Genomic DNA, 112379 nt, shown 5'->3' with positions numbered 1-112379 from the left:
GCGAGAGCATGCCACCCCGGCCAAGGGCATAAATGGCGGAAAATAAAAGAAGAACATGCGCCCCCGCCAGAACCAGGGACAGGGTGTCGCCCGCCGGGAATTCAGCGGAATCGTCGGGGTCATGGGCCACCAGTCGATCCAGCACAGCCACCAGCACCGTCATGCAGATCAACCCCAGCCAGAGCGCAGGCCCGCCCAGCCAGGTGCCCAGCAGCAAAGGCAGGGCAGGCAACAAGGTTGCGATGGCAAAAAGGCGGTGCGACCCAATCATCATGGCTGTCATCCTAACAGGAATTTTCCGAATAATCAGTGAACAAGATGGCGCAAGTTGGGCGCGCTTGTTTCCGATTGGCGACACACCAGGCCGAATGATGCCTTGTTGGGCGCGCCGGGTGTCGCATTTGGCGTGGGCGCAGATACGCCCGAGGGGTAGGCTGCGGAAGAATTGACAAGGGCAGGACGTGAGATGGCACTGGATGAACGCAAGGGAGTTTGGAAATCAGGCAAGGGGCGGGGGCGCAAAACCCCCAAGGGACGGCAGATTGACGACAGCGCCCACGCGCGGGTGCGCGATCTTTTGGGGGAACGGCCCCGGCGCCGTGATCTGTTGATCGAACATCTGCACCTGATCCAGGATGCCGAGGGGTGCCTTTCGGCGCCGCATCTGCGCGCCTTGGCCGAGGAAATGCGCCTGTCCATGGCTGAGGTCTATGAAGTTGCGAGCTTTTATGCCCATTTCGATGTGGTGAAAGAGGGAGAGGCGCCGCCGCCTGTCCTGACGATCCGCGTTTGCGATTCACTGTCTTGCGAATTGGCCGGGGCGCAGGCGTTGAAATCGGCGCTGGAAGGGGGCGTTGATCCGGGACAGGTGCGGGTGCTGCGTGCGCCCTGTATGGGGCGCTGCGATACGGCGCCGGTTTTGGAAATCGGCCACAATCATATTGACCATGCGACCCCGGAAAAGGCGCTGGCCGCGATTGCGGCGGGCGATACCCACTGTCACATTCCCGACTATCAGGCGTTGGATGCCTATGTTTTCGACGGCGGATATAGCACTTTTGCCACATTGCGCGAGAATGGCGATTGGCAGGAGGTGCAGGAGAGGATCGCGCAATCGGGGCTGCGCGGGTTGGGCGGTGCCGGGTTTCCGTCGGGCAAGAAATGGGGCTTTGTGCGGGCCAATGCCGGGCCAAGATATCTGGCGGTGAACGGCGATGAGGGCGAGCCGGGAACCTTCAAGGACCGGTTTTACCTGGAGCGTACGCCGCATCTGTTTCTGGAGGGGATGCTGATCGCCGCCTGGGCCGTCGAGGCGGAAACCTGTTTCATCTATATGCGCGATGAATATCCGGCGGTGCTCGAGATTCTGCGCCGTGAAATCGCGGCGCTGGAGGGCGCGGGGATCGTAAAACCCGGGTATATCGATCTGCGCCGGGGGGCGGGGGCCTATATCTGTGGTGAGGAGAGCGCCATGATCGAAAGCATTGAAGGCAAACGAGGAATGCCGCGTCACCGCCCGCCCTATGTGGCGCAGGTCGGGCTGTTTGACCGTCCGACGCTGGTACATAACATCGAAACCCTGCATTGGGTCGCGCGGGTCTGTCGCGAGGGGCCTGAGATTCTGTCGTCGGTGGAAAAGAACGGGCGCAAGGGGCTGCGCAGTTTTTCTGTATCTGGGCGCGTGGCACAGCCGGGGGTTTACCTGCTTGCGGCGGGGGCGACGATTCTGGATATCATCGAGGCGGCGGGGGGCATGGCCGGGGGGCATGTGTTCAAGGCCTATCAGCCGGGCGGGCCGTCTTCGGGCATCCTGCCTGCAAGTGTGGCTGATGTGCCGCTGGATTTCGACACGTTGCAACCTTTGGGGACGTTTATCGGCTCGGCCGCTGTGGTGGTTCTGTCGGATCAGGACAAGGTGCGGGATGCGGCGCTGAACATGCTGCGGTTTTTCGAGGATGAGAGCTGTGGGCAATGTACGCCTTGCCGGGTGGGCTGTGAAAAGGCCGTCAAGTTGATGCAGGCCGAGACCTGGGATGTGGGGCTGTTGGAGGAGTTGTGCGACACCATGGCCGACGCATCAATCTGCGGCCTGGGACAGGCGGCGCCGAATCCGATCCGCCTGACCATCCGGCATTTCCCCGACGAGGTGTGATCCAAAGGCGCGCCTGCGGCGCATTCGATTTTTCCGGTTGGCGCCCGGCTGATCCGTTGGTGTGCCGGGGTCAGGGGGCGGCGAAGGTGGCAAGGGTGATCGGTATCGCTTTGAATTCTTTTGCTTTTCCAGGGCCGCGCATTTGGATCGGTTTGGTTGCCCAATTCACCCAGCGCATCCGGTGGCACCAGGTGCGGGCGCGGGGCCAGATACCGCCGGGATCATTGGCGCGATAGGTTTCGATAGCCGCGGCCATTTCCGGCGTCATGCCGCGCCCCACAGTCAGGCCGTTGAACACGAACATCACCAGATCCTTGGCGTGGCCGTCGGGCGTATTGCGGTGGGGGGCGTAGCGTTCGAGATCGAGAAAGGTGATTGCCGCCTCGTTCCAGCAGATATCCTTGAGCGAGGGGCGCCCGTGGCTGAGGCCGCTTTGATGCAGGTTGGCAAGCGCGCGCCCTGCGGCGCGGAACGGGTGAAGATCGCCGTTCCCCTTTATGAGCAATGTGTTGAGCGGCTGGCCGCTATCGGCCATGGCGAAGAAATCGGGGCCTTCGGCGAGGATGCGGGGGGCAGGTGCGCCCTGTCGCGCCCATTCGTGCAGGGCGGCGCGTTCGGCCTCGAACGCCTTGGCGGAATCCCCTTTTGCAACCGGCGCAGTGGCCCCAATGTTTCGGGCCGTTTGAGCCAGATCACCTGTCCGCGATGGTCCACCCGCTGCACCCGCGCGGGGGTGGCGGCCAGTGCGGCGCGCAAAACGGGCAAGAGCGTGTCATCAACCATGGGGCAGATATACGTCGCCGCGCCGGGCGATACAAACCCCCGCCCTTCCATCCGGGCCCTAACTGGCCTAACTGGAAGGCAAGGATTTTGAAGGGGCTGACATGTCATTTTTCAACAAGCTGAAAAGCAAGTTGTTCAAGAGTTCCTCCAGGCTGGAGGAGGGGGTGGATGCCATTGTTGGTGATGAGCCTGAACCTGCGGCTGAGCCATCGGCCCCGGCGCCCGCTGCGCAGGTCAAGCCGGGCCTGATGAACCGGATCACAGGGCGGGGGAGCGACGAGGACGTGGCGCGCCGGGCGCTGGATGATGACATGTTGGAACAATTGGAGGATCTGTTGATCACTGCCGACATGGGCGTGCAGACCGCCACCCGGGTGACGGCCAACATGGCCGAGGGGCGGTTTGGCAAACGCATGTCATCGGGTGAAATCCGCGCGCTGATGGCCCAGGAAATCGCCCGGATCATGGAACCGGTGGCGCGGCCCATGCCGCTTTATCCCAACCGTCCGCAGGTTGTTCTGGTGGTGGGGGTGAACGGGTCGGGCAAGACCACGGCGATCGGCAAGCTGGCGTCGCAATTCCGCGCCGCCGGTAAATCGGTGGTGATCGCGGCGGGCGATACGTTTCGCGCCGCGGCGGTCGAGCAATTGCAGGTCTGGGGCGAACGGGCGGGCGTGCCGGTGCTGACCGCGCCCGAAGGGTCGGACCCGGCCAGTCTGGCCTTTGATGCGATGACCAAGGCCGAGGCATCGGGTGCGGATCTGTTGTTGATCGACACGGCGGGGCGGTTGCACAACCGTGCCGATCTGATGGAGGAACTGAGCAAGATCGTGCGTGTGATCCGCAAGAAAGACCCGACCGCGCCCCATAACACCCTGTTGGTGCTGGATGCGACGACGGGTCAGAACGCGCTGCAACAGGTTGAGATATTTCAGAAGCTTGCCGATGTCAGCGGGCTGGTGATGACCAAGTTGGACGGCACGGCGCGGGGTGGCGTTCTGGTGGCGCTGGCTGATCGGTTCGGCCTGCCGATCCATGCCATTGGTGTGGGCGAACAGATCGACGATCTGTCACCCTTTGACCCCGAGGAATTTGCCCTGGCCCTGACCGGCAGCGCGGTCTGAGCGATGCACGCTCAGGTTTCGAGCTGTCGCAGCGCCCAGAGAACGGTGACACAGATCACCGTGGCAATGGCCGCCAACGGCACCTGTCCGGCGCCGCAGGCCAGCCCGATTGCCCCGGCCAGCCACATGCCCGCGCCGGTGGTCAGATTATGCACCTTGGCCCCTTGGGTGAAAATCGCGCCCGCCGCCAAAAAGGCGACACCGGCGGTTACCGCCTCGATCAGGCGCAGGGGATCGACGCGCAGATCGGCGTCGGCGCCAAAGGGCAGGCTGCCGATGCTTTGGGAAATGATGACGAACAGACAGGCGGCCATGGCGATCAGGATATGGGTGCGCAAGCCGGCCGCCTTTGAGCGCAGTTCGCGTTCATATCCGATGGCCCCACCCAGAATCACCGCCACCACCAGCCGAAGCGTGGCGACATCCACCGGAACCACGGTGAATGTACCGCTGAGATCGTTCAGAATATTGTCAAACATGCGCCCCCGCTTGCCGGTCATTTTGCTTTCAACGCGCCAGACCGTCAGGGGGTTTCACCCATGAGCGATTGGTTGATGTCTCTTGAAGGGACGGCGCAGGGGCATCAACTGGCGCTGATCCTTGCCCTGACGGCGGCGATTCTGCATGCGATTTTCGGCGCGCTGCAAAAGGGGGTGCATGATCCCTGGCTGACCCGGGGGGTGATTGATTCGTTCATTTTCATCTTTGCCCTGCCGATTGCCCTGTTTGTTGTGCCATGGCCGGAAGGGGGCCAATGGCTTTTGTTGCTCGGGGCTTTGGGCATTCACTTTACCTATAAGATGGGGATGGCGCTGGCATATTCCCGGGGGGCGTTTACCGTGGTTTATCCCGTGGTGCGCGGCACCGGGCCGCTGTTCACGGTCATTGGTGCATGGTTGATTTTCGGCGAAACATTCGCCCCGATGCAATGGGCCGGGGTTGCGGTTTTGCTGACCGGGATATTCGGGTTGGCGGTGTATAACCTGATCTTTATCGACGTGCAGCGCGATACGCTGGTACCGGCGCTTTGGTTCGCCCTTGGCACCGGGGGAATGGTGGCGATCTATACCACCTATGATGCGTTCGGCATCCGCGCCACGCCTGATCCATTCACCTTTCTGGCGTGGTTTTTCGTGATCACCGCCGTTGATTTCCCGGTTATCGGGCTGGTGCGGTATCGCCGTATGGCGCTGCGCCCGGCCTTGCGCCCGTTGCTGTGGCGTGGGGCAATCGGGGCAATCATCGCCTTTGGCAGCTTTGGGTCGGTGATGATGGCCACCCGGCTGGACAAGGTGGGCGAGGCGGCGGTGCTGCGCGAAACATCAACCGTGTTCGCGGCGCTGATTGGCTGGCTTGTGCTGGGCGAAACGGTCGGGCCACGGCGCATGATACTGATGGCATTGATCGCAGCGGGCGCTGTGATAGTTGAAATGGGAGGCTGACGGGAGACAATGATGCAGGAAAAATCAATTCCACCATGGCTTAAGACCGCGCTGGAGCTGGGGCCGGTCGTGTTGTTTTTTATCGGCTATGTGATGCTGCGCGACCGGGTGTTCACCATCGGCGGCACCGAATATTCGGGCTTTATCGTGGTGACGGCCGCGTTCATCCCGTTGATGGCGTTCAGCACGTTTCTGCTTTGGCGCCTCACCGGCAAGCTGAGCAAGATGCAGCTTTTGACGCTGGTTCTGGTCGTGGTCTTTGGCGGGCTGACCGTCTGGTTCAACGATGAGCGGTTCTTCAAGATGAAACCGACGCTGATTTACCTGATCTTCGGATCGATCCTTGGCGTGGGGCTGTTGCGCGGGCAATCTTACCTGCGGGTGGTGATGGAGGATATGATTCCGCTGAAAGACGAAGGCTGGATGATCCTGACCCGCCGTTTCACCCTGTTTTTCTTTGGCCTTGCCATTGCGAACGAAGTGATCTGGCGCACCATGTCCACCGACGCCTGGGTGAATTTCAAAACCTTTGGCCTGACCGCAGCAATGTTTGCCTTTTTCATGTTTCAGGGCAAATTGTTCGAAACCTACGGCAACCGCGAAAAATAATCTCAGTATCCGGCGGCGCGATCCACGAGGTTGAGAAGGGGCGCGCCGTTTTCACAACGCGAAATGTTTTCCGCAATCAGGTGCGCGGCAGAGCCGGGGCGCGTGGTGCTGGCGATATGCGGGGTGACGGTCACGCCGGGATGGTGCCAGAACGGGTGATCGGCGGGCAGAGGTTCGGTGCGGAACACGTCAAGCGTGGCATGGGCGATCTGCCCGGTGTTCAACGCCGCAAGCAGCGCGTCATCGTCGATCAGCGGCCCACGGCCCGGGTTTATCACAAAGGCACCCTGGGGCATAAGTGCAAGGGTTTCAGCGTTCAGCATGTTTTCGGTCTCGGGCGTCTGGGGCAGCAGCAGCACCAGAATATCACTGCGCCGCAGAATATCGTGCAACCCGTCCGGGCCATGAAAACAGGCCACACCCTCAAGGGTCTTGCGCCGTCTGCTCCACCCGGCCACATCGAAATTCAGCGCCCGCAATGCCTCGGCACAGGCCGCGCCCAAGGTGCCAATCCCCAGGATGGAAACACGCCGATCACGGGCAAGGGGCGGCGTGACCGGGGCCCAGCGGCCATTCTGCCCGGTGATTTGTGCATCCATGCCCAGATGATGGCGCAGCACATGGCCGGTGACCCATTCCACCATGCCCTCGCGCAATGCAGAATCCGCCATGCGCGCCAAGGGTTGTGTCAGCGTCGCATTGCCCACCACAGTTTCAACCCCGGCCCAAAGGCCAAGCACCGCCTTGCAGCGGGTGAAGGGGGTGAAATCTTTCACCGGGCCGCTGGGGGCAAAGATGATGTAATCCACCACCTCGGGCGCATGATCGCGCGACAGGGCGACGTTCAGCCCGGCCTTGGCAAAAGCGGCGTTCAGGGGCGCCTGATAGTCGGACCAGCCTTCGGCACGGGCCGAAAACAAAACATTGATCATCGTCCACGCGGCCTGTGGACATGGGCGGATTGGGTCAGCCCGAAGGCCACGAGCAGCACCAGCATGGCTGATCCTCCATAACTTACCATGGGCAAAGGCACGCCCACGACCGGCGCCAACCCCATGACCATCGACATGTTGACGGCAAAGAACAAAAAGAACGTCACCCCGACGCCAAGGGTCAGAAGGGAACCAAAGCGGTCCTTGTTGTTCATCGCCGAGGAAAAGCAGAACACGATGATCAGCGCATACAGGACCAACAGCGAAATAGCACCGATAAAGCCGAATTCTTCGGCCAGGGTGGTGAAAATGAAATCGGTGTGTTTTTCGGGAAGGAAATTCAGCCGCGACTGGGTGCCCTGCATGAAACCACGCCCCGTCCAGCCGCCTGATCCGAGGGCAATTTTTGATTGGGTGATGTGATATCCGGCGCCAAGCGGGTCGCTTGAGGGATCAAGGAAGGTGTCGATCCGGCGATATTGGTAATCCTTCAGCAACTGCCAATCCGTCCCGCGTGATGTAAACACCGCCGAGATGAGGCCAACGCCCATTCCCACGACCACTGCAAAATACCACCAACTGACCCCGGCGAGAAACATGATCGCGCCACCGCCGATAACCAGCAGCAGGGCCGTGCCAAGATCGGGCTGGCGCAGCACCAAAGCCGTCGGCACAAGGATCAAAAGCAACGGAACCGCCACCCACAGGGGGTGCGATGTCTTGCGAATATCAAGCCAGTCGTAATAGGCGGCAAGCATCATCACCAGCGTGATCTTGGTCAATTCGCTGGGCTGAAAGCGCACTACTCCCAGATCAATCCAGCGCTGCGCGCCCATGCCGGTGGTGCCGAAAAGTTCAACGAACAGCAACAGCAGCACCGACAGGCCATAGGCAAGCCCGGCCATGTTGCGCCAGAACCAGATCGGCACCATCGCGATAATCAGCATCAGCCCCATGCCAAAGCCAAAGCGTTTCATCTGCGGTTCCGCCCACGGCATGAGTGATCCGCCCGCGACGGAATAAAGCATCACGAACCCGACCGATGCCACCGCCGTGAGCAACAGGATCAGCGGCCAGTTCAGATGCAGAATCTTCGACAGGCCCGTGGGAACGGTTTTGACGTTATATTCAAGATAGCTCATGCGCGGTCGCTGCCCGGAGTGGGGGCGCTGCTGCGCACGGGCAGCCCGCTGAGCAATTCGCGAACGCGGCCGCGCTGACTGGCGGGATAGGACGAAAGCGGCGGCATTTCGCCATGAAGCGCATAAAGCAGAATGTCGCGTGCAATCGGCGCGGCGACAGCTGATCCGCCGCTGCCATGTTCGACCACAACCGAAACTGCGATTTGTGGATCATCAAAGGGGGCAAAGCAGACGAACAGCGCGTGATCGCGCCGGTCCCACGGCAGATCGGCGTTGCTGGTCACGCCACGGGCGCGTTCGGCGGCGGTGATGTTGCGTACCTGACTGGTGCCGGATTTGCCCGCCATGCGGCGCCCGTTATCGTCGATACGGGCGGAAAATCCGGTGCCGCGCCGGGTGTTGGACACGGCGAACATGCCTTTGCGGGCCAGACGCAGGTGATTTTCGTTAAATCCCAGGGGTTCGGCGCCAACGATGGGGGTTTCCACGCCATCAATGGATTTGATCAGCCGGGGCGCGATCGAGGTGCCGCTGGCCAGACGTGCGGTCATGACCGCCAATTGCAGCGGCGACGCCAGAACATAGCCCTGCCCGATCGAGGCGTTCAGGGAATCGCCGATCAGCCAATCCTTGCCATACCGTTCGCGTTTCCAGGCCTTGTCGGGCATGATTCCGCCAGTGACGGCAGACATGGGAATGTCGAACTTTTCGCCAAACCCGAAACGCCGGGCGGTTTCGGCGATCTTGTCGACCCCCACCCGCTGGGCCATCTCGTAATAATAGACGTCGCAGGATTGCTGGAGACTTTTCTCAAGATCGACATACCCGTGACCGCCGCGTTTCCAGCAGTGAAACCGCCGGTTTCCCAGTTCTGTGTATCCGGGGCAGTAAACGGTATCTTCGGGGCCGATTTCCCCCGAGATCCAGGGCGGCCATGGAAACCATCATCTTGAAGGTCGAACCGGGCGGATAGGCGCCCTGCACCGCCTTGTTGGCCAGGGGGCGATAGGGATTTTCCGTCAGTGCGGCGTAATCCTTTACGGAAATGCCGCGCACGAATTTGTTCGGGTCAAACGTCGGGGCGCTGCCCACCGCCAAAAGATCGCCAGAGCGCGCATCCATCACCACCGCCGAGGCGCTTAACCCCAGGGACAGTCGCGCTTCGACAAAGTTTTGCAGCATATTGTTGACGGTCAGTTGCAGATTGGCCCCCGGGGTGCCGGTGTCACGGCTCAGCTCTCGCATCACCCGTCCGGCGGCGTTGACCTCGATCCGCTTGCTTCCGGCCTTGCCGCGCAGGGACCGTTCGTATTTGTTTTCAACGCCGGTCTTGCCGATCTGGAATTTCGGGATCTGCAACAGCGGATCGTCGTCTTCGATCCGGTTCAGATCGTAATCGCTGACCGGGCCGACATAGCCGACGATATGGGCAAAATCCTGACCCAACGGATAATGCCGGGTCAGCCCCACATCGGGGGTGATGCCGGGCAGGGCCGGGGCGTTGACGGCGACCGTGGCGATGTCTTCCCATGATCGCTGATCGGTCAGCGTGACCGGCACAAACGGCGAGCGGCGCTTCATTTCGCGCAGGGACCGTTCGAGTTCTTCGGGGTCGAGGTAAATCAGGTGGCGCAACCGCTCGATCACCATATCCACATCGCCCGCATCCTCGCGCACGATGACGATCCGGTAATTCTGGGTGTTTTCGGCCAGCGGCACGCCACTGCGGTCAACGATCAATCCGCGCGCCGGGGCGATCAGGCGCATGTTTATGCGGTTTTCTTCGGCCAGAAGGCGAAATTCATCGGCCTGATCGACCTGCATCTGGTGCATCCGCCAGCCCAGAACCCCCAGAATACCCATTTGCAGCCCGCCCAGGACAAGCCCGCGGCGGGTGATTTTGCGAGTGCTGGCCTCGGTGTCTTTGGGCGAACGTCTCATGCGCGGCGCCCCATTGCGTCAGCCTCGCCCGGTGTAACCTTGCGTATCCCGATCACGTAACGCGACAGGGCCACCAGCACCGGATAGGACAGGATCGAAACAATCATTTGCAGGAAGGTTAACGAAAGAACCGGCTGGTCCACCAGAAAAATCGCGAGAACCAACGCATTTGTGAGCGTCATCACCAGCAGTGTACCCGCCACCAACAGCCATTCCACCAGAAACGGCAGATCCTTGGAAAACGGTTGCCGGGCGCGCAGAAATTCCAGCCCCATCACCACCAAAGCCGTCCAGAGGCCAAGGGGCCGCATGAACAAAATGTCGGTCACGAGAATCACCAGCGCCACCAGCAGAATCGGCACATAATCGGGCCGCCGCATCACCCAGGCAAAGGCCAGCAACGTCAGGATGTCAGGCCCCGGCACCCGCGCATCGCCAATGCGGAAGGGCAGGATTTCGACAAAGACGACGGCGACGGCCAGCGCCACGAACAGGGCACGGAATGCCCATTGCCTGCGGGACAGGGAATCAACCATCTCGGTTGACCTCGGGGGCGGCGGGCCGGTCCGGGGTCACAAGCGCGCCCGGGTCGGTGATGGTTTCGCCGGTGTGGCTGCGCAGCACCCGCAGAAACTCCAACCGTTCGTAATCGGCGGCAAGGCGCACGCGCAATTGCCGGTCAACCCCGAGGGCGACCTGTCCCACCAGAAGACCTGCGGGAAACACGCCGCCATCGCCCGAACTGATCACCCGGTCGCCCGGGCGAACGGCCTCGGGGGCCTCAAGGAAATCCAGCAGGGGCAGGGGGCTGTTGTCGCCGGCCAGAATGCTGCGCTGGCCCGACGGCTGAATCGTAACGGGAATGCGGCTGTTGGTGTCGTTCAGCAGAATCACCCGCGCGCTGCTTTCGCCCACGCCCGAAACCCGCCCGACAAGCCCCAGACCATCGGTGGTGGCCCAGCCGTTCTGAATGCCGTCGCGGGCGCCCACGTTCAACAGCACCGACTGGCGGAACGGGCTGCCGCTGTCGGCCAGCACGACGCCGGTGATAAAGGTCAGGGACGGATCAAGGCGCACCTTGTTCAGATCCAGCAGCTTGGCGTTTTCCTGCTCCAGTTGCAGGGCGGCCTCTTTCCACGCCTTCATCTGTTGCAATTCGCGGCGCAACTCCTGATTCTGTTCATAGATGCGGCTGTAGCTTTGAAAATCTTCGACCATCCCGGCCAGTTTGGTGACCGGCACCAGCGCCCATGAAAAGGATGGCACGACGCGATCAATGATCTGGGCGCGCATTCGTTCGGCGCGGGGGCTATCGATGCGCCAGAACAGGAAAATCGCAAGGCACAACACCACGATCCCACCCACCAGAATGCGGCGGATGGTGCGGGTATAGTGTTCGCTGGTGCCTCGGTCGCGTGCCATTCATGGCCCCGCTTAGCTGTCGTAGTCGATCACGTGGCGCAGTTGTTTTTCATATTCCAGCGCCTTTCCGGTGCCAAGCGCCACGCAATTGAGCGATTCGTCGGCCACCGAAACGGCCAGCCCGGTCTGTTCGCGCAGGGCCAGGTCGAGATCGCCCAACAAGGCGCCACCGCCGGTCAGCATCACGCCGCGGTCCACGATGTCGGCGGCCAGATCGGGGGTCGCCTCAAGGGCGATCATCACCGCCTCGCAGATCTGCTGCACCGGTTCGGCCAGGGCCTCGGCCACTTGTGCCTGATTGATTTCGGTTTCCTTTGGCACACCGTTCAGCAGGTCGCGCCCGCGAATTTGCAGCGCCGCGCCGCGCCCGTCGTCGGGCATCCGCGAGGTGCCGATGGTGGTCTTGATCCGCTCGGCCGTGGATTCCCCGATCAACAGGTTTTGCTGACGGCGCAGATAGCTGATGATCGCTTCGTCCATCCGGTCGCCGCCCACGCGCACGGAGCGCGCATAGACGATGTCACCCAGGGACAGCACGGCCACTTCGGTTGTACCGCCGCCTATGTCGACAACCATGTTGCCCGTCGGGTCGGTGATCGGCATCCCCGCGCCGATGGCGGCGGCGATCGGTTCGGCGATGAGGCCGGCCTTGCGCGCCCCCGCGCTGATGACCGACTGACGGATCGCGCGTTTTTCCACCGGTGTCGCGCCATGGGGAACACAGACGATGATCTTGGGTTTGCTGAATGTGGTGTGGCGATGCACCTTGCGGATGAAGTGCTTGATCATCTCTTCGGCCACGTCGAAATCGGCGATCACGCCCTCGCGCATGGGGCGGATGGCCTGAATGCTGCCGGGGGTGCGCCCCAGCATCAGTTTGGCATCTTCGCCCACGGCCAGAACCTGTTTGCGCCCATCTTTCAGGTGATAGGCGACAACCGAAGGTTCGTTCAGAACGATACCCTTGCCCTTGACATAGACCAGCGTATTCGCCGTTCCCAGATCAATGGCCATGTCAGACGAAAACAGACCGCTAAAACTTCCCATTGGCAGGCAGCCCCCAATTATGATGTCGGGTCCGCGACTCCACCCGGTGCGCAGACGAGGCCGCGTTATAGGCGGGGGCGCTCAACAGCGAAAGGCCCCGCGCCAGAGAATTCGGCGCATTCCCGCGCGACGGGTGGTCGCGGCGGGCGTTAAAAACTGCAAGATTGTTGAATAAGTGAAATTTTAGCTGGAGCAGGCTTTGAAAAATTCACGATAATGTTCCAAAAGTGAAATTTCTGGCGGTGCGAAAATAACCTGAAAATCACCGGGATAATCCTCGGGTTCATCCGTTTGATGGTGCGTGGCATGGGTGCGGGGCCGCTGAAATGGCGGCCCCGCGCCCGGGACTCAGCCCGCGTCCTTATAGCTGACGCCCTTTACATCGGCATCCGGCCCGGCCATTTCACGTCGGATCAGCAGCCGGTTCAACGCCGCCACATAGGCCTTGGCGCTGGCCAGAACGGTGTCGGTGTCGGCGGATTCGCCCGTCACGATCCGACCGTTTTCTTCCATACGGACGGTGACGGTGGCCTGTGCGTCGGTGCCTTCGGTCACGGCATGGACCTGATAAAGCTGCAACCGGGCGTCGTGGCTGACCAGTTGTTTGATCGCCTTGAATGTCGCATCAACCGGGCCGTCGCCCGTGGCGGTGACCTGTTGATCAGCGCCATCGACGCTCAGGGTCAGTTCGGCGGTTTGTGGCCCTTCGGTGCCACAGATCACGCGCAGGGATTTGATCGTCACCCGCTCGCCGCCGCCCTGGGACTGATCGCGCATCAGCGCCTCCAGATCCTCTTCATAGACCTCTTTCTTGCGATCCGCCAAATCCTTGAACCGCACAAACACGTCGTTCAACTGGTTATCGGCCAGATCGAACCCCAGTTCCTTGAGTTTGGCGCGCAGGGCAGCGCGGCCCGAATGTTTGCCCAGAACCAGATTAGTTTCCTTCAGGCCCACATCGGAGGGGCGCATGATTTCAAAGGTTTCGGCGTTTTTCAGCATGCCATCCTGATGGATGCCCGATTCGTGGGCAAAGGCATTTTTGCCGGCGATCGCCTTGTTATATTGCACCGGAAAGCCCGAAACCGTCGCCACCCGGCGCGAAATATGCATCAGTTTGGTCGTGTCGATGCCGGTTTGCCAAGGCATGATGTCGTGGCGCACCTTCAGGGCCATGACCACCTCTTCCAGGGCGGTATTGCCTGCCCGTTCGCCCAAGCCGTTGATTGTGCATTCAATCTGGCGTGCGCCACCGGCCACGGCGGCCAGTGAATTGGCCGTCGCCATGCCCAGATCGTTGTGGCAATGGGTGGCGAATATCACCTCGTCGGCGCCCGGCACCTCGGCGATCAGCATGCGGATCAGATCGGCGGATTCCACCGGCGCGGTATAGCCAACGGTGTCGGGAATGTTGATCGTTTTCGCCCCGGCCTTGATCGCGATTTCCACGGTGCGTTTCAGGTAATCCATCTCGGTGCGCGTTGCATCCATGGGCGACCATTGGATATTGTCGCACAGGTTGCGCGCGTGGGTCACCGTGTCGTGGATGCGTTCGGCCATCTGATCCTGATCCAGATTGGGGATGGCGCGGTGCAGGGGCGAAGTGCCGATAAAGGTGTGAATGCGTGGCTGTGCGGCGTGTTTCACTGCCTCCCAGCAGCGGTCGATGTCTTTGAAATTGGCGCGGGCCAAGCCGCAGATCACCGCATTTTTGCTGCGTTTCGCAATCTCGCTGACGGCATTGAAATCGCCCTCTGACGCGATGGGAAAGCCCGCTTCGATCACATCGACGCCCATATCATCCAGCAGTTCGGCAATTTCGAGCTTTTCCGCATGGGTCATGGTGGCGCCGGGGGATTGTTCGCCGTCGCGCAGGGTGGTGTCGAAAATCACGACGCGGTCGCGTTTTGAAGTATCGGTCATGTCATTGGTATCCTTGGTGCTTCTGAAACTCCGACGCTGGTTCACCCCTGAGCGGTCGCGCCGAAGGCACGCTCAGAGGCGACTAAGAAGCAGCAGACCGCGCAGGCCAAGCGGCGCCGGAATGGCGATCAGGGCAGATATATGGGCGCGGTGTTCCATAGGCCGGACGATACCCGTGCAGACGCGAATGTAAAGCCGAAAATCGCCGGAAAACCCCGGCTCAGTTCGAAGAGGTCAGCGCGCCGTTTTCCCAGCCGCCAGAGGCCTCGTCGCCATTGGCATAGCGGATCGTCCCCTGACCCTGGCGTTTGCCTGCCACGAATTCGCCCTCATAGACATCGCCGGTGGCATAGGTGGCAATTCCTTCGCCCTCCATTTCGCCGGCTTTCCAGCTTCCGACATAGGTGAACCCGTCGGGCATGGTGATCGTGCCTTGGCCCTCGCGGGTGCCGTTGACGAATTCGCCCTCGTAGACCGTGCCATTGGCATAGGTCGCCTTGCCCATGCCGTTGCGCTGGCCGCTGACCCATGCGCCGGTATAGGTGTATCCGTCGGGATAGGTCATGGTGCCCTGACCGTCGTTCAGGGCATCCTTGAATTCACCCTCATAAACCAGACCGTTGGCATAGGTTGCCACGCCGGTGCCATTGATGACCCCGGCCTTCCAGTCGCCGTCATAGGTGCCGCCATCGGGATAGGTGATCTTGCCCTTGCCATCGGCCAGATCGTCGCGGAACTGCCCCACATAGACCGATCCGTCGGGGTATTTCACGGTGCCGTCGCCTTCGATCCGCCCGGCAACCCAATCGCCCTCATAGCGGTATCCGTCGGCGGCGGTGAACACCCCCTGGCCTTCGCGCCGGTCGCCGGTGAAATCGCCGACATAGCTGTCGCCGTTGGCATAGGTCACGGTGCCTTTTCCGGCCCGTTCGCCCGCTGTCAGGGTGCCTTCGTACACATCGCCGTTTGGCTGGGTCAGCACGCCCTGACCGTTGATTTCACCATCCGACCACTGACCCACATAGGTCAGCCCGTCGGGCATGGTCAGGGTGCCGGTGCCGGATCGTTTGCCATCGGCCATGTCACCGGCATAAACCGCCCCATCGGGATAGGTGATGGTGCCGCGCCCCTGTTTCACCCCGTTTTCCCAGTTGCCATCATAGATATAGCCGTTGGGCGTTTCCATCCGGCCCAGCCCGTGATGCTGGGCGTTCAGAAAGCCGCCCTCATATGTCACGCCGCTGGCATAGGTGGCATTGCCCGATCCTTCGATCTTGCCATCCACCCAGTCGCCTTCATAGGTGCCGCCATCGGCAAAGGTGATCTTGCCGATCCCTTCGGGTTTGCCCTTGGCGAAGTGCCCCTCATAGACTGATCCGTTGGGAAAGCGCGCGGTGCCTTGCCCCGAGATTTCGCCCTCGACCCAATCACCGGTGTATTCATAGCCGTTGGGCAGGCGATAGGTGCCGGTGCCATCCTGACGCCCGTTCTTGAACGTGCCTTCATAGACGCCGCCATCGTCATATTGCTTGGTGATCACGTCGTCGCTTTGGGCCTGAGCGGCCCCAATCAGCGCAATTGCCGCAGCTCCGCCCCAAAGGGCGCGTTTCACCGTTGCCATGCCTGTTTTGTTGTGTCGCACCCGTGCCCCCAATTCCGCCGACGCCGCGGCGTTCGATATTGCAGTGTTGCCGCAAGCCTATCGTCGGCCCCGCGCCCCCGCAACGGTTTTTGCCCACACCGGCAGGGCCGCGCCACCCGGCGGACAGGGCGCGGGGTGGCTTTCCATTCGCGTGCTATCTGCTAATTGGGCTGTAATCAGCAGAAAGGCCGCCCCATGTCGCAGAAATTCCGCCTGACCCTGGCACAACTTAACCCCGTGGTGGGCGATCTGACCGGCAATGCCGAACAGGCGCGGCGCGCGTGGCGGGCCGGGCGCGATGCCGGGGCCGATCTGGTGGCGCTGCCGGAAATGTTCATCACCGGCTATAACGCGCAGGATCTGGTGCGAAAGCCGATCTTTCACCAAACCGCGATGGCAATGATTGATACGCTTGCCGCCGAATGTGCCGACGGTCCGGCGCTGGCCATCGGCGGGCCGTGGATCGAAGGGGCGGAATTGTTCAACGCCTATTATATCTGCCGCGATGGTAAGGTGGCGGCGCGGGTGCTGAAACACAATCTGCCCAATGAAACCGTGTTCGATGAGGTGCGGATTTTCGCCAGTGGCGATTTGAGCGGGCCTTATTCCGTGGGCGATGTCCGGGTCGGTTCGCCCATCTGCGAAGATGCCTGGCACCCCGAGGTGGCCGAGACATTGCAGGAAACCGGGGCCGAGTTCCTGTTGGTGCCCAACGGATCGCCCTATTATCGGGGCAAACTGGACACGCGGTTCAATCAGATGGTGGCGCGGGTGGTCGAAACGGGCCTGCCGCTGATCTATCTCAACATGGTCGGCGGACAGGACGATCAGGTGTTTGACGGTGGGTCTTTCGGGCTGAACCCCGGCGGCGAACTGGCGTTTCAGCTGCCGCTGTTCGATCAGGACATCACCCATGTGGACCTTGAAAATGGCCCCGATGGATGGCGCATTGCCGAAGGGCCAAAGGCGCATAACCCGGATGAATGGGAACAGGATTACCGGGTCATGGTCACGGCCTTGCGCGATTACATGGGCAAGACGGGGTTCAAAAAGGCGCTGCTGGGCATGTCGGGGGGGATCGATTCCGCGCTTGTGGCCACCATCGCCTGTGATGCCTTGGGGCCGGAAAACGTGCGTTGCGTCATGCTGCCCTCGGAATATACGTCGGAAAGTTCGCTGGAAGATGCCAGGGCCTGCGCGCAGGCTTTGGGCGCGCAATATGATTTCGTGCCGATTTCCGAAGGGCGCAGTGCGATCACCAACACCCTGGCACCGCTGTTTGCAGGCACTGAACCCGACCTGACCGAGGAAAACATCCAAAGTCGCCTGCGCGGGCTGCTTCTGATGGCGATCAGCAACAAATTCGGCGGGATGCTGTTGACGACGGGCAATAAATCCGAGGTCGCCGTGGGCTATGCCACGATTTATGGCGATATGGCGGGGGGTATAACCCGATCAAGGAGCTGTATAAAACCCGGGTGTTTGAAACCTGCCGCTGGCGCAATGAAAACCACCGCGACTGGATGATGGGGCCAGAGGGCGAGGTGATTCCGCCCCGGATCATCGACAAACCCCCCAGTGCCGAATTGCGCGAAGATCAGAAGGACGCAGATTCACTGCCGCCCTATGATGTGCTGGACGCGATCCTGGAGCAGTTGATCGATCTGGATGCCTCGGTGGCCGATGTGGTGGCACTGGGCCATGACCGGGCGCTGGTGAAAAAGGTGGAACACCTGATTTATGTCTCGGAATACAAACGCTTTCAGGCGGCCCCCGGCCCGCGTCTGACGAAACATTCATTCTGGCTGGATCGTCGCTATCCGATCGTCAACCGCTGGCGCGATCCCGGTTAAGGGCGCGCCAGCGATGGGGCGGATCAGCCCTTCAGCATCATCTGATAGCTGACCGGCACATAGTGAAACCCGCCTTCGCCCCGGGTTTCCACATATCCCATACCGGGAAACGGCATGTGATAACCGACCAGCGGAATGCGGTCGGCGGCGACCATCCCGAGAATTTTCTTGCGGCTTGCGGCGGCGGTGGCCTTGTCGGAATCGAACTTCACCTCCCATTCGGGATAGGCGAGGGACCAGACATAATGGTTGGCCGTATCGGCCATGAGCAACAGCCGATCATCCCCAGATTCCAGATGATATGTCATATGCCCCGGCGTGTGGCCAAAGGCGGAAATGGCGGTGATGCCGGAAACGGGGCTGTCGCCATCCTTGATGAATGTCATCTTGTCGGCCAGCGGCGCGACCTTGGATTTGAACCCGTCGTTGTCGGCCTGTGACCAGTAATCATATTCGGTCTGGCCGGTGACATATCTGGCATTGGCAAAGGTCGGCGTGTCGCCTTCCATCAACCCGCCGATGTGATCGCCGTGCATATGGGTGATGACGACCGTGGTGATGTCTGCGGGCGCATATCCGGCGGCGGACAGGGCGTTGGTGATGCCTTCGGCGTTCAGCCCGGTGTCAAACAGAACCACCTCATCCCCCGTGGCCACGACCGTGGGGGTGAAAAAGAACTGTGCAGCATCCGTGGGCAGGAAATTGGCGAGGCTGACCTTGGAAAATTCATCCGCGCTGACGTTCATGCCGAAAATGGTCTGCGGGTCTGGCACGGGGCGGGTGCCCGCCAGCAGGGTGGCGACGCTGAAATCCCCGATGGCAAAACTGTTGTGCAGGGGGCGGGCCGCGCGCCGGAATGGGCCTCGGCCTGTGCCGGGGCACCAAGAATGGCGGCAGAGGGCAGGGCGGCAGCGCCAGCCAAAGTGGCGCGGCGGGTCAGAAAAGGTGTGGGCAGAGGCATGGGCAGTCTCCGAAATGTCAGGTTAAATGTAAGGTTATTTGTCTGACGTAGGGTGCAAGATCGTTATGTCCAACATTTAATCAACAGCGCTACGATGGGCCGATCCTGCCCATTTGCCGTTGCACGCTGTCGCGCAGGGCCATTCTGGACAAGGCGCCGTGGTTGTGGAATGGAACAACGCAACAGGAGATCGCCATGACCACCACCCGTTTCGCCCCGTCGCCCACCGGCTATATTCACATCGGAAATCTGCGCACTGCGCTGATGAACTGGATGATTGCGCGCAAGGCGGGCGGCACCTTCATTCTGCGCCTCGACGATACCGACCCCGAACGCAGCAAACAGGAATATGCCGACGCGATTCAGGAAGATCTGGAATGGCTGGGCCTGACCTGGGACAAGATCGAACGGCAGAGCGCGCGGCTTGACCGCTATCACGCCGCCGCGGATGCGTTGCGCGAAAAAGAGCGGTTCTATGAGGGGTTTGAAACCCCGGTTGAACTGGATCTCAAACGCAAGAAACAACTGAACATGGGCAAACCGCCGGTTTATGACCGCGCGGCACTGGCCCTGTCCGACGATGAAAAAGCCCGTCTGCGCGGCGAACGCAGCCCCCATTGGCGGTTTCTTCTCGATCATGCGCGCATCAACTGGACCGACGGCGTGCTGGGCGACATTTCCATTGACGCGGCCAGTGTCAGCGATCCGGTGCTGATCCGGGGCGATGGTCAGGTTCTTTATACGCTGGCCTCGGTGGTGGATGACACCGACATGGGCGTGACCCATGTGGTGCGTGGCAGTGACCATGTGACCAACACCGCCACGCAAATTCAGATCATGGCGGCGCTGGGCCATGGCCACCCGGAATTCGCCCACCATTCCCTGTTGACCGGTCCCCACGGCGAGGCGCTGTCAAAACGTCTTGGCACCTTGTCGTTGCGCGATTTGCGGGCGGCGGGGGTTGAACCCATGGCGCTGTTGTCGCTGATGGCGCGTCTGGGGTCGTCGCAACCGGTTGAGCTGCGCAGCACGCTGGACGAACTGGTCGAAGGGTTCGACATTTCCCATTTCGGCAGTGCGCCCACCAAGTTTGATTCCGACGATCTGAAACCTCTGACCGCCCGCGCCGTGGCGGCCATGCCGTTCGAACGGGTGCAGGGTGAAATTGCCGCGCTGGGCGTGCCCGATACCATCGCGCCGCAATTCTGGGGTGTGGTGAAGGGCAATATCGCCACCCGCGCCGACATGGCCCATTGGTGGGCGCTGATGCGTGATGGTGCCACACCCGATGTGGCCGAGGAAGACCGCGAATTCGTGGCGCAGGCGTTCGCGATGCTGCCGCCGCTGCCCTTTGGCCCCGACACATGGGGTACATGGACTGCTGCCGTGAAAGAGGCGACCGGGCGCAAGGGCAAGGGGCTGTTCATGCCCCTGCGCAAGGCGGTGACAGGGCAGGCACGCGGCCCGGAAATGGCCGATCTGTTGCCGCTGTTGCAAACCCTGCCCAAGCTGTGATTGGGCGGCTGGGTCAGACCCGCTGAACCCGCGCACCCATCGCGGCAAGGTGGTGATCCACAAGGCCGCGTTCACCGTCGGTTAACGGTTGGTGGCGCGGATAGCGCGGCGCGCTGCGGTCGTCGACCACCGGCGCATCCCAGCCGTCGGTGGTGGCAAAGAACCGCCCCACGCCCGCTTCGCCGAATTCACGGATAAACCCCTGAATCACCGCATCAAGATAGCTGATCAGGATATGGCGCGGCACGTCGGGCGCGCCGTGCCGCCCCTCGGCGATGGAATAAACCGCCACGTCTGCCGCGTCGATCTGCACGCCAACCCGGTCATACCCGGTTTCGCGCAGATCCAACGCCGCCCAGTCATTTCCCGGTACCCGGGCAACCACCCCATCAATGGTGGTGCCGCTGCTTGGCACGGCGGTCAGGAACGCGGTTTCGCTGATATCGGTGTGGCGCCACACCCTGCGCCAGCCTTCAAGGCGGGCCACCCGCACATCGGGATAGGCATGGGTGGCCCGATTAACGAGCGACCCATAGCCAAAAAACATCGGATCTGTCATGGCGGCAATCTGCATCCGGCGCGCGACAAAGTGCAAGCAGCAATTCTTGCGCTACATATCCATTTTCGTGTTAAGCCGCCAATCGACCATGCGCGCCGCCACAGCAAAAGGGCAACGAATGACAATCACAAAGCAAGACGAACTGAACGCCCTGAAAGACATCGGCCGCATTGTCGCCAACACCATGCAGGCCATGGCAAAGGCAATGGAACCGGGCATGACAACGGCCGAACTCGATGATATCGGCGCGACGTTGCTGGTGGAGGAAGGCGCAATTTCGGCCCCCAAGCAACCTATGATTTCCCGGGGGCAACCTGCATCAGCGTGAACGAGGAAATCGCCCACGGCATCCCCGGCAATCGGGTGATTGCGGCGGGTGATCTGGTGAACATCGACGTATCGGCGTCAAAGAACGGATATTTTGCCGATACAGGTGCCACATACCGCGTTGCGCCTGTGCCTGCGTCGCTGGATCGTCTTTGCCGCGATGGCAAACGGGCCATGCAGATCGGCATTGCGCAGGTTGGCAGCAACAAACCGCTGGCGGGCATCGGCAAGGCCATCGGACGTTTCGCACAGGCGCGGGATTATACCCTGATCCGCAACCTTGCCAGTCACGGTGTTGGCCGCTCGCTTCATGAATACCCCGAAGAAATCGCCACCTGGCCGACCCGCGACAAACGGCGCATGAACAGGGGGCTGGTTCTGACCGTGGAACCGTTTTTGTCCACCGGCGGTCTTTGGGCGGTTGAGGGGGGCGATGGCTGGACCTTGCACAGCGAACCCTGCGCGCCGGTGGTGCAGTATGAACATACGGTTGTCACCACGGATCGGGGCGCAATCGTGGTGACTGTGCCGGGGTGAACGGCGCAGAACGCCCGCCACGGCGATGAAATGGGTTTCTTTTCGGCGGGGCGCGGGTGGTTTTGCTTGCCAAACCCCGCGCCCATCGAAATAGTCACCCACGTCAGCGACGGGAGAATCCATTGGCCATATCCATGGTCGGTGGTGCCGAAGGAGCAACCGCCCCGGTAAACTCTCAGGCCAAAGGACCGCCGCCGATCAACAGACTCTGGAGAGTGGCGCCGCAGCGCCCGCCGAAGGGATAGCGATCTCAGGCAACAGGACAGAGGGGGCAGAACAGAGGGTGCAACGGCGCCACGGATTTTGCCCGGCCACGCGCCGGAGAGGGGAAGACGGCGATGGCTGAGTTACAACAGACGGCACTGCACGATCTGCATGTTGAGGCGGGGGCCAAAATGGTGCCTTTCGCGGGCTATGCCATGCCGGTGCAATACCCCCTTGGCGTGATGAAGGAACACTTGCATTGCCGCACGGCGGCGGGGCTGTTTGATGTGTCGCACATGGGGCAGGTGGCCCTGCGCCCGAAATCGGGCGATGTGGGGGATGCCGCCCTTGCGCTGGAAACGCTGGTGCCGGTCGATCTGTTGGGCCTCGCCGCGGGGCGGCAGCGGTATGCGCTGTTCACCAACGACGCGGGCGGAATTCTGGATGATCTGATGGTCGCCAACCGGGGCGATCACCTGTTCGTGGTGGTCAATGCGGCCTGCAAGGTCGACGATCTGGCCCATATGCGCGCCCATCTGGCGGACGCGTGTGAGATTGAGGAACTGGACGATCGCGCGCTGTTGGCCTTGCAGGGGCCAGAGGCCGAGGCGGCGCTGGCCACCTTGGTGCCGGATGTGGCGGCGATGCGGTTCATGGATGTGATCGCGGTGGATACCCTGTTCGGCCCGCTGACGATTTCGCGTTCTGGCTATACCGGCGAGGACGGGTTTGAGGTTTCGGTGCCCAATGCCTCGGCCCCCGATCTGGCCCGCGCGCTGCTGGCGCTGGACGCTGTTGAATGGATCGGCCTTGGCGCGCGGGATTCCCTGCGCCTTGAGGCGGGCCTGTGTCTTTATGGCAACGACATTGACACCACGACAACGCCCGTCGAGGCGGCGCTGAACTGGGCGATCCAGAAGGCGCGCCGCGCCGGTGGCGTGCGCGCTGGCGGTTTTCCTGGCGCTGACACGGTGTTTGCGCAGATGGCCGACGGGACCGCGCGCCGCCGTGTTGGCCTGCGCCCCGAAGGCCGCGCGCCGGTGCGGGCCGGGGTTGAATTGTTCGCCGGTGATACTGGCGGCGCCCCCATCGGCACCGTCACCTCGGGGGCCTATGGCCCGAGTATCGAGGCGCCCATGTCCATGGGCTATGTCGCGACCGAACTGGCCACCACCGGCACCATTCTTTATGCTGAAATGCGCGGCAAGCGGCACCCGGTCACCGTGGCGGACATGCCGTTTCGCGCCGCCACATTCAAACGCTAACCCCACAAAGGAACCTGCCCATGAAATTCACCGAAGAACACGAATGGCTGCGCGTCGAAGATGATGTCGTCGTCGTTGGCATCACCGATCACGCCGCCGAGCAGTTGGGCGATCTGGTGTTTGTCGAACTGCCCGAGGAAGGCCGCACCGTGGTCAAGGATGAAGAGGTCGTGGTGATCGAATCGGTCAAGGCCGCATCCGATATCATGGCCCCGCTGGATGGCGAGATCGTCGAGGTGAACGAGGCGCTGGTCGATAACCCCGCCCTGGTCAACGAAGACGCCACCGGCAACGGCTGGTTCTTCAAGATGAAACTTGAGGATCTGTCGGTGCTGGACGATCTGATGGACGAAACGGCCTATCTCAAGTTTATCGGCTGATCGCCGAGCAAGAGTGTCTCGATGTCTCCGGCGGGCCATGCGCCGGATCAGGGCCGCGCGCTGCGGGGCCTTTTCCCTTTCTTTCCGTTGTCGGAGCCTGTGATGACCTTCACCCCCACCGATTATCTGCCCTATGATTTCGCCAACCGCCGCCACATCGGCCCGTCGCCCGCCGAGATGGAACAGATGCTGGCCGTGCTGGGGGTTGCCTCGCTGGACGAACTGATCGGCCAGACCGTGCCCAAGGCGATCCGCCAGGCCGAGCCGCTGGATTTCGGGAAACCGAAATCCGAGCGAGAACTGCTGTGGTACATGAACCAGGTCGCCAAAAAGAACCAGGTCTTCTCAAGCATGATCGGGCAGGGGTTTCACGGCACTGTCACCCCCGGCGATTCAGCGCAACATTCTGGAAAATCCGGCGTGGTACACCGCCTATACCCCCTATCAGCCCGAGATTTCCCAGGGGCGGCTTGAGGCGCTGCTGAATTATCAGACCATGGTGTGCGATCTGACCGGTCTGGATGTGGCCAATGCGTCATTGCTGGATGAGGCGACAGCAGCGGCCGAGGCGATGACCATGGCACAGCGGGTGGCCAAATCGAAGGCCCCGGCGTTTTTCGTCGATGAAAACTGCCACCCCCAGAACATCGCCGTGATCCGCACCCGGGCCGAGCCTTTGGGCATTGAAATAATTGTCGGCGCGCCCGACACGCTTGAGGCGGACAAGGTGTTCGGCGCCGTGTTCCAATACCCCGGCACCCACGGCCACCTGAGCGATTTCACCGATGAAATGGAGGCCCTGCATGCGGCATCGGCGATTGGCATCGTCATCGCCGATCCCATGGCCCTGACCCTGTTGAAGGAACCCGGCGCCATGGGGGCCGATATTGCCGTGGGCAGTACCCAGCGGTTTGGCGTTCCCATGGGCTATGGTGGGCCGCATGCCGCCTATATGGCCTGTAAGGATGCCCTGAAACGGGCGATGCCCGGCCGGATCGTTGGCGTGTCGATCGATGCCCGGGGCAACAAGGCGTACCGCCTGTCCCTGCAAACCCGCGAACAGCATATCCGCCGGGAAAAGGCCACGTCGAACGTTTGCACTGCGCAGGCGCTTTTGGCGGTGATGGCATCGTTTTATGCGGTGTTCCATGGCCCTGAGGGGCTGAAGGCCATCGCGCAGCGCATTCATCGCAAAACCGTGCGTGTGGCCAAGGTTCTTGAGGCGCAGGGATACGTCGTGGAACCGGGAGTCTTCTTTGACACGATTACGGTCGAATGCGGTGCCCTGCGCGGCGCGATCCTTGACGAGGCGCGGCGCCAGAAAATCAACCTGCGCGTGGTGGGTGACACAAAACTGGGCATCACGGTTGATGAAACCACCCGTCCCGAAACGGTGGAACGGCTGTGGGATGCCTTTGGCATTCACGGCAAGCGCGATGATCTGAGCCAGGACTATCGCATTCCCGACGCCCTGTTGCGCAGCTCTGAGTATCTGACCCACCCGGTGTTCCACATGAACCGGGCCGAAACCGAAATGATGCGGTATATGCGCCGATTGTCGGATCGTGATCTGGCGCTGGACCGGGCGATGATCCCGCTTGGGTCTTGCACCATGAAACTGAACGCTGCCGTGGAAATGATGCCGATCACATGGCCGGAATTTTCGTTGATCCACCCGTTCGCCCCCACCGATCAGGTGCAGGGTTATACCGAAATGCTCGAAGATCTGGGCGCCAAGCTGTGCCAGATCACCGGTTATGACGCCATGTCGCTGCAACCCAACAGTGGCGCGCAGGGTGAATATGCCGGCCTGCTGACCATCGCCGCCTATCACAGGGCGAATGGCGATGATCAGCGGCACGTTTGCCTGATTCCGGTCAACGCCCATGGCACCAACCCGGCCAGCGCCCAGATGTGCGGCATGAAGGTGGTTGTGGTGAAATGCACCGAACGGGGCGATATTGATGTCGCTGATTTCCGTGCCAAGGCCGAGGCGGCGGGCGATACGCTGGCCGCTTGCATGATCACCTATCCCTCCACCCACGGAGTGTTTGAGGAAACAGTGAAAGAAGTTTGCGAGATCACCCATGAACACGGCGGGCAGGTGTATCTGGATGGGGCCAACCTGAACGCCATGGTGGGCCTTGCCAAACCCGGCGAGATCGGCAGCGACGTGTCGCACCTGAACCTGCACAAGACGTTCTGCATCCCCCACGGGGGCGGTGGGCCGGGCATGGGGCCAATCGGCGTCAAGGCGCATCTGGCGCCGCATCTGCCGGGGCACCCCGAACTGGGTTCTGATGGCCCGGTCAGCGGCGCGCCGTTTGGGTCGGCCTCGATCCTGCCGATTTCATGGGCCTATTGCCTGCTCATGGGCGGCGCGGGGCTGACGCAGGCGACGAAGGTGGCGATCCTGAACGCCAATTATATCGCCAAGCGGCTCGCAGGGGCCTACGATGTTCTTTACAAGGGCAGCGAAGGCCGTGTGGCGCATGAATGCATCCTTGACACGCGCCCGTTTGAAAAATCCGCCCATGTCACCGTCGATGACATTGCCAAGCGGTTGATCGACAATGGATTTCACGCGCCCACCATGTCATGGCCCGTGGCCGGGACGCTGATGGTGGAACCGACGGAAAGCGAAACCAAGGCCGAACTGGACCGGTTCTGTGACGCGATGCTGAACATCCGCGATGAAATTCGCGCGGTAGAGGAGGGGGCGATGCAGAGAACAACCCCCTCAGGAATGCGCCCCACACCGTCGAGGATCTGGTGGGGGATTGGGACCGGCCCTATTCGCGCGAACAGGGGTGCTATCCCAAAGGCGCGTTCCGGGTCGATAAATACTGGCCGCCGGTGAACAGGGTCGACAATGTTTACGGCGACCGGCACCTGATCTGTACCTGCCCGCCGCTTGAAGAATACCTCGACGCGGCAGAATAGATCAGGCGCGGACCTGCTTGAGCCGTTCCAGATCGTCACGCAGGGTCAGCCCATGTTCGGCGCGCGCAAATGCGCGCCGGGCAGCGGATTTTGCGGCGCTTGCCAACTCTGGGTCCGGTGATCGTGCCAGATGCCCCAACGCCTTTTGCAGGCGGATCTGCACCTCGATCATCGCCGCGCCGTCACGCGCGATCGGGTCGAACCCATCGCGCATCAGGGCCTCGGGGGTGATCGGAATGATCTCGCACCCGGGGATATTCGACCGCCTGATTTTGGTCGTGCGTCCGATAGCTTTGATCCAGAAGCCGGTGCAGCCGGGTGATGACATCAATGGCCGTTCCCGGATCGTTGATGCCGGGCGACAGGGCGCGCTGGGCAATTTCACTGAGCACAACAAGCCCGAACCGGGGATCCTGATCGTAAACCCGGGCATCGCCAATGGTGAAGGCATCCATCAGATCATCATCATCGCAATCGCCCGTGTGATGCAGCAGAACGGCGCCTTCGGGCACAAAACTGCCCGGATGGACGTTGACGAAAATATCAAATTTCTGATCTTCTGCCAGTTCAGACAGGGCAGATACATCCAGATGTTGCACATATCCAGCATTCTTGGCGCTAACCGCACGTGCCGTCGCCGGAATGTCAGAGGAATCGCCCGTGAAGTGCTGCGCGCCCAGACAGGGCCATTTGGCACGTACCTCCAGCGCGCTGCGCGCCGCCTCTTCGACCCGCCGGGTGGTTTCCAGCACGCTGCCCAGCCGGGTCAAATGATCAATCCAGCGCAGAATCGCCAGTACCACCAGCGCGATGACCAACAGGGTGAACGCCAACATCACCACGGCCCCCCGGGTATCGGTATACCCCGTCGAAAGCGCGATCAGCCCGAACAGCGAAAAGACAAAGGCGCCGAGAAAGGTCGCCTGTACGGTCTGGGTCGTTGTATCCTCAAGCAACAATTGGTGTGAGCGCGGCGTCACCTGGGTTGAGGCGGATTGGCGCGCCGACACCATGATCGACAGGGAAAAGATTGTTACCGCCAACATGCTGGAGGCAAGAATTTTCAGAATATTTTCCACCGCTTCGGGCGCGACCGCATCGGCGATTTCATCGGGAACCAGCGGGGCAGCCACACCCAAAACCAACGGTGCGATCAGGCCCAGCCCGGCAACAAGACCGGCCCGCACCCACAATTTGCGGCTGATCCGACGCAAACGGTAAAACGTGGTCGAAACCATGGGAATTTTCAAAGCCATCGCCCTACAACCCCCGAATACACCGATTGTTCCCTGTGCCGCGCTGCCCGACATCTTGACAGATATCGGGCGATGGTCCACCTAAAGACCAGTGGGGTCGTAGCTCAGTTGGGAGAGCGCGTCGTTCGCAATGACGAGGTCGTCGGTTCGATCCCGATCGACTCCACCAGATCGCTCACCCAGGTTGGCGTTAACGTCCCTTGCCGCTGATCTTGCGGGCCTGTGCAGCGGCGGCGCGCAGTTCTTCGGCGATTTCTTCGGCTTCGTCCGGGTCAAAATCAAGCGGCAGATCCACGCCGTCGCCTTCGACGTAAAGGCGCACCATGCCTTTGTCGGTCGGTCCGATTTGCAGGTTTGCGGCAATTTCGCTTTCGCTGTTGATACCCATGGTCGCCTCCGTTTGGTCTGACCGTTGGCGTATCGCTTTGCGTGTAGCGCCGCAAGTGGGGGGCATCCGGGGCGCGCCACCGGATCGCACGGCGCGCAGACATGGTTGGACATGCTCATCGCCCTTGTGCACATGGTTTTACGCGAAATATGGGGCGTGTCGTTGGGTCCGGTGGTGGCCAAGCAGCAATTTTCGTCGCCCGGCCCTTGCAAAGCGGGAATGTGGCGGGTAAATCAGCCCTCGTGCCGCCTTAGCTCAGTTGGTTAGAGCGCTTGATTGTGGATCAAGAGGTCCCTGGTTCGAGACCAGGAGGTGGTACCACACCATTTTAGAACCGTTGTTTTCGTTGTGTATTTTGGACGGAGTGTCCACGGCGCGGAATGCCGGTGGACACTTTAGATGATTTTCACGGATTGCATGGCCTCGACTGCCTGTGCTGCCATCTGGGCGCGGCGCGCGGATTTGGTGTAGATCGCAGACGTAATGGGTTGGGTGTGGGCAAGCATTGCCATGATCTGATTCTCCGATGCGCCTGCTTCCGCCAGCAGCGCCGCCATCGCTTTTCGCAGGCCGTGGGATGATCTTCGGGTCAGGCCAGCCGCCGCCGTCCATTTGCGGACGCGTTCCGCCAGACTGGGGCCGTTGGCGAACGGCCTGCCGTATTCGTTGACGATGAACGTCTTGCCGACGATAGGGCCAGCGCGCGTTGCCTCGATCAGTTGTGCGGCCATTGGCAGGGCCATGGCCGCCGAACCTTTCTTGCCCGGCTGCCATTCCAGCCATCGAACGCCGCTGCGCATTACCTCGTCGTCGCGACCCAGACGGCACAGATCGGACAGGCGCGCACCGGTCCAGAGGCCCATCATAACCCAGGTATAGGCGGCTGTGCCCGGTGGATGAATGTCGAGAAACGCGCGGATGTCCTTTGGCGACCACGGCGTTGTGCCGCCGCGCGCCCGGTGAATCATCTTGACCGATGCGGCTGGATTGTGCGCCAGCCATTCCCGGCGGATCGCCCATTCAAACGCCGCGCGCAGGGCTTTGATAGACGAGATCGGCCTGGCCGGTTCGGGCGCCCCATTCATCCTGGATATGCATCATCGCGGCGGGCGGCATGTCGCAGTGATATTCGCCCATTGTGCGGGCGCCAGTTTCGTCGGGCATCTTCGCCACGCGGGTCAGCAGCGACTTTCGCTGTTTGAGGGTCAGCGGAGACATGTTCCCCGCGTCAGCATCGCGCGCCAGCTGTGCGAGATAGCCTTCGATCATCGCGCCCATTGTGCGACGACCGGGGGCGATGCGTTCGGGCGGGGTGGTGTCCAGCGGTTCGCCCAGCCGGGCGGCATGGTAGTGTTCCGAAAATGACGGGCTTTCCGGGCCGACCGGGATCGTGATCCGCTTGCGTTTGTCACCCTCGACGCGGACGCGGTGCAGGATGCGGTCGCCGCGTCGTTCGGGGACATAGCCCGGCAGATTTACCCTCACATCACTCATCCTGTCTGACCCCAGCGTGGGGCCGACGATGCCGCAGCGCGCGGGGTTTCGTCAACGGGCTTGGCCTCATCCACCGTGAAGCCCCCGTCCGCGTCCACGCGCACGGCACCGGGCCGAAGGCCGCATGCCTGCATGGCCTTGAGCACGTTCTGGACGGCAGCAATGGACGGTCGGGCGGCGGGCATGTTTAGTCCTTCAGTGCGCGAATTGGCGCGTTCGCGATTTCCAGCAGCACGTCGGCATGACACGGGCCGTCCAGTGGGCACCAGCAGCATAGATCCTTGCCGCGCAGTGTGTGCAGGTGATCAAGGATGCGATGCCGTCTGGTCACCATGGCGGCGCGCCAACTTTCCAAGCGGCCTCTTGTCAGACCGCTGGGCAAACCCCCTATGCCATTGCCCCGAATCCATGTTTCAAACAGTGAGACCACGGCCTCGATGCTGTCTGCGTGGGGGCAGGTTTGGTAATGGTTCCAGATGCCGCGATGGTCGTAAATCGCAACCTCTCCGACGGGGCCGATCCGGTTGGTGTTGGCAAGGGTTGGTGCGCTCGGGGATGCGCGCCAAGGATTGCTGAACAGGCCGGGGCGGCTTACCACCACGGCGCCCTCGGGCTTGCGCCATCCTTTCTGGCGGCTGAGCTGGATGCGGCGGGGTTTCATGCTCGGTATTCCATCACATAGGCCTTGGCTTCTTCCTTGGTCATCGTTTCCCCCGACCAATCATTGTGGATTTCACCATCAATCGCGTCGATCAGTTCGCACAGCGCCTGCTTTTGCGCGGGGCTGTCCTGCTGCGCCATTGTGGACCATGACGCGCCGCCTTCTTCGTACCGGGTCAGAGCATGGTAGCTGGCGTCGGTGTGGACGTCCCAACCCTTCAGCGTTCCCCACTTGAGGGTAAGGCTCTCCTTTTTCTGGCTCATACCGCAATCCTTCCTTCCATCAGATGTTGGCAATTTGCCTGCACCAGCGCCTCGGCCAGTGGGGGGCAGACACTGTTTCCGCAGCAGCTGACCTGTACGTTCTTGGGGAACGGGTGCCATGCCCACTTTCCGGCGCTTTCGGTCCAGTGGCCTTCGATCACATAATCGGCGGGGAATCCTTGCGCGTTGAACAATTCGCGCGGGGTGAGCATGCGCATGCCGATGTCGATGATCACGAAGGTCGCGCCGTCGATGTCGAGCGTCACGAATTCACGGTCATCCCATGCGCCATGGGCGCGCAGGAAATCGGCCACCTCGCGCGCACGCGCTGCATGGGTATCGGTGAACGGTGGCGCGGCCAGATCGGCCTGCATGTGGCCCATGCGGTCCTTCACGGTCACCGTGTGCATCGGGTCGGACATGGGCGCGCCATCACCAGTGCCGTAGTATTTTGCGAACCATGCGGCGACGGGTGTTTGGTGGCTGCCTGAAGCGGCGATGGTCGATATCGGTTTTCCGACATCGTGTCCGGCGTGGGCATCCATGCGCGGCCCGCCGTTCTGTTGTGCCAGAAACGCGGCGGCAGTGGCGTGTTTGACACCGCCCGCCACGACGGTGCCAAGCGGTGCGCCTATGTCGAGTGATCGGGGCGCCTGACCCGGTGCCTCGCCATAGCCGGTCTGCACCAGCGTCGGGGCGCAGAGGGCGTGCTGAACCCCGCCGGACGTGACCACACCCATGGTTTCGGTGAGTGGGTATTCGCGCCGCCCACCGCTGTCGCCATGGGCGATGCTGGCAAGGTAGGGGGCAATGGCAGTAAGGCCTGTGCCGCCCGCCGTGATCGTGTGGGTCGGCTCGTTGCAGCCTTGCCATGGTTTCTGGCTGTTGCGCATGGTGGCCATGATGGGTGCGATCAGTGCATGACGGTTCTCGGTGGTCACTGTCCTAAGCGGGTCGGCCAGATCGGCGGTGCGGGTGCCTCTTGTCCCGCCGTGTCCGTAATAGGTGGCGAGTGACGGCGCGATCAGCGCGTGGTGCTGCCCGCCTGCCGTGATTGTTTTAGCCGGCTGATCTGGCGCGCCATCCAATCCTCCCGCCGAATTTGCCGAGTAAAGGTGGGTCAGTATTGGAGCGACGACGCAACTGTCGGCCTTGGCGGTGATCGCCTGGAACGTGCCGCTGACCGGGCGTTCGTTGCTTTGCCCCATGCGCCCGCCAACGCCAACAATGAAAGGATCGGCACTGTCCAGCACATAGCGTTTCATTCCGCGCGCCACCCGGGCCATCGTGTTTCTCGCCAGCGGGCGAGCGGCGCGCAGCCCGTGCTTTTTCATGATCTGGGGGCCGGTGTCGAAGATCGACGGGCAGGGCAGTGACCAGTCGATGCAATCGGCGGCGGTGCGCCAGGGCAGGCGGTGACCACGCTTCACCGCGGTTGATTTCGGATCGCCGTGGGTGGGCTTTGGCCAGACAATCGACCGGCCGTCGCGCCGGGCCACCATGAAGAACCGCTTGCGGATCGTCGGTGCGCCATAGTCGCATGCGCGCAGCTCACGCCACTGGACCTTATATCCGGCTTTGCGCAACCGCTTGACCCATAGATCAAACGTCATGCCCGCGAATTCCTTCATCGGCTGGCCATCTTCGCCCAATGGCCCCCATGTCAGGAATTCCTCGACGTTCTCCATCAGGATCACATCGGGGCGCACCTGTTCCGCCCAATCCACCACCACCCACGCGAGGTCGCGGATGTTGCGATCACGAGGCGCGCCGCCCTTTGCCTTGCTGAAATGCTTGCAGTCGGGCGATGCCCAGAGCAGCCCGACATGCCGCCCCTTTGTCACGTCCAGCGGCTTCACATCCCAGATGTTGCTATCCAGATGCAGTGTTTCAGGATGGTTGGCGGCATGCAGCGCCAGCGCGGCTGAGTTGTGGTTGATCGCCACATCGGGGCTGCGCCCCAGCGCCAGTTCAATCCCTGTGCTGGCCCCGCCGCCTCCTGCGAAGCTGTCGATGATCATGGGTAACTGCGAGTCCGACCCGGTCGCGCAGTGCCGATGCAATGGGGCGGTCATTGGCGGTCATCCAGAAAGCGGATCAGTGCGCCGTGCAACTGATTGGTCGGTTCGTAAAGTGCGCCGGGCAGATCACACCTCATCCCGTCGATCAGCAGGCGCAAACTATCGGCCAGAAGTATTATCGTCTCACCTGATCCGATATTATCTTGTGGAGATATGCCGCCATCTCGAACGACATCTGCCATGTCGGATGCCGCGCTTGACGCACAGGCTCGCTGCTGCGAGCAACTTACTCATGTAATCTTCCATCACGCCACCCCGCCCGGCATCTGGCCCCACGTCGCCTCGGTCCATTCGATGTTGGTCATCGTCAAAACTCCGGTTCGTCGTCGTGGTCCTGTTCGATCTGGGCCGGTTCGCGGTACTGCACCGGGCGCGGTGGGCGCGGATCGCGGGCGGCGTAGTGATCGCGGGCGACCTCTTCGGAGATCGGGCGCATGGCGCAGATGGACGCGGCGCCGTAATATTCGGTGGCGTAATCGTCGCCTTCGGTGGGGATATCGAGGCGCAGCATGACGCCGCCGCCGATTTCCTCGTCGCTGGCGCGTCCGATCCGTTGGCGGTGGCCCATGAGTTCGAGCAGCACCCAGCCATAGCTGCGCATGGTGCGGGGCGTGGTGGTGTCGGTCATGGGGATTACCTCTTTGGTGGGGGTGGTGATGATGGCGCGTTCGGCGGGTGTCATGGGGCGCAGGCCGATCATTGGTGTATCCCTTCCTGATTTGCCGCCTCTTCCTTGGTGGCGGGGCGGGTGAAGCCGTAGGCCTTGCAATAGGCGGCCCAGCCGGTGGGGGTGTGGGCGCGGTAAAAGCCGGTTTTCGCCCAGGGTGTGGCGGTGTCTTTCATTTTGTGCCTTTCGTCTGGTGCTCGGCGGTGGCGGGGAAGTGCGCGATCTTCGTGTCGACGGTGTGGGCTGCGTTGGACGATGGCGCGGGCGTGTCCGGAATGTCTTCGGCGCGGGGTAGTGGCCATGGGAGTGCCGAGGCAGCGCGATCTTTCAGTCCCAGGCTCCAAAGGCGCGGCTTGCCAAGTTCCGGATGCGGCGAGATGGATGTCAGCAGTCGCGTGATGGACGGATCGCGGCGCATGTCCCACCCGACCCTTTCGCCGATCACCAAGGCCCGCTTCATGCCTTCGCAGAACTGGCGCAGCAGCGCGGGTGAAGCCGTGGCGCAGCTTTCCGCCAGCAGTGTCAGCGTGGCGGGGGAGGCCAAAGGGGGCGAGATAGCGGGCAAGGATGCGTTCGCGCTCTTCCTGGCCCGGCAGTTCGATTTCGATGTGGATGTCGAACCGGCGCCAGATTGCGGGATCCAGCCTGTCGCCGTGGTTGGTGGCTGCAATAATGAAACCGTCGTGCGCCTCGATCCGTTGCAACAGCACGTCAATGCTCGCGTTGCGCTCGTTGTCCGCGCCCTGCTGGGATGCGATGCGTTTGTGCGCCAAGGCCTCAAATTCATCAAAGAACATGACAACCGGGCCTTCGTTTTCCGGCTGGGCCAGATCGAAAAGCTGCCCGATGTTGCGGCCTGTCGATCCGACCCAGCAGTCGATCACCCTGTCGGGCCGGATGGCCAGAAGGGGCAACCCAAGCCGCGCGGCAAGGTGGTGGGCCAGGGTGGTCTTGCCGGTCCCCGGGGCGCCATGAAACAGAGCGCGCTGGCGCGGGGCCAGGTTGACCGCGCGCAGTTCGTCAGCGGCCCAGATTTCGGTCAACCATTCCATCAGCGCGGCGCGCACCGGGCGCGCAAGGATCGGTTCTTGCGCTTCGCTGGGTTGGAGCAGGTCGCCAAATCCGGTCAGTTCCGAAGTCGTTGAGGGGCGTCGCTGCATCAGTGCGGCCCCATGCCGTCGCCACCATCCTCGGCCCGCCAGCCTTCGTCCCACTTGCGGCGGCGTTTATCGTCCCATGCAAAGGGATTGGCGATGACGGGCAAATCGGATTTTCGGGCGTCGCGCCCCAGGTCGTAGGCCTCGTCTTCGGTACAGTCCGGAGCGTCGTCGCCGGGTCTGCGCGGGCCGCTCGGCCTGCGGCTTTCCTCGGGTGGTGGGCGCGGTACGTCTTTAACCTCTTCGACATGGACGCCTTCCTTGTCTCGCCACAATCTGATGCGGGGGCCAGATCCGGCCTTGACGGTGATCTCGCCGTCCTCCGGGGCCAGCAGTTTGAGTGCTTCGATGACCTTGTCGCGGGCGGCGACATCAACGCCCATCCCGCTGACGTGCCGGAAGAGCGGAGTGTCGCGGGCCATGCCGACAGATTCCAGATAGATGTCCATCATCGCGTCGTCTTCGTCGCGCTCGGATGGCGATTTCTTGCGGAGCCTGACAATGGCGCGGATGTACTTGGCGGTGAACCCACGCGACTTTGCTTCTGCATAAACGACTTTGATGTCGTCTTGCTTTTCCTGCTTTTCGTCGCTCAGCCGCTCGACCCGTTCGACATAGCCACGCAGCTCGTCGCCCGAAACGCCGTTGTCGCCGTCCTTCATCATCGTGCTTCCTTTTTCAGTTGGGCAGGTTTTCAGAAAAGTGGCGGGCCGTTGGGTTGGCCCGCCGAGGTGCCCGCCGCCGGGAGGAAGTGGCGGCGGGGTGGCAAGGGTTAGCGTGGGCAGCCGAGTTTGCCGGTCCATGCGTCAAATTCGGCGCGCAGCATCTGGAATTGCCGGTGCGCGGTGGTGTCGCTGGCCAGCTGGCGGCGGCTGGTGATGTGGCAACAGTCGCGCAGATATTCGGCGGCGGCGCTGGCACTGAATTGTTCACCGGGCAGGCCACAGCGGGTGGCGGCGAACCGTTGGAACCTTGGATCGTTGCACAGGATGCCCGCTTGTTGCGGTGCGGTGTCATTCGGCGGCATGGGCGAAACCGGTGGGCAGGGCCATGAGGCGCTGACGGGCCAGCATCCGGTGATCGAACCGGGATGATTGGGTCAGCAGGGTTTCGCAGGCGTCACGCTGGGTGGATGTGGCCGCATAGGGGCGATTGAGGGTGGCCATGGCGCGGCGCAGGCTGCGCAGGCGGCAGAGTTCGGCCCGGGCGGTGGTGAGCCATGCGGCACAGGCGCAGGGCAGTGTTTCGGCCTCGGCCACTGCGCCCAAAGCCTCGATCACCGTCAGGGGTTTGGCGTCACCATCGCGGGCGCGGCTGGACAGGGTGCCGTGGGCCAGCGCGGTTTCGATGACAAACTGCTGACGCCCGACGGGGCCAAGCAATTCGGCGGTTTCGAGAATGGCGGTGAGGGTGCGGATTTCGGGGATCATGGCAGCACCACCAGCATTGTGGCGCAGAGCGCGATGCCGCCCAGGACGCAGGACAAGACCAAGGTGGGCAGGCCGGGTTTGATGGTGGGGAACCGGCGGGCGGGGCGGGGTGTGTGGGGCACAAGACGCAGGGCCATCACGCGGCCCTTTGGCAGAGGTGATCTCTTGCGAGGGCGATCCAGTTGTTGATGGCACCCGTTTCGCACAGGCCGGTGGCCGTGATGCCATGCAGATCCAGCACAAAGATGGCGTGGCTGTCGGGGGATCGTTGGGCGGTGGGAAAAGCACCGCTGGTTTCCAGCACTTCGGCGATCACCATATCGGCAATCGCGCGATCAAGGCGCCCGATAAAGGCGCTCAGGGGATCGGGGGTAAACGGGTGTGACATGGGTGCCTCCTTTTGACAGGAGGAATATCGAAGTTTTGTCGATTGTCAAAGAAAAATATCGAAGAAATGTCGATTGACCGATATTGCGCTGCGTGGTTGTGTTTGCTTGGGTGGAGAACAGATGCGGAACAAGAAATGAATTATGATGCCGAGGAAAATTTACTGTTCATGATCTCACGCCTCTGCTGCGTGTCTATTGACCGGGCCTATAGTTGGTCGTGGGTAAGGCGCCTGATGAGGTTGTCGGCAAGCGCGGCGGGGAGTTCCGTCAGACGCCCCCGATAAAGGAAATCCATAGAAACCCCCCAGCGCTCGGCTACATTATAGGCCATTTCGGCTTTTAATGGCTTCAGCCCCTTTTCGATCCTGCCGTAGCTCGTCGGGTCAATGCCTATTGATTCAGCAAATTCAGCACGGGTTTTGTCGTGATGCTCTCGGAGGGCCTGTAGTCGTGCGCCGACAGCAGTGGGGTTGAACGGGTTATGTTTGACCATTTTTTTGTCCTGCAATTTCCTGACTTTAGGAAAGGGATTATCGAAAAAACGTCTATCGAAGATTTTTCGATCATTGACATATCGAAGAAATTTCGATTAGAGCGATTGCATGACTGATGTTTCCGACGTCCGATCCTTGATCAATCTGTGGCCAACCCGCGCGGTGCTGGCGCAGGAAATCCGTATGCAATCGGATTTTCTTGTTTCGACGGGTCAAGTCCATAAGTGGGCCGAAAATGGGGCGGTGCCGTCCAAATATCATCTGGGCTTGCTGAAGGCGGCCCGCGTGCGGGGCCTGGCTGTTACGGCTGACCTGATCATAAGTCTTCATGCCGTGCCTAGGGCAGCAGCATGATTGCCGTTTTTCGCATGACGTTGCCCGATTCAGCGCAATTATTTTTTCGGGCGGGTCAGCAGCACCAGCAGGCCAAGGATGACGGCACCGGCCATCCAGACGACCAGCACCATTCCTATGCCGATTGTTGCGCCTATGGCCGTGCCAGCGCGTTCCGCCTCGGATGTTGCGGTGTTCATCGTGTCGCCAACCGATCCGAGGCCGACGAACAGCGAGACGACCATCATCAGGTTGAACAGGATGAAAAGCCATTTCAGCGTCCAGCCGATGGGGCCGCGCCGTGCCTTTCGCAGCGGATGACCGCAGCCGGGGCAGTCGAACGCCTTGGGCGAAACGACAGATGCGCAGTTCGGGCATGTCTTGGCGCTGCCGTTGATAAGTGGCGCTGCGACGGTTTGCGGTTTGCGGCGCGCAACCGGTGGTACGGTTGTGGGCGCAGGCGGGGCGGGGCGTTTCCAGGGGCCATCGTTCATCTTTCCAGAATGCATGAAACCAAATTTGCCGCAAGGCACTCAACAGATTGCCGGTTGCAGATGGGTGATCCATCAATCCCCGATCATCCGGCGAAACTCGCTTTCGCCGATTATGCGAATGGGTGTCCCTTCGGCGATCAGCTCGTCTGCGCGGCGGTGTTTGGTGCTTTTGTCGTGTCCTGCCAGCAGCGTAAGATCCTGATCGCCGACGACCAGAAGGGTGATCTTTTTGCTCATGCTGACTTTCACAGTCATTCCCGCCCCTGCCGCCAAGGTTGCCGCTTCGGTTCGCGACAGGCTGATCTGGCCGGTGAAACACACGACTTGCCCGAAGTGCGCGCCGCCCTCGCGGCCTGCAATGCCAATCTGTTTGACCGGTTGCGGTTTGCCATAGCGGGCGGGTTTGGCCAGTTCGGCAAAGGTTTGGCCCGTTTCCTTTTCGGCGTGAAGGACCACAAGAGCGGCAGCTTTTGCATCTTCGGCAGCGTCGTGATGTCGGAATTCGATCTGCAAGTGGCCAGTCAGATTGGCGAGGCCGTGGCCACCGTTGCCGCGAAGCTGCGGCCAGGCACGGCGGGCGATGGTCACGCTATCGTGCCAGTGGGCGTGAAGGTCCGCGATCTGATAGCGCCGACAGGCGCCTGTGATTGCATTTTTGTCAAAGTTGCTGTGCTGCACCAGTGGGTGGCGTTCCAGAAACGGGCGAAGTGCCTCAATGACTTTTGGCAGGGTCGGGTAGCCCTGCACCTGTTTCTTGGTGATGCCGTGGATGCCGATGTTGCCCGCGTCAAACGGCATTTCCGGGTCAATCAGGAACGACAGGGTGTGTATGCGCCCATCCGGCGTCACCATGGCAAGGCCAAGCTGGCAAATGCTGGACGTGTCGCGATTCGCTGTTTCGACATCCAAGCCGATAAAGCGGAATGTCTGGTCAAGGATGTTTTCCTCGGTCGGCGCGGCGGGGTCGGGCGTGGTCGTAGTTTCGGTTTTGCTGGCGAAAATGCGCCGAAAAGCGTTGAACATTCCGTGTCTCCGGTCAGGTTGCCGAGAGGCGATCAAGGCCCCCATGCCGAACTGTGGGGCGATATTCCGATTCGCTGCAATAACGGGGTATCTGAATTGAACTGGGGCGCAGCATGACTGCCGCGCCCCGTCCGTCCTCTTTTGTTTCTTTTGATCCGTCACAGATCAAACATGAGGGCGAAATGCGGAAAAATCTTTCACAAAATCATCGACGGGCTGATTTTCTGGATCAGCGCCACAAAACCCGGTCGCGCAAGGCCTTTGCGGCGCTGCTGTGGCGGGCGTTTCCGGCCAACAGCGAACGTGAGGTGGCGCGGATCGGCGCGCCGGTTCTTGGGGTGTCGGAACGGCAGGTCATCAACTGGTTGCGCTGCGATAACGATGCCGGGGTGTCCTATGTCTTTGCCGTCATGGCGTTGGCCGGTGTTGGTTGGGCGCTGGACCCCATTCGCGGGAGGGTCGCGTGATGCTGGGGCGCATGGGGTTGTACGTTCTGAGCCTGTGGTTCGTGTCGTGGTCGGAAATGGCCGAGCGGCGCCGTGCGTTGTGGGAGCGCCGGGGGGATCGCTGGCGGTCCCGTTCGGAAAAATTTTTCCAGCGGGTCAAGGGCGGTCGGTCATGATCGGCGGTTTTGGAATACAGGCGGCTGAGCGGCCTGGCGCGGTGGCTGCCCGCGCCCGCGCTGCCCTGCCTGTCGGGGTGCGGGGGCGTTGTGGGGCGCGCCCCCGTGCCTTGGGGGTGGTGGTTTGATGGCATATCATCGCGGCATAACCCCGGCGACGCGCTCGCAGATTGTTGAATTATTGGCCGGTCACATGAGCGTGGCCGAGGTCGCGCGGCGGTGCGGTGTCAGCGTTTCGACCGTAGACAAGGCGCTGACGAACCGGCCTGATCTGGTGAAGGCGCGGCGCGAGGCCTGGCCCAGATGGGCGCGTGATCCGCAGTTGGCCGAGGCCTTGCGCCGGGCGTTTGAGGCGGGCGGCACGATCACAGGTATTGCAGCGGCGCTGGGGGTTGGGCGGCGGCAGGTTGAGACATTCGCGCGCGACAACCCGGATTTGGTGCGCCCCGCGCCGCTGGCTGCTGATATCTGGCGGCATGATGCGGGTGTTGAGCGGGCGTTGCGCGCTGCGGTGCGGGGCGGGTTAACGAGGGCCTCGATTGCTGCGCATGTCGGGGTGTCGCGCGACGTGGTGAAATCGTTCCTGCTGGCGCACCCGAATCCGGGCGTGCCACACACCCTACAGTCCGATCTGACGCCGGAGCAACGGCGGGATCATGATACGCTGGTGCGGCGTGGTGGGTACAGCAGCGGAGAGGCCCGGCGCATCGTGCTGCGCCCGCGCGAAAAGGTGCGCGCTGTGCCGCCGGGAATGCGGGTATGAGCGGGATCGTGGATCAGGCGGTGATCGGCGGTGTTCGGGTGATCCTGGGTGATATGCGCGAGGTGTTGCCGGAACTGGTGGCCGAGGGGCTCCGCGCCGATTGCGTGGTCAGTGATCCGCCCTATTCGCTGACCTCGGGGGGCAATGCCGTTCAGGCGATGGGCGGGCTGTTTGCGCAGGATGCCTATGACAATCGCGGTGATCTGATGGCCGGGATGCCCTGGCACCAGATGGGCGGGCCGATCTGGCGCGCCTGCGCCGAGGATGCCGATTGCTACATCATGGCGAATGACAAGAATATCTGGGCGGCGCATGCGGCCTTTACCGGTGCCGGGTTTCAGTTTCACAACCTGCTGGTCTGGGACAAGGTGCGCTCAACGCGCAACCGCTGGTACATGAAGAACCTTGAGTTCACCCTGTACCTGTTCAAGGGCCAGGCCAACCCAAAGGGCATTTTCGATTGCGGATCAAAGCAGTTGTTCACCCTGAATGCGCCGCGCGAGTCCGGTCACCCCACTGAAAAGCCGGTGGCGCTGATGGCCTATTACATCACCAATTCCTGCCCTGTGGGTGGCGTGGTTCTGGACCCGTTTGCCGGGTCTGGCGCGACATTGATGGCCGCTGCGCAAATTGGCCGGCGCGCTGTTGGGATCGAGCTGGAGCGCAAGTGGTTTGACGTGGCCTGCGGGCGGTTGGAGCGGGAGATGGCGGCGTGATCCGCGCGATCCATCAGACAGGGGCCAGTTGCGCCAAAGTGGTTTGCAATATTTGCGGTCGGTCCGAGGTTGTGGCCTGCGATTATGATCGCGCCAGCGGTAGCAAGGCGTGGGTGCCACATAAAGGCCAGATCGCCACCAAGATTCAGGGGAAAGGTTGGCGGATCGTGAAGCGCAAGCATCACTGCCCCACCTGCGTTTCCAAAGCAAAAGCGCATGCGCCGAGCGAAGGTGCAGTTCAGGATCAGGAGATTGAAATGGGGAAAGTGGTGCAGGTTCCGGCAGTGCGGGAGGTGAGTCGCGAACAGAAGCGCGAAATTACCCGGCTGATCCTTGAGGTGTATGACGAAAAGCGGGGGCGCTATAAGGGCGCCGATACCGACAAAACCGTGGCAGAGGTCATTGGTGACGGCTGTATGCCGGGTTGGGTTGCGGAAATCCGCGAGGATTTGTTCGGCGCGGGTGGCGGGAACGAGGAACTTGAGATCACCTTGGAAACGCTGAATGCGGCGATTGCTGACATGCAGAAGATGTTGGCCGAGCATGAGCGTCTGGCGGGCGAGTGCCGGGTGAAAATTCGTGCCGCGCAGGATCAGGCCAAGACGGTGCAGGCCATTCGCACCGCGTTTGGGCCGAAAGCGATGGCGGTGAAGTGATGAACCGTTCCGCCATACTCGACACTGCCAAGCAGGCGATCACCGTTGACCGTGCGGCCACCCATGGCGCGGCTGAGGACAGTTTTGCCGATGTTGCGGCCATCTGGAACTGGTATTTGGGGGCGCGGCTGAACGGCCCTCTGAGCGCGCTGGATGTGGCGCAACTGATGGTGGGGTTCAAGCTGGTCCGCGCCAAGGGCAACCCCGGCCACGCCGATAATTTCGTTGACCTGTGCGGCTATGGCGCGATTGCGGGGGAGCTGGGGCAGGCTGGTGTGGGGTGTGCTGACATTGCCACTGAACGCGACACCGGGCGCGCCGCCGATCTTGGTGATCGGCTGCGGGCGCTTGCACAGGGGGCAGACAGATGAGCGATCAGCCTGAAATCTGGCCAGTGAAGCTGGGTGAGACATTGGCCTCGCACGATTGGTTTCCGTTCTATGGTCACAAGTTCATTGGGTCGCGTTTCAAGCGTAAGGCGCTCATGGAGGGGCGGCGGGCCGATATCGGTACGGCGCTGCTTTTGTGGACCGGCGCCATATATGAGGATCCCGCCGGAACCCTGCCCACCTGTGACGTGGAGCTGGCGGAGATGGCCGGATACTCGACCGTGGGTGAATGGCGCGAGGTGCGCGCCGCTGTGCTGCATGGTTGGGTGCCAGTCCTGATTGCAGACGGCGACGGCGAAATCGTGAGTGAACGGTTGGGCCATCCAAGCCTGATCCTGAAGATCGTCAAGGAAATGTCCAAGCGCAAGAGGGGCAGGGCGGCTGGCCGCGAGGCGGGCCGTCTGGCGGTGCGCAAGGCTCGCATTCGCAAGAAGATGCTGGAAATCGGGATTCAGGAACACATCGTCGGCGATGATCGCGCAATTCATGAGGTGGCCGAATGGTTCGAGCGCACCGAGTTGCACATCACTGCCGACAATGTGCGATCCGGCATGGCCGACGCTATCGGATACACGGGCCGGATCGTCCCTTTCAAAGAGGGGAGCAAGAGCTGAAATCAAGTGAAATTGCTGAAATGATTTCAGCAGATTTCAGTAACATTTCAGCAGGATTACAGCGTCATTACAGGACGATTTCAGTGTTTTGGTGAAATTGCCCTACAGGACAAGACAGAACAGTACAGGACAAGACAGAACATCTTACTTCTCGAAATTCGGGCGGTTTGAAGGGCGGAAACCGGGCAGGCTGAGAAAAGGGGCAGGGCGATGAATGAGCAGGAACAGAAGGCGGGTGAGGCACGGGTGCGGGAACATCTGATTGAACCCTTGGAGCGCATGGGCCTGACGCGACCGGGCGCCATGAAGGCGTCGGCGTTCGAGGCGATGCAGCACGAGATTTGCAAGCGGCTGGCTTATATGATCGTGGATGGTCTGGGTGCGCTGGCCGAGGATATGGCGGGGCGGGGTGGTGGTAAGGAACGCGACCGGTTCCCGCTGGCCGTGCGGATCCTCGAACGGGCGCTGGATATCGAAAAACCGCCCGGTGATGATGCCGGGCCGTTGGTGCGCAAGGTCTTTGCCAGCGTGATCGGGCAGTCTGCGTTGACGGGTGGTTGGGCGCCAGAACTGATGAAGTGGGTCACCACGTATTGGAAGTGGCCCGGCGATTACGTGGTCAGCAAAATCGCCGAAGGGGCGCGCGGTGCCGTGCGCGAACATGAGCGTCTGGTTGCCATGGAAAAGGCGGGCCGTGATCTGACGGCCATGGATCGTGCCGCACTTGAGCGCCGCCGCGCCGCCATTGCCCGATGCGAAAACGCCCGCGCCCTGGGCCGTGGTGAGCGTGCCTTGCCGGGGGTCAGCGCATGAGCCGAATGTCACCTTTCGCCATCGGTGATGTGATCGCCGCCAATGCGCCAGTCGCTGCCCTGTCGATGGGTGGCGCGCGGGAATGGTATGCGCTGTTGTGTCAGCCCCAACGCGAGGATGCCGCCGAACGCTGGCTTGAGCGGCGCGGCGTTTATGCCTTCCATCCCGTGCTGCGGCGCAAACAGCGGGTGCGCGGCCATCTGCGGGAATACACCCGGCGCTATCTGCCTGGCTATGTGTTCGCCCGGTTCGAGGGTGTTGTGCGTCCTCACGCGGTGCTGGCCTGTCCGTTCATCACGGGCGCGCTCTGTGCATCAGACGGATCGTGGGGCAGGTTGGATGATGGCGGGCTGCGGTCGCTGCATGCCATGCGCGCTGTGGATGAGGCAAAGGAATCGGCCCGCAGATCGGCGCGGGCGCGGCGGGCTGCCGCTGCGCGCCTGCGCCCCGGTGACCGGGCGCTGTTCCGGTCGGGGCCGTTGGCGGGGCAGCAATGCGAGGTGGTGAGCCTGACATCGGCGGATGGTGTTCGGGTGCGGTTGTCGCTTCTGGGTGGTGTGCCGCCCGCGCTGGCCGATGTGGCCGATCTGATTAAGTTGTCAAGCGATACTTGACAGGTGCGGCGGGCCGCGCTTACGTTGCCCGCCAAGAGCCTCATGTCCGATGCCCCGCGCCCAAGGCGCCTGTGGCCCGGACGGCTGGGCGGTTGGCGTCGGTTCATAGGTCCGATGCACCACGCCTGTATTGTGTCCCGAGACATCCCGCGCCCCTTGTTTGGCGCGTTCATATGGCCAGCTGCAACGATGCGGCTGGTCTTTTCCATTTCATGAGGTGTGCGATGGCCAAGTTGTCGAGGTTGCAACCGGCGATTGGTTCGTTGACGTCGCCGGTGGAGCGGCTGGTTACGCAACCGGATGTATCGCGCCGGGATCGTCACGCTTGGCGGGCATGGTATGGCACGGCGGCGTGGCAGCGGCTGCGCTGGTCGGTGTTGGTTGCGGATCGCTTCACCTGCGCGATGTGCGGGCGGATTGAGGGCGACACATCGCAACTCGTTGCTGACCACAAGATCCCGCATCGCGGTGATCGCGCCCTGTTCTGGGATCGCAGCAACCTTCAGTGTCTGTGCAAGCCTTGTCACGACGGCGACAAGCAGCGCCAAGAGACAAACGCGCACGGTTTCGGGGTCTGACCGGGTAGGGGGGTAATCCCCACCCCCTGCATTCCCCCAGACCACCGTACCATCTCAGGCGTAGAATTTTTTGGGAGGAGCCGAATTTTGGAGAGCGTTGATCTGTTTGGCAATCCGGTTCCCAAAGGTAAAGGGGAGCGGGGGCGACCGTCTTTTGAAGTGACTGAAAAAGATCGCAATAAAGTCAAGATGTTACTGGGTTTGGGGTGGAGCAATACGCGGGTTGCCAATGCCTTGGTGAACCCAAGCACCGGTCGGCCTGTCTCTTTGGCCACCCTCAAGCGGTATTTTAGAGCCGAGCTGAAGGACCGCGACAGGATGCGGGATCGGCTGGATGCGCGGCGCCTGGAGTTGGCTATGGAGATGGCAACCGCCGGGAATGTCGCGGCGCTGAAAGAACTGGGGCGCATGATCGACAAATCAGATTTGATGAACGTACGGGTGTCGATCGATGAGGCCCAGGCGGGCGAAGAAAAGCCGCAACGTCTTGGCAAGAAAGAGATGGCGCAGCGCGCGGCAGAGGAAACCGGCGAGTCTGGCGATTGGGGCAGTGATTTGAAGTTCGATGGCCGTGCCAACTGATGCTCTGATGCTTGGGGGCGCTGCCCCCGGTTGGGAAACGGCACTGCCCGATTGGGAGCAGCGGATCAAGGATCGCCTGTCCCTGATCCCGAAATTGCCGCTGTTCGATGCGGTTGCGGAAAAGGCCCTGCGCATTTTCAAGCGGCTGCGGGTGCCGGACATCATGGGCACGCCGACCTATGGCGAGGCCTGCGAGGATTGGGTGTTCGACCTGGTTCGGGTGGTCTTTGGAAGTTACGATCCGGTCACCAAGCGCCGGATGATCCGCGAGTTCTTTCTTTTGGTGCCAAAGAAGAATGGCAAATCGTCAATCGCGGCGGCGATCATGGTAACAGCGATCATCATGAACGAACGGCCCGAGGCAGAGCTGCTGCTGATCGCGCCAACCAAAACCATCGCGTCCATCGCGTTCAAACAGGCCAAGGGCATCATCCGTCACGATGCCGAACTGTCAAAGCTGTTTCATCTTCAGGATCACCTGAAGAAGATCACGCACCGGGTTTCGCTGGCCGAGATCGTGATCAAGGCGGCGGATACTGATGCGATCACCGGGGGCAAGGCGACGTTCACGCTGATCGATGAGACACATGAATTCGCGACCAAGTCGAAGGCTGCTGATGTCTTTACCGAGGTGCGCGGCGCATTGGCCGCACGCCCGGACGGGTTTCTGATGCAGATCACAACCCAGAGCAAATCGCCGCCCGCCGGGGTGTTCAAGGCCGAGTTGGAAAAGGCCCGGGCGGTTCGGGATGGCAAGATGTCATTGCCGGTGCTGGCGGTGCTTTATGAACTGCCGTTGAAGATGGCAAAGGACGGCGGCTGGATGAATCCGGCGACCTGGCCGATGGTCAACCCGAATTTTGGGGTGTCGGTTGATCCGGCCTATCTGGCGGATGAACTGACGGCCAAGAAAAAAGACGGGGCCGCTGCGCTGGCATTGCTGGCCAGCCAGCATTTCAATGTCGAAATCGGCGCGGCCCTGATGGGCAAGTGGATCGGATCACAGCATTGGACCAAGGCCGGTGATCCTGGGCTGACCCTCGACACTTTGATCGAGCGATCAGAGGTGGCCGTGATGGGGGTCGATGGCGGGGGGCTTGATGATCTGTTGGGTGTTGCGGTGGTGGGTCGGGATCGGCGCACCAAGGAATGGCTGCACTGGGGCCGCGCCTGGGCGCATCCCGAAGTGATGGAGCAGCGCAAGGAAATCGCCCCGCGCCTGCTGGATTTCGCCAATGACGGGGATCTGATCTTGCTGGAGCCTGACGATCCGCGCGGCGATGTGATCGGGGTCGCGGATGTGGCCGAGAAACTGTTTCTGGCCAATCTGCTGCCCGCAACAGGGGCTGTTGGCCTCGATCCGTTCGGGATCAGTGCCATCGTTGATGAGATGGCCCTGCGCGGAATCGCGACGGACCGGATGAAGGCCATCGGGCAGGGCGCCCAGTTGTCGCCTGCGATCTGGGGATTGGAGCGGAAATTGAAAGACGGGACGTTCCGCCATGGGGCGCGGGCGATGATGGATTGGGTTCTTGGAAATGCAAAAAGTGAACAAAGGGGGAGCGCAGTGATCATCACCAAAGCGGCATCCGGCAAGGCCAAGATCGATCCGCTGATTGCCGCGCTCAATGCCTTCATGCTCATGCGCCTGAACCCGGTCGCGGCTGTGGCCAGCCTTTCCATTCCCGCTGATTACGAGGTGGCGTGATGGGGCTGTTTTCGATGTTCGGCGGCGGGGTGCGGGGCGAGGCTGACCCGGCGGCGCGGAGCCGCGATCCGGCTGATGATTTCTGGTATGGTATCGCCGGGCGCCCCACGGCGGCGGGCATCACGGTGACCGTGGAACGGGCGCGCACGGTGCCGGTTGTTCGTGATTGTCTGGACGTGCTGAGCAAGACGGTGGCAGGGTTGGCGCTGGCGGTGTTCGAGCGTCAGGAGGATGATAGCCGGGTGCGACGTGGCAACCACCCGATTGCGCGTCTGCTGCGCAATCCGAACCCACGCGAAACATCCTTCGAGTTCTTTGCCAACATGCTTGACGATCTGGCGGCTGAGGGCGTGTTTCTGGCCGAACGTGTTGACCAGGGCGCTCCGCGAGAACGGTTGTGGCGGATTGCGCCTTGCCATTTCGAGGTTGAGGAACTGGCCGACCGGGGGCTGCGGTTCCGGGTGCGCGAACCGGGTAAGCCGGAGCGTGTTTTGCTGGATGATGAGGTTTGGTATATTCCGCTGCCGCCGGTGTGTGACACGCGGCGCGGGCGTTCGCCGATCCTGAGGGATGGAGTCGAGGCCATCGGGGCGGCGCTGGCGTTGCAGCGGTATGCCAACAGCTTCTTTGCCAACGATGCGACCCCGTCGATTCTGTTCAAGCACAAGGGAAATTTCGCAGACAAGGAATCGAAAGACAATTTCCTGCGGGCCTGGCAGCGGGCGATGACCGGACGCAACCGGCACAAACCAAATGTTCTTGAATACGGCATGGATGTCGAGCAGCTGGCCCATTCGAACGAACAGGCGCAGTTTTTGGAAACGCGCAAAGAGCTGTGGCTGGATATTTCGCGGCTTTGGCGGATTCCGCCCCACAAGGTGGGCATCCTCGACAAGGCGACGTTTTCAAACATCGAAGAACAATCACTGGATTTCGTGATCGGCACCTTGGGCCCGTGGCTGGAAATGATCGAGGGCAGCGTCAACAAGCATCTGCTGGATGCTGATGACCGGTTCTATTTCGAATTCAACGTGGACAGCCTGTTGCGCGGTGACATCGAAAGCCGGTTTCAGGCCTATGCGTTGGGCCGCAACTGGGGCTGGCTTTCGGTCAACGAAATCCGGCGTCGGGAAAATCTGAACGGGATCGGGCCTGCGGGCGACCGGTTCATGGAGCCGCTGAACATGGCGCCGGTCGGCAATGTGGGGCGGGATCGAAAGGAGGCCAGCGATACCATCGCGTTCCTTCGCCAAAGCGTTGCGCGAAACGGCGGGCGCCCGAATCTGAAAGTGATAAAAAATGTCGCATGAAATTGAGCGCGTGTTGCGCATGGCTGGGCAGGGTACATGGTTTATCCATCCGGCCAAGGCCGAACAGATCGTCGCGGCGCTGGCGCTGCGCGCCCAGGCCGGTCCGCGCGCAGATCCGGTATATCCAGATGCCAAACCGGTTGCGCTGAGCGGTGAGGCGCGCGGGGAACGGGGGCAGGTGCGGGTGCTGCGGTTGCATGGGTCGATCCTGCCGCGCGCCAATATGATGACCGACTTTTCCGGCGGTGTGGCGATGGAACGGTTTCAGGCGGCGTTTCGCGCCGCAGCGGATGATCAGGCCTGTTCGGCCATCGTGATCGACATCGACAGCCCCGGCGGGCAGGTCGGCCTTGTCCCTGAAACGGCGGCAATCATCCGTGCGGCCAAACGGGCGGACCGCCCGATCATTGCCGTGGCCAATACCTTGGCGGCCAGTGCCGCCTATTGGATCGCCAGCGCCTGTGATGAGATTGTGGTCACGCCCTCGGGCGAAGTCGGGTCCATCGGGGTTTACTGTATCCACCAGGAGATCAGTGAAAAGCTGGCCATGGAAGGCATCGCCATGACGATGATTTCCAGCGGCCCGCGTAAGACCGAAGGCAATCCTTTTGAGCCGCTGGATGAGGTGGCCCGCGCCGCCATCGCGGCAGACGGTGCAGCCTTTTATGACATGTTCACCAAGGATGTGGCCAAGGCGCGCGGCGTTCCGGTTTCGATTGTGCGCGCGGATCCGGAAACTGCCGAACGGCATATGGGCGGCGGGCGGTGTTATGGCGCCCAGATGGCGGTGAAGCTGGGTATGGCCGACCGTGTGGCGACGCTGGACGAAACGCTGCAACGCTTGGTCAAGGGCGGGCGGTCCGGGTCGCGGCGCGCGTCGATTGAGCGGCGGCGTCTGTCCCTGATCTGAATTTCGAAAACCCGATTTGGGGATGCGATGTGGCGCGCGCCGGGCGTGTCGCAACCAAAAACGACACCCCGGCATTATCTGAAAAGGATGGAAAATGAACAAGCTGGCTGAGCTGAGAAAGGCGCTTGCGGCCCTGAAGGGCAAGGGCGTTGCGCTGTTGGATGCGGCGGATAATGAGAGTCGCGATCTGACCGCCGAGGAAGAGGCGCAATATTCCGAGATCGAATCTCAGATCGCGGAAAAACAGGCGGATATCCAGAAGGCAGAGGCCCAGGCCGAACGCCGCCGGACAATGGATGCGATTTCGCCCGCGCTGTCGACCACCGTGAATGACCCCAACCCGGCAACCACTGGCGGTTTCAAAGGGCTGTCCGAGTTTGCGGGTGCTGTGCGCGCCGCGTCGCGGATGGGCGGGCAGGTGGATGCACGCTTGTTCCAGGGTGCCACGCCCACCGGCACTCATATTGGCGGGGCCGCGTCGGGCGAAGGGTTCGAAGTGCCGGCTGATTATCGTGATTCCATCTATGAGGTGGTCAACCAGCTGGATGAGTTCGGCCCGCTGGTGGATGAAGAGCCAACCGACAAGCGCGAGGTGAAATCCCTGTCCGATGAATCCACGCCCTGGGGCGGTGGTGGTGTGCAGGCCAATTGGCGCGGCGAAGGTCAGAAAATGGACCCGAGCAAGATGCTCACGGATCAGCGGACAGTGCCGCTGCATGAACTTTATGCTTTCGTGCTGGCGACCGAGGAATTGCTGGAAGACGCGCCACGGTTGGAATCGCGTCTGACGCGCAAAGCCGGTGAAGCGATTTCGTGGAAGCGGAACAGTTCGATGGTCTACGGCTCTGGCGTCAATCAGCCTTTGGGCTGGATGGCCGGTGGGGCGCTGGTCAGCGTGGCGAAAGAGGGCAGTCAGGCGGCGGACACGATCCTTGCTGAAAACGTGATGAACATGTTTTCGCGGCTGTTGCGGGTGCCGGGCGACAAACCGTTCTGGATGGCCAATTCCGACACCCTGCCGCAGCTGATGACCATGAAGGTGGGTGACACGCCGATCTGGATGCCGCCCAACGGTCTGGTTGATGCGCCGGGCGGTATGTTGCTGGGTCTGCCGATCAAGCTGAGCGAACACGCCAAGAGCCTTGGCGACAAGGGCGATATCCAGCTGATCTCGCCCAAGGGCTATTATGCCCTGCGGCGCCAGAACGGGCCGAAATATGCCCGGTCGATGCACCTCTATTTCGATCACAACATCGAGGCGTTCCGCTGGACGTTCCGGTTTGGCGGTCAGCCGCATTTGTCGGCACCGGTTGCACCGGCCCACGGCGCGAACACGAAATCGCATTTCGTCGCGCTGGCCGAACGCGCCTGAGTATGATTGCGCCGCCCTGACAGGGTGCGGCGCAATCCCCAAGCCGCCATGCATTGGGCGTGGTTGGCCAGACAATCCAGAATTTGGAGAGAGACATGAGCAACAAAACTGTCGCCATGGCGGCCACCATCGGTGTGCTGGCCTCGATTGATCCCGACGCCTATGCCGCCGGGACGGTTGCCACCGGGTGGGTGTCCTGCGCGGACTGGCTGAATTTCATGGCCGTTGTTTCGGCGGGCGATCTTGGGGCCTCGGCCACACTCGACGCCAAGATCGAGCAGGCCCAGGACGGTTCCGGCACTGGCGCGAAGGATCTGACCGGCGCCGCAATCACCCAACTGACCCAGGCGGGCAGTGACAGCAACACGCAGGCCGTGATTTCGTTCTCAACCGGTGATTTGGACATGGCCAATGCGTTTGGCTTTGTCCGCGTTTCCCTGACCGTTGCCACGGCCACCAGCGATGCCGCTGCGGTGCTGTTGGGCAGTGATTGCCGCTATGGCCCAGCAAGTGATCACGATGCGGCCAGTGTGGCCGAGATCGTCACCGTCGCGTGATGCATGGCGCGCCGTCTCGTGGCGGCGCGTCAATCATTCTTTGAAACAGGAGACGGGATATGGCCAAGGCAAAACAAGACGATGTCGCTGACAAAAGTGTCGTGGACGGGGTGATCGCAGAGGCTCAGGCGGGTGATGCGCCTGACGCTGACGCCGATGCTGCTGCGGGTGTGGATCAGGCGGGTGATGTGCCTGGTGCTGATGCGGAAGGCGCGGGAACGGCGGTGCGATTTGTCGCCGGTCCCGGTGAAGTGCTGATGCGGTTCGTCAAGGATTACACCGTGGATGATGAGCGGCGCGGCACCGCCCGTGAAGAGCGCTATCGGGAAGGGCAGGAGGTGGTTCTGTCGGTGGCATCGGCCAAGCATTTTGAATCGCGCGGTGTTGCCGTCGAAATTCAGGGCGCGCAGTGACGATCACGGTGATCACCCCACCGGCCAGCGAGCCGGTGACGGTTGCGCGGGCGCGGGCGCATTGCCGCATGGATGCGGCTGACGACGACGATTTGTTCGCGATCTACATCGCGGCGGCGCGGGCGAAGGCGGAATCCTTCACCCGCCGCCGGTTGGTGACCCAGGCGTTGGAGTTGCGCCTGTCTGGTTTGGGTGGGTCTATCGAGTTGCCATGTGGGCCGGTTCAATCGGTTTCTCAGATTTCATATCTCGATGGGGCGGGTGTCGAGAAAATCCTTGATCCGGCGCTTTACCGCCTGGTGCGTGGATCTTCGCCCGTGCGCATTGTGCCGGTGAATTCTGCGGTCTGGCCGGTCACTCAGGCGGGGGCCGATACGGTGGGGGTTCGTTTCATCGCGGGATATGGGGATGTGTCTGATGTTCCAGCCGATTTCGTCGTCGCGATCCTGTTGATCGTCGGTCAGCTTTACGAAAACCGCGAGGATGTGGTGACCGGCGTTTCTGCCGTCGCCCTGCCCAATGGTGCTCGTGACATGCTGACCCCGCATATCCTTTGGATGTGATCGTGGGGCAAGTCTGATGCGTGCCGGAATGCTCGACCGCCGGGTGCAGTTTCTGCGCGCCTCTGTCCATGATGATGGGTTGGGTGTGGTTGAAGGGTGGACCGATACGGATGCCGATTATCACGGCGATCCGGTCTGGGCCTCAAAGGTGGATGTATCTGACAGAGAACGGTTTTTGGCCGCCGCAGTCAGCGCCCAGACAGGATCCCGGTTTGTGGTGCGGTCGTCCAGTTTCGCTCGGGGCATAACCCCGGCAGATCGGCTGATTTGCAATGGCGTGACCTATCAGATCGTCGGAATCAAGGAGTTGGGTCGCAATGACCGGCTTGAAATCACCGCCACAACGGAAACGGGTTAGGGGCGCGCATGTCTGTAAGTTTCAAATTCGAGGGTGCGCGCGAGCTGGAACGCCAGTTGGCGGAGCTGAAGCGCGGCACCGCCAAGGGGGTGTCGCGGCGGGCGATCAAAAAGGTTTTGCAGCCGGTGGCACATCGGGCCAGCGCATCGCCGTTTGAGGTGACGGTCACGTCAAAACTGGCGCCATCGCAGAGAGGCAGCGCACGAGGCGATCAGACCGCTTCGCAAACCACGCTTTATGTCGGGCCTTTCGACGATGACGGCAAAGGCGCGCCTCATGCGCATCTGATCGAATTTGGCACGGCGCCCCGGTTTCACAAGTCTGGCAAATATGTCGGATTCGTTCACGCCGATCCGTTCATGCGCCCGGCCTGGGATGCAGAGCAGCCGCAGATGCTGAAACGTCTGGGTGAAATCATGTGGTCGGAGATCAAAAAGACACTGGCCCGCAACGCCGCCAAGGCCGCGAAGTAGATCTGTACAGCTAACAATCACAATCTAGCCAATTATTACGCCTATGGGCGTCATTTTGCACAGGAGGAAACATTTGTGGGACCGAAAACGGGAAAAAATATCATGGATGCGGCAAAGCGTGAGGCCGCTTTTTCGGCAGTTGAATCGAGTTGGCCGGATATTGAGCGGGAAGCGGCAATGGTGGCTAGGATTCGACGCGTACATTATGAGGCTTGTCTGAAAGTTGGTTTTACAGCTGATCAAGCAACTCAACTGTGTCTCAAGCCTTCACTGGCCTAAATCGTGATGGAAGAGCATATCCGCACCCTTCTGTTGACGCTGGGCCATCCCGTGTCTTGGGGCACAATGGGCGTCGGTAATGCGATGCCGCGCATTGTTTTGAGCCGTGTCAGCGGGTCTGAGGATGTCACGCTGGATGGGGCCACCGGCACGATCCGGGGCCGCCTTCAGGTGGATTGTTTCGGCACCACATATCTTTCGGTTCGTGACCTGTCGATGCAGGTGCGCGGGCTGCTTTCGGGATACCGGGGAGGGCCGATCACATCGGCCATCCTGGGCGCCATCCGTGACCGCCCTGTGGCGGACGGTGGCGATGTCATTCAGCGCGTGTCGCTGGATTTTGCGGTGGTTTACCGCGTTTGATGCTGGCCATTCCGGCAGGCACTTAAAATCAATGGAGAGAGAAAATGGCGACTGATGCCGTTCCCGTCTTTGGCGGGTCTGTGAAATGGGGCACCGATGGCACGACGTATGTCGCCATCCCCGGAGTGAAAAATATCGTCGTGCCCGAGGTGGCGCGCGATTACAATGACCGCACCAGCCTCGACAGCACCGGTGGGTTCAAGGAATATGGGCCGGGACTGAAGGACGGCGGCGAAGTGTCGATCGAGTGTTTTTACACGCCGACGCTCTATGCCGATGCTTTGGCCAAGCAAAACAGCGATGTGCCGATCTATTTCGAGGTCACGCTGGAAACCGCAACCGGGCAAACCGGCGGCGATGTGTTCGAATATACCGGCTATGCCACCGTGTTTGTGCCGTCGGCTGATGTGGGCGCGGACATGATGCTGTCCATCAAGGTCCGCACCACCGGCGCGCCGACCTATACCGCAGGTGCGACCTCGTGAGCGGTGTCGGCGGGGTGACGTTTGACGCGGGTGGCGTGACGCATGTTCTGCGCATGACCACCCGCGCGCAACTGCGGCTGGAAGATAAGTTTGACCAGCCGGTGACCAAGCTGCTGTCCGGCCTCGGGGAGCATGTCAGCGCCGGGTTCATTGTCGATTTCTTTGCGACTTGCCTTGAGGATGGCGCCGGGGTTGATCGCGAAATTGCCATGGATGTGTTGGAGGAACGGGGCGGGCCGATGGCCTGCGCCGATCTTTTGGGCAAGGCGATTGAAGCGGCGTTTCCCAAGTCGAAAGGTAAAGACGCTGAGGCGGGTAACGATGCGCCTGTCGAAACGCCGGAGCCGGTGGGAAAAAGAAGAAGGCGCCCCGCAGCGCCTAGACCCGGACGCACTTTTGAGGGGCTGGGTCGCGTCTGCTCAGCCCTATGAATTGCTGTGGCGTGTCACGTTGCGGGAATATGACCTGATCCTGCGCGCGGCCGGATCGGCCCGAAAGGCCGAAATCGCCGCGCGCAGGACGTTACAGCAGGAACTGGCGCAGTTGATCGCATTCGCGTTCCACGATCCGGGCAAGATGCCTGATTTCACCAAACGGCAATCGGATGCCGCACCTGCGGATCCCGAGAGGGCGAACGACATGCTGCGCGCGCGGTTGATCGCCCTGCATTATCATCATCAAGGAAAATGACATGTCAGCTGTGATCGGTGCCCTTCGGGCTAATTTGTCGCTGGACAGTGCTGCCTTTGACAGGGGCGCAAAGCGTGCCCAGGCATCTATGGGCGATATGGAGCGGCGGTTTGCCCGGATCGGCGCCAACATGCAAAAGATCGGCAAGCGCATGTCGCTTGCCGTCACCTTGCCACTGGCGGGTATTGCCACGGCGGCTGTCAAATCCAGCCTGACCACGGTGGATGCGCAGGCCAAGATGGCGCAATCCATGGGCACCACGGTGAAATCGATTCAGGTTCTGGCGCGCGCCGGGGATTTGGCCGGTGTCAGCATGGGGCAGATCGAGGCAGCAACAAAAGCATTGCAACAGCGGTTGTCGCGCGCTGCTGCGGGCACGGGTCCGGCAGTGAAGGCGCTGGATCGCCTGGGCCTGTCGGCAAAGGATTTGGTGAAACTGCCGCTGGATGAGCAATTCGCGAAGATCAACAGTTCGATCAAGGAATTCATCCCCGAAGCGCAGCGGGCGGCAGTCGCGGGCGCGCTGTTCGGTGAGCGGGCCGCGACCGAAATGGCCCGGATCGACGGATCCACGCTGCGCACCGCCACTGACGATGTCACCCGTTTTGGCGTGGCGGTGTCCGAGGTGGATGCTGACCAGATTGAAAATACAAATGATGCGATTTCCCGACTTGGGCTGATTGGCAAGGGCGTTGGCAATCAGCTTGCGGTGGTGATGGCGCCCGCTTTGCAAGTCATTGCCGACCGGGTGGCAGATGCGGCCAAGTGGTTTAGCGGTTTGAGCGATTCAACCAAGCGGTTTCTGGGTATCGGGGCAACCATCGCGGCAACGATTGGCCCGGCGGCGCTGGCGTTCGGGTTCATCCTGAGTGCTGCCGCGCCGTTGGTCGGCGTTCTGGGGGCGTTGGTGTCACCACTTGTTTTGGTGGGCATCGCGGGCGCGGCGGCGGGGGCGTATCTGTATAACAACTGGGCCTCGATCAGTGAGAGGTTTCCGGGGATCACCGGGGCATTGGAAAGCGCCGCTGCGGTTGTCGGGCAGGCGTTCACCGGACTGTGGGAGGCGGTGAAATCGGCAGGTGGTTTTGCCTTTGAGCAGCTTGGCGTCATCGTCGGCGGTATCGATGCGCTGTTGCGTGGCGATTGGGCGGCGGCGCTGGACTACGGCAAGCAATATGTTGAGAATTGGAAAGACATTTTTGCGCCGGTCTGGGCGTCGATCTATGCCGAGGTTTCAACCTGGCCGGGTCGGCTTCTGACCTGGGGGAAGACTGCCATCGTTTCGTTGATGACGGGCCTATCCGGTGGGGAGGCGAAGGCCAGGGTCGCCATGGAGGGTGTCTGGACCGCTATCCATTCCGAGGTTGGATACTGGCCTCAGCGGATGCTTGAGGCTGGCAAGCTGGCAATGGATGGGTTGGCAGAGGGCATCAAGAATTATGGCGGCAATCCGGTCGCCGGTGTTGCCAGTGTGATCGACAAGATGGTGTCAGGTGTGCGTGAAAAACTGGACATCCATTCGCCATCTCGCGTCATGGCGAAGATTGGTGGTCAAACTGTCGACGGACTGACGGCCGGGATTAAAGAGCAAACCAGCGATCTTATCCGTCAGATCACCAGCACGGCGCAGGGCGCGATTGATACGGTCGATCAGACGTTTTCCCAGGGTATCGACAGCGCGGTTGATTACATGGTCGATGGGTTCCGCAATGGGCTGAGCGGGTTGGTGGATATTTTCACAAACACGCTCAAGCAGATGGCGGCTGCGGCGATCAAGAATAAGATTTTGATCAGTCTCGGCATGGGTGGCACATTGGCGGGCGGCGCGGCCTCTGCCGGGGGTATCGGCGGCGCTGTGCCCGGCGGCGGGGGTATCCTGTCCAGTGTGATCGGCGGTGTGGCCGGGCTTGGCTCGGCTTTCATCGGGGGCATGGGGCTGGCCGCTGGTGGGTTGCTGGGCGGGGGCATCGGCGGGATGTTCGGGGCCATAGGCGCACAGGTTGGCACGGCGCTTGCCACCGGCACCGGCACGGCCATTGCGGGCGCGATTGGTGCAATTGCGGCGCCGCTGCTGGCTGTCGCTGCGGTGTTCGCGTTCTTCAAGAAAAAGACCGAAGTTCTGGACACCGGCCTGCGCGTCACCGTGAACAACTTCGACGCCTTGATCGAGACATTCAAGGATCTGAAAATCACCCGGTTTCTGGGGCTGTCGACGAAGTACCGCACGGAATACGAAGAGGCGGCGGCGGAACTGGCCAATCCGCTGATGAAGGCGGTTTCGGGTATCCAGACCGGGATTATGGATGCTGCGGCCTCGTTGGGCGTCGGGCAATCGGCGTTTGCGAATTTCGCCTATCAGGTGGAATTGTCCACCAAGGGCATGACTGATGAACAGGCCCTGCAAGCCATCCAGGATGAGATGACCAATCTGGGCGATGCCTTTGCGGGATTGATCCCCGGCATTGCTGCGCTGGCCAAGGATGGTGAGGGGGCATCGGCCACGCTGAACCGGCTGGCCACGTCCCTGAGCGCGGTGCAGCGGATTACCGACACGTTGGGGCATACATTTGATCTGGCGGGCCTGTCGGGGGCGGCTGCGGCATCGCAACTGGCCGATGCCTTTGGCGGGCTGGATGCCATGAACAGCGCGACGACGGCATATTATTCGGCGTTTTATTCCGAGGCCGAACGGCTGGCCGTGACGACACGACAGACCAGTGCCGTGATGGATGCGCTGAACCTGACCATGCCGCGCACCCGCAACCAATATCGCGCGATGATCGAGGCGATGGACCTGACCACGGTGTCGGGGCGCAACAACTATGCCGCGCTGATCGGCCTGTCCGGGGCGTTTGACGCGATCCTGCCCGCCATCGGGTCATTCACGGCTGCGATCAACGACATGGCGGGCAATATCACCAGCGGCATTCAGGGGATGATTACCGATGCGACCGCCTCGCAACGGGCCAGTGAACAGGCGGCATCCCTGTGGTATCGCACGGCCACATCCCTGCGCCAATTCATCGCCGATCTGCGCGGGACATCCGGCGCGCTGGTGAGCGGCTTGCAGGCACGGGCGTTCAACGAGGCGCGGTTCCAGTCGATCCTCGCCCGTGCGGTATCGGGCGATAACGCGGCGGCGGGCGATCTGACCGGCGCGGCGCGGGCGTTGCTGGACAGCACTGCGGCGACGGCGCGCACCCGCGTGGAACAGGCCCGGGCAGAGGCGCGGGTGCTGGCCGATCTGGGGCTAGCGTCGGGCGTGGCCGATGTCGAGGGCGCGCGCCACGATGTGATTGCCGGTTTGCTGGGTGAGCAGGTCACACTGCTGGGCAATGTGAGCGAATACCTCAAGGGCGGCGGGGTGCTGGACCCGGCGCACATTGAGGCGCTGGACAGTCAGCTTGGGGCGCTGGAAGGCGCGATCAAATCGGCGGAAATGATCAATTATGCGTTTCTGAAAGAGCGGCTCAACGTCACGGTTGATCTGCTGGCCACGGCCAACCTGCCTGCCGATGTGCGCCGGTTGATCGCCAATGCGCAGGACGGGGTTTCCGGCACCATTGATTTCGTCGTGCGCTCCGATCTGACGCCGGATCAGAAGTGGTTGGCGCTGACCAGTTCATCCGAGCATATCAAGACCATCGATCTGACGCTGGGCAAAAAGCTGGACGCGAAAACAGCCTGGGTGGCGGTTCGCACGGCATCGGCGCTGGATAAAACGGTGAACCTGATCGCCGGTTCGCGCCTGCCTGCGGATCTGATGCAACTGGCGCTGGCCGGAAATTCGGAATTGTCGCGCACGGTCAATGCGGTGCTGGCCACCAACATGGGCGCAGCGGCAAAGCGGCTGGCCCTTGGCAATGTCGGGGCCTATGCCGTGGCCATTGAGGCGGCATTCAACCTGCCGAAAATCGGCAAGGCAGGCCAAAGGGTTCTGTTTGAGCAGGGCGGCGATTACGGCGTTGCCATCCGGGCCGGTTTCGATCTGCCCCGCGTTGGGGCGGCGGCGCAGCGGGTGATCTTTGAGCAGGCCGGCACCTATGCCGCGATGATCCGCGCCGGGTTTGACACCGCCAGGATCGGCGCAGCGGCCCAGCGGGTTCTGTTTGCCCAGCAAGGCAAGTTCATCACCAACATCACCGGCATTCTGGTGCGCGACATGCCTGCGGCCACGCGTAACCTGCTGCTGAATGCCAACACCGAAGGCGCGCGGGCGATCACCATCGCCACCGCCTTTGCCGATACCCTGAGCGTTGAGGCGCGCCAGGCGTTGCAGGCCAGCGGCGCCAACGTGTTGCGCACGATCACGGCGGCGGTGAACCCGGCGGGCCTGAGCGCCACGGGCCTGCTGTTCCTGCGCCAGCTGAGTGACGGTGTGGCCACAACGGTGGGGCGCACGATCAACGGCAAGGTAACGCTGGCCCGCCTGACCGCAAATGATCAGCGGCTGTTGTGGACCACCGGCGGCACCGTGGGCAAGAATATCGTCGGCACGGTGAAATTCCTGCGCGCGCTGACGTTTGATGAGCAGCGGTTGCTTGTGGCGACGGGCGGCTCCATCCGCAAGACGATGCGTGGCGGGGTGGCATTCGACGGTACTCTTGATGCCGCCCAGCGGGGAATTTTGCGGGCCACTGGCGGCACCATCGCCAAGACAATGAAGGCTGCGATAACCTTTGACGGCGCCCTGACCGGTGCGCAATCGCGCATGCTCTATGCCACCGGGGGCACGATCTCCAAGACAATGAAGGGTCTGTTCGGCCTGCCGGGGATCACCGGCGATCAGCTGCGCCTGCTGCGGGCCGAAAGCGGGCGGATCAGCCGGGTGATTGTCGGGTCGGTGTCGCTTGGTGGGCTGACCGGGGCGCAGGCGACGTTGTTGTCTGCGATCAACGGTGGCGCGGCGGGCAAGATCACATTGGGCGGGTCGTTCAGTTTCGATCCGTCGGGCAGCTTTTCCACCTGGTTCGGCAGCATCACGGCGGCAAACATTACCGCACCAATGGGGGCGCTGCGCACGGCGTTGGTTGATCTGGCCGATGCCATCCGGGCCGAGGCTGCGCGCACCATGCAGGCCGACGCCCTGAGCGCGCGGATATCAGCGGCAAACAGGGTGGCAGACACATTGTCACGGGATGCCAGCGGCAATGTCCTGACCACGATGGCGGGGCTGGCCGGGGTTGCGCGGGCTGCGGGGGTTTCGACAGATCAGGCGCCGGGTGCCGTTGCTGCGCAAGTCGCGGGTCTGTCGGCGACGGACAACATCAACGGGTTCCATATCGTCGGCAACGTGATCGATTATCTCTGGGGGCAGTTCAAATCCAAAAACGTTGCGGTTGATGGCGGCGATTACCTGCGCATCTACAGCGATCTGGCGGCGGCAACCAGCGGGTACAAAAATGATCCGGCGGGTCACTACCGCGACTATGGCCGCGCGGAAATTCTCAGCGGCGAACGGAAATTCATGCCGCAGGCCTTTGACTGGTCCAGCATCGGCCTCACGATTCCCGGCTTTGCATCGGGCGGCGATCACCTGGGCGGACTGCGCTGGGTCGGGGAAAACGGCCCCGAATTGGAGGCGACCGGGCCGTCACGGATCTACAGCGCGGCACAGACCAAAAGCATGCTGGGTGGCGGGAATCCCGACATGGCTCGCGAGATCAAGGCACTGAAAACCGAGTTGGCAGGGTTCAGAGATGAGCAGCGCCAGCTTGGGATGCAGATCGCGAACAATACCCGCAAGTCCGCCGACAGCCTGCGAAAATTCGACGTGGACGGGTTGCCACCGGAAAGGATCGACGCATGAATGTTTTACCCCCCATCGCCATGACCAACGCCATTCTTACCGCCTCAAACGTCACCGAGGATGATTTTGCGGTATGGGATGCCGGAACAACCTATGACCTTGCCGACAAGGTGATCGTGACCGGCGCCACCCACCGTGTCTATGAATCCGCCATCGCCAGCAACACCGGCAACGATCCGACGGATGATGATGGCACCAAATGGATAGAGATCGGCGCAACCAACCGCTGGCGGGCGTTCGATCTGCGGGTTGGTGATGTTGTGTCGCGCACGGGAACAATCACCTATACATTCGCGCCGGATCGGCTTGTGACCGGCTTGGCGTTCTTTGCCCTTAATGCCGGTTCGGTGCGCGTCAAGATCACGGAATCTGTCACGACGCTTTACGATGTGACGCGCCAGATCGTGGACAATACACCGGTTATTGACTGGTTTACGTATTTTCACGAGCCGGTCATCTTTGACACTGAGGCCCTTTTTGTCGGGCTGCCCGGCTATCCAGGCACATCGATAGCGGTGACAATCGATGCCGGGGCAGGGACCGCCGAGGTCGGCATCATTGCAATGGGTCAGGTCCAGGCCCTTGGGACCACGCTGATCGGCAGCGAAATCGGCATCACCGATTACAGCCGTAAAGAGCGGGACGCCTATGGGCGCGCGATCATCGTCCCCCGGTCGTTTTCGCGCGATGCAACATTTCAGTTTGCGATGGCGCCCAGCGATGCGCGGCGGGTGGACCGGGTGCTGTCGTCGGTGCGGGCCACGCCAACCGTCTATTTCGCGGGGTCGGATATTCCGCAATACGGGGCGACCGTCATCGGCTTTTACAGCGATTACACAATCCCGCTTACCACAGGGGGTGTCAGTTTTGTGACACTCGAAATCGAAGGACTGACCTAATGGCAACATATACCCCGGCCACACCGATCCGCGCCCTGGCTGATATCCCCAGCCGTGCCGATCCGGCGACGTTCGCGGCCAAGGCCGATGCGTTTTTTGCCGGTTTTCCGAATCTGAGGTCGGACGTGAATGACTTCATCGCAGTGCTGAACAGCGGTTTCATCACTGCGGAGCTTCAGGAGTCGACCTACGACTCCACGCCTGGCCGTGCTCTGCGCGTCGGAGGGTTTGGCGTTGGTGGTGATGCGGCGTCGTTGCCGACGCTATCACTGGACAGCATCGTGGCCAGTGGCCTGTACTCTGTGAACTCCACAACGACGGAAACGCCGGATGGTACCGGACCAACCGGATCGGTCGTTCTGGCGATGGTGTCGAATTCCGACACCCAGTTGCAGGAATTCTACCGCCGCAATGCGGCAGGCGGATACAGCGTCTATCGCCGCGAAAAACGCGGTGGTTCATGGCGGACATGGCGACGGATCGATGCTGAATACGGCACCAACGCCAACGGCAATTACGTCCGACTCTCTGACGGGACGCAGGTATGTTGGCATGCAATCCGGCTATCCACAATTTCCACCAATACCCTGCAAGGGACATGGACCTTTCCTGCGGCCTTTTCAGGCCGACCATCCATGCAAGTCGTGCCGATGGATTACCGCGATGGCGCTGCGTCTGGGTCGGGCAATTGGACGGCATCCATCCCGGCGACCATCTCGACGCGCTCCACAGGCAACACAAACGCAACTCTTTATTTTGGCAAGAATTCCGGTGACTGGGGCGGCAGTGACTCTGTGGATATCCACATCACGGCCACTGGCCGCTGGTTCTGAAGGAGAACGCCATGCATATCACATTATCCCCCATGCGCAGCGATAATCGTCTGACGCTCAGCCGCACGGGCGACACCCTGACCGTCAACGGCGAGGTGTTCGATTTCTCGGCGCTGCCCGATGGCGCAACCCTGCCAGCCGAGGCCATCGCCAGCGATTGGTTTTGCGGCCCGGTCAGTCGGATGAGCGGTGTATTGCACATCGTCCTGACCTTGCCCCATGGCGCCGACGCGCCCGAGGCAACCCGGTTCGCCGCGCCAATCACCCTCACCAGCGACGGCCCGGTCACCCTGCCGCCCTATGAAACCGAGGTCACAGAATGAGCAACATCGACTTTACCCAAGCGATCACCGCCGAGGACAAGGCCGAACAGGCCGCCGACACCCTCAAGGTGGCGCTGAACATCGAGAGGGATCGCCGCTTGCGCGCGGGGTTTGAGTTCGGCGGAGTCTGGTATGATTTCGACGCGGTGTCACAGGCGCGGATCACCGGCGCGGCCACGCTGGCCGGGTTTGCGCTGGGGCAGGGGGCGCAGGTCGGCGATTATTTCTGGGCCAACGCCACCGAAGGGTTTGCGTGGATTGCTGCCGACAACAGCGTGGTGCCCATGGATGCCCAGACCTGCTTTGCCTTTGGGCAGGCGGCTGCGGCGCACGAGTCGGCCCATGTCTTTGCCGCCTATGCCCTCAAGGCCAGTGGCATCCCGGCTGATTTCGCCGACGATACCCACTGGCCGTGAGCGGTTACACCGATGCCGCCGGGTGGTGCGCGCCACGCGGTGGGATGCTCTATGCCACCACCGGCCCGCTGATTTGGGACGTGGGGCGCAAGGGCAGCGGGCTGGCGGTCACCGTGCCGGTCGGTTGGGTGTTCGATGTGTCGGTGCCGTGGAGCCTGCGGTGGGCGTTTTCGCCGCACAACCCGCATTATCTCAAATCCGCCGCGCTGCATGACTGGTTGCTGGCCTGCGACTGGTCGCGGGTCACGGCGGCGGCGGAATTCCACGAGGCGTTGCGCGCCGATGGTGTCGGGCCGTGGTGCCGGCTGGCGATGTGGCTGGCCGTCAGCGTCTGGCGCTGGTCCTAGAATTTCGAGAGGTTCTTATGTCTGATGAACACAAGCCGCTGCGCCAGATGATCTGGGAGCGGTTTATCTCAAAGAGTGTCGACTGGATCGTGGTCGCGATGATCGGCGCCATCGTTATCCTGCTGTTCGAGCCGGTGAAAAAGCGGGCAATGGCAATCTGGAACACGCCGGAATCGCTTCATCAACTGGTGGATCGCGTTGAAAACGTGCTGGATCAGATGGCCGACGTGCGTGATGACATTGAATCCCTGCGCCGTCCAAGCAAGGTGTTCGAGGTATCATTGACCAACACCCGACCGCTGGACGGATATTGCGTTGAGCGCCAGCCGTGCGACATCCAGATCAAGCTGCGCCGTGTTGCACCCGGTATCCGTTGCCGGATCGTGCCGGGGTCCACGCAATGGGGCTTTGTCAATCCGCGCTCTGATCAGTTGGCCCCGGCACAGCGGCTCAACCCCGGCGTTGGCCGCAACATTGGCCTGATATGGACAACCATTGATATTCGGCTGGTGACGCCGGTTGGCCTCGATCCGACCGCCGATTTTGTCTTTGAGGCCGCATATACCAACTGCCCCGGCATGGTGCGCGGGGCCGAACCAATAACCTTCCGCTCGCCGCGCATCCCCTTCGAAATCCGCGCCCACTGATCCCCCCCACTATCGCAACCCACCAGCCCCGCCAGCGGGGTTTCCAGCATTGGGCCAAAGCCCTTTCGCCGCCCGAGCGTCAACGGGAACAGTCAGAAAAAAGGACACTGACATGCATGTGAAAATCCACACCGCCGCCATCCCGGATGGGGAGAGCGCAATCAACAATTCCGCCGCCGCGCTTGTGCGCATGAAGTTCAATCCCAGCGGTATCGATTCGGTTGAACGCATCAAGGCCATCGTCGCTGCGGCAATTTCGGAATGTGAAAACATCCGTGACGAAAAGGGGCCGGGGGCACGTGAGGCGGCTATCGCCATCACCGATTTTCAGAAGGCCAGCATGATGGCTGTCGCGGCGGCCACAGCACACCTGTGAGCCAAACGGGGCGGCTTCGGTCGCCCTGAATTTCCCCGCCAGCGGGGTCTTTTGACATGAGGTATCGACATGACATTCACTCAGGAATCCATCGCGACGTTGCAGGGCCGTCTGGCCGATCTGGGGTATTATCGCGGGCAGATTGATGGCGTGGCCGGGCCTGCCACCCGCAATGCCGTGTCGGCATTCAAAGCTGCCCATGGGTATCGGGCGCGGGATTTCCCCGGCCCTCTGACATTGGCGGCGCTGTGGGGGGCAGATGCCAGGCCCGCCCCGATCCCAGAGGCGCGGGGCCATGAACCGGCCTGGCTGGCCGAGGCCCGCGCGCTGCTGGGCACGCGGGAAGTTCCCGGCGCGGCCAGCAACCCGGAGATCATGGGTTGGGCGCGCAATCTCGACCAATGGTATCCGGGCGACGATGTGCCGTGGTGCGGGCTGTTCGTTGCGCACTGTATGGCGGCGGGTGCGCCAGATGAGCCGCAGCCGTTTAACCGCCTCGGGGCGCGCAACTGGTTGGAGTATGGGGCGCCTTGCGAGGCTGTCAGCGGCGCTGTGGCGGTGTTCTGGCGCACCCACAAGACGCGCAGCTGGAACGGCCATGTCGCTATTTTGACCGGCCAGAGCGACGACGCCCTGCGCGTGATCGGCGGCAATCAATCCGACAACGTGACCGAGACATGGATCGCCCGCGACCGCCTGCTGGGGTTTCGCGCCCCGGCCGGATTCACCGGCAATCCGGCACCCACCGCCCCCACGGGCACCCTTTCCACCAATGAAGCATAAGAGGTAACGACCATGGAATTCATCAACAGCCTGCTGACCAGCGAACAGGTGCAAACCGCAATCATCACGGTGATCGGCCTGGTGCTGACGTTCATTCTCAACCGGGGGCGCGGCGCATTCGCTGCCTATACCGGCATCCAGATCGAAAAGCGTCATCAGGAAAATCTGCACCAGGCGATCATGACCGGCGTGGAAAGCGCGATGAAATATGGTGCAGATGCCGGATTCGCCACCGTCCGGGCGCATGTCGTCGCGCACCTTAAAGAGAGCGTGCCGGATGCCCTCAAGGCCCTGACGCCGGGTGACGGTGTGCTGGACCGGTTGATCGAGCGCTATGCCCGTGAGGCGTTGGGGAGGCTGGGCGAGCCGAAGTGATGCAGGTCCAGCACACTGGCGCCTTACTTAAACTGTTCTGACTAGCTTTTCTCTTTGGCCGTCATGATGACAACACCTTTCGGTTGAATAGGCTATGTCCCGCGCATAGCGTGTATTCACAATAAAGCGGGGTTGATGATTCATGCCAAACGGCCGCGCAAGGTGCAGATGGTTGAAAAGCGTGTGGAGTCATGCGTTTGGTCGGGCTGTGAAGAGCGATAAGATTCGGATGCGGTGGCGGCTTTTGAGGCTTAGTTGAAATGATTCACGGTAAACCCAGAAATCAATTATACTATGGTTCCTATTTCAAAAGGAGCGAATCATGGGAATGGTGATGATCAAGTGCCCAAAAACGGGCCTGCCGGTAAATACCGGATTCGGGATGGATAAATTGTCGTTTTCGAACGCAAATTTAAGCCATAACTCAGCTAGTTGCCCACATTGCGGAAAATCGCATGTCTGGGATAAAAAGGATGCTTGGGTACAAGACTGATCCGACAATCCAACGAGACGAACATTTATTGCAATAGATGACTGTTCGAAGCCCTGTGTAAGCGCTTGACCCATGGTACAGTTTTTCGATCTACCAGCCCGCTCAGCGCACACACGTGTCAAGGGAAAGAAACGAGAGCCGCCCGTGGGTGCGCCATCGCATAGTTTGGCCAGAAAAGCTTTTGCTTGCCATCACCTACGGCAATCCCGCAAGCGCAGCGAATCAGAGTGGCACCCGTAATCCTCGCTCCGTTGACATTGGTGGAGGCGGGAGAGAAACGAAACTCCTCACCCGCTATGGAGAATTGCCCCCGAATCTCAGCCACGTCCTTTCTTAAATCGATCTGGAAATAGGTTTTTCCAAACTCCTTTTGGATTCTTAGGAAATCAGTGCGAAATTCGATGTCCCACTTGTTACCTGTATTGACGATCAAATCGTTCTTTTTAATCAATATATCTGGCCACATGTCTTCTCTTGGAATGTAGATATCCAGTAGAGCCTGACCATCTTCTATTGTGTATCGAATTATAGGAGTCTCAAAATATGAAAATATGATGGGCGTATCTAGGTAGGTGCAGGACCCGACCAAAAAGGAGGTGGTTTCAGCTTTAGTCCCAAGCTCACCCCGGATCCTTCCATTGCGCTTATTGACTGGATTTTTCTTAAGTTCGTAGCATCGGTCACGACGCATCTTGCCAAGGCTCTGATGACAAGTCGGACAAATTGCAATCATGTGCTCTGGGTCGTAATGCCCATGTTCTGCGAACTCAATTATATGGTGATATTGAAGAATTGGAGAGCCACACTTAGCGCAACCGAAGAACGCCTCTTGTCGCAATTGTCGCCTTATTTTCGGTGGTGTTTCGCGACCCAAAATATTTCCTACTGTCTGGCAATGAATCTTTTTTGTCGAGAAAAGCATGATGCTATTCGATAAAAATAGCAACAGGTTGCCCGAACGGGTGCGGTTGATGTCTTACTGTACAGTGCTGCAGTTCGGAATTGGTGCCGCGAACGACCAGGTCCCGCCGCTACTCTAGTCCGAAGTCGTAAATATCTACCGAAGCGACCAGTTCGACACGCTGCCATCACATCAATTCCGCCGGGAGGAAGGCCCTCGAGGATGTTCCCTTGATCGGGCTGGGTGAGCCACTCGCGCGGCCAGACCATGATAACCGGCTTTCTGCGGCCAAAATCGGCAGGGAAAACAAGACACATTCGGAGGGGTGGATGTGCTGCATTTGCTGCGAGATAGCGTACGATGGTTTGGGTGTGGGCTGCGGCGGCCACGATGCGGCTCTGAATTCGTGAGGTGTTTCCCGGCTCATTGAACATGCGCTGTGCCATTCTGTCAGCCCCGCTCAAAGAAGCCAGGATGCGGGCGGTTTTCACCGTAGCGGATTGTTTCGGCGCCAAACCTGCCATTGATCATGTCAACAAGGCTCGACACTGTTTCGCCAGGGGACCGGGTCGCGGGTGCAAGCGGTGTAAATAGATCGCCCGGTCGGTCATCCATAAGGCTGACGTCTCCAAGGTGAATGCCGATTGACGCGATGTGTCGAGGCCGGTGATGGTGCCAGATGCGCACCCATAGCTCTCGGTGCAGCCGCAAAAGATAGCCGGTGTCGGCTGTCGCCTCGCACTTTATGCTGGCGCGGGCGGAATTGGTTGGGATGATGTGCATCATGACAGAGAGGCGACTGGTTACCCGTCCGTCGCGCCTGAGCCTACGCGCTGATTTTTCGATGAGCCAGCGGCTGACCAGATACGCCTCTTTGGGTGCGCGGAAATCTGGGGAAAGAATTTTCGAGTTGCCATAGCCGTGGCGCTGCGTCTCGGTCAGAGGGATGTCCATGCCCTGGAGCGCGCGCACAAAGCGTTCGCCCTCGATGCTGTTCCAGATGGCACGCGCTTGGCGGGGATCCAGATGGTAGAGGGTCGGGATGTCTCTGACCCCGGCCTTGCTCAGCTTTAGCATTATGCCGCGAGAGATTCCGGGCAGATCGTCGAGAGCCAGGTGTGCCAGCCGATCGGGCAGGTTCCGCGGGCTGAGCCATTGGCACCCGTCAGGTTTTTCGAGTTTGCCCGCGATCTTTGCTAGCAGGTGGTTGGGGCCAATCCCGGCCGAAAACCGGATTGTTGGCCCGATCTCCTGCGCAACGCGGGCCTTCATCGCCGCCACAAGGGCGAATGCGCCATGCTCGGCGCGTGCTGCGCCGGATAATTTGATCTGGAACTCATCGACTGACCGGATGCGCTCAACCTCGGCCATCTCATCCAGGATGGCGGCGATCCTCAGATTGTACCGTACATAGAGCCGGTGTCGTGATGGCAGCAGTACGATCTGCGGGCAGAGGCGCCGCGCCTCGCGGACGTGTGTACCTGTCCTGATCCCGAATGCCTTGGCCTCGTATGAGCAGGCCACGCAGGATCCGCTGTCCGAATCGACTGCTGTGATTCCAACAGGCCGCCCGCGCAGATCGGCGTTTTCATGCTGCTCAACTGACGCAAAAAAGGCGTTCATATCTATGTATAGCGTTCTAAATTCATCCATGAACCATACCTGCCCGATAGCGTGAGGCGTATAAATGTTCTACAAATGTTCTCATCAATCAAGAGGGTAAAAACATGGATCGTAAGCGCCAGCTATCTAACGTTGCGTTTGGTGGCGATTGGTCAGAGGCTATCATCGGTCGAGAGCAAAAGCGCGAATGGATCGCAGTTTTGCGGGCGGCGGTAGAGGGCTGCGCTGAGTTTGACCCGCGCACCGGGGCAGTGCGGGCGGTGCTGGATGCCATGGCGCCTCGCGTGGCCAGGGGTGAGATGCTGATCGAAACATTCTGGTGGGCAGGTGGTGTCACGCAGCCGGGGCTGCGGATGCAGGAAATGAAACTCGCACTGCACCGGATTGAGAGTGTTCTGGGAGTGATTGAGTGAGTGCGGGGTGGTTTCATGAACCGCAGTCGAAAGGGTATCAACTTGAAGCGGCGGCGGTATCGTTTCAGGATTCGGTGGTAAAAGTTACGGTGGACACCTTCCCGATAACTCATTGATTCGTATGGTGCCGAATGCGACGGTTGGGTGGACACCTTAGCCGTTGTTTTGCTGCCCGTAACTATGATCTTGCTGGACCAGGAGGTGGTACCATTTCCCTATCGTTCGATTTTGATACGTTGCTGCACACTCTGGCCGGTGGCGTCGAGAATCAGGATTTCGTCGTCGCCCGTCACCACCGCGAGCCAATCGGGACCGCGGGTAAAGGCGGTGACGCTGGTGCCATCCGGGAGGGCGATGCTGTCAGGCAGGGCGATCACCGGCGTGGCCTCGGGGAAGCGGGTGACAAACAGCGTGATCAGGATTATCAGCCCGACCAGCATCGTGGCGGTCAGCCCGGTTACCAGAATACGCAGGAACCGCAGCATGCGCTGCTGTTCAGGATCAAGCGGAGTATCGTCCATGGCTGAAACATCCCTCAGGGTCGTGATTTCGGACGCGCCGCCCGCCCGTCTTGATAAAGCACTGGCGCAGGACGTACCAGAGGCGGCGCATCTGTCGCGCTCGCGCCTTGCGCGGCTGATTGCCGACGGGGCGGTGCGGCTGAACGGCACAGTGATGCAGGATCAGAAGGCCCGCGTCGCGGCGGGCGATGTGGTGGATATTAACGTGCCCGTGGCAGAAGACAGCCACATCCTGCCCGAAGACATCGCCCTGAACGTCGTCCATGAAGACGACGATCTGATCGTCATCGACAAACCGGCGGGCATGGTGGTGCATCCCGCACCCGGTTCTCCTTCGGGGACGTTGGTGAATGCGCTGCTGCACCATTTTGGCGGTGAATTGTCGGGTGTGGGCGGTGAAAAACGCCCGGGCATTGTGCATCGGATCGACAAGGACACCAGCGGGTTGTTGGTGGTGGCGAAAAGTGATCGCGCCCATCACGGACTTGCCGCGCAGTTCGAGGCGCACAGTGCGCGGCGCCATTATCTGGCCCTGTGCCACGGGGCGCCCGATGCCGCCGATCCGCGTCTGCATGGCACGCGCGGCATCAGTTTCGAATCCGGGAGCGTGATGAAAATCACGACCCAACTGGCCCGCCACAAAACCGATCGCCAGCGTCAGGCGGTGTTGTTTCAGGGGGGCGCCATGCGGTGACGCGGGTGGAAACCCTTGAACGGCTTGGTATGCCGCCCGTCGCGGCACTGGTGGCATGCCGCCTTGAAACCGGGCGGACCCATCAGATCAGGGTGCATATGGCCCACGCGGGGCATGGGTTGATCGGTGATCCCACCTATGGCGGACGGCGTAAATTGTCGGCAAAGGCGGTAAGCGCGGCGGCGTTGGGGGCCGTGCAGGGCTTTGCGCGTCAGGCGTTGCATGCGGCCAGTCTGGGGTTTGTCCATCCGGGCACAGGCGATGAGATGACGTTTCAATCCCCGTTGCCCGACGATATGGCCGCGCTGCTGGACGTTTTGCGCCAACCCGCCGGGTAAATGTTTCAACGGGCCACAAGGGCGTGACAATCATCGTCATGGATGGACCTAAATCGCAGTGACCTTCATTTAGTGTTAAGATAATGACGTTAGTGGTTCTTGAACTGAACCGCTTCGTTCACTACTTGCATGTTAATCCCCGAAACATCCGGGGGCAGAACAGGGGCTGATCCAGATGGCGACTTATGCAAACCTTCCCGCACCGTCCCCCGAGCAGGGGCTGAACCGGTATCTTCAGGAAATCCGCAAATTTCCGATGCTTGAACCGGAAGAGGAATACATGTTGGCCAAGCGCTGGGTCGAGGATGAAGATACCGAAGCGGCGCACAAAATGGTCACATCGCACCTGCGACTGGCGGCAAAAATCGCCATGGGCTATCGTGGCTATGGGTTGCCCCAGGCCGAGGTGATTTCCGAGGCCAATGTCGGCCTGATGCAGGCGGTCAAGAAATTCGACCCGGAAAAAGGGTTCCGTCTGGCGACCTATGCCATGTGGTGGATTCGCGCCTCGATTCAGGAATATGTGTTGCGGTCGTGGTCGATGGTGAAACTTGGCACCACCAGCGCCCAGAAAAAGCTGTTTTTCAACCTGCGCAAGGCAAAGGCCCGGATTGGCGCGCTTGAGGATGGCGATCTGCGCCCCGAACATGTGGCGCGTATTGCCAAAGACCTGAGCGTGACCGAAACCGAAGTCATCAGCATGAATCGGCGCCTGTCGGGCGGTGATGCCTCGTTGAATGCGACGATTTCGCAAGATGGCGAAGGGGCCGCGCAGTGGCAGGACTGGCTTGAGGATGAAGATGCCGATCAGGCCGGCGATTACGAGGCGCGCGACGAGCTGGAATCCCGCCGCGCCCTGTTGATGGAAGCGATGGATGTGCTGAATGACCGGGAAAAGGACATTCTGATGCAGCGCCGCCTTGAGGATCAGCCGGTCACCCTTGAGGATCTGTCGGGGCAATACGATGTCAGCCGCGAACGGATCCGCCAGATCGAGGTGCGGGCGTTTGAAAAGCTGCAAAAACGGATGACCGAACTGGCGCGGGACAAGGGCATGATGCCCGCCGCCTGATCTGCGCGGGTTCCCGCACTGGCGGGATGCGTTGACGTGAGGTAAATATGCCCCCATTGTGCCGCCGAGTTCAAGGGGGGCAAAATGCCAGAAATCATCCGTTGGGGAATCCTGGGCGCGTCGAAATTCGCGCTTAATCACATGGGCCCGGCAATTCATGCCGCACGCGGCGCCACGTTGGCCGGATTGGCCACATCATCGGCGCAAAAGGCGGTTGGTTTTGTCGCCTTCGCGCCGGATATCAAGGTGTATGACACCTATGATGCGTTGCTGGCCAGCGATGAGATTGACGCCGTTTACATCCCGCTGCCCAATCATCTTCATGTGGAGTGGACGAAAAAGGCGCTGGCGGCGGGCAAACATGTGCTGACGGAAAAACCCATCGGTTTGGCGGATGCTGATTTTGACGATCTGATTGCAGCGCGCGATGCGGCCGGTCTTTTGGCGGCCGAGGCCTATATGATCGTGCATCACCCCCAGTGGATCATGGCGCGTGATTTGCTGGCCGAAGGGGCCATCGGGCGTTTGATCCATGTGGATGGGATGTTCTGCTATAACAATGCGGATGACGCCGGAAATATCCGCAACCGCCCCGAAACCGGTGGCGGCGGGCTGCGTGATATCGGGGTTTACACCTTTGGATCGGCCCGCTTTGTCACCGGTGCCGAGCCAGAGCGCGTGACCGCACGCCTGCGGTTTGAAAACGACGTCGATACCTTCGCCCATGTCTGTGCGGATTTTCCGGGGTTCACCTATAATTCCGTCACATCCATGCGGATGTTCCCGAATCAACGGATGACCTTTCATGGCGATGGCGGGGTGATGACCCTGAGTACACCGTTCAATGCCGGTGTTTTCGGGCAGGCGGAACTGCACCTTGAGAATTCCGATATGGCGGTCACGACCCACCGCTTTCCGCAGGTCGATCATTATGTTCTTCAGGTCGAAGCCTTTGGTCGCGCTGCGCAGGACGGCACGCCCTATGCTTGCCCGCTGGAATTTTCCCGGGGAACACAGCGGATGATCGACATGGCCTTTGCGGTTGGTGAGGCAATCTGAGCCGGACAGGGGCGGACCAGAAATGGCCCGCCCCGGAAAGTCAGTCTTCCATCGCCTCAAGTTCGTCGATGAAACCTTCGATCATCGACAACCCCTTGTCCCAGAACGCCGGGTCGCTGGCATCAAGGCCGAAGGGCGCCAACAGTTCCTTGTGGTGTTTTGAACCGCCAGCCTTGAGCATGTCGAAATATTTGTCCTGAAATCCCGGCGCGCCCTCTTCGTAGACGGCATAAAGCGCATTCACGAGGCCATCGCCAAAAGCATAGGCATAGACGTAGAATGGCGAATGCACGAAGTGCGGGATATAGGCCCAGAAGGTTTCATAGCGGTCCATGTAGGTGAACGCCGGGCCAAGGCTTTCGCCCTGCACCGACATCCACAGGGCGTTGATGTCGTCTGGCGTCAACTCGCCCGCGCGCCGGGCGTCGTGCAATTTGCACTCAAAGTCATAGAACGCGATCTGGCGAACGACCGTGTTGATCATATCCTCAACCTTGCCGGCCAGCAGAACCTTGCGTTCTGCCGGGGTTTTCGCCGCGGCCAGAAGTTTGCGGAAGGTGAGCATTTCGCCAAACACACTGGCGGTTTCGGCCAGGGTCAGCGGGGTCGAGGCCAGCAATTCACCCTGATCGGCGGCCAAAACCTGATGCACCCCATGGCCCAACTCATGGGCAAGGGTCATCACATCGCGCGGTTTTCCCAGATAATTCAGCAATACATAAGGATGCACATCGGTGACGGTGGGGTGGGCGAATGCCCCGGGTGCCTTGCCCGGTTTCACCCCGGCATCAATCCAACCCTTTGAAAAGAAAGGTTCAGCCAGATCGGCCATCTGCGGTGCGAAATCGCTGTAGGCATCCATGACCATCTGTTGCGCCTCGTCCCAGTTGACGGTGCGGTTTTGCTCCATCGGCAGGGGCGCGTTGCGGTCCCAGACCTCAAGAACGTCAAGGCCCAGCCATTTGCGTTTCAACTCGTAATAGCGATGCGACAGGCGCGGATAGGCGTTGACCACGGCGTTGCGCAGGGCTTCGACCACCTCGGGTTCCACGTCGTTGGCCAGATGCCGCCCGGTTTGCGGGGTGGGCATCTTGCGCCAGCGATCCTCGATCTCTTTTTCCTTGGCCAGCGTGTTGTGCACCCGGGCGAACAGCGCGACGTTGCGCCCGAATACCTCGGACAGCGCACGGGCGCCTTTTTCGCGTTGATCGCGGATCGGATCGGTCAGCAAATTCAGGGTTGCTTCGATGCCGGTTTCTTCGCCGTCGATATCAAAGGTCAGCCCGGCGATGGTTTCGTCGAACAGCCGGTTCCATGCGGCGGCCCCCACGGTGGATTGATCGTGAAGGAATTTCTCCAACTCATCCGAAAGCTGATAGGGCCGCATGGCGCGCAACCGGTCAAATACCGGGCGATAGCGGGCCAGATCGGCATCGGCCGCGAACACCCCGTCAAGTTGTGCGTCAGGGATGCGATTGATCTCTAAAGAGAAAAACACCAGAGGCGCGGTGAAAACGGTGATCTTGTCCTGACAGTCGGACATGAATTTGGCGCGGTCGGGATCGGTGGTTTGCTGATAATACCGCAACCCGGCAAAAGACATGATCCGCCCGGCGATCAGATCAATCTTTTCATAGGCCAGCACACAGGCCAACAGGCCGGGGGCGTCAAGATCGGCCAGCTTTCCCTCATAGGTGGCGGCGAAATCGGCACAGGCCTTTTCCAGCCACGCCATATCGCGGGCAAGTTCGGGGGCGTCCTGCCCGGTGTAGAGATCGCTCAGATCCCATTCGGGAAGGTTGCCAAAATCGCCGCCAGAATCGGCGTGGGCATCGAAAACGGGTTTTTGCATGGAATCCTCGTCGTTATGTCCCATCTAGATAGGTCAGCCGACTGCCACTGGCCAGTGGCGCCGCCCCGGACGAGAATATTTATGGTTCAATATGGGGTGATTTTCTGCGGAAAGCGGGAAAGGGCGTGATTCCCTTGATCGCACCAATAAGCCGTCGCGGTGCCCCGTGGAAATGCCGGAATTTCGGGCAGATTGGACGTAAAATCCCAACTCTGCGGCTTGGGCTATTCCTGTCGGGCGTGGGCGTGAAAGCCCGAATTTGCGCTGTTGGCGGACGTTTCCGGCAACCAGATGAACCGCAACATTATCCCTGCAAAGGATGCCAGAGAGGTTAGAACGTACAACAAAACCAACTGGGAAAACGGCAGGGTGCTGAATGCCGCGAACCCGGCGGATACAACCAGCGCGATAAACGTACTCAGGAAGATACCGGCGACGGCCATGATGCCCCCTTGCGCCAAATCGGCGCTGCATAGTCGGTTTCAGTTACGGTTCGCCAACGCGAGCGTTGGGCGCGATACAACCTAAAGGTGTGGTCTGACCCCGCAAACGTCAAGGTTGCGTTGAAGGTGGCCGATCGCTCGGCGGAATTGCGCCTGTGTTGCACATTGCGCGGTTTTCGGGCGCGGCGCGGTGTTGCGGGGGTAAAATTCCCGCCACGCATTAGGGTGTTTCCATTTTCGCCAATCGCTTGTTAGGGTCGGGGTACAGTCAACGGGAGAGTGGCCATCACAAACTATTTCAACGAAATGTTCGATGGTGAAACCGTGCGCATGCCGTATCAGGGGCTTCTTGGGTGGAGCCGGGACATGCCACAGGAATTGCGCAATCTGAAACAGAGCGAGGCCGAGGCGCTGTTCCGCCGCATCGGAATCACCTTCGCCGTCTATGGCGAGGGGGGCAGCCCCGACAGGCTGATCCCGTTCGATATGTTTCCACGGGTGTTTCAGGCCGATGAATGGGCGCGGCTGGAACGGGGCATCAAACAACGGGCGCGGGCGTTGAATGCGTTTCTGGTCGATGTTTATGGCCGGGGCGAGATTGTGAAGGCGGGGCGTATTCCCGGGCGGCTGGTCTATCAGAACGAGGCGTATGAGACAGCGGTTTGCGGTATTGTCCCCCCCAAGGGCGTGTATTCGCACATCGTTGGCGTTGATCTGGTGCGTACCGGCCCGGATGAATTTTTCGTGCTGGAGGACAACTGCCGCACGCCATCCGGTGTGAGCTATATGCTGGAAAACCGGGAAATCATGATGCGCATGTTCCCCGATCTGTTTCAGCACAACCGCATTGCGCCCGTTGAAAATTACCCGACTCTGCTGCGCCGTACCCTGGCCAGCGTGGCCCCCGACAAATGCGAAAATGAACCGCGGGTGGTGATTTTCACCCCCGGCCATTTCAACAGCGCCTATTACGAACATTCCTTTCTGGCTGACATGATGGGTGTCGAACTGGTGGAAGGGGCCGATCTGTTCGTTGAGGGCGATTATTGCTGGATGCGCACCACCGAAGGGCCAAAGCGGGTGGATGTGATTTACCGCCGGATCGACGACGCCTTCATGGACCCGCTGTGTTTTCGCCCTGATTCTGATGCTGGGTGTGCCGGGGTTGATGAATGTCTATCGCTCGGGCGGGGTGTCGATCTGTTCGGCGCCCGGGGCCGGTGTGGCCGATGACAAGGCGATCTATACCTATGTGCCCGAAATGATCCGGTTCTATCTGGGCGAGGCACCGATCCTGAACAACGTCCCCACCTGGCAATGCGCCAAGAAAGAGGATTGCCGCTATGTGCTGGAGCATCTCTCTGAACTGGTGGTGAAAGAGGTGCACGGTTCGGGCGGATATGGCATGTTGGTTGGCCCGCGCGCCGACAAGGCAACGATTGAACTGTTCGCGGACAAGATTCGCGAAAAACCGTGGAATTACATCGCCCAGCCAACGCTGGCCCTGTCCACATGCCCCACGTTCGTGGACGAAGGTATCGCGCCGCGCCATGTGGATTTGCGCCCCTATTGTCTGGTGGGGCAGAACATCGAACTTGTCCCCGGCGGGCTGACACGGGTGGCGCTGACCGAAGGGTCGCTTGTGGTCAATTCGTCCCAGGGGGGCGGGGTGAAAGACACCTGGGTGATGGCGGAATGAGGGGCCGGACATGCTGAGCAGAACCGCCGAAAACCTGTACTGGATCGCCCGTTACATCGAACGGGCCGAAACCAACGCCCGCCTGTTGGAAGTGGGGGCGCGCAATGCCCTGATCCCCAACACCGGCGGCGGATACCGCAACGATTGGGAATCAGTGTTGCAGGCCAGTGGCACCGCCTTTGGCTTTGGTGAAAAATTCTCGGAGGTTGTGCAGCGCAACGTCGAAACCCATCTGTTTTTCGACCGTGACAACCCCAATTCGGTGGCGTCCTGTATCGAAAAGGCCCGCGAGAACGGGCGCATCGTGCGCACCGCCCTGACCAGCCAGGTGTGGGACGCCCTGAATATCGCCTTTCAGGAGGTTGAGGAATTTGGCCGTGTTGAACGGTCACGCCTGTCCCTGTCTGACCTGACGGATTGGACACTGCGCACCACCGCCCTGATACGGGGCGCGGGGATGAACACCCAGTTGCGCAACGACGGCTATGATTTCACCAACATCGGTCATTATCTGGAACGGGCCGACAGTACCGCGCGGATGCTGGACGTAAAATATTTCACGCTCTTGCCACAGCTCAGCTATGTCGGGTCGGGGTTGGACAATTACCAGTGGCGCACGCTGTTGCGGTCCATGTCGTCAAGCCGGGCGTTCAACTGGGCCTATGGGGGTGAAATCAGCCCGCCCAAGATCGTGGATTTTCTGGTGTTGAACCGGCAATGCCCCCGGTCCTTGCTGAGTTCGATCGAGGGGGCGAATACGCACCTTGACCGTCTGGCGCGGGCCTATGGCCGCTCGGGCGCGGCCCAGACCAAGGTGCGCGAAATGGTGGGCGAAATGTCGGAAATGCAGGTGCAGGACGTGTTCGATGAGGGGCTGCATGAATTCCTCAGCCGGATGATCGGCAACGTCGCCACCTTGGGCGGTGAAGTGCAGGAAATGTATCTGAGCGGGGACGTGCGATGAGACTGACAATCAGCCATGAAACCCTGTACCGCTTTAACCCGCCCATGCGCAGCGTGGTACAAAGCCACCGCCTGACCCCGTCGCAATTCGAGGGCCAGCAGGTGATTGAATGGCAGGTCGAGGTCGAGGGCGCGTTGCGTGGTGCCGCGTTTCGGGATGGCGCCGGGGACTGGATCGAGACGATTTCGGTACCGGGACCGGTGCATGAGGTGCGCGTGATGGTGCGCGGAACGGTTGAAACCCATGATCTGGCCGGGGTTCTGCGCGGCCACCGCGAAACCGTCCCGCCCGAGGCTTATTTGCGCCCGACCATTTCAACCGGTCCTGATCGTGCGATTTACGCGCTGGCGGAACTGGCGCTTGCCGATACCCCCGAGGATGACCCGTTGGCCCGCGCCCATGCCCTGGCCAATGCAGTGGCCGAGGCGATCGAATATTGCCCCGGCGAAACCACCAGCGCCACCAGCGGCGCCGAGGCATTGGCCCAGGGGCGCGGCGTGTGTCAGGACCATGCCCATGCCCTGATTGCCGTCGCACTGGCCAGCGATATTCCCGCGCGCTATGTCACCGGATATCTGGAATCCGGTTCCGATGGCGTGGCGCATGAGGCAAGCCACGCCTGGGCCGAACTCTGGGTTGCCGGCATCGGCTGGATCGGGTTCGACCCGGCCAACGGGTGCTGTCCGGACGAACGCTATGTCCGGCTTGGCTCGGGGCATGATGCCGAGGGCGCGGCGCCGATCCGTGGCGTGGTGGATGGTGCGGGCATCGAGGCGCTTGAGGTCGACGTGCACGTCCAGAACGACACAGCAGGCCAAAGCCAAAGCCAGACCCAGCAGTGACGCGGTGTCGCCGCTGCCCGGGGCCGCACAGGTGCGTTGCGCGCATTGCGCATTCCCCGTTTGCGGCATAATGAGACGCGATTAAGCGGCAGATGGTTTCGGACAGGTAAACGGATGACATATTGTGTGGGGCTTTTGCTGAACGCGGGCATGATTTTGCTGTCGGACACGCGCACCAATGCCGGGCTTGATAATATTTCGGTCTATAAAAAGACCTTCACATTCGAAGAGCCGGGCGAGCGGGTGATCACCATCATGACCGCCGGCAGCCTTTCGGTGACACAAACCACCATCGCCCGCCTGGAAGACGCCACCGACAACCCGGATTCGGGCACCGAATCTATCCTGACGGCCCCGACCATGCTGCGGGTGGCCGAAATTGTCGGCAATACCTTGTCCACCGTGGCCCGCGACGTGGCGCTGAAGATGGGCGGAATGACCCAGAATGCCAGTGCAACGATGATCGTCGCCGGTCAGCGCAAGGGGGGCGGGATGCGCATGTTTCTGGTCTATCCCGAGGGAAATTTTATCGAATCCACCACCGACACCCCGTTCCTTCAGATCGGCGAGCATAAATATGGCAAGCCGATACTTGATCGGGTGGTGACCATGGAAACCTCGCTGGCCGATGCGCAAAAGGCGGTTCTGCTGTCGATGGATTCCACCCTGCGGTCCAACCTTTCGGTGGGGATGCCGCTGGATCTGACCGTGATACGCGAAGGGGCGTTGCAGGCCGATTATCGCCGGATCGAAGCCGACGATCCGGTGTTTCACGCCATGAGCGCGGCCTGGTCGGTCGCCCTGCGCGACGCGTTTACCGAGGTCGAAATCTAGCTGGCGGCCTCGCACCTGATGCCTGTGTGCCAGCGGCCATCTGCTTGACCTTGGGTCAGGCCTCACGTTCACTGGTCACAGATATTTTGGAGCATGTAATGAGATTTGTGCGATTCGGCCAACCGGGGGCCGAACGCCCCGGCGTCATGGACCGCCAGGGCACAATCAGGGATATTTCACGGGATTTTTCCGACATCGCAGGGCCTGCGCTGGCTGAACTGCACGGGGTGGATCCGCGCAAATATCCGGTGGTCGAAGGCGCCCCGCGGCTGGGCATTCCTGTGGGACAGGTCGGAAAATACATATGTGTCGGGATGAATTACACCGACCACGCCCGCGAAAATAACATGCAGCCCCCGCGCGAGCCGATCTTTTTTCTCAAGGCCACGTCGGCCCTGTGTGGCCCGAGTGACAATGTGATCCTGCCCCGCGACTCGCAAAAGGCAGATTGGGAGGCGGAACTGGGCGTGGTGATCGGGCACCGCGCCAGCAACGTGGACGAAGAAACCGCCCTGTCCCATGTGGCCGGATATGTCGCCGTGAACGATCTGAGCGACCGCGAGTTCCAGCTTGAGCGCGCAGGCCAATGGACCAAGGGCAAATCCGCCGACACCTTCGGCCCCGTCGGCCCCTGGCTTGTCACCCCGGACGAGGCGGGCGATCCGCAGGATATGGCGCTGCGTCTGACACTGAACGGCGAACTGATGCAGGACGGGCATACATCGAACATGATCTTTCCGGTGGCCCGGCTGATCAGTTATATTTCGCAGTTCATGTCGCTGCACCCTGGCGATATTATCGCCACCGGTTCGCCGTCCGGGGTTGGGATGGGGCGACGCCCGCAGGTTTACCTGAAACCCGGCGATGTGATGGAGCTTGAGGTGGGGCGCCTTGGCCGCCAGCACCAAACGGTGATGCGGGCGGCCTGAGCGCCCTCAGGGGTGGGTGTCGAACAGGGCGCAGGCATCATCATAGAACTGGCCGCGCCGGGCCGGGGTTTCCATCATCACCTCATGGCGTCCGCCGTCTATCATCGTCAGCGTACCGTCCGGCCATGCCCACATGCGCGATCTGATCCGCCCGGGATCGACGATCTGTTCTTCACTGCCCAGGGTGGTGAGCGTGGGAATATCCGGCGATGGTATCCGTGACAGCGCCCGCCCGTCGTGCAGCGCCTCGTAAAGCCAGCGCAGCGATGGGCCGCCGATCACAAGTTCCGGGTGTGCCGCGACCTGGGCCTGCATCCATGCCCACATGGCAGGGTCGCCGGTCAGCATGTTTTCCTCAAACCCGTTGGCGATCACATAGGATTCTTTCGACGTGCCGGGGGCAAAGGCATGGTCAAACCCCAACCTTTGGCTGGCCCATGACAGCGACCAGGCCAGAGGGCGCAGGGCAGGGGCCATGACGATGCCCCACATGGGCGCCGAAAATACCGCCGCCTTCACCGGCAGCCCGTCATGCAGGGCGCGCAACCCGATGGCGCCCCCCATGGAATGGGCCACCAGATAAAAGGGCCGCGGCAGGTTCAGCCGTTCGGCCGCCGCAACCATCGCCGCCACATCCTGTTGGTAATCGGTGAAATGCACCACATGCCCGCCGGTCGGGTCATCGATCATCCGGTCCGCCAAACCCTGACCGCGCCAATCCACCGCGATCATGGCATAGCCCCGGGCGGCGAATTCACCTGCCGCAGGCCCGTATTTTTCAACGTATTCGGTGCGCCCCGGAAACAGCAGCACCGTTCCCTTGTCGCCCGTTGCCCAATGGGCCAGCCGGATGCGCAGCCCGTCCGCCGTTTTGGCCCAATGGGTTTGCCCCCTTCGGGGGCATCGGCCACTTCACAATGGAAGGGCGCGGTTTCCATGGTCAGGGCGACCATCGCTCAGGCCAGCGCCGAGGCCAGTTTCATCGCCGTGCCCATATCGCCGTCGATGGTCAACCGGCCCGACATGAAGGCGCTGGTCGGGTTCAGATCGCCTTCGATGATTTCGCGGAATGTGTCGGCGTCGGCGGTCATGGTCACGTCGGCGTCATCGTCACCCGGGCGGGCGCCTGACCCGTCCAGCATGATGGCGCCCTCGTCGGGGATTACGAACTTGGCCGAACCGTCGAAATCTCCGCCCAGTTTTTCGTTCAGGGCGGCGGCGGCGGTGGCGATCAGGTCAGACATGGAAAATCCTCTCATTGTGATGCGCGTATGGGGTGTTTTCTGGTCCCGATGCGCTAATATCTATGTCAGTTATGGGAGCGGTCATGAAAATTCTCAAATCTATCGTTACGGCATTTGCCCTGAACTTTTGTGTGACATTTCCCGTGAGCGCACAACAGGCCGATCTGGACGATCTGTTCACCGCCCTGAAAACCGCCGATGCAGTCAGCGCCGAACCCATCGCGCAAAAGATCTGGGATGAATGGTCTAAAAGCGGGTCTGCGGCCATGGATCTGTTGCTGGAGCGCGGCCGCAAGATGATGCAGCAGGGCGATCTGGTGCTGGCGGTTGAGCATTATTCCGCCCTGATCGACCATGCGCCGGACTTTGCCGAAGGCTATAACGCCCGCGCAACGGCCTTGTTTCAATTGAACCGCTATGGCGAATCGCTGGCCGATATCCGCATGGCTCTGGCCCTCAATCCGCGGCATTTCGGGGCGCTGGCCGGGCTTGGCACGTTGCTTGAGGAATTGGGCTATTACAAAGAGGCGCTGGCGGCATGGCGGGCGGTGCGCGATATTTACCCGGCCCAGCCCGGTGTCGATGCCGCGATCACCCGGTTACAGGTGATTGCCGAAGGCGTTGAGATCTGAACCCATTCCACCCCTTGAGCCTTGGGCGCGGATGATGTCTGCTGCCCGGGCGCGCGGATACAACCGCCCGGCCCAATTGCCAGGAACGAGAGCAGAAAATGGAAATGACCGGTCGGATCACCGCGGTCCTTGGCCCCACCAACACAGGCAAAACCCACTACGCGATCGAGCGGATGCTGAGCTATCGCAGTGGTATCATCGGGTTGCCTCTGCGGCTTTTGGCGCGCGAGGTGTACGACCGTATCGTCGCGGCGCGCGGCCCGTCGGTGGTGGCACTGGTCACTGGCGAAGAACGGATCGTGCCAGATCGCGCCCAATATTGGGTCTGCACGGTCGAGGCGATGCCCGAGGGCATGGGCGCCGATTTTCTGGCCATCGACGAGATTCAGCTTTGCGCCGACCCCGAGCGGGGCCATGTGTTTACCGACCGGTTGTTGCGGGCGCGTGGCACCCACGAAACCCTGTTCTTGGGCGCCGAAACCATGAAGGGCGCCATCGCCGCACTGGTGCCACAGGTACAGTTCGTGCGCCGCGAGCGGTTTTCGCAACTGATGTACACCGGCGCGAAAAAAATCTCCCGCATGCAACCGCGCAGTGCCATTGTCGGATTTTCGGTTGAAAACGTCTATGCGATTGCCGAATTGATCCGGCGCCAAAAAGGCGGCGCGGCGGTGGTCATGGGCGCGCTTTCGCCGCGTACTCGCAATGCCCAGGTTGATATGTATCAAAACGGCGATGTGGATTTTCTGGTCGCCACCGATGCGATTGGGATGGGGCTGAACCTCGACATCAATCATGTGGCCTTTTCCGGCACCGCGAAATTTGATGGCCGGCGGATGCGACCCCTGGCGCCAAATGAGCTGGCACAGATCGCCGGGCGGGCGGGGCGATACCTCAAGGACGGCACCTTTGGGGTGACGGGCGAGGCACCGCAACTGGATGATGGCGTGGCCGATGCGATTGTCGAAAACCGCTTTACCCCGTTGAAAAAGCTCAACTGGCGCAACGCGCGGCTGGAATTTGGCACCGCTGATGCCCTGATCCGCAGTCTCGAATCCCCTACCGACCGCGCCCGGTTCGAGGCGGACAATGCCGCCGAATGGCTGACCCGGGCGCGCGAAGCCGATGATCTGGCGGCGCTGAAAACCCTGTCGGCATTGCCCGAGGTTGCCATGCGCTGTCGTGATGCGCGGGGGGTGAAACTGTTGTGGGATGTGTGCCGCATTCCCGATTTTCGTGGCATTTCACCGGGCGAACACGCCGGGATGCTGGAACGGATTTTTGGCTATCTTGCCGAATGGGGCAGGGTGCCGGATGATTGGCTGGCGCGACAAATAAAACGAATTGACCGAACCGATGGCGATATTGATGCGTTATCCAAAAGATTGTCGTATATTCGCACCTGGACCTATGTTGCACAGCGCAAAGGCTGGGTCGATGACGAAAGCCATTGGCGCGGGGCGACGCGTGCCGTAGAAGACCGACTGTCGGATGCATTGCACAATGCCCTGACCCAACGATTTGTGGACCGGCGCACCAGTGTTCTGTTGCGGCGGCTCAAACAGAAGGAGAGCCTTTTGGCCGAGGTGAACGATAAGGGTGAAGTGACCGTCGAAGGTCAGGTATTGGGGCGGTTGCAGGGCTTCCGTTTTCATCAGGATGCGTCCGCGTCACCGGATGAGGCAAAGACGCTGCGTCAGGCGGCCGTTGCCGCATTGCGCCCGGAATTCCATCTGCGGGCTGACCGGTTCTATAACGCACCGGACACTGAAATCGACTTTACCGAGCAGGGCGGCCTCATGTGGGGCGATCAGGCGGTGGGCAAGTTGATTGCCGGGTCTGAACCCCTGAAGCCGGGGGTTGAGGCCTTTGTCGATGACGAGGCAGGCCATGATGTGGCCCAAAAGGTGCAACGCCGGTTGCAGCATTTCATCGACCGCAAGGTGGCAACGCTGTTCGAACCGCTGCTGAACATGCAGCGCGACGAAACCCTGACCGGGCTGGCGCGTGGCTTTGCCTTTCGGATGATCGAAAACCTTGGCCTGCTGTCGCGCGAAACGATTGCGGGCGAGGTGAAAGAGCTGGATCAGGAGGCGCGCGGTGCCCTGCGCAAACATGGCATCCGCTTTGGCCAGTTCACCATTTTCCTGCCCCTGCTGTTGAAACCCGCGCCCACGCGGTTGCGCCTTGTGTTATGGTCCCTGTCCAAGGGCCTGTCGGAATTTCCCGAAAGCCCGCCGCCCGGGTTGGTGACAATTCCCGTTCCCGCTGGCACCGACCCCGAGGCGGCGATCATGTCGGGCTATCGCGTGGCGGGCGAGCGGGCGATTCGCATCGACATGCTGGAACGGCTGGCCGATATGCTGCGCGCCAAGGACAGCCGCGCCGGGTTTGAGGCAACGGCAGATATGCTGTCGATCACCGGCATGACGCTTGAGCAATTCTCGGGTCTGTTGGCCGGTCTTGGCTATCGCGCCGAAAAGGGCGAGCGGCCCAAGGTCAAGGCGGCATCAACCCCACCCGCCGAATTGCCCGACCTGACCCCCGATGAAACCCCTGCCGAGGTTCCCGCCGAAGCGCCCGATCAGACCCCGGCGGAAACACCCGCCCCGGCCCCTGCCGAAACGCCTGAACCGCGCGTTGACGAATCGGCGCTGCCGGTTGATCAGGCCATGGAGCAACCCGGCGATCCGTCGTTGGAACAGGCCTTGGATGCTGGCGACGCCGCCGATCTGCCCTCGACCGATGCCGCGCAGGCCCCGGTGGTGACGAACCTTTGGGTGACGCAGCATTGCCCGAAACGCCTGCGGCGGCGCCGGTGGAAACCGAGGTGTTCTATACCTTCACCTGGGGCGGCAACCGCCCGGTGCGCGACGGCAACCGGGGCCAACAGCGCCGCGACGGTGGCGGCAAACGGCCCCAGGGTGACGGCAAACCACGCGGCAAGGGTGGCCCCCGCAAGGGCAAGGGCGCTGCGCCGCAAGGGGCAAACCCGGCGCCAAAAAGTTCGAGTCGCGCCCGCCCCGCAAGGAAAAACCGATCGACCCCGACAATCCGTTTGCGGCGGCGCTCATGGGGCTGCGTGACAAAACCTGAGGCACGCGCCACTGTCCGGTTGGACAAATGGCTGTGGTTTGCGCGATTTTTCAAGACGCGCAGCTTGGCCACGCGGCTGGTTTCGGGCGGCAACGTGCGGGTCAATGGCCTGCGCGCTGTCAAACCGGCGCTGGCTGTGGGGCAGGGCGATGTTCTGACCTTCGCGCAGGGCGATGCGATCCGGGTTGTCGAAATCCTGTCCTGCGGCACCCGGCGCGGCCCCGCACCCGAGGCGCAGGCGCTTTATCTTGATCGCAGTCCGCCCGCGCCACCACGCCCCGACCCCGTGGCACAGGCCCCCCGTTACGACGGTGGCGGACGCCCCACCAAGAAAGACCGCCGCGACATGACAAGGATGTCGCAGGCTGCGCGCTCTGGACCGCTTGAATGATCCGCGGCACTCGGCTAGGTGATGAAGACGCTGAGATGGGACCGCACCTATGACCTATATTGTCACCGACAATTGCATCGCCTGCAAATACACCGATTGCGTGGAAGTCTGCCCTGTGGACTGCTTCTATGAGGGTGAAAACATGCTGGTCATTCACCCGGACGAATGTATTGACTGCGGCGTTTGCGAACCGGAATGCCCCGCCGAGGCGATTTTTCCCGACACGGAACCGGATATGGACCCGTGGGTGGAATTCAACCGCAAGTATTCCGAAGCCTGGCCCGTGATCATCACCAAGAAAGATCCCCTGCCCGAGGCGGAAGAGCGGGACGGCGAAACCGGCAAGATGGAAAAGTACTTTAGCGAAACCCCCGGCGAGGGTGGCTGATCTCGCGCCGGGCGCTCTGCACTGCGGCAAAAATGGCAACGTTGCGCCCCTAAGCGCCTTATTTCCAAGGTTATTCGCAACTTACGCAGCGGTGCCTTTGAGATGGCGCTTTTTTGTGCTATGTTAGTAACAGTTGAACAAGGCGATGGACAAAGTCCCGGGGGCGCTTGCCGCAATGCGGCATTGCCGACCTGACAACCGATTGACCGAACGACGGGAGGATTTGTGTGTTCCCGCCGTTCTTCTGTCGCCTGAATTCTGGGGGCCTTACGAGGAATGTGTCTGAATGAGCAAATCTAAAAAACTCGACTTCCGTCCGAACGAATTTGTTGTCTATCCCGCCCATGGTGTGGGTCAGATCGTTTCGGTCGAAGAACAAGAGATTGCCGGCATCACGCTTGAGCTGTTCGTGATCTCGTTCGAAAAGGACAAGATGACCCTGCGCGTGCCGACCCACAAGGCAACCGAAGTGGGCATGCGCGCCCTGTCCTCGCCCGATGTGGTGACGCGGGCGATGACCACGCTCAAGGGTAAGGCCAAGGTGAAAAAGGCCATGTGGTCGCGCCGGGCGCAGGAATACGAGCAAAAGATCAACTCGGGCGATCTGATCGCGATTGCCGAAGTGGTGCGCGATTTGCACCGCACCGACGATCAGCGCGAGCAGAGCTATTCCGAGCGTCAGCTTTACGAAGCCGCGCTTGAGCGTCTGACCCGTGAAGTGGCCGCCGTCACCGGCGGTGACGAGGTTCTGGCCCAGAAACAGGTGGGCGATGTCCTGATCAGCCGCGCCGCCGCCTGATCCTGTCACATATCGCGCATTTACCGCCGTCCGATCCGTTCGGGCGGCGGTTTTTGTTTTACCGGAGCGAAAGATGGCCCGATACGATGCGTATGTGATCTGTTCCACCCCGCGCAGCGGCAGCACATTGTTGTGCAAGCTGTTGGCGGCGACCGGGCAATCGGGGGTGCCGAATTCCCATTTTCACAAACCGGCGCTGGCTGATTGGATGCGGGCCTTTGCGCTGTCGCCCGGTGATTTTCCCGACGAACGTGCCATGCTGCGCGCGGTGTTTGACGCGGCGCAGGCGCGGGGCAGGGGCGGCACGGGGATGTTTGGCCTCAGGGTGCAGCGCGATAGTTTTGATTTTCTGGCGCAACAGTTGGGCATCCTTCATCCCGGCCACAACAGCGATCTGGCGCGGTTCAAGGCGGCATTTGGCAGGGTGCTGTTCATTCATCTCAGGCGGGCGAATACCCTGGATCAGGCGATTTCACGGGTGATCGCCACGCAGACCGGGTTGTGGCACCGGGCGGCAGACGGAACCGAGCTGGAGCGGCTCGCACCACCGGGGACGGCAACCTATGACAGGGCCGAGATCGCGCGGCAGGTGGCCGATCTTCGGGCGCAGAATGAGGCGTGGCAGGATTGGTTCACCCGTGAAAACATCACGCCCCTGACTGTGGATTATGATGATCTGGCAGGTGACCCAACGGGCATATTGGCCGAGATACTGAACCGGCTGGGGCTGGATTCTGCGCTGGCAGAGGGAATCATGCCGCCGGTGGCGCGGCTGGCAGATGCCACCAACCGCGCATGGGCCAACCGGTTCAGGGCCGGGTCGCGTTAGGCCGCGCTGCCGCCCACGGTCAGCCCGCCGATCATCAGGGTCGGCTGCCCCACGCCCACCGGCACCCATTGGCCCGCCTTGCCGCAATTTCCCATGCCCGGGTCAAGGGCCATGTCGTTGCCGATACCACGGATTTTTTGCAATGCGGTGGCACCGTCACCGATCAGGGTTGCGCCCTTGACCGGCGCGCCCACCTTGCCGTTTTTCACCCGGTATGCCTCGGTGCAGGAAAACACGAATTTACCGCTGGTAATATCGACCTGGCCGCCGCCAAAACCGACGGCATAGATGCCATCCTTGAGATCGGCCAGAATATCGCCGGGGGTCGCATCGCCGCCCAGCATATAGGTGTTGGTCATCCGCGGCATCGGGGTGTGAGCGTAACTTTCGCGCCGCCCGTTGCCGGTGGCGGATACCCCCATGAGCCGGGCGTTCTGGCGGTCCTGCATATAGCCCACCAGCACGCCGTCTTCGATCAGCACGTTTTTGCCCGAAGGTGTGCCTTCATCGTCGACGGTGATTGATCCGCGCCGGTCGGGGATGGTGCCATCGTCCAGCACGGTCACGCCTCTGGCGGCGACTTGTTGGCCCACCAATCCGGCAAAGGCGCTGGTCTGTTTGCGGTTGAAATCGCCCTCCAACCCGTGGCCGACAGCCTCGTGCAGCAGGATGCCGGGCCAGCCGGGGCCAAGCACCACATCCATGATGCCCGCCGGCGCCGGTTCGGCCTCAAGGTTGACCAGCGCGATGCGCAGCGCCTCGCGCGCCAGACCCTGCCAGTGATCGGATGCCACAAGGCCGGTCAGCCCCAACCGCCCACCGCCGCCAACGCCACCGGATTCGCGTCGCCCGTCCTGTTCGACGATGACCGATACGTTCAGCCGGGTCATCGGGCGGACATCGCGCACGGAATGGCCCTCGGGGCGCAGAATCTCGATTTCCTGAATCGAGGCGGCCATGGTCGCGCTGACCTGCACCACACGCGGATCAAGCGCGCGCGCGAAGGCATCAATTTCGCGCAGGGTGTCGAGTTTGACCGCGAATGTCGCGTCCGTCATCGGGTCGTTGTCGGTATAGAGTTTCACATTGGTGGAACGCGGGGCGTCGGCCAGGGTGCCGCCGCCATCGCCCACCGCCAGACGCGCGGTTTGTGCCGCACGGTTCAGTGCGGTTTCCGAAATCTCGCTTGAATGGGCGTAACCGGCGGTTTCGCCCCGCACGGCGCGCAATCCAAAACCTTCGGAGGCGTCATAGCTGGCGGTGCGCACCCTTGCGTCGTCAAAAACGATCACCTCTGATCGGCTGCGCTCCAGAAACAGTTCGCCATCATCGGCGCCGGCCACCGCCGCGCGCAGGGTGGCAAGGGCGGCGTCGGCGTCAAGCTGGGTGTCGAACGGGCGAAATGGGGTGTCGGACATGATAACTCCTGTCTGGTCGGCAACATAAAACGCAAAAGCGGCTGAATGCCACAGTGGTTTGGCTTGTCCATTTCTGTCTAATATGGTTTCAGAACGCGAGAACACAACGGGATTCCGTCCGAAGGGCGGTGGCCCGGACGGGCGGCACCACCGCCCACAGCCAAAGCAGGAACCGGAATATGCGCTTTCACACCAAAGTTGCGGGCCTTTTGGCCGGATGCACCACCGCCTTGACGGGCGCGGCAGCATGGGCCCAGGACGGGCTTGATGGCCTAGAGATCGTCGGCCACCCAACAGCGGGGGGCGTTTATTTTCAACCCGCCGCCACCGAACTGGCCCGGGATATCCACGGGTTGGATGACATGCTGACGGTGATCTGCACCGTGATCGTGGCTTTTGTCATACTTCTGCTGGCCATTGTCGCGATCAAGCACAACCGCCGCGTTCACCCGACCCCGGCGTCGTTCACCCACAACACCCCGATCGAAATCACCTGGACCATCGTGCCGATCGTGATTCTGATTTTCATCGGCGCGTTCTCGCTCCCGGTGCTGTTCAAACAACAGGAAATCCCCGAGGCGGACGTGACCATCAAGGCGACAGGGAATCAGTGGTACTGGACCTATGAATACCCCGACAGCGAGTTCGGCTTTGACAGCTTCATGCTCAAGCGCGACGAATTGGCGGATTACGGCTATTCGCAGGATGAATTCCGGCTGGCCACCAACACCGCGATGGTGGTGCCGGTGAACAAGATCGTCGTTGTGCAGGTGACAGGCGCCGACGTGATCCATTCCTGGACGATCCCGGCCTTTGGCGTAAAGCAGGACGGCGTTCCCGGTCGTCTGGCCGAACTGTGGTTCAAGGCCGAAAAGGAAGGCATCTATTTCGGTCAGTGTTCCGAATTGTGCGGCAAGGATCACGCCTATATGCCGATCACGGTCAAGGTCGTCAGCCAGGAAAACTATGATAAGTGGCTCAAGGGTGCGATTGCGGAATATGCCGGCACACCGCAGATCGAAAGCGGCGTGCGTCTGGCCTCGGCCAACTGATCTGACCACAATCAAGGGTCGGGTGTACGCACCCGGCCACCCCCTATCTGACGGACACCAGTACCCATGACCGATGCAACCATTCTTGAGCATGACAACGAGGCACAGTTCGGCGATTATTTCGCCCTGCTGAAACCCCGTGTGATGTCGTTGGTGGTGTTCACGGCCTTTGTCGGGCTGATGGTGGCGCCGGTCGACGTGCATCCGATGATCGGTTTTTGCGCGGTGCTGTTCATCGCCGTGGGGGCAGGGGCCTCTGGTGCGCTGAACATGTGGTGGGATGCGGATATCGATGCGGTGATGAACCGGACCCGCAAACGCCCCATCCCGGCCGGTAAGGTCACGGGCCAGGAGGCGCTGGGTATCGGACTGGGGCTGTCGGGCTTTGCGGTGGTCATGCTGGCGCTGGCGACCAATCTGGCGGCGGGTGCGCTGCTGGCCTTTACGATTTTTTTCTATGCCGTGGTTTATTCCATGTGGCTGAAACGCTCGACCCCGCAGAATATCGTGATCGGTGGGGCGGCGGGGGCCTTTCCGCCGCTGATCGGCTGGGTTGCCGCCACCGGGAGCGTGTCTCTTGCTGCGGTGCTGATGTTCGGGCTGATCTTCATGTGGACGCCGCCGCATTTCTGGGCGCTCGCGCTGTTCCTGAAAAAGGATTACAACAACGCCGGTGTGCCGATGCTGACCGTGACCCATGGGCGGCGCGTGACCCGGGTGCATATTCTGGTCTATACCCTGCTTTTGGCGCCACTGGCTGTTGGGCTGGGCCTGACCCAGATCGGCGGGCCGGTTTACCTGACGGTGGCGGTTCTGGCGAACGCCTGGTTCGTCAAGGGCGCGATCGATATTTTCCGCCGCGACGAAGAAATGGCCGAAGCGGATTCCTACAAGACGGAAAAGGCGTTCTTTCAGTTTTCGCTGCTCTATCTTTTCCTGCATTTCCTGGCGCTTTTGACAGATGCCGGATTGCGTGTGTTCGGGGTAATCTGATGGCGATCAAGACAGAACATGACCTGCACAAGCGGCGCTTTTCGCGCAATCTGGGTGTCGGGTTGGTGCTGGCCTGCTTTGTGGCTATCGTTTTCGGGCTGACGGTGGTGAAGGTGAAACAGCTTGGCGCCGTTCAGGCCTTTGATCACGTGGTCCGGCCCGAATTGGAACCTGCACCCAAGGCGGGGAACTGATGATGGACCCGAAGAATAAAACCGCCGCCCAGATGGTGGGCGTTGTCCTTGTCATGGGTGCGCTGGCCTGGGCCGCGATTCCGTTTTACAGCTGGTTCTGCCGGGTCACCGGGTATGGCGGCGCAACGGTCACCGGGGCCGGGGCCGATCAGGTGCTCGATCAGACGATCACGATCCGCTTTGACGGATCGGTCGCGCCGGGCATGCCCTGGACGTTCAAGCCGGTCAACCGCGAGATGGATCTGAAGATCGGTGAAACCGGTCTGGCCTTTTACGAGGCCTATAACCCCACGGATCACCCCATTGCCGGGCAGGCCAGCTATAATGTTGCACCTTATGAGGCGGGGGGATATTTCACCAAGATCGAATGTTTCTGTTTTACCGAACAGGTGCTGCAACCGGGCGAGCGGGTGCAGATGCCCGTGACGTTTTATGTTGACCCGGATATCGTGAATGATCGCGACGCGAAGTTTGTCAAACACATCACACTGTCATACACGTTCTATGAAATCGACCTGCCCGAAGAACAGGCGAGTCTGAGCGTAGAATAACAAGCCCGAACAAGGGCCCGAGACGAGGGAACGCCCATGGCGCACGAAAAAAATCACGATTATCACATTCTGCCGCCGTCAATCTGGCCGCTGCTTGGCGCATTGGGTGGCTTTGTCATGCTGTTTGGCGCCGTTCTGTTGTTCCACGACATGGGGCCCTGGATGTTCCTGGTCGGGCTGGCTGGCGTTCTGTACGTCATGTATGGCTGGTGGTCCGAAGTGGTCGTGGAAGGCAACTCCGGCGATCACACTCCGGTGGTGCGGATCGGCCTGCGCTATGGCTTCATCTTCTTTATCATGTCCGAGGTGATGTTTTTCGCCGCGTGGTTCTGGAGCTTTTTCAAGCACGCCATTTTCCCCGGTGGCCCTGAACAGCCTGTCGAATTTCTGTCATGGCCCCCGGTGGGGATCGAAACCTTTGATCCCTGGCATCTGCCGCTGATCAACACCCTGATCCTGCTGTGTTCCGGCTGTGCCGCCACCTGGGCGCACCACGCTCTGGTTCATGAAAACAACCGCAAGGATATGGCCAACGGGCTGATCCTTGCTGTGGTTCTGGGGCTGCTGTTCACCGTGTTTCAGGCCTATGAATACAGCCATGCCGCCTTTGGGTTCTCGGGCAATATCTATGGTGCCAACTTCTTTATGGCGACCGGGTTCCACGGCTTTCACGTGGTGATCGGGACGATCTTCCTGTTTGTCTGTTTCCTGCGTGTAAAGGCGGGCCATTTCACCCCCGAACAACACGTCGGCTTCGAGGCCGCCGCCTGGTACTGGCACTTTGTTGATGTCGTCTGGCTGTTCCTCTTTGCTGCCGTTTACATCTGGGGCGGCTGAGCGCACCCTGCACATCGTGCGGGCGGATATGCGATGACAAAATATGTGGGGCGCGGGATAACCTCCGGCGCCCCTGTTGTATGAAAGAGGGTGCGATGGGGCGATTTGTCCTTCCGGTTCTGTTCGGTGTGGTCGGGGTTGCGATCCTGTTGTCGCTGGGCACATGGCAGGTGCGGCGGCTGGCCTGGAAAGAGGGCATCCTTGCGGCAATCGAAACAAGGATCGCCGCCCCGCCGCAACCAATTCCGGCACACCCCGACCCGACGCGCGACGCCTATCTGCCGGTGACGGCCACCGGCACCCTTGGCGATGCGATGCTGCGCGTTCTGGTCAGCCAAAAGGGCCTTGGCGCCGGCTATCGGATCATTTCACCCTTTACCACCGAGGGCGGACGCCGGGTGATGCTGGACCGGGGGGTAACGCCGGTTGAACACCCCGCCCCGGTGGGGCATGACGGCCCCGTTACCGTGGTGGGCAACCTCCATTGGCCGGATGAAACCGACAGTTTTACCCCCGATGCCGAGGTGGATGAAAACATCTGGTTTGCGCGGGATGTGCCGGTGATGGCCGCCGCCCTGAACACCGAACCGGTGCTGATCGTGTTGCGCGAACGCAGCTTTGACGACGGGCCGGTCATTGCCCTTCCGGTTGGAACCGAGGGCATTCCCAACGATCATCTGGGCTATGCGATCACATGGTTTTTGCTTGCGATTGCATGGGCGGGGATGACAGGGTTTTTCGTCTGGCGTATGAGGCGCCCAAAGGCAGAAGGATAAGATTTTGCAGTATGTCTCGACACGCGGGCAGGCCCCGGATCTGGGGTTTGAAGATGCGATGCTGGCCGGGCTGGCGCGCGACGGCGGGCTTTATGTGCCGGGCGTGGTGCCGCAGATGTCGGCGGGGGATATCGCCGCGCTGGCCGGGCTGCCCTATGAGGAAGTGGCCTTTCGCGTCATGCGCCCCTTTGTCGACTTGCCCGATGACGTATTTCACGAATTGATCGCCAAGGCCTATGGCGGGTTTGGCCATGCCGCGCGCGCGCCTTTGGTACAGCTTGGATCGGGGCATTTCCTGTTGGAACTGTTCCACGGTCCCACCCTGGCGTTCAAGGATTTCGCCATGCAACTGATCGGTCAGTTGTTTCAAGAGGCGATGGCGCGCAAGGGCGAGCGGATTACCATCGTCGGTGCCACTTCGGGCGATACCGGCAGCGCCGCGATCGAGGCGTTTCGTGGGCTGGACGCGGTGGATGTGTTTATCCTGTTCCCCCATGGCCGGGTGTCCGAGGTGCAGCGCCGCCAGATGACCACACCGGACGAGGCGAACGTTCACGCGCTGGCGGTCGATGGCGATTTCGATGATTGCCAGGCGGCCGTCAAAGCCATGTTCAACGATTTCGACTTCCGTGATTCGGTGGGCCTGACGGCGGTGAACAGCATCAACTGGGCGCGGGTGCTGGCGCAAGTGGTGTATTATTTCTCATCCGCCGTGGCCCTTGGCGCGCCCCACCGCAGGGTCAGCTTTACCGTTCCCACGGGCAATTTCGGTGACATTTTTGCCGGCTACATCGCCAAAAAAATGGGCCTGCCCATCGACCGGCTGGTGGTGGCGACCAACCGCAACGATATTCTGCACCGCACGCTGGCCACCGGTCAGCACATGAAACAGGGGGTTGAGCCGACAATCAGCCCGTCGATGGATATTCAGGTGTCGAGCAATTTCGAACGGGCGCTGTTTGATGCCTATGGCCGCGATGGTGGCGCCGTGCGCCAGTTGATGGATGAACTGGGGCAGGGCGGGTTCAACGTGTCGCAAGGCGCGCTGGAAACCCTGCGCGACCATTTCGATTCGGGCCGCGCCGACGAGGCGGAAACCGCGGCCACCATCCGCGCGATCCACGCCGCAACGGGCGAGGTGCTTTGCCCCCATTCCGCCGTCGGGGTGAAGGTGGCGCAGGAACATCTGCGCGCCGATACCCCGATGATTACCCTTGCCACCGCCCATCCGGCGAAATTCCCCGATGCGGTCGCGGCGGCAACCGGCATTCGCCCGCCCCTTCCCAATCGGATGGCCGATCTTTATGACAGGCCCGAACGGATGACCCGGGTGGCCAACTCTCTTGGCGAAATCCAATCTCTCATGCGCGAGCCGTATCTCTCAGTGACCGTCGACATCCACACCCTGGCCAATGGCCTGCGTATCGTGACCGAAAACATGCCGGGGCTGAAATCTGCCTCGGTCGGGATCTGGATCACCGCGGGCGGGCGACATGAACGGATCGAACAGAATGGCATTGCCCATTTTCTGGAGCATATGGCCTTCAAGGGGACCAAGCGGCGCAGCGCCTTGCAGATCGCCGAGGCGATAGAGGACGTGGGCGGCTATATCAACGCCTATACCAGCCGCGAGTTGACCGCCTATTACGCCCGGGTGCTTGAGGCGGATGTGCCGCTGGCACTGGATGTGATTGCCGACATCGTGCTGAACCCGGTGTTCGACGACAGCGAAATCGAGATTGAACGCGGCGTGATCCTGCAAGAGATCGGGCAGGCATTGGACACGCCCGATGATATCGTCTTTGACTGGCTGCAAGAGGTGGCCTATCCCGACCAGCCCATGGGCCGCTCGATCCTTGGCCCTGCCGAACGGGTCGAGCAATTCTCCAAGGCCGATTTGTCGGGCTTTGTGTCGGAACGCTATGCGCCCAGTGAAATGATCATTGCCGCTGCCGGTGCCGTTGATCACGACGCCATCGTGCGCGCGGCGGAAAAGCTGTTTGGCGGCTTGTCGGCGCGGGTTTCAAAACCCGTGACACCGGCCCTGTTCACCGGGGGGAACGCCGCGAGGGCAAGGCGCTGGAACAGGTGCATTTCACCCTTGCGTTTGAATCGCCGGGGTATCGCGATCCGGCGTTCTATACATCGCAGATCTACGCCAGCGCCCTTGGCGGCGGCATGTCATCGCGCCTGTTTCAGGAGGTGCGTGAAAAGCGCGGCCTGTGTTATTCGATCTTTGCCCAGGCGGGCGCCTATGACGACACAGGCATGATCACCATCTATGCCGGCACCAGCGCCGGACAGATCGGTGAATTGGCCGAACTGACGGTCGATGAACTGTCGCGCGCCGCCACGGATATGGCCCCCGAGGAAGTGGCCCGCGCCCGCGCCCAGATGAAGGCAGGCCTTCTCATGGGGTTGGAAAGCCCCTCCAACCGGGCCGAGCGTTTGGCGCGGCTGCTGGCGATCTGGGGCCGGGTGCCCGACCTGGATGAAACCGTGGCCCGGATCGACGGCGTGACCACCGGCGATGTGCGCGATTTTGCCGGTACGCTGGCAGCAGGGCGCAAGGCGGCCATGGCGCTTTACGGTCCGGTGGACGGGGCGCCCGGACTGGAGGCATTGACCGCAAGGTTTGCCGCGTAATGCTTTTGTCGCGGCGCCGGCTGCGGATCGAAACCGACCGCATCAGCCTGCGCGCCCCGCAGCACAGCGATTTTCGACCATGGACCGCCCTGCGCGAGGCCAGCGCCGAATTTCTGATCCCGTGGGAACCGACATGGTCGTCAGACCACCTGTCGCGCAAAAGCTTTACCAACCGTGTCTATTGGGCGCAGCGTTCGATCGGCAACGGCAGCGCGCTGCCGTTGTTTCTGGTCCGGCGCAAAGATGATGTGCTGTTGGGCGCGATCACCCTCGATAACATCCGCCGTGGCCCGTCCCAGGCGGGCACTTTGGGCTATTGGATCGGCGCGCCCTTCGCCCGCCAAGGCTATATGGCCGAAGCCATCGCCGGGGTCGTCCATCACGCCTTTCATGTGATGGATCTGTCGCGAGATCGAGGCGGCCTGTCTGGCCGAAAACGCCGCCTCGCGCGCGGCGTTGGAACGCAGCGGGTTCAAATACGAAGGCGTCGCCCAAAGTTACCTTCAAATCAACGGGCGCTGGCGCAATCATGTGCTGTATTCCAACCTGCGCAGCGACCGGCGCGGACGCACCACCGCAGGCTGATCAGCCCGGCCCATCTGGCATTGCACCGTCAAAGTTTCCGTGACGTGCCAGCATCATGTGTTCCTGTTCCTCGGACAATTGCGGCGCCAAGCCATGTTCAGGAAACAGCGCCTTTTCCTGCTCCAGCATATCCGCATCCATATAGTGGCTGGTAAAGGAAAAATAATAATCAAAATCAATATGTTATAGGGGAAATTCCCGCAGGATTTGCCAGGTAGGATGCAGCCGAATTTAGCAACAGCACAGAACACGCAAACTGCATGTGTCATGTCGAAAATAGATGTATTTCATATATTTTTCAATAGTTTACCGCAAATAACCTATCCCATGGCGGCCCTGCTGCGACACCGAAATCAACCCCGAAATGACCGCCCCAACCCTCTGCAACGCATTGTATAAAAAAGACTTTTCATTTTTGAGCCGTTTCCATGTTCCTGCCCCCCGGCTGGCGCGTCAATCCACACTTGCAGCGCCCGCCCGCTTGGGGTTTGGTGCCGCCATGCTAAACCCCATGACCGCCGCCCTTGCCCGTGACCTGGCGACCCTGTTGCCCGACGGCGCCGTGCGCCCCCACGCCCGCGCAACTGGAAGAGCCGCGCGGTAAATGGCACGGGCAGGCGGGCTGTGTGGCCCTGCCCAAAACCGCCGAACAGGTGGCCCAGGTGGTGCGCTTTGCCGCCCGTCACCGTATTGCGATTGTCCCGCTCAGCGGCGGCACCGGTCTTGTCGGGGGGCAGGTGATGCCCGATGGCCCGGCGCCGATCCTGCTGTCTTTGCAGGGGATGAATGCGATTCGCGCGGTGTACCCCGAGGAAAACGTGCTGGTCGCCGAGGCGGGCGCACTTCTGGCCGATGTCCAAACCGCAGCGGACGACGCAGGCCGGTTGTTTCCCTTGTCCCTCGCGTCCGAGGGATCGTGCCGGATTGGCGGCAATCTGTCCACCAACGCGGGGGGCGTGAACGTGCTGCGCTATGGCAATGCACGCGAGCCTGTGCCTGGGGGTCGAGGCGGTGCTGCCCGACGGAACAATCTTCCACGGCGCGCGGCGGTTGCGCAAAGACAACACGGGCTATGATCTGCGCAACCTCCTGATCGGGGCTGAAGGCACACTGGGGGTGATCACCGCCGCCGCCCTGCGCCTGTCACCTCGCCCGGCGCATCAAGGGGCCGCGCTGATGGTGATGGGGGGACCAGCCGCCGGGCTGTCACTGCTGGCACTGGCGCAAGATATAACCGGTGGCATGGTCTCGGCGTTCGAGCTGATCAACGGCATGGGGCTGACTTTTCTGCAAGAGGCAAATCTGCCCGTGCGCCAACCCTTTGCGCCAATCCCGCCATGGTCGGTGCTGATTGATTTGGGAACCGGCGCAGGCCAAAACCCCGCAGAACTGCTGGAAACCGTATTCGCCGAAGCGGCGGAGCAGGGGCTGGTGACGGATGGGGTGATCGCCAGTTCACTCGCGCAACGGGATGATTTCTGGACCATCCGCGAAACGATCCCCGAAGCAAACCGGCGCATCGGCGCCATCGTTTCAAACGATATTTCCCTGCCCCTCTCGTCCGTCCCAGAGTTCGTTACCCGCGGCGCAGCCGCAATCGCGCGGATAGGAAATTTCCGCATCAACGCCTTCGGCCATCTGGGCGACGGCAACCTGCATTACAACATCTTCCCGCAACCGGGCGGGCGCGCTGCTGATCACGCTCATCTGGCCCCGGACATCCGCCGCGCAGTGAACGATCTGGTGGCCGAAATGGGCGGATCGTTCAGTGCCGAACACGGCGTAGGGCGCCTGAAGGTCGGCGATCTGGAACGTTACGGCGATCCGGCGAAACTGGCGGCGATGGGCGCGATCAAGACCGCTCTCGACCCCCGTGGCATCATGAATCCGGGCGCTGTGTTGCGGGCCTGAGGACGCCTCCGGCGGGAGTATTTCGATCAGTAAAAAGCCGATCTTCTATTTTTTACTGATAAAAATACTCAAATGTACGACCAGCCTCAGGCGCCGTCGAATGCACATAGGGCGTGAACCTCCATCCCCAGCGCCTCAAGCACCCCGCGTCCGCCCAGTTCAGGCAGGTCGACAATAAAGGCACAGCCCACGATCTGTGCATTCAGCCGTGCCAGCAGGGAAATGCCCGCCGCCGCCGTACCTCCGGTGGCCAGCAGATCATCGACCAACAGAACCCGCGCGCCAGGCTTCAGGGCATCGTCATGGATTTCCATGATCGCCTCGCCATATTCCAGCTTGTAATCCTGGCTGATCGTGGTGCCGGGCAATTTACCCTTTTTGCGGATCGGTACGAACCCGGTGCCAAGCTGATGCGCAATGGCGCCCCCCAGAATGAACCCCCGCGCCTCAAGCCCTACAACCATGTCGATGTCCTCTCCGGCATAGGGGTGCAGCATCTGATCGACACACATGCGAAACCCGCGCGGATCGGCAAAGAGTGTGGTGACATCGCGAAACAGGATGCCCTCGTGGGGGAAATCGACAATGGTGCGGATGTAATCGCGGACGGTCTTGGCCATGGGGCGCCTCGTGTTGTTCGGGAATGGAGAGGTATGGACAGTCAGCCAAGCACCCGGCCGGCCACGGCGTCAAGCTTGGCCAAAAGGGCGGGGTCGCGTTTGTCGGGGGCCGTCATGATCGCATAGTCCAGCGCCCGGTCACATCCGTGGGGGCAGGGTGCGCGTTCGGGGCCGAGAAGGGAGGGCAACCGACCGACGAGGCCCCGGGCATTGGCGGCATTGCCGTTCAGGGTCTTGATGATTTCGGTGATATCCACCGCCCCGTGATCGGGGTGCCAGCTGTCGTAATCGGTGATCATCGCGACCGATGCGTAACACAATTCGGCCTCCCGGGCGAGTTTGGCTTCGGGCATATTGGTCATCCCGATCACGTCGCAGCCCCAGGAGCGGTACATCTTGCTTTCCGCAACCGATGAAAACTGCGGCCCCTCCATGGCCAGATAGGTGCCACCGTTGTGGACGGTGATCCCTTCCGCCTCGGCCGCAGTGCGGCAGGCCGCGTCAAGCCGGGGGCAGGTTGGGTGGGCGACGCTGACATGGGCGACACAGCCGGTGCCGAAGAACGATTTTTCCCGCGCGAAGGTGCGATCAATGAATTGATCCACGATCACGAAATCCCCGGGTGCCATTTCCGCGCGGAACGACCCACAGGCCGAGATCGACACCACATCCGTCACCCCCAACCGTTTCAGAGCGTCGATGTTGGCGCGGTAGGGCACCGTGGTGGGGCTGTGCAGGTGCCCGCGCCCGTGGCGGGGCAGAAAGGCGAGTGCGACGCCATCCAGCGTTCCGGTCAGGATCTGGTCCGAGGCCGCGCCCCATGGGCCACTGACATCGACCCAGGCCGCATCCTGCAACCCTTCGATATCATAAAGCCCTGATCCGCCAATGAATCCCAGCATCGTCTGTGCCATGGCTGTCGCCCCCCTGGTTGAAATCGCATCACCGGTGTAGCGTGACGGCCATCGGTTGAAAACCGCCGATTGGGCGCTCACTCGCCCGGACGGGTGAGGCTGAACAATTCGCTGACCCGGGCATAATCACGATACCCAAGCCGCGCCAGTGGTTGAAAGGTGGTCACATCGAACGCGCCATCGCGCAGGCAATCATCGCGCAGATGTACGCCCACGACCTCGCCAAACACCACGAAATTCGCCGCCCCCGGCAATTGCACGATCCGGGTCATGCGGCATTCAAGGTTGGCCGGGGCGCCCGCCACCCGTGAACAGGCGATGGTGTCACATTCGGCCCGTTCAACCCCCGCCTTTGTAAATTCATCTGTGCCGCGCTCCCATGGCCCGGACGTAATGTTCATCACGTCGCGCATGGCGTATTCCACCACGTTCACACAGAACACGCCGGTATCGCGGATATTGGCCACTGAATCCTTGGTGTTGCCGCGGTCGGGTTTGGCGGATGTGCTGGCGAACATCACCTGCGGCGGGTCATAGGCGACGGCGTTGAAGAACGAATAGGGCGCCAGGTTGTCTTGCCCGTCACCGCCCCGGCTGCTGATCCAGCCGATGGGCCGGGGGGTGACGACGGCGTTGAACGGGTTGTGGGGCAGGCCGTGGCCCTCGGCGGGACGATAGAACATGAACACCCTTTTGGCGATGTGGTTTGAACCACTCCTAACGCCGTGCTAGGGGCGTTTCCAGTGCGAACAGGGGGTGCGGTTGATCCGGCTTGAGCAAGAAACGCCAGAGGATTGGTGGGAGGTCGAGGCGTTGTATGATCTGTGTTTCGCCCCCGGGCGCGAGGCGCTGAGTTCGTACCGGTTGCGCGATGGTGTGGCGCCTGTGGGCGATCTGTGCCTTGTGGCGCGGGATGAGGCCGGTGTCGTGGCCGCCGTTATCCGGTATTGGCCGGTGCGCATTGGCGGGGCGACGGCGCTGTTGCTGGGGCCGATTGCGGTGCATCCGACCCGCCAGGGCGAAGGATTGGGCGCGCTGTTGATGATGGAGAGCCTGACATTGGCCACCACTGGCGGCTGGGTGCGGGTGATGCTGGTGGGGGATGAACCCTATTACAGCCGTTTCGGGTTTCATCGTTTGCACCGCGTGCAGATGCCCCCGCCAACCAACCCGGCGCGGGTTCTGGGGCTGGCATTGCAACCGGGTGGTTGGGATGATGTGACAGGACCGGTCGAAAAGGCCCTGTAATCCGCTGTCTTGTCAAATCCACCGGGGCAGCCCACTTATAGGGTATGGAGCAGAATGATCTGAAAATCCCGCCTGACACCGCCGTCCTTGACGATGCCACCCGCGCCGCGCTGGAACAGCTTGCCCGAAGGTTCCGCAGTGCCGATGGCATCGGAATGCAGGTGCTGTCCCTTGTGGGGGGGCAGGCCGAGGGGCTGTTGGGCAAATTGCCCATGGCGGTGCGCAAGGGGTTGGATGGCGCCACCCGCCGCGCCCTTGAGGTGGCTTTTGATGCGGCCAGCCGGTCGCGGGTTTCGGTGCGCGACCGTGCCGATTGGCTGAACACCGCTGTCAGCACGGCCATGGGGGCGGCTGGCGGGGCCGGTGGGTTGCCCACTGCGCTGGCGGAACTGCCGGTGACCACCACCGTTCTGTTGCGCGCGATTCAGGGAATTGCCGCCGATCACGAGTTTGACCCCGCCGAAGAAAAGGTGCGCATGCAGTGTTTGCAGGTCTTCGCCGCCGCCGGGCCATTGGCGCGCGACGATGGCACCGATGTGGCGTTCCTGACCACGCGGATCACCCTGACCGGCGCGGCGGTACATGGGTTGATCGCGCGGATCGCGCCGCGGATGGCCACGGTTCTGGGTCAAAAGCTGGCCGCGCAGACGGTGCCGGTGATTGGCGCCGTGGCGGGGGCGGCCACGAATTACGCCTTTACCAGTTATTATCAGGAAATGGCGCGGGTCTATTTCGGGCTGCGGGCGCTGGCGCGCGACGGGGATGTTGATGTCGAAACCCTGATGCGCGAATTCCGCCTGATGATCTCTCCGCCGAAAACCCTGCGCTAAACCGCCAGGCTCAGCCTTGTTTGCGCAGCCAGTCGATGATCGCCGGGCGCACCGATTGATCGCCCGACGCCCATGATGCGTCGATTACCGCCTTTGCCTCGTCCAGATCGACCCGGCGCAGCAGGTGTTTCACTGGCCCGATTGAAGCGGGGCGCATGGACAGCGACCGCAGCCCCATGGCGGCGAAACACATCGCCTCGATCGGGCGGCCCGCGTCTTCGCCGCAGAACGACACGGGCGTGTCCGTTTCCGCACAGCGCCCGACGATATATTCGATCATCGACAGGAACGACACGTTCAGCGTGTCATAGCGGCGGCGCACCCGTTCGTTTTCACGGTCAGCGGCAAAGAAAAACTGTTTCAGATCATTGCCGCCGATCGAGATGAAATCAGCCATCTCGAAAAATTGGCGCGGCGCAAAGGCAAGCGAGGGCGTTTCCAGCATCGCGCCGATTTTCAGATCCGACGGCAGGACGTGGCCAAGCTTCCTTTCGCGCTCGATTTCGTTCAGCACGTGCTGGCGCGCCTGACGGAATTCATCGAACTGGGCGACAAAGGGAAACATCACCGACAGGGGCCGCCCGGCGGTGGCGCGGATCAGCGCCTGAATCTGCATCCGCATGACGCCGGGTTTATCCAGCCCGACGCGGATCGCGCGCCAGCCAAGGGCCGGGTTCGGTTCGTCGTCCTGCGGCTTCATATAGGGCAGCACCTTGTCCGACCCGATATCAAGGGTGCGAAAGACAACAGGCCGTCCCTTGGCGGCGTCCAGCACCCGCGAATAAAGCGCGGCCAGTTCGCCCCGGCGCGGCACATGACTGCGGATCAGGAACTGAAGCTCGGTGCGGAACAGGCCTACGCCTTCGGCGCCCGACCCTTCCAGGGATGGCAGATCGGCCATCAGCCCGGCGTTCATCATCAGCTTGATCACCTTGCCGCATTTCGATTCGGCGGGTTGATCCCGGATCGAGGCATAGCGTTCCTGTGCGCTGGCCTGCATCAGGATCTTGTCGCGAAACGCCATTGCGACGCTTTCTTCGGGGCGCAGATGGATGATGCCCTGATCCCCGTCCAGCAGAATACGGTCCCCGTTCAGGGCCTCTGTGGTGATCCGCTCGGCGTGGATGATCAGTGGAATCGCCAGCGCCCGGGCGACAATGGCGGCATGGCTGCCCACCGACCCCTGTTCCAGCACGACACCGCGCAGCGCCCGCCCGTATTCCAACAATTCCCCTGGCCCGATGTTGCGCGCGATCAGGATCGGGCGTTCGGGCATTTCCGCGCCGGTTTCCCCGCCTTGCCCTGTCAGGATGCGCAGCAGGCGGTTGGACAGATCGTCAAGATCGTGCAGCCGTTCGCGCATGTAAAGATCGGGAACCGAATGCAGGCGCGACCGGGCGCTGGATTGTTCCTTTTCCACCGCCGCTTCGGCCGAAAGGCCAAGGCCGATGTCCTCTTGCATCCGGCGCATCCAACTGCGGGAATTGGCGAACATGCGATAGGTTTCCAGAACCTGCCGACTGTCCTTGTCGATTATCTGATTGCGGCCCAGCATTTCATCGACGGACAGACGCAACTGATCGACGGCGGTTGTCAGGCGTTCGGATTCGCGCTGTGGATCGTCGGCGATGGGGTTGGTGACCACAACCCGGGGTTCGTGCAGAAAGACATGGCCATCGGCGGTGCCTTCCTGCCCCACGGTGCCCCGGATCATGACCGAATTCTGGTGGCGCGCCGACAGGGCGGCGCCTTCGCCCACAAAGGCGCCCAGTTCGGTCATTTCCGCCAGAACCATCGCGACGACTTCCAGCGCGTAAACCTCATCGTCGGAATAGCTGCGGGCGTCTTTGCTTTGGACCACAAGAACACCCAGCCGTTCGCCCAGCCGCTGAATCGGAACCCCGAGAAAGGAGGAATAAATCTCTTCTCCGGTTTCGGGCATAAAGCGAAAACCGCGGGCCTGCGGGGCGTTGGCGCTGTTGACCGGGCGGGCCGATTTGGCCACCCGCCCAACCAAACCTTCGCCCAGCCGCATCCGGGTCTGATGCACGGCGTCCTTGTTCAGGCCTTCGGTGGCGCACAGCTCGAGTGTGTCGGCATCGCGGAACAGATAGATCGAACAGACCTCGGTTTCCATGGAATTGGCCGTGAGCGCGGTAATGCGGTCAAGCCGAGCCTGTCCGGCGCTGTCATCGGCCAGGGCCTCGCGCAGGCGGCCCAGAAGTTTGCGGCTTTCGGTCTCGGTGCGTTCTGGCATCGCTACGCTTTGATCCTGATTTGCCGACCGTTCGCACGGCCCGTTACCGTTTAGATCACAACCGTGGGCCGAGCGAAACGCATTTCGCAAACGCTGTGTTTCCAATTTGACCGGGCGCCGGCGGTCGGGGGGCTAGTCTGTTCCCAGATGATACAGCGCGCCTTGTTCCGGCATGATGAACCGCAGGCCCAGGGTGTCCATGCTTTGCAGTTCTTTCAGCACTTGCTGTTGCGGCGGAATGCCGGTTTTCAGCGAATATTTCACATGGCTGATAATCACAGGCATGTCTTTCAACGTGCCTTCACCGGCAAGCGCGGCAAGCTGACCGAGTTCCGCAAGAACATGGCGGGGGGTCAAATGGCCGAACAGCAAATTGTCAGGGCGGTCCGAGGTGTAAGAGCTTTCGATGATTACGCCCTTCAGCGCGCCCGTTGTGGCCAGGGGGGCGACGGCCTCCCACAAGGCCATCAGCGAACCGGAACCGTTCACGCTGTCCGGGCCGGTATCGCCAAGGCACAGCAGGGCATCGCCGCCCTGTTCCAGCAGGAACGCGGTGGATTCCACGCCGCTGTGCAGCAGGGGAAAGGCGGTGACCAGCATCGCGGTATCGCTGACCTTGGTTTGCTCGCCCGGGGTCAGAACGGTGGCGGGGTATTTGCCCAGATGCGGTTCAACCCCCGAGGTGCCAAAGTTCGGCCAGGCCTGCCAGTTGAAATAGGTATCGCGGATGTCGTCCTGAACCGACGCAAGACCATAGATCGGTTTTGAGGAATCGTCGGGCGAGGCGGCGATCAGCCCGGCGATATGATCCATGTGCGCATGAGAAATCATATAGCCCTTGATCACCCCGGTCAGGGTGTATCCGATGCGGGTATATTCCGACCCGTCCGGCGGGGTGACCCCATCAAGGCTGCCCTGCGCCTCGGCGGCAATCAGCCCGGCAACCAGCGCGCCCGCGTCACAGGTGACGGCACGCGGATCGCCATGAGGCGCGATCATGAAGGCGGACAGATTGCCGTCCTGAATGCCACCTGTGGCGCCCAGTACGGTCACGTCGAACCCCTGGGCAAGGACAGGGGGCGCGCACAGCAGCGCGGCAAGCGAGGTGGCTAGAAATCGGTTCATCGGCATGGCTCCGGGCAGGTTGCAGGGATCGGCCGACCGATAGTGCGACGAAAAAACCGCCCGCGCCAGCCCGGATCAGGGTTTCTCCAGCTCGAAACAATCGTGCAGGGCCTGAACCGCCAGTTCCATATACTTGCGGTCGATCAGCACCGAGATCTTGATCTCGGAGGTGGTGATGACCTTGATGTTGATGCCTTCGTCGCGCAGGCTCTGGAACATGCGGGCGGCAACGCCGGCGTGGCTGCGCATGCCGATGCCTACAACCGAAACCTTGGCGACATTGGTGTCGGCCACCAGATCGGAATAATCAATGTGACCTGCGGCCTTGGCCTCGGCCATTGCCTTTTCGGCGCGGGCGACCTGATCGACGGGGCAGGAAAATGTCATATCCGTGCGCCCCTCTTCCGAGATGTTCTGCACGATCATGTCGACATTCACGCCCGCCTCGGCCAGAGGACCAAAGATCGAGGCGGCGATGCCGGGTTTGTCGGCGACGCTGATCAGGGTCATCTTTGCCTCGTCGCGCGAAAAGGCGACACCGGCCACTGCCTTGGATTCCATGATTTCCTCCTCGTCGCAGACAAGCGTTCCTGCGGTTTCATCGTATTCGTCAAAACTGCTCAGCACCCGCAGTTTCACCTTGTTGCGCATGGCCAGTTCGACACTGCGGGTTTGCAACACCTTGGCCCCGAGGCTGGCCAGTTCCAGCATTTCCTCGAACGCGATCTTGTCAAGCTTGCGCGCCTTGTTGCTGACCCGCGGGTCGGTGGTGTAAACGCCATCGACATCGGTATAGATGTCACAGCGCACCGCCCCATGGGCCGCCGCAAAGGCCACCGCCGTGGTGTCGCTGCCACCCCGGCCCAGGGTCGTGATGCGGCCCTCGTGGCTGATTCCCTGAAACCCGGCGACCACGGCCACCTTCATGCCTTCGGCAAATTTGGCATCCATGTTGGTGGTCGGGATTTCCTCGATCCGGGCGGCCCCGTGGGCGCCATTGGTGATCAGCGGCACCTGCCAGCCCTGCCAACTGCGCGCCGGAACATCCATTTCCTGAAGCGTCAGCGCCATCAGCCCGGCGGTCACGTTTTCACCGCTGCTGACCACCGCGTCATATTCGCGGGCATCATAAAACGGCGAGGTTTCATTGACCCAGCCCACCAATTCGTTGGTTTTACCAGACATGGCCGATACGATCACGATCACTTCGTGGCCATTGGCCACCTCGCGACCCACCCGTTTCGCGGCGCGTTTGATCCGGTCAAGCGTGGCGACAGAGGTGCCGCCGAATTTCATTACCAGTCGTGTCATGTCAGCGGCTCTGCTTTCCTTGCATCCGCGCGGCTTTTACGGGCTGTGCGGGGGCGAGGCAAGGGGATGTAACCCCGTCGCAAGGGGATGTAACCCCGTCAGACCCGCGAGGCGCTCAGTTGGTCTTGCGGGTGGGGATAAAGGGCAGGGGGGCGATGGGAATGCCGTCTTCGACCAATTTGCGTGCCTCTTCCGGCCTGGCCTGACCATAGATCGAGCGGGCGGGCTTTTCACCATCGTGAATCGCCCGGGCCTCGGCCACGAAACTGTTGCCCACATCATCGGCATTCGCCTCGACCAGCTTGCGCAGTTTGGCAATGGCTTCGTGCGCCGGATCATCCGATCCGCCAGACAGGGCCACGGCGCGGGGCGTTTCGTCTGTGCGGGCCGGTGCGGTGCGCACCTGCGGCGCCATCAATGATTTGGTAACCCCGGTATCGCCGCAGGTGGGGCAAGTGACCATCTGCCGGTCACACAGGGCGTCAAAAGCGGCGCCCGAGGCGAACCAGCTTTCGAAACTGTGTTGATTGGCGCAAGTGAGAGAAAAGCGGATCATCGTTTGTCCTGTCCTGTGCCCCTAACCTAGGCGATCGGGCGCGGGGATCAATCCCCGGGTGTTTCATCCCTTGGACTTGGGGCTGAAATTGCGCAAGATCTGTTTCAGGTCAGGCTCCTGCACCTTTGCCGCGGCCTTTTTCACGCTGAACCACTGGCGTTTGCGCTCATGGGCCTCGGGCCAGTCGGCGTGTTTTTTCGTGACCTTCAGGGGAAAAACCGCGACCACACAAGGCAGATCGTCGCCGTCCATCTCTTTGGTATAGGTATAGATCCCCAGACAATTATCGCTGACCGCGCCTTCAACGCCGCCTTCCTCAAACGCTTCGATCGCGGCAGCACCGGCGGGGCTTTGCCCGCCCATCGGCCACCCCTTGGGGATGACCCAGCGTTTGGTGCGCCGGGTGGTGACAAGCAGGATTTGCACCTCGCTGTCGCGCCGCCGCCAGCACAGGGCGCCGAATTGTGTGCGCACGTCGCGTTTGCGTGCCGGACTGAGGGTTAGATTCTGAGCGCCTTCTTTCGACATTCGTGTTTGTTGCACCGTTATTTTTACGCGCCGGTTGACCGGGCCTGTTTTGGTTTATGTCCCCGATTCTAGTCCGATCGGGGGCCAAATGCAAATAATGCGCTGTCGACCTGCTGAAAAACCTGTTGAAAGCGCACACTTAGGCCGGCGTCGGCGTTTCCCCGTTCAGCGCCTTTATCATCCATGCGGTGTCGATGTTGCCGCCGGACAGGATCACGCCAACCTTTTTGCCCTGCATCCGGTCGCGTTCCTGCATCAACCCGGCCAGCGGTGCGGCACCGGCCCCTTCGGCAAGGGTGTGGATGTCGGTAAAATAGGTGCGGATCCCATGGGCGATTTCATCGTCGCTGACGGTGATGATCCGCTCGGTGCCGGTGCTGTAGATATCAACCGCCTCCTGCACCGACATGCGCAGGGCGATACCATCGGCAAAGGTGCGCGCGCTGTCTGTCGTGATCAATCGCCCCGCCTCGGCCGAGAGTTTGGCCGTCTGGGCGTTTTCGCTGACCACCCCGACGATTTTCGTGGACAGGCCCAAGGCATCGCGGGCGATGATCGTGCCGCAAATGCCCGATCCACAACCGATGGGCACATAAACGGTGTCGAGATCCGGGCGCGCGGTGAACAATTCATAGGCATAGGTGGCCACGCCGCGCACCAGTTCGCGGTGGAACGGCGGCACAATGTGCAACCCCTCGGCCCGGCCCACGCGAATTGCCTCATCCTTGGCGGTGTCGAAATCGTCGCCAAATTCAACCAGTTCGGCGCCAAAGGCCCGCATCGCCGCGTTTTTTTCCACCGAATTGCCGTGGGGCACATAGACAAGTGCGCGCATCCCCGCCGCCTTTGCCGCCATCGCCTGACCCTGCCCGTGATTGCCACGGGTCGCGGTGGCAATGCCGGGGCAATCGCGCTGTGTGCGGATCAGCCAATCCATGAATGTCAGCGCGCCACGCACCTTGAACGCACCGGTGGGCGTGTGGTTTTCATGTTTGATCACCACCTCGCAGCCCAGCCGTGCGGCCAGTTGTGGCCAGGCATATTGCGGGGTCGGGGCCATGTGGCGGTGAACGTGGCGTGCCGCCTCTTCCAGTTCGGATCGGTTGAACATTCTCTGCGCTTTCGGTTTTGTCATGGCGTTGCGGGCGTCAAACCCCTATTCCTGCCCTGACACTGACAAGAGAGCACATAATGTTCAACGGCAAGAACATCCTGATTACCGGCGGCACGGGCAGTTTCGGCAAGAAATATGTCGAACATATCCTGCGCGATTACACCCCCAACAAGGTGATCATCTATTCCCGCGATGAATTGAAACAATTCGAAATGGCGCAAACCTATAACGCGCCGCAGATGCGGTATTTCATTGGCGATGTCCGTGATGGCCCGCGCCTGAAAGAGGCAATGGACGGGGTGGATTTCGTGATTCACGCCGCCGCCCTGAAACAGGTGCCGGCAGCGGAATATAACCCGTTCGAGGCGGTGAAAACCAACATCCACGGCGCCCAAAACGTGATCGAGGCGGCGCTGGCCAACAATGTGGATCGGGTGATTGCGCTGTCCACCGACAAGGCCGCGAACCCGGTGAACCTTTATGGCGCCACCAAGCTGGCCAGCGACAAATTGTTCGTTGCGGCCAACAACATGGTGGGGTCGCGCCGCACCCGGTTTGCCGCTGTGCGTTATGGCAATGTGGTCGGGTCGCGCGGCTCGGTTGTGCCGTTTTTCCGGGGTCTGATTGAGGGCGGGGCGACCGAACTGCCGATCACCCACGCGGATATGACACGGTTCATGATCACCCTGGATCAGGGGGTGCAGTTTGTTCTGACCAATTTCCAGCGGATGCAGGGCGGCGAAATTTTCGTCCCCAAGATCCCGTCCATGAAAATGACCGAACTGGCCCGCGCCATGGCGCCCGATCTGCCGCAAAGGATTATCGGCATCCGCCCCGGCGAAAAACTGCACGAGGTGATGTGCCCGGCGGATGACAGCCACCTGACACTGGCGTTTGACGATCACTATGTGATCAAACCAACGATCACCTTCGCCTTTGAGTCCGACTTTTCAATCAACCGCTTGGGTGAAACCGGGGTGCCGGTGGAACAGGGCTTTGTCTATGATTCCGGGCAGAACGAAGATTGGCTCAGCCATGCTGATTTTCTGGCCATGGTGGCGGGCGTTTCTCCATGATCCCTTACGGTCGGCAGGATATTTCCGAGGCTGACGTCAAGGCGGTCGTCGATGTTCTGGCGTCCGATTTCCTGACGCAAGGGCCGCAGGTGCCGCTGTTCGAGGCATCGCTGTGCGCCGCCACCGGCGCGGCCCACGCTGTGGCGGTCAACTCGGCCACATCGGCGCTGCACATTGCCTGTCTTGCGCTTGATCTGGGGGCGGGCGAGCTTCTCTGGACCACGCCCAACACCTTTGTGGCCAGTGCGAATGTGGGGCATCTGTGCGGCGCAGATGTTGATTTCGTGGATATCGATCCCGATACTTTCAATATGTGTCCCAAGGCATTGGAAGCCAAACTTAATGTGGCACATGAACTTGGGCGCCTGCCCAAAATCGTGATGCCGGTGCATATGTGCGGCCAGTCCTGCGATATGGCGGCCATCGGCGCCCTGGCCGAGCGGTTTGGGTTTCGGGTGATCGAGGATGCCAGTCACGCCATCGGCGGGCGCTTTGGCAATCGCCCGGTGGGCGCCTGTGAACATTCCGATATCTGCGTGTTCAGCTTTCACCCGGTAAAAATCGTCACCACCGCCGAGGGGGCGCCGCCGCCACCAACAACCCGGCCCTTGCCGCCCGGATGGAGCGGTTGCGCAGCCACGGCATCACCCGCGATCCGGCGCTGATGACCCATCCGCCTGATGGCGATTGGTATTACCAGCAGGTTGAGCTTGGCCTGAATTACCGCATGACCGAATTGCAGGCGGCCCTTGGGGTGGCCCAGATGACGCGGCTTGAGGAATTTGTGGCGCGGCGCAACGCATTGGCCGATCGCTATGACCGCCTTTTGGCCGACCTGCCGTTGCAGCGGCCCGGGCGTCAGGCACATACCCTGTCGTCGTTCCACCTCTACGTGATCCGCGTTGCAGCTGACCGCCGCCGCGCAGTGTTCGATCATCTGCGGGGCTGTGGGATTCTGGCGAATGTCCATTATATTCCGGTCCATACCCAACCCTATTGGCAATCGCACGGTTTTGCGCCCGGTGATTTTCCGGCGGCGGAAACCTATTATTCCCGGGCGATTTCGATCCCGCTTTATGCGGGTTTGCGCGACGAGGATCAGGATATGGTGGTGTCTGAATTGACGCGGGCGCTGGCATGAATATCTGTCTGATTCCGGCGCGGGGGGGTCGAAACGGATTCCGGGCAAGAACATTCGCCCCTTTGCGGGCAAACCGATGATCGCATGGTCCATTCAAGCCGCTGAAAAGGCAGAATGTTTTGACCGGATCATCGTTTCCACCGATGATGATGCCATCGCTGATGTGGCGCGCGAATATGGGGCCGAAGTGCCGTTTCGCCGCCCCGCCCATCTGGCCGATGATCACGCAACCACGGTTGCGGTGATCAAACACGCGTTGGATTGGTGCGAGGAACAGGGCGCGCTGCCCGCTGCGCTGTGCTGTCTTTATGCCACGTCGCCGTTTGTGCGGGCCGATGATTTGCGGGATGGGGCGGCCCATCTGGCCAAGGCGCACTATGCGATTCCGGTTGCCGGTTTCGGCTTTCCGATTCAGCGGGCGGTGCGGGTCGTGGAGGGTCGGCTGGCCATGTTCGATCCCGATCAATACACGACCCGTAGTCAGGATCTGGAAGAGGCATTTCACGATGCCGGTCAGTTTTATTGGGGCCGCAGTGCCGCGTGGCGGGGCGATGTGCCGCCCTTTGGCGCCGATACAATACCGATTCATCTGCCGCGCTGGCGGGTGCAGGATATCGACACGCCCGAAGACTGGATAAGGGCCGAACTGATGTTTCAGGCTTTGGAGTCGCGCGGCGATTTATAGACGTAGATCGCGAATTCATAGGGGAACCCACCGGGACGCAGGGTGTAATCGTGCCGCAACACCGGATGCCCGCCCAGTTCAGATTTGCAGAATTCGAACATTTTTAGGGGGTCGACATACCATAAACCGGGGTCAAAATAGTCTACATGCGATGTCATGGCATTAAAACCGATGCCTTTGTCGGCTGCGGCCCACATCTGGCGCAGTATCCCCGTGGCAAAGGCCCAATTGTCATCCTGCGCGTTGTTGAACACCCCAGACAGCAGTGCATAGTCGTACCCTTTGGGCAGGTCGGGTGCGGTGAGCGACACCTCGGCCAGCGGATCGTCGGCCAGCGCCTTGTTGGCCAGTTCGACAAATTCCGGCACGATATCCACCCCGTGATACCGTTCGCCCCAACCCCGCGCGCGCAGATCAAAACACATCTGTGCCAGCCCGCATCCCACATCCAGAACAGACCCCAACGGATTGGCAATGCTCGATAAA

Annotated in this window: 115 protein-coding genes, 2 tRNA genes, 12 pseudogenes and 1 riboswitch (2 of these 130 cut by a window edge); of the genes and pseudogenes, 77 read left to right on the top strand and 52 right to left on the bottom strand. The window is 61.3% G+C overall.

The window, feature by feature from the left end; genetic code table 11:
- Positions 1–274 carry the start of an alkane 1-monooxygenase gene (locus AC0L7P_RS15900; RefSeq protein ID WP_473433610.1) on the bottom strand. Its footprint begins 773 nt before the window's first position, so 274 of the gene's 1047 nt are visible here — the first part of the coding sequence; its start codon is at positions 272–274; its stop codon lies beyond the left edge, outside the window.
- A 192-nt stretch (positions 275–466) separates the two neighbouring features.
- On the opposite strand from AC0L7P_RS15900, the gene AC0L7P_RS15895 reads away from it, so the two are divergent.
- A complete protein-coding gene (locus tag AC0L7P_RS15895) occupies positions 467–2152 on the top strand; it encodes an NAD(P)H-dependent oxidoreductase subunit E (RefSeq protein WP_473433609.1) in 1686 nt (561 codons plus the stop codon).
- Between the two features lie 70 nt (positions 2153–2222).
- Here AC0L7P_RS15895 and AC0L7P_RS15890 read toward each other — a convergent pair whose 3' ends face one another.
- Positions 2223–2687: a BUD32 family EKC/KEOPS complex subunit gene (locus tag AC0L7P_RS15890; protein ID WP_473433608.1), complete on the bottom strand. Its 465-nt coding sequence runs from the start codon at positions 2685–2687 to the stop codon at positions 2223–2225.
- A gap of 349 nt (positions 2688–3036) precedes the next feature.
- Between AC0L7P_RS15890 and ftsY the strand changes: the two genes are divergently transcribed.
- On the top strand, positions 3037–4059 hold the full coding sequence (ftsY, locus tag AC0L7P_RS15885; protein WP_473433607.1) for a signal recognition particle-docking protein FtsY: 1023 nt from the start codon (positions 3037–3039) through the stop codon (positions 4057–4059).
- 11 nt (positions 4060–4070) lie between these two features.
- Here ftsY and AC0L7P_RS15880 read toward each other — a convergent pair whose 3' ends face one another.
- Positions 4071–4538 carry an MgtC/SapB family protein gene (locus tag AC0L7P_RS15880; RefSeq protein ID WP_473433606.1) on the bottom strand — a complete coding sequence of 156 codons (468 nt, stop codon included), beginning with the start codon at positions 4536–4538 and terminating at the stop codon, positions 4071–4073.
- Between the two features lie 60 nt (positions 4539–4598).
- Here AC0L7P_RS15880 and AC0L7P_RS15875 point away from each other — a divergent pair, with 60 nt between their 5' ends.
- Positions 4599–5501, top strand: a complete 903-nt coding sequence (locus AC0L7P_RS15875; RefSeq protein ID WP_473433605.1) for an EamA family transporter — start codon at positions 4599–4601, stop codon at positions 5499–5501.
- Positions 5502–5513: 12 nt separating this feature from the next.
- A complete protein-coding gene (locus tag AC0L7P_RS15870; RefSeq protein ID WP_473433604.1) occupies positions 5514–6110 on the top strand; it encodes an inner membrane-spanning protein YciB in 597 nt (198 codons plus the stop codon).
- A gap of 2 nt (positions 6111–6112) precedes the next feature.
- On the opposite strand, the gene AC0L7P_RS15865 is transcribed toward AC0L7P_RS15870, so the two are convergent.
- From AC0L7P_RS15865 to AC0L7P_RS15830, 8 genes and pseudogenes are all read right to left on the bottom strand, one after another.
- Positions 6113–7042 carry a 2-hydroxyacid dehydrogenase gene (locus tag AC0L7P_RS15865; RefSeq protein WP_473433603.1) on the bottom strand — a complete coding sequence of 310 codons (930 nt, stop codon included), beginning with the start codon at positions 7040–7042 and terminating at the stop codon, positions 6113–6115.
- Positions 7039–8184 (bottom strand): rod shape-determining protein RodA, encoded by a 1146-nt coding sequence (gene rodA, locus AC0L7P_RS15860; protein ID WP_473433602.1) that lies wholly within the window; start codon positions 8182–8184, stop codon positions 7039–7041. The genes AC0L7P_RS15865 and rodA overlap by 4 nt, the downstream gene beginning before the upstream one ends.
- A pseudogene (mrdA, locus tag AC0L7P_RS15855) lies at positions 8181–10125 on the bottom strand (penicillin-binding protein 2). The gene rodA and the pseudogene mrdA overlap by 4 nt, the downstream one beginning before the upstream one ends.
- Positions 10122–10661, bottom strand: a complete 540-nt coding sequence (locus AC0L7P_RS15850; protein ID WP_473433601.1) for a rod shape-determining protein MreD — start codon at positions 10659–10661, stop codon at positions 10122–10124. The pseudogene mrdA and the gene AC0L7P_RS15850 overlap by 4 nt, the downstream one beginning before the upstream one ends.
- Complete coding sequence (gene mreC / locus AC0L7P_RS15845; RefSeq protein ID WP_473433600.1) at positions 10654–11547, bottom strand: rod shape-determining protein MreC; 894 nt, start codon at positions 11545–11547, stop codon at positions 10654–10656. Before mreC ends, AC0L7P_RS15850 begins: the two co-directional genes overlap by 8 nt.
- 12 nt (positions 11548–11559) lie before the next feature.
- Positions 11560–12594 (bottom strand): rod shape-determining protein, encoded by a 1035-nt coding sequence (locus AC0L7P_RS15840; RefSeq protein WP_473433599.1) that lies wholly within the window; start codon positions 12592–12594, stop codon positions 11560–11562.
- 348 nt (positions 12595–12942) lie between these two features.
- On the bottom strand, positions 12943–14517 hold the full coding sequence (locus tag AC0L7P_RS15835; protein WP_473433598.1) for a 2-isopropylmalate synthase: 1575 nt from the start codon (positions 14515–14517) through the stop codon (positions 12943–12945).
- A 220-nt stretch (positions 14518–14737) separates the two neighbouring features.
- Positions 14738–16138 carry an MORN repeat-containing protein gene (locus AC0L7P_RS15830; protein WP_473435480.1) on the bottom strand — a complete coding sequence of 467 codons (1401 nt, stop codon included), beginning with the start codon at positions 16136–16138 and terminating at the stop codon, positions 14738–14740.
- Positions 16139–16354: 216 nt separating this feature from the next.
- Between AC0L7P_RS15830 and AC0L7P_RS15825 the strand changes: the two are divergent.
- Positions 16355–18012 (top strand): annotated as a pseudogene (locus tag AC0L7P_RS15825) (NAD+ synthase).
- A 23-nt stretch (positions 18013–18035) separates the two neighbouring features.
- Here the strand turns inward: AC0L7P_RS15825 and AC0L7P_RS15820 are convergent.
- Complete coding sequence (locus AC0L7P_RS15820; protein ID WP_473433597.1) at positions 18036–18785, bottom strand: MBL fold metallo-hydrolase; 750 nt, start codon at positions 18783–18785, stop codon at positions 18036–18038.
- A 383-nt stretch (positions 18786–19168) separates the two neighbouring features.
- On the opposite strand from AC0L7P_RS15820, the gene gltX reads away from it, so the two are divergent.
- Positions 19169–20488, top strand: coding sequence for a glutamate--tRNA ligase (gene gltX, locus AC0L7P_RS15815; RefSeq protein WP_473433596.1), 1320 nt, complete (start codon positions 19169–19171; stop codon positions 20486–20488).
- 13 nt (positions 20489–20501) lie between these two features.
- Here the strand turns inward: gltX and AC0L7P_RS15810 are convergent, their stop codons facing one another.
- Entirely contained in the window at positions 20502–21083 is a 582-nt protein-coding gene (locus AC0L7P_RS15810) for a gamma-glutamylcyclotransferase family protein (protein WP_473433595.1), read from the bottom strand.
- An 82-nt stretch (positions 21084–21165) separates the two neighbouring features.
- Here AC0L7P_RS15810 and map point away from each other — a divergent pair.
- From map to gcvP, 4 genes and pseudogenes are all read left to right on the top strand, one after another.
- Positions 21166–21911: pseudogene (gene map / locus AC0L7P_RS15805) on the top strand (type I methionyl aminopeptidase).
- Positions 21912–22011: 100 nt separating this feature from the next.
- Positions 22012–22112, top strand: a riboswitch (glycine riboswitch).
- A gap of 137 nt (positions 22113–22249) precedes the next feature.
- Positions 22250–23380 (top strand): glycine cleavage system aminomethyltransferase GcvT, encoded by a 1131-nt coding sequence (gene gcvT, locus AC0L7P_RS15800; RefSeq protein WP_473433594.1) that lies wholly within the window; start codon positions 22250–22252, stop codon positions 23378–23380.
- A gap of 20 nt (positions 23381–23400) precedes the next feature.
- Positions 23401–23760 carry a glycine cleavage system protein GcvH gene (gene gcvH / locus AC0L7P_RS15795; RefSeq protein ID WP_473433593.1) on the top strand — a complete coding sequence of 120 codons (360 nt, stop codon included), beginning with the start codon at positions 23401–23403 and terminating at the stop codon, positions 23758–23760.
- A 102-nt stretch (positions 23761–23862) separates the two neighbouring features.
- Positions 23863–26703, top strand: a pseudogene (gene gcvP, locus AC0L7P_RS15790) (aminomethyl-transferring glycine dehydrogenase).
- Between the two features lies 1 nt (position 26704).
- Here the strand turns inward: gcvP and AC0L7P_RS15785 are convergent.
- Positions 26705–26917: a hypothetical protein gene (locus AC0L7P_RS15785; RefSeq protein ID WP_473433592.1), complete on the bottom strand. Its 213-nt coding sequence runs from the start codon at positions 26915–26917 to the stop codon at positions 26705–26707.
- Positions 26886–27959 (bottom strand): DUF2254 domain-containing protein, encoded by a 1074-nt coding sequence (locus AC0L7P_RS15780; protein ID WP_473433591.1) that lies wholly within the window; start codon positions 27957–27959, stop codon positions 26886–26888. Before AC0L7P_RS15780 ends, AC0L7P_RS15785 begins: the two co-directional genes overlap by 32 nt.
- Before the next feature lie 93 nt (positions 27960–28052).
- Here AC0L7P_RS15780 and AC0L7P_RS15775 point away from each other — a divergent pair.
- Positions 28053–28128 (top strand) — tRNA-Ala (locus AC0L7P_RS15775).
- 21 nt (positions 28129–28149) lie between these two features.
- On the opposite strand, the gene AC0L7P_RS15770 is transcribed toward AC0L7P_RS15775, so the two are convergent.
- A complete protein-coding gene (locus tag AC0L7P_RS15770; protein ID WP_473433590.1) occupies positions 28150–28347 on the bottom strand; it encodes a DUF6324 family protein in 198 nt (65 codons plus the stop codon).
- Positions 28348–28591: 244 nt separating this feature from the next.
- Between AC0L7P_RS15770 and AC0L7P_RS15765 the strand changes: the two genes are divergently transcribed.
- Positions 28592–28668: transfer RNA gene (locus tag AC0L7P_RS15765), tRNA-His, on the top strand.
- A gap of 74 nt (positions 28669–28742) precedes the next feature.
- Here AC0L7P_RS15765 and AC0L7P_RS15760 read toward each other — a convergent pair.
- The 16 genes and pseudogenes from AC0L7P_RS15760 to AC0L7P_RS15685 form a co-directional block, all read right to left on the bottom strand.
- Complete coding sequence (locus tag AC0L7P_RS15760) at positions 28743–29432, bottom strand: tyrosine-type recombinase/integrase (RefSeq protein ID WP_473433589.1); 690 nt, start codon at positions 29430–29432, stop codon at positions 28743–28745.
- Positions 29368–29832: a hypothetical protein gene (locus AC0L7P_RS15755; protein ID WP_473433588.1), complete on the bottom strand. Its 465-nt coding sequence runs from the start codon at positions 29830–29832 to the stop codon at positions 29368–29370. Before AC0L7P_RS15755 ends, AC0L7P_RS15760 begins: the two co-directional genes overlap by 65 nt.
- 196 nt (positions 29833–30028) lie before the next feature.
- Entirely contained in the window at positions 30029–30502 is a 474-nt protein-coding gene (locus AC0L7P_RS15750) for a DUF4326 domain-containing protein (RefSeq protein ID WP_473433587.1), read from the bottom strand.
- The gene (locus AC0L7P_RS15745) at positions 30499–30765 is read right to left on the bottom strand and encodes a hypothetical protein (RefSeq protein WP_473433586.1); all 267 of its coding nucleotides are present in this window, start codon (positions 30763–30765) and stop codon (positions 30499–30501) included. Before AC0L7P_RS15745 ends, AC0L7P_RS15750 begins: the two co-directional genes overlap by 4 nt.
- On the bottom strand, positions 30762–32786 hold the full coding sequence (locus AC0L7P_RS15740) for a DNA cytosine methyltransferase (RefSeq protein WP_473433585.1): 2025 nt from the start codon (positions 32784–32786) through the stop codon (positions 30762–30764). Before AC0L7P_RS15740 ends, AC0L7P_RS15745 begins: the two co-directional genes overlap by 4 nt.
- A gap of 50 nt (positions 32787–32836) precedes the next feature.
- Positions 32837–33028, bottom strand: a complete 192-nt coding sequence (locus AC0L7P_RS15735) for a hypothetical protein (RefSeq protein ID WP_473433584.1) — start codon at positions 33026–33028, stop codon at positions 32837–32839.
- 125 nt (positions 33029–33153) lie between these two features.
- Complete coding sequence (locus AC0L7P_RS15730; protein ID WP_473433583.1) at positions 33154–33546, bottom strand: hypothetical protein; 393 nt, start codon at positions 33544–33546, stop codon at positions 33154–33156.
- Entirely contained in the window at positions 33543–33689 is a 147-nt protein-coding gene (locus tag AC0L7P_RS15725; RefSeq protein WP_473435544.1) for a hypothetical protein, read from the bottom strand. Before AC0L7P_RS15725 ends, AC0L7P_RS15730 begins: the two co-directional genes overlap by 4 nt.
- Positions 33686–33931 carry a hypothetical protein gene (locus AC0L7P_RS15720; RefSeq protein ID WP_473435543.1) on the bottom strand — a complete coding sequence of 82 codons (246 nt, stop codon included), beginning with the start codon at positions 33929–33931 and terminating at the stop codon, positions 33686–33688. Before AC0L7P_RS15720 ends, AC0L7P_RS15725 begins: the two co-directional genes overlap by 4 nt.
- A gap of 238 nt (positions 33932–34169) precedes the next feature.
- Positions 34170–34565, bottom strand: a pseudogene (locus tag AC0L7P_RS15715) (AAA family ATPase); the annotation flags it as partial.
- Between the two features lie 107 nt (positions 34566–34672).
- The gene (locus AC0L7P_RS15710; RefSeq protein ID WP_473433582.1) at positions 34673–35335 is read right to left on the bottom strand and encodes a DUF2312 domain-containing protein; all 663 of its coding nucleotides are present in this window, start codon (positions 35333–35335) and stop codon (positions 34673–34675) included.
- A gap of 107 nt (positions 35336–35442) precedes the next feature.
- On the bottom strand, positions 35443–35697 hold the full coding sequence (locus AC0L7P_RS15705) for a hypothetical protein (RefSeq protein ID WP_473433581.1): 255 nt from the start codon (positions 35695–35697) through the stop codon (positions 35443–35445).
- Positions 35684–36100, bottom strand: a complete 417-nt coding sequence (locus AC0L7P_RS15700; protein ID WP_473433580.1) for a hypothetical protein — start codon at positions 36098–36100, stop codon at positions 35684–35686. Before AC0L7P_RS15700 ends, AC0L7P_RS15705 begins: the two co-directional genes overlap by 14 nt.
- Positions 36097–36237: a hypothetical protein gene (locus AC0L7P_RS15695; RefSeq protein WP_473433579.1), complete on the bottom strand. Its 141-nt coding sequence runs from the start codon at positions 36235–36237 to the stop codon at positions 36097–36099. The genes AC0L7P_RS15700 and AC0L7P_RS15695 overlap by 4 nt, the downstream gene beginning before the upstream one ends.
- A complete protein-coding gene (locus AC0L7P_RS15690; RefSeq protein ID WP_473433578.1) occupies positions 36237–36488 on the bottom strand; it encodes a hypothetical protein in 252 nt (83 codons plus the stop codon). Before AC0L7P_RS15690 ends, AC0L7P_RS15695 begins: the two co-directional genes overlap by 1 nt.
- A 206-nt stretch (positions 36489–36694) precedes the next feature.
- Entirely contained in the window at positions 36695–36997 is a 303-nt protein-coding gene (locus AC0L7P_RS15685) for a helix-turn-helix domain-containing protein (protein WP_473433577.1), read from the bottom strand.
- A 94-nt stretch (positions 36998–37091) separates the two neighbouring features.
- Here AC0L7P_RS15685 and AC0L7P_RS15680 point away from each other — a divergent pair, with 94 nt between their 5' ends.
- The gene (locus AC0L7P_RS15680; protein WP_473433576.1) at positions 37092–37337 is read left to right on the top strand and encodes a hypothetical protein; all 246 of its coding nucleotides are present in this window, start codon (positions 37092–37094) and stop codon (positions 37335–37337) included.
- A gap of 38 nt (positions 37338–37375) precedes the next feature.
- Here the strand turns inward: AC0L7P_RS15680 and AC0L7P_RS15675 are convergent, their stop codons facing one another.
- Together AC0L7P_RS15675 and AC0L7P_RS15670 are read right to left on the bottom strand one after the other, a co-directional pair.
- A complete protein-coding gene (locus AC0L7P_RS15675) occupies positions 37376–37810 on the bottom strand; it encodes a paraquat-inducible protein A (protein WP_473433575.1) in 435 nt (144 codons plus the stop codon).
- A gap of 72 nt (positions 37811–37882) precedes the next feature.
- Entirely contained in the window at positions 37883–38833 is a 951-nt protein-coding gene (locus AC0L7P_RS15670) for an exonuclease domain-containing protein (protein ID WP_473433574.1), read from the bottom strand.
- Positions 38834–39015: 182 nt separating this feature from the next.
- Here AC0L7P_RS15670 and AC0L7P_RS15665 point away from each other — a divergent pair, with 182 nt between their 5' ends.
- The 34 genes from AC0L7P_RS15665 to AC0L7P_RS15500 all read left to right on the top strand — a co-directional run bounded on the left by AC0L7P_RS15665 (position 39016) and on the right by AC0L7P_RS15500 (position 65469).
- A complete protein-coding gene (locus AC0L7P_RS15665) occupies positions 39016–39300 on the top strand; it encodes a hypothetical protein (RefSeq protein ID WP_473433573.1) in 285 nt (94 codons plus the stop codon).
- Entirely contained in the window at positions 39297–39455 is a 159-nt protein-coding gene (locus AC0L7P_RS15660; protein WP_473433572.1) for a hypothetical protein, read from the top strand. Before AC0L7P_RS15665 ends, AC0L7P_RS15660 begins: the two co-directional genes overlap by 4 nt.
- 127 nt (positions 39456–39582) lie before the next feature.
- Positions 39583–40218, top strand: a complete 636-nt coding sequence (locus AC0L7P_RS15655; protein WP_473433571.1) for a helix-turn-helix domain-containing protein — start codon at positions 39583–39585, stop codon at positions 40216–40218.
- Positions 40215–40934 (top strand): DNA-methyltransferase, encoded by a 720-nt coding sequence (locus tag AC0L7P_RS15650; RefSeq protein WP_473433570.1) that lies wholly within the window; start codon positions 40215–40217, stop codon positions 40932–40934. The genes AC0L7P_RS15655 and AC0L7P_RS15650 overlap by 4 nt, the downstream gene beginning before the upstream one ends.
- A 257-nt stretch (positions 40935–41191) precedes the next feature.
- Positions 41192–41590, top strand: coding sequence for a hypothetical protein (locus tag AC0L7P_RS15645; protein WP_473433569.1), 399 nt, complete (start codon positions 41192–41194; stop codon positions 41588–41590).
- On the top strand, positions 41590–41961 hold the full coding sequence (locus AC0L7P_RS15640) for a DUF6378 domain-containing protein (RefSeq protein ID WP_473433568.1): 372 nt from the start codon (positions 41590–41592) through the stop codon (positions 41959–41961). The genes AC0L7P_RS15645 and AC0L7P_RS15640 overlap by 1 nt, the downstream gene beginning before the upstream one ends.
- Positions 41958–42593 (top strand): hypothetical protein, encoded by a 636-nt coding sequence (locus AC0L7P_RS15635; RefSeq protein ID WP_473433567.1) that lies wholly within the window; start codon positions 41958–41960, stop codon positions 42591–42593. Before AC0L7P_RS15640 ends, AC0L7P_RS15635 begins: the two co-directional genes overlap by 4 nt.
- A 210-nt stretch (positions 42594–42803) precedes the next feature.
- Positions 42804–43406 (top strand): hypothetical protein, encoded by a 603-nt coding sequence (locus tag AC0L7P_RS15630; protein ID WP_473433566.1) that lies wholly within the window; start codon positions 42804–42806, stop codon positions 43404–43406.
- Positions 43403–44020, top strand: a complete 618-nt coding sequence (locus AC0L7P_RS15625) for a transcription termination/antitermination NusG family protein (RefSeq protein WP_473433565.1) — start codon at positions 43403–43405, stop codon at positions 44018–44020. The genes AC0L7P_RS15630 and AC0L7P_RS15625 overlap by 4 nt, the downstream gene beginning before the upstream one ends.
- Before the next feature lie 224 nt (positions 44021–44244).
- The gene (locus AC0L7P_RS15620; protein WP_473433564.1) at positions 44245–44598 is read left to right on the top strand and encodes an HNH endonuclease; all 354 of its coding nucleotides are present in this window, start codon (positions 44245–44247) and stop codon (positions 44596–44598) included.
- 87 nt (positions 44599–44685) lie between these two features.
- Positions 44686–45180, top strand: coding sequence for a resolvase (locus tag AC0L7P_RS15615; RefSeq protein ID WP_473433563.1), 495 nt, complete (start codon positions 44686–44688; stop codon positions 45178–45180).
- A gap of 7 nt (positions 45181–45187) precedes the next feature.
- A complete protein-coding gene (locus tag AC0L7P_RS15610) occupies positions 45188–46888 on the top strand; it encodes a terminase large subunit (protein WP_473433562.1) in 1701 nt (566 codons plus the stop codon).
- The gene (locus AC0L7P_RS15605; protein ID WP_473433561.1) at positions 46888–48198 is read left to right on the top strand and encodes a phage portal protein; all 1311 of its coding nucleotides are present in this window, start codon (positions 46888–46890) and stop codon (positions 48196–48198) included. The genes AC0L7P_RS15610 and AC0L7P_RS15605 overlap by 1 nt, the downstream gene beginning before the upstream one ends.
- Entirely contained in the window at positions 48188–49108 is a 921-nt protein-coding gene (locus AC0L7P_RS15600; RefSeq protein ID WP_473433560.1) for a S49 family peptidase, read from the top strand. The genes AC0L7P_RS15605 and AC0L7P_RS15600 overlap by 11 nt, the downstream gene beginning before the upstream one ends.
- A 94-nt stretch (positions 49109–49202) precedes the next feature.
- Positions 49203–50480, top strand: a complete 1278-nt coding sequence (locus AC0L7P_RS15595; RefSeq protein WP_473433559.1) for a phage major capsid protein — start codon at positions 49203–49205, stop codon at positions 50478–50480.
- Positions 50481–50575: 95 nt separating this feature from the next.
- Entirely contained in the window at positions 50576–51037 is a 462-nt protein-coding gene (locus AC0L7P_RS15590) for a hypothetical protein (protein ID WP_473433558.1), read from the top strand.
- A gap of 59 nt (positions 51038–51096) precedes the next feature.
- Entirely contained in the window at positions 51097–51450 is a 354-nt protein-coding gene (locus tag AC0L7P_RS15585) for a hypothetical protein (RefSeq protein ID WP_473433557.1), read from the top strand.
- Complete coding sequence (locus AC0L7P_RS15580; protein ID WP_473433556.1) at positions 51447–52013, top strand: head-tail connector protein; 567 nt, start codon at positions 51447–51449, stop codon at positions 52011–52013. The genes AC0L7P_RS15585 and AC0L7P_RS15580 overlap by 4 nt, the downstream gene beginning before the upstream one ends.
- Positions 52014–52029: 16 nt before the next feature.
- Positions 52030–52371, top strand: coding sequence for a head-tail adaptor protein (locus tag AC0L7P_RS15575; RefSeq protein ID WP_473433555.1), 342 nt, complete (start codon positions 52030–52032; stop codon positions 52369–52371).
- An 8-nt stretch (positions 52372–52379) separates the two neighbouring features.
- On the top strand, positions 52380–52844 hold the full coding sequence (locus tag AC0L7P_RS15570) for an HK97-gp10 family putative phage morphogenesis protein (RefSeq protein ID WP_473433554.1): 465 nt from the start codon (positions 52380–52382) through the stop codon (positions 52842–52844).
- A 363-nt stretch (positions 52845–53207) separates the two neighbouring features.
- A complete protein-coding gene (locus tag AC0L7P_RS15565) occupies positions 53208–53486 on the top strand; it encodes a hypothetical protein (RefSeq protein WP_473433553.1) in 279 nt (92 codons plus the stop codon).
- A gap of 44 nt (positions 53487–53530) precedes the next feature.
- Positions 53531–53971 carry a phage tail protein gene (locus AC0L7P_RS15560; protein WP_473433552.1) on the top strand — a complete coding sequence of 147 codons (441 nt, stop codon included), beginning with the start codon at positions 53531–53533 and terminating at the stop codon, positions 53969–53971.
- Entirely contained in the window at positions 53968–54402 is a 435-nt protein-coding gene (locus AC0L7P_RS15555) for a hypothetical protein (RefSeq protein WP_473433551.1), read from the top strand. Before AC0L7P_RS15560 ends, AC0L7P_RS15555 begins: the two co-directional genes overlap by 4 nt.
- Positions 54368–54661, top strand: coding sequence for a hypothetical protein (locus AC0L7P_RS15550; protein ID WP_473433550.1), 294 nt, complete (start codon positions 54368–54370; stop codon positions 54659–54661). The genes AC0L7P_RS15555 and AC0L7P_RS15550 overlap by 35 nt, the downstream gene beginning before the upstream one ends.
- A 1-nt stretch (position 54662) precedes the next feature.
- Entirely contained in the window at positions 54663–60470 is a 5808-nt protein-coding gene (locus AC0L7P_RS15545) for a phage tail tape measure protein (RefSeq protein ID WP_473433549.1), read from the top strand.
- On the top strand, positions 60467–61369 hold the full coding sequence (locus AC0L7P_RS15540) for a hypothetical protein (RefSeq protein WP_473433548.1): 903 nt from the start codon (positions 60467–60469) through the stop codon (positions 61367–61369). The genes AC0L7P_RS15545 and AC0L7P_RS15540 overlap by 4 nt, the downstream gene beginning before the upstream one ends.
- Entirely contained in the window at positions 61369–62202 is an 834-nt protein-coding gene (locus tag AC0L7P_RS15535) for a pyocin knob domain-containing protein (protein WP_473433547.1), read from the top strand. The genes AC0L7P_RS15540 and AC0L7P_RS15535 overlap by 1 nt, the downstream gene beginning before the upstream one ends.
- 11 nt (positions 62203–62213) lie before the next feature.
- Positions 62214–62525, top strand: a complete 312-nt coding sequence (locus AC0L7P_RS15530) for a hypothetical protein (RefSeq protein ID WP_473433546.1) — start codon at positions 62214–62216, stop codon at positions 62523–62525.
- Positions 62522–62941 carry a DUF4376 domain-containing protein gene (locus tag AC0L7P_RS15525; RefSeq protein WP_473433545.1) on the top strand — a complete coding sequence of 140 codons (420 nt, stop codon included), beginning with the start codon at positions 62522–62524 and terminating at the stop codon, positions 62939–62941. Before AC0L7P_RS15530 ends, AC0L7P_RS15525 begins: the two co-directional genes overlap by 4 nt.
- Positions 62938–63288 carry a DUF1353 domain-containing protein gene (locus AC0L7P_RS15520; protein ID WP_473433544.1) on the top strand — a complete coding sequence of 117 codons (351 nt, stop codon included), beginning with the start codon at positions 62938–62940 and terminating at the stop codon, positions 63286–63288. The genes AC0L7P_RS15525 and AC0L7P_RS15520 overlap by 4 nt, the downstream gene beginning before the upstream one ends.
- Positions 63289–63305: 17 nt before the next feature.
- Positions 63306–63935: a hypothetical protein gene (locus AC0L7P_RS15515; RefSeq protein WP_473433543.1), complete on the top strand. Its 630-nt coding sequence runs from the start codon at positions 63306–63308 to the stop codon at positions 63933–63935.
- A 112-nt stretch (positions 63936–64047) separates the two neighbouring features.
- Entirely contained in the window at positions 64048–64311 is a 264-nt protein-coding gene (locus AC0L7P_RS15510) for an Acb2/Tad1 domain-containing protein (protein ID WP_473433542.1), read from the top strand.
- Between the two features lie 69 nt (positions 64312–64380).
- A complete protein-coding gene (locus AC0L7P_RS15505; protein WP_473433541.1) occupies positions 64381–65094 on the top strand; it encodes an NlpC/P60 family protein in 714 nt (237 codons plus the stop codon).
- Between the two features lie 12 nt (positions 65095–65106).
- Complete coding sequence (locus AC0L7P_RS15500) at positions 65107–65469, top strand: hypothetical protein (protein ID WP_473433540.1); 363 nt, start codon at positions 65107–65109, stop codon at positions 65467–65469.
- Between the two features lie 611 nt (positions 65470–66080).
- On the opposite strand, the gene AC0L7P_RS15495 is transcribed toward AC0L7P_RS15500, so the two are convergent.
- Positions 66081–66884, bottom strand: a complete 804-nt coding sequence (locus AC0L7P_RS15495; protein WP_473433539.1) for an HNH endonuclease — start codon at positions 66882–66884, stop codon at positions 66081–66083.
- Positions 66885–67313: 429 nt separating this feature from the next.
- Complete coding sequence (locus tag AC0L7P_RS15490) at positions 67314–68516, bottom strand: DNA polymerase Y family protein (protein WP_473433538.1); 1203 nt, start codon at positions 68514–68516, stop codon at positions 67314–67316.
- 74 nt (positions 68517–68590) lie between these two features.
- Here AC0L7P_RS15490 and AC0L7P_RS15485 point away from each other — a divergent pair, with 74 nt between their 5' ends.
- Positions 68591–68899, top strand: a complete 309-nt coding sequence (locus AC0L7P_RS15485) for a hypothetical protein (protein WP_473433537.1) — start codon at positions 68591–68593, stop codon at positions 68897–68899.
- A 215-nt stretch (positions 68900–69114) separates the two neighbouring features.
- Here AC0L7P_RS15485 and AC0L7P_RS15480 read toward each other — a convergent pair whose 3' ends face one another.
- Positions 69115–69420, bottom strand: coding sequence for a DUF6476 family protein (locus tag AC0L7P_RS15480; protein WP_473433536.1), 306 nt, complete (start codon positions 69418–69420; stop codon positions 69115–69117).
- Between AC0L7P_RS15480 and AC0L7P_RS15475 the strand changes: the two are divergent.
- The 3 genes and pseudogenes from AC0L7P_RS15475 (at position 69419) to AC0L7P_RS15465 (ending at position 72583) form a co-directional block, all read left to right on the top strand.
- Positions 69419–70452, top strand: a pseudogene (locus AC0L7P_RS15475) (RluA family pseudouridine synthase). The gene AC0L7P_RS15480 and the pseudogene AC0L7P_RS15475 sit on opposite strands and share 2 nt — an antisense overlap.
- 175 nt (positions 70453–70627) lie before the next feature.
- On the top strand, positions 70628–71524 hold the full coding sequence (gene rpoH, locus AC0L7P_RS15470; RefSeq protein ID WP_473433535.1) for an RNA polymerase sigma factor RpoH: 897 nt from the start codon (positions 70628–70630) through the stop codon (positions 71522–71524).
- Between the two features lie 84 nt (positions 71525–71608).
- Positions 71609–72583 (top strand): Gfo/Idh/MocA family protein, encoded by a 975-nt coding sequence (locus tag AC0L7P_RS15465; protein WP_473433534.1) that lies wholly within the window; start codon positions 71609–71611, stop codon positions 72581–72583.
- 40 nt (positions 72584–72623) lie between these two features.
- On the opposite strand, the gene AC0L7P_RS15460 is transcribed toward AC0L7P_RS15465, so the two are convergent.
- Positions 72624–74435 (bottom strand): M3 family oligoendopeptidase, encoded by a 1812-nt coding sequence (locus AC0L7P_RS15460; protein WP_473433533.1) that lies wholly within the window; start codon positions 74433–74435, stop codon positions 72624–72626.
- A gap of 749 nt (positions 74436–75184) precedes the next feature.
- On the opposite strand from AC0L7P_RS15460, the pseudogene AC0L7P_RS15455 reads away from it, so the two are divergent.
- The 5 genes and pseudogenes from AC0L7P_RS15455 (at position 75185) to AC0L7P_RS15435 (ending at position 80146) form a co-directional block, all read left to right on the top strand.
- Positions 75185–76577: pseudogene (locus tag AC0L7P_RS15455) on the top strand (circularly permuted type 2 ATP-grasp protein).
- A 10-nt stretch (positions 76578–76587) separates the two neighbouring features.
- The gene (locus AC0L7P_RS15450) at positions 76588–77541 is read left to right on the top strand and encodes an alpha-E domain-containing protein (RefSeq protein ID WP_473433532.1); all 954 of its coding nucleotides are present in this window, start codon (positions 76588–76590) and stop codon (positions 77539–77541) included.
- Positions 77538–78383: a transglutaminase family protein gene (locus tag AC0L7P_RS15445; RefSeq protein ID WP_473433531.1), complete on the top strand. Its 846-nt coding sequence runs from the start codon at positions 77538–77540 to the stop codon at positions 78381–78383. Before AC0L7P_RS15450 ends, AC0L7P_RS15445 begins: the two co-directional genes overlap by 4 nt.
- Before the next feature lie 114 nt (positions 78384–78497).
- Complete coding sequence (locus AC0L7P_RS15440; protein ID WP_473433530.1) at positions 78498–79217, top strand: Ntn hydrolase family protein; 720 nt, start codon at positions 78498–78500, stop codon at positions 79215–79217.
- Between the two features lie 98 nt (positions 79218–79315).
- Entirely contained in the window at positions 79316–80146 is an 831-nt protein-coding gene (locus tag AC0L7P_RS15435; protein WP_473433529.1) for a fumarylacetoacetate hydrolase family protein, read from the top strand.
- 6 nt (positions 80147–80152) lie between these two features.
- Here AC0L7P_RS15435 and AC0L7P_RS15430 read toward each other — a convergent pair whose 3' ends face one another.
- Complete coding sequence (locus AC0L7P_RS15430; RefSeq protein ID WP_473433528.1) at positions 80153–80959, bottom strand: alpha/beta fold hydrolase; 807 nt, start codon at positions 80957–80959, stop codon at positions 80153–80155.
- A 143-nt stretch (positions 80960–81102) separates the two neighbouring features.
- Positions 81103–81390: an SCP2 sterol-binding domain-containing protein gene (locus AC0L7P_RS15425; RefSeq protein WP_473433527.1), complete on the bottom strand. Its 288-nt coding sequence runs from the start codon at positions 81388–81390 to the stop codon at positions 81103–81105.
- An 83-nt stretch (positions 81391–81473) separates the two neighbouring features.
- Here AC0L7P_RS15425 and AC0L7P_RS15420 point away from each other — a divergent pair, with 83 nt between their 5' ends.
- The 6 genes from AC0L7P_RS15420 (at position 81474) to AC0L7P_RS15395 (ending at position 87525) form a co-directional block, all read left to right on the top strand.
- Complete coding sequence (locus tag AC0L7P_RS15420) at positions 81474–82022, top strand: tetratricopeptide repeat protein (protein ID WP_473433526.1); 549 nt, start codon at positions 81474–81476, stop codon at positions 82020–82022.
- A gap of 98 nt (positions 82023–82120) precedes the next feature.
- Complete coding sequence (locus tag AC0L7P_RS15415; protein WP_473433525.1) at positions 82121–85108, top strand: helicase-related protein; 2988 nt, start codon at positions 82121–82123, stop codon at positions 85106–85108.
- Positions 85105–85509: an RNA-binding S4 domain-containing protein gene (locus AC0L7P_RS15410; RefSeq protein ID WP_473433524.1), complete on the top strand. Its 405-nt coding sequence runs from the start codon at positions 85105–85107 to the stop codon at positions 85507–85509. The genes AC0L7P_RS15415 and AC0L7P_RS15410 overlap by 4 nt, the downstream gene beginning before the upstream one ends.
- Before the next feature lie 49 nt (positions 85510–85558).
- Positions 85559–85897, top strand: a complete 339-nt coding sequence (gene fdxA, locus AC0L7P_RS15405) for a ferredoxin FdxA (RefSeq protein WP_473433523.1) — start codon at positions 85559–85561, stop codon at positions 85895–85897.
- Positions 85898–86183: 286 nt separating this feature from the next.
- Positions 86184–86696, top strand: coding sequence for a CarD family transcriptional regulator (locus AC0L7P_RS15400; RefSeq protein ID WP_473433522.1), 513 nt, complete (start codon positions 86184–86186; stop codon positions 86694–86696).
- Positions 86697–86769: 73 nt separating this feature from the next.
- A complete protein-coding gene (locus AC0L7P_RS15395; protein ID WP_473433521.1) occupies positions 86770–87525 on the top strand; it encodes a Stf0 family sulfotransferase in 756 nt (251 codons plus the stop codon).
- Here AC0L7P_RS15395 and tldD read toward each other — a convergent pair.
- On the bottom strand, positions 87522–88943 hold the full coding sequence (tldD, locus tag AC0L7P_RS15390) for a metalloprotease TldD (protein ID WP_473433520.1): 1422 nt from the start codon (positions 88941–88943) through the stop codon (positions 87522–87524). The genes AC0L7P_RS15395 and tldD overlap by 4 nt on opposite strands.
- Positions 88944–89122: 179 nt before the next feature.
- On the opposite strand from tldD, the gene coxB reads away from it, so the two are divergent.
- From coxB to AC0L7P_RS15345, 9 genes and pseudogenes are all read left to right on the top strand, one after another.
- Positions 89123–89995 carry a cytochrome c oxidase subunit II gene (gene coxB / locus AC0L7P_RS15385; protein ID WP_473433519.1) on the top strand — a complete coding sequence of 291 codons (873 nt, stop codon included), beginning with the start codon at positions 89123–89125 and terminating at the stop codon, positions 89993–89995.
- 66 nt (positions 89996–90061) lie between these two features.
- Complete coding sequence (gene cyoE / locus AC0L7P_RS15380) at positions 90062–90988, top strand: heme o synthase (protein ID WP_473433518.1); 927 nt, start codon at positions 90062–90064, stop codon at positions 90986–90988.
- Complete coding sequence (locus tag AC0L7P_RS15375) at positions 90988–91182, top strand: hypothetical protein (RefSeq protein WP_473433517.1); 195 nt, start codon at positions 90988–90990, stop codon at positions 91180–91182. The genes cyoE and AC0L7P_RS15375 overlap by 1 nt, the downstream gene beginning before the upstream one ends.
- Positions 91182–91733: a cytochrome c oxidase assembly protein gene (locus AC0L7P_RS15370; protein WP_473433516.1), complete on the top strand. Its 552-nt coding sequence runs from the start codon at positions 91182–91184 to the stop codon at positions 91731–91733. Before AC0L7P_RS15375 ends, AC0L7P_RS15370 begins: the two co-directional genes overlap by 1 nt.
- Before the next feature lie 36 nt (positions 91734–91769).
- Positions 91770–92570, top strand: a complete 801-nt coding sequence (locus AC0L7P_RS15365; protein WP_473433515.1) for a cytochrome c oxidase subunit 3 — start codon at positions 91770–91772, stop codon at positions 92568–92570.
- A gap of 95 nt (positions 92571–92665) precedes the next feature.
- A complete protein-coding gene (locus tag AC0L7P_RS15360; RefSeq protein ID WP_473433514.1) occupies positions 92666–93346 on the top strand; it encodes an SURF1 family protein in 681 nt (226 codons plus the stop codon).
- A gap of 4 nt (positions 93347–93350) precedes the next feature.
- Positions 93351–94718: pseudogene (thrC, locus tag AC0L7P_RS15355) on the top strand (threonine synthase); the annotation flags it as partial.
- 12 nt (positions 94719–94730) lie between these two features.
- Positions 94731–95992 (top strand): annotated as a pseudogene (locus AC0L7P_RS15350) (M16 family metallopeptidase).
- Positions 95992–96577: pseudogene (locus AC0L7P_RS15345) on the top strand (GNAT family N-acetyltransferase). Before AC0L7P_RS15350 ends, AC0L7P_RS15345 begins: the two co-directional pseudogenes overlap by 1 nt.
- On the opposite strand, the gene AC0L7P_RS15340 reads toward AC0L7P_RS15345, so the two are convergent.
- Positions 96578–96706, bottom strand: coding sequence for a hypothetical protein (locus AC0L7P_RS15340; RefSeq protein WP_473433513.1), 129 nt, complete (start codon positions 96704–96706; stop codon positions 96578–96580).
- Positions 96707–97076: 370 nt separating this feature from the next.
- Here AC0L7P_RS15340 and AC0L7P_RS15335 point away from each other — a divergent pair.
- Positions 97077–98488, top strand: a pseudogene (locus AC0L7P_RS15335) (FAD-binding oxidoreductase).
- 86 nt (positions 98489–98574) lie between these two features.
- On the opposite strand, the gene AC0L7P_RS15330 reads toward AC0L7P_RS15335, so the two are convergent.
- The 3 genes from AC0L7P_RS15330 to AC0L7P_RS15320 all read right to left on the bottom strand — a co-directional run bounded on the left by AC0L7P_RS15330 (position 98575) and on the right by AC0L7P_RS15320 (position 100705).
- Positions 98575–99108, bottom strand: a complete 534-nt coding sequence (locus AC0L7P_RS15330) for an adenine phosphoribosyltransferase (protein ID WP_473433512.1) — start codon at positions 99106–99108, stop codon at positions 98575–98577.
- Positions 99109–99149: 41 nt separating this feature from the next.
- Complete coding sequence (locus AC0L7P_RS15325; protein WP_473433511.1) at positions 99150–100022, bottom strand: S-methyl-5'-thioadenosine phosphorylase; 873 nt, start codon at positions 100020–100022, stop codon at positions 99150–99152.
- A 77-nt stretch (positions 100023–100099) separates the two neighbouring features.
- Positions 100100–100705: a flavin reductase family protein gene (locus AC0L7P_RS15320; RefSeq protein ID WP_473433510.1), complete on the bottom strand. Its 606-nt coding sequence runs from the start codon at positions 100703–100705 to the stop codon at positions 100100–100102.
- A gap of 79 nt (positions 100706–100784) precedes the next feature.
- Between AC0L7P_RS15320 and AC0L7P_RS15315 the strand changes: the two genes are divergently transcribed.
- A complete protein-coding gene (locus AC0L7P_RS15315) occupies positions 100785–101270 on the top strand; it encodes a GNAT family N-acetyltransferase (protein WP_473433509.1) in 486 nt (161 codons plus the stop codon).
- Positions 101271–101314: 44 nt separating this feature from the next.
- On the top strand, positions 101315–102100 hold the full coding sequence (locus AC0L7P_RS15310) for an EcsC family protein (protein ID WP_473433508.1): 786 nt from the start codon (positions 101315–101317) through the stop codon (positions 102098–102100).
- A 10-nt stretch (positions 102101–102110) separates the two neighbouring features.
- Here the strand turns inward: AC0L7P_RS15310 and ptsP are convergent, their stop codons facing one another.
- The 6 genes from ptsP to AC0L7P_RS15280 form a co-directional block, all read right to left on the bottom strand.
- Positions 102111–104357 carry a phosphoenolpyruvate--protein phosphotransferase gene (gene ptsP, locus AC0L7P_RS15305; protein WP_473433507.1) on the bottom strand — a complete coding sequence of 749 codons (2247 nt, stop codon included), beginning with the start codon at positions 104355–104357 and terminating at the stop codon, positions 102111–102113.
- Between the two features lie 132 nt (positions 104358–104489).
- Entirely contained in the window at positions 104490–105482 is a 993-nt protein-coding gene (locus AC0L7P_RS15300) for an MBL fold metallo-hydrolase (protein WP_473433506.1), read from the bottom strand.
- A 75-nt stretch (positions 105483–105557) separates the two neighbouring features.
- On the bottom strand, positions 105558–106793 hold the full coding sequence (locus tag AC0L7P_RS15295) for an aspartate kinase (protein ID WP_473433505.1): 1236 nt from the start codon (positions 106791–106793) through the stop codon (positions 105558–105560).
- Between the two features lie 115 nt (positions 106794–106908).
- On the bottom strand, positions 106909–107349 hold the full coding sequence (locus tag AC0L7P_RS15290) for a DUF1178 family protein (protein ID WP_473433504.1): 441 nt from the start codon (positions 107347–107349) through the stop codon (positions 106909–106911).
- A gap of 63 nt (positions 107350–107412) precedes the next feature.
- A complete protein-coding gene (locus AC0L7P_RS15285) occupies positions 107413–107823 on the bottom strand; it encodes an NUDIX hydrolase (protein WP_473433503.1) in 411 nt (136 codons plus the stop codon).
- A gap of 193 nt (positions 107824–108016) precedes the next feature.
- Entirely contained in the window at positions 108017–108988 is a 972-nt protein-coding gene (locus AC0L7P_RS15280) for a threonine dehydratase (protein ID WP_473433502.1), read from the bottom strand.
- Between the two features lie 80 nt (positions 108989–109068).
- Between AC0L7P_RS15280 and pseB the strand changes: the two genes are divergently transcribed.
- The 3 genes and pseudogenes from pseB (at position 109069) to pseF (ending at position 111893) form a co-directional block, all read left to right on the top strand.
- Positions 109069–110067, top strand: coding sequence for a UDP-N-acetylglucosamine 4,6-dehydratase (inverting) (gene pseB / locus AC0L7P_RS15275; protein WP_473433501.1), 999 nt, complete (start codon positions 109069–109071; stop codon positions 110065–110067).
- Positions 110064–111208: pseudogene (gene pseC, locus AC0L7P_RS15270) on the top strand (UDP-4-amino-4,6-dideoxy-N-acetyl-beta-L-altrosamine transaminase). Before pseB ends, pseC begins: the two are co-directional and overlap by 4 nt.
- 76 nt (positions 111209–111284) lie before the next feature.
- Positions 111285–111893, top strand: a complete 609-nt coding sequence (pseF, locus tag AC0L7P_RS15265; RefSeq protein WP_473433500.1) for a pseudaminic acid cytidylyltransferase — start codon at positions 111285–111287, stop codon at positions 111891–111893.
- Here the strand turns inward: pseF and AC0L7P_RS15260 are convergent.
- Positions 111863–112379 carry the 3' portion of a class I SAM-dependent methyltransferase gene (locus AC0L7P_RS15260; protein ID WP_473433499.1) on the bottom strand. It continues 110 nt past the right edge of the window, so only the last 517 of its 627 coding nucleotides appear in the window; its start codon lies off the right edge, out of view — the gene reads right to left on this strand; the stop codon is at positions 111863–111865. The two genes, pseF and AC0L7P_RS15260, sit on opposite strands and share 31 nt — an antisense overlap.

This window comes from Oceaniglobus sp. K40-3, from assembly GCF_055808395.1.
This window is presented reverse-complemented; position numbering and strand designations above follow the sequence as displayed.

Coding starts and splice junctions, on each gene's coding strand:
- AC0L7P_RS15535 (WP_473433547.1), top strand. CDS start 61,369: ATGGCAACATATACCCCGGCCACACCGATCCGCGCCCTGGCTGATATC.
- AC0L7P_RS15505 (WP_473433541.1), top strand. CDS start 64,381: ATGACATTCACTCAGGAATCCATCGCGACGTTGCAGGGCCGTCTGGCC.
- AC0L7P_RS15650 (WP_473433570.1), top strand. CDS start 40,215: ATGAGCGGGATCGTGGATCAGGCGGTGATCGGCGGTGTTCGGGTGATC.
- AC0L7P_RS15560 (WP_473433552.1), top strand. CDS start 53,531: ATGGCGACTGATGCCGTTCCCGTCTTTGGCGGGTCTGTGAAATGGGGC.
- AC0L7P_RS15895 (WP_473433609.1), top strand. CDS start 467: ATGGCACTGGATGAACGCAAGGGAGTTTGGAAATCAGGCAAGGGGCGG.
- AC0L7P_RS15460 (WP_473433533.1), bottom strand. CDS start 74,435: ATGCAAAAACCCGTTTTCGATGCCCACGCCGATTCTGGCGGCGATTTT.
- AC0L7P_RS15565 (WP_473433553.1), top strand. CDS start 53,208: ATGCCGCGCATTGTTTTGAGCCGTGTCAGCGGGTCTGAGGATGTCACG.
- AC0L7P_RS15880 (WP_473433606.1), bottom strand. CDS start 4,538: ATGTTTGACAATATTCTGAACGATCTCAGCGGTACATTCACCGTGGTT.
- AC0L7P_RS15760 (WP_473433589.1), bottom strand. CDS start 29,432: ATGAATGGGGCGCCCGAACCGGCCAGGCCGATCTCGTCTATCAAAGCC.
- AC0L7P_RS15290 (WP_473433504.1), bottom strand. CDS start 107,349: ATGATCCGCTTTTCTCTCACTTGCGCCAATCAACACAGTTTCGAAAGC.
- AC0L7P_RS15720 (WP_473435543.1), bottom strand. CDS start 33,931: ATGCGCCGCGATCCGTCCATCACGCGACTGCTGACATCCATCTCGCCG.
- AC0L7P_RS15420 (WP_473433526.1), top strand. CDS start 81,474: ATGAAAATTCTCAAATCTATCGTTACGGCATTTGCCCTGAACTTTTGT.
- AC0L7P_RS15665 (WP_473433573.1), top strand. CDS start 39,016: ATGCGGAAAAATCTTTCACAAAATCATCGACGGGCTGATTTTCTGGAT.
- AC0L7P_RS15745 (WP_473433586.1), bottom strand. CDS start 30,765: ATGAGCCAGAAAAAGGAGAGCCTTACCCTCAAGTGGGGAACGCTGAAG.
- AC0L7P_RS15530 (WP_473433546.1), top strand. CDS start 62,214: ATGCATATCACATTATCCCCCATGCGCAGCGATAATCGTCTGACGCTC.
- AC0L7P_RS15675 (WP_473433575.1), bottom strand. CDS start 37,810: ATGAACGATGGCCCCTGGAAACGCCCCGCCCCGCCTGCGCCCACAACC.
- tldD (WP_473433520.1), bottom strand. CDS start 88,943: ATGTCCGACACCCCATTTCGCCCGTTCGACACCCAGCTTGACGCCGAC.
- AC0L7P_RS15625 (WP_473433565.1), top strand. CDS start 43,403: ATGAGCCGAATGTCACCTTTCGCCATCGGTGATGTGATCGCCGCCAAT.
- AC0L7P_RS15620 (WP_473433564.1), top strand. CDS start 44,245: ATGGCCAAGTTGTCGAGGTTGCAACCGGCGATTGGTTCGTTGACGTCG.
- AC0L7P_RS15630 (WP_473433566.1), top strand. CDS start 42,804: ATGAATGAGCAGGAACAGAAGGCGGGTGAGGCACGGGTGCGGGAACAT.
- AC0L7P_RS15570 (WP_473433554.1), top strand. CDS start 52,380: ATGTCTGTAAGTTTCAAATTCGAGGGTGCGCGCGAGCTGGAACGCCAG.
- rpoH (WP_473433535.1), top strand. CDS start 70,628: ATGGCGACTTATGCAAACCTTCCCGCACCGTCCCCCGAGCAGGGGCTG.
- AC0L7P_RS15725 (WP_473435544.1), bottom strand. CDS start 33,689: ATGAAAGACACCGCCACACCCTGGGCGAAAACCGGCTTTTACCGCGCC.
- AC0L7P_RS15415 (WP_473433525.1), top strand. CDS start 82,121: ATGGAAATGACCGGTCGGATCACCGCGGTCCTTGGCCCCACCAACACA.
- AC0L7P_RS15680 (WP_473433576.1), top strand. CDS start 37,092: ATGACTGATGTTTCCGACGTCCGATCCTTGATCAATCTGTGGCCAACC.
- AC0L7P_RS15500 (WP_473433540.1), top strand. CDS start 65,107: ATGGAATTCATCAACAGCCTGCTGACCAGCGAACAGGTGCAAACCGCA.
- AC0L7P_RS15540 (WP_473433548.1), top strand. CDS start 60,467: ATGAATGTTTTACCCCCCATCGCCATGACCAACGCCATTCTTACCGCC.
- AC0L7P_RS15365 (WP_473433515.1), top strand. CDS start 91,770: ATGGCGCACGAAAAAAATCACGATTATCACATTCTGCCGCCGTCAATC.
- AC0L7P_RS15325 (WP_473433511.1), bottom strand. CDS start 100,022: ATGGCACAGACGATGCTGGGATTCATTGGCGGATCAGGGCTTTATGAT.
- AC0L7P_RS15395 (WP_473433521.1), top strand. CDS start 86,770: ATGGCCCGATACGATGCGTATGTGATCTGTTCCACCCCGCGCAGCGGC.
- AC0L7P_RS15645 (WP_473433569.1), top strand. CDS start 41,192: ATGGGGAAAGTGGTGCAGGTTCCGGCAGTGCGGGAGGTGAGTCGCGAA.
- AC0L7P_RS15440 (WP_473433530.1), top strand. CDS start 78,498: ATGACATATTGTGTGGGGCTTTTGCTGAACGCGGGCATGATTTTGCTG.
- AC0L7P_RS15600 (WP_473433560.1), top strand. CDS start 48,188: ATGTCGCATGAAATTGAGCGCGTGTTGCGCATGGCTGGGCAGGGTACA.
- AC0L7P_RS15595 (WP_473433559.1), top strand. CDS start 49,203: ATGAACAAGCTGGCTGAGCTGAGAAAGGCGCTTGCGGCCCTGAAGGGC.
- AC0L7P_RS15445 (WP_473433531.1), top strand. CDS start 77,538: ATGAGACTGACAATCAGCCATGAAACCCTGTACCGCTTTAACCCGCCC.
- AC0L7P_RS15850 (WP_473433601.1), bottom strand. CDS start 10,661: ATGGTTGATTCCCTGTCCCGCAGGCAATGGGCATTCCGTGCCCTGTTC.
- AC0L7P_RS15425 (WP_473433527.1), bottom strand. CDS start 81,390: ATGTCTGACCTGATCGCCACCGCCGCCGCCGCCCTGAACGAAAAACTG.
- AC0L7P_RS15875 (WP_473433605.1), top strand. CDS start 4,599: ATGAGCGATTGGTTGATGTCTCTTGAAGGGACGGCGCAGGGGCATCAA.
- AC0L7P_RS15785 (WP_473433592.1), bottom strand. CDS start 26,917: ATGCGCGATGGGTTCGACCCGATCGCGCGTGACGGCGCGGCGATGATC.
- AC0L7P_RS15435 (WP_473433529.1), top strand. CDS start 79,316: ATGAGATTTGTGCGATTCGGCCAACCGGGGGCCGAACGCCCCGGCGTC.
- AC0L7P_RS15700 (WP_473433580.1), bottom strand. CDS start 36,100: ATGATCCCCGAAATCCGCACCCTCACCGCCATTCTCGAAACCGCCGAA.
- AC0L7P_RS15280 (WP_473433502.1), bottom strand. CDS start 108,988: ATGTTCAACCGATCCGAACTGGAAGAGGCGGCACGCCACGTTCACCGC.
- AC0L7P_RS15655 (WP_473433571.1), top strand. CDS start 39,583: ATGGCATATCATCGCGGCATAACCCCGGCGACGCGCTCGCAGATTGTT.
- AC0L7P_RS15575 (WP_473433555.1), top strand. CDS start 52,030: ATGCGTGCCGGAATGCTCGACCGCCGGGTGCAGTTTCTGCGCGCCTCT.
- AC0L7P_RS15890 (WP_473433608.1), bottom strand. CDS start 2,687: ATGGCCGATAGCGGCCAGCCGCTCAACACATTGCTCATAAAGGGGAAC.
- gcvH (WP_473433593.1), top strand. CDS start 23,401: ATGAAATTCACCGAAGAACACGAATGGCTGCGCGTCGAAGATGATGTC.
- AC0L7P_RS15780 (WP_473433591.1), bottom strand. CDS start 27,959: ATGGCTTTGAAAATTCCCATGGTTTCGACCACGTTTTACCGTTTGCGT.
- AC0L7P_RS15840 (WP_473433599.1), bottom strand. CDS start 12,594: ATGGGAAGTTTTAGCGGTCTGTTTTCGTCTGACATGGCCATTGATCTG.
- AC0L7P_RS15545 (WP_473433549.1), top strand. CDS start 54,663: ATGTCAGCTGTGATCGGTGCCCTTCGGGCTAATTTGTCGCTGGACAGT.
- AC0L7P_RS15740 (WP_473433585.1), bottom strand. CDS start 32,786: ATGATCATCGACAGCTTCGCAGGAGGCGGCGGGGCCAGCACAGGGATT.
- gcvT (WP_473433594.1), top strand. CDS start 22,250: ATGGCTGAGTTACAACAGACGGCACTGCACGATCTGCATGTTGAGGCG.
- AC0L7P_RS15585 (WP_473433557.1), top strand. CDS start 51,097: ATGGCCAAGGCAAAACAAGACGATGTCGCTGACAAAAGTGTCGTGGAC.
- AC0L7P_RS15480 (WP_473433536.1), bottom strand. CDS start 69,420: ATGGACGATACTCCGCTTGATCCTGAACAGCAGCGCATGCTGCGGTTC.
- ftsY (WP_473433607.1), top strand. CDS start 3,037: ATGTCATTTTTCAACAAGCTGAAAAGCAAGTTGTTCAAGAGTTCCTCC.
- AC0L7P_RS15735 (WP_473433584.1), bottom strand. CDS start 33,028: ATGGCAGATGTCGTTCGAGATGGCGGCATATCTCCACAAGATAATATC.
- rodA (WP_473433602.1), bottom strand. CDS start 8,184: ATGAGCTATCTTGAATATAACGTCAAAACCGTTCCCACGGGCCTGTCG.
- coxB (WP_473433519.1), top strand. CDS start 89,123: ATGCGCTTTCACACCAAAGTTGCGGGCCTTTTGGCCGGATGCACCACC.
- fdxA (WP_473433523.1), top strand. CDS start 85,559: ATGACCTATATTGTCACCGACAATTGCATCGCCTGCAAATACACCGAT.
- AC0L7P_RS15510 (WP_473433542.1), top strand. CDS start 64,048: ATGCATGTGAAAATCCACACCGCCGCCATCCCGGATGGGGAGAGCGCA.
- AC0L7P_RS15295 (WP_473433505.1), bottom strand. CDS start 106,793: ATGACACGACTGGTAATGAAATTCGGCGGCACCTCTGTCGCCACGCTT.
- AC0L7P_RS15730 (WP_473433583.1), bottom strand. CDS start 33,546: ATGATCGGCCTGCGCCCCATGACACCCGCCGAACGCGCCATCATCACC.
- AC0L7P_RS15320 (WP_473433510.1), bottom strand. CDS start 100,705: ATGTTCTATCGTCCCGCCGAGGGCCACGGCCTGCCCCACAACCCGTTC.
- AC0L7P_RS15835 (WP_473433598.1), bottom strand. CDS start 14,517: ATGACCGATACTTCAAAACGCGACCGCGTCGTGATTTTCGACACCACC.
- AC0L7P_RS15300 (WP_473433506.1), bottom strand. CDS start 105,482: ATGAACCGATTTCTAGCCACCTCGCTTGCCGCGCTGCTGTGCGCGCCC.
- ptsP (WP_473433507.1), bottom strand. CDS start 104,357: ATGCCAGAACGCACCGAGACCGAAAGCCGCAAACTTCTGGGCCGCCTG.
- AC0L7P_RS15605 (WP_473433561.1), top strand. CDS start 46,888: ATGGGGCTGTTTTCGATGTTCGGCGGCGGGGTGCGGGGCGAGGCTGAC.
- AC0L7P_RS15495 (WP_473433539.1), bottom strand. CDS start 66,884: ATGCTTTTCTCGACAAAAAAGATTCATTGCCAGACAGTAGGAAATATT.
- AC0L7P_RS15635 (WP_473433567.1), top strand. CDS start 41,958: ATGAGCGATCAGCCTGAAATCTGGCCAGTGAAGCTGGGTGAGACATTG.
- AC0L7P_RS15340 (WP_473433513.1), bottom strand. CDS start 96,706: ATGCTGGAGCAGGAAAAGGCGCTGTTTCCTGAACATGGCTTGGCGCCG.
- AC0L7P_RS15705 (WP_473433581.1), bottom strand. CDS start 35,697: ATGCCGCCGAATGACACCGCACCGCAACAAGCGGGCATCCTGTGCAAC.
- AC0L7P_RS15710 (WP_473433582.1), bottom strand. CDS start 35,335: ATGATGAAGGACGGCGACAACGGCGTTTCGGGCGACGAGCTGCGTGGC.
- mreC (WP_473433600.1), bottom strand. CDS start 11,547: ATGGCACGCGACCGAGGCACCAGCGAACACTATACCCGCACCATCCGC.
- AC0L7P_RS15525 (WP_473433545.1), top strand. CDS start 62,522: ATGAGCAACATCGACTTTACCCAAGCGATCACCGCCGAGGACAAGGCC.
- AC0L7P_RS15465 (WP_473433534.1), top strand. CDS start 71,609: ATGCCAGAAATCATCCGTTGGGGAATCCTGGGCGCGTCGAAATTCGCG.
- AC0L7P_RS15640 (WP_473433568.1), top strand. CDS start 41,590: ATGAACCGTTCCGCCATACTCGACACTGCCAAGCAGGCGATCACCGTT.
- AC0L7P_RS15830 (WP_473435480.1), bottom strand. CDS start 16,138: ATGGCAACGGTGAAACGCGCCCTTTGGGGCGGAGCTGCGGCAATTGCG.
- AC0L7P_RS15450 (WP_473433532.1), top strand. CDS start 76,588: ATGCTGAGCAGAACCGCCGAAAACCTGTACTGGATCGCCCGTTACATC.
- AC0L7P_RS15670 (WP_473433574.1), bottom strand. CDS start 38,833: ATGTTCAACGCTTTTCGGCGCATTTTCGCCAGCAAAACCGAAACTACG.
- AC0L7P_RS15770 (WP_473433590.1), bottom strand. CDS start 28,347: ATGGGTATCAACAGCGAAAGCGAAATTGCCGCAAACCTGCAAATCGGA.
- AC0L7P_RS15375 (WP_473433517.1), top strand. CDS start 90,988: ATGGCGATCAAGACAGAACATGACCTGCACAAGCGGCGCTTTTCGCGC.
- pseB (WP_473433501.1), top strand. CDS start 109,069: ATGTTCAACGGCAAGAACATCCTGATTACCGGCGGCACGGGCAGTTTC.
- AC0L7P_RS15360 (WP_473433514.1), top strand. CDS start 92,666: ATGGGGCGATTTGTCCTTCCGGTTCTGTTCGGTGTGGTCGGGGTTGCG.
- AC0L7P_RS15490 (WP_473433538.1), bottom strand. CDS start 68,516: ATGGATGAATTTAGAACGCTATACATAGATATGAACGCCTTTTTTGCG.
- AC0L7P_RS15330 (WP_473433512.1), bottom strand. CDS start 99,108: ATGGCCAAGACCGTCCGCGATTACATCCGCACCATTGTCGATTTCCCC.
- pseF (WP_473433500.1), top strand. CDS start 111,285: ATGATCGCATGGTCCATTCAAGCCGCTGAAAAGGCAGAATGTTTTGAC.
- AC0L7P_RS15610 (WP_473433562.1), top strand. CDS start 45,188: ATGCTTGGGGGCGCTGCCCCCGGTTGGGAAACGGCACTGCCCGATTGG.
- gltX (WP_473433596.1), top strand. CDS start 19,169: ATGACCACCACCCGTTTCGCCCCGTCGCCCACCGGCTATATTCACATC.
- AC0L7P_RS15515 (WP_473433543.1), top strand. CDS start 63,306: ATGTCTGATGAACACAAGCCGCTGCGCCAGATGATCTGGGAGCGGTTT.
- AC0L7P_RS15590 (WP_473433558.1), top strand. CDS start 50,576: ATGAGCAACAAAACTGTCGCCATGGCGGCCACCATCGGTGTGCTGGCC.
- AC0L7P_RS15865 (WP_473433603.1), bottom strand. CDS start 7,042: ATGATCAATGTTTTGTTTTCGGCCCGTGCCGAAGGCTGGTCCGACTAT.
- AC0L7P_RS15750 (WP_473433587.1), bottom strand. CDS start 30,502: ATGAAACCCCGCCGCATCCAGCTCAGCCGCCAGAAAGGATGGCGCAAG.
- AC0L7P_RS15695 (WP_473433579.1), bottom strand. CDS start 36,237: ATGGCCCTGCGTCTTGTGCCCCACACACCCCGCCCCGCCCGCCGGTTC.
- AC0L7P_RS15870 (WP_473433604.1), top strand. CDS start 5,514: ATGCAGGAAAAATCAATTCCACCATGGCTTAAGACCGCGCTGGAGCTG.
- AC0L7P_RS15370 (WP_473433516.1), top strand. CDS start 91,182: ATGATGGACCCGAAGAATAAAACCGCCGCCCAGATGGTGGGCGTTGTC.
- AC0L7P_RS15485 (WP_473433537.1), top strand. CDS start 68,591: ATGGATCGTAAGCGCCAGCTATCTAACGTTGCGTTTGGTGGCGATTGG.
- AC0L7P_RS15310 (WP_473433508.1), top strand. CDS start 101,315: ATGGAGCAGAATGATCTGAAAATCCCGCCTGACACCGCCGTCCTTGAC.
- cyoE (WP_473433518.1), top strand. CDS start 90,062: ATGACCGATGCAACCATTCTTGAGCATGACAACGAGGCACAGTTCGGC.
- AC0L7P_RS15400 (WP_473433522.1), top strand. CDS start 86,184: ATGAGCAAATCTAAAAAACTCGACTTCCGTCCGAACGAATTTGTTGTC.
- AC0L7P_RS15690 (WP_473433578.1), bottom strand. CDS start 36,488: ATGTCACACCCGTTTACCCCCGATCCCCTGAGCGCCTTTATCGGGCGC.